Genomic DNA, 110,347 nt, shown 5'->3' with positions numbered 1-110,347 from the left:
TGGCGGCCTTCACGCGCTTCAACGTCTTTCTGCGCGACGAGTTCCGCTGCCAGTATTGCGGCGCGACGGGCGATCTGACCTTCGATCACGTGATCCCGCGCGCGCGCGGCGGGCGCACGACCTGGGAGAACGTGGTCGCCTCGTGTGCGCCGTGCAATCTGCGCAAGGGCGCGCGCTCGGTGCGCGAGGCGGGGATGCGTCTGCGCCGCAAGCCCTTCCGCCCCAGCCAGGCGCAGTTGAACGCGGCGGGGCGCAAGTTTCCGCCGAACTACCTGCACGAAAGCTGGATGGATTACCTGTATTGGGACGCGCCGCTCGAGCCGTAGGCCCGCAGCGCCGCCCAGCCCCACAGCAGCGCCAGCCCCGCCGAGGCGAGCCCGTTCCAGCTGGCCATGGACAGGCCGAGGAACTCCCACGCCACCTCGTTGCAGCGCACCACCGGCGCGGCCATGATCTGGCGCAGCAGCTCGTCGGTGTTCAGCGCGCCCTCCGGCCCGCCCGAGCAGGTCTGCGGCCCCTGCCACCAGCCGCGCTCGACGCCGGTGTGATAGAAGGCGATCGCCGCGCCGGCCGCCATGCTCAGCGCCCCCGCCGCGCACAGCCATGCGCGCGCGCCCAGCGCCAGCGCCGCCGCGCCCAGCGCGATCGCCGCCGCGTGGGGCCAGCGTTGCCAGATGCACAGCTCGCACGGGGCCAGCCCGCCAAGATGCTGAAATCCGAACGCGCCGGCCAGCAGCGCCGCCGAGCCGAGCGACGCGATCAGCGCCAGGCGCCGGGGGGATGGATGCAGGGTCATAGAACGCGCCTCGCCACGATGAAGCCTCCGATCAACAGCACGACCGAGACCGTGAAGACCAGCCCAAGCCGGCGCTCGATGAAGCCGCGGATGGGCGGGCCGAAGCGGCGCAGCAGCGCCGCCAGCACGAAGAAGCGCAGGCCGCGCGCGACGGCCGAAGCGATCATGAACAGCCCGAAATTCAGCCCCGTCGCCCCCGAGAAGATGGTGATGACCTTGTAGGGAAAGGGGGTGACGCCGGCGATCAGCACCGCCCAGAAGCCCTGCTCGTTATAGGCCTGGCTGATGCGCATGAAGTCGTCGGCCTTGCCGTAGAATTCCAGAACCGGGCGCCCGATCGTCTCGAACATCGCCGCGCCGATCAGCCATCCCATCGCCCCGCCCGCCACCGAGGCCGCCGTGCACACCCCCGCGATCAGCCAGGCGCGGTGCGGCGCGGCCAGGATCATCGGAATCAGCAAGACGTCGGGCGGGATCGGAAAGACCGAGCTCTCGACGAAGCTGACCAGCGCCAGCGACCAGAGGGCGTAGGGTTTTCCGGCCTGGCGCAGAACCCAGTCGTAGAGCGATCTCAACATGCGCTCCGCATAGCAACGCCCCTCGCCCTTGTCCATCGCCGGGCGCAGGATGCGGTTGACCGCCGCCGGCGCGCGCCTATAGTCGCCTCGGTCGCCCGGATGGCGGAACTGGTAGACGCAGCGGATTCAAAATCCGCCGAGCTGACACTCGTGTGGGTTCGAGTCCCACTCCGGGCACCAGCGGACACCCGAAATCGACGCGCATGCGAAACGGCGCCGGGCGGTCGGCCCGGCGCCGTTCGCGAGGCGGCGGCGATCAGGACGCGCGATCAGGACGCGCGGCGGCGGCGGCGGTTCTCGCGCCCGCCGCGGGCGCCGGCCGGGGCCTCGCCCTCGGGCGTGGCGGGCTTGTTGTGGCGGATCCACTCGGCGCCGTGGGGGTCGTTGTTCATCAGCAGGTTGGCCGCGCGCACGGCCTCCATCTCCTGCGGGCGGACCGGGTTCATGATGGCCGAGGTCATGCCCGAGGCGATGGCCATGGGCAGGAAGGCGGCGTTGATGCCGTGCCGGTTCGGCAGTCCGAACGAGATGTTCGACGCGCCGCAGGTGGTGTTCACCCCCAGCTCCTCGCGCAGGCGGCGCACCAGCGCGAACACCTGGAGCCCCGCCGTGGCCATGGCGCCGATGGGCATGACCAGCGGATCGACCACGATGTCATGCGCCGGGATGCCGTAATCGGCGGCGCGCTGGACGATCTTCTTGGCCACGTTGAAGCGCACGTCGGGATCTTCCGAGATGCCGGTGTCGTCGTTCGAGATCGCCACCACCGGCACGTTGTATTTCTTGACCAGCGGCAGGATCGCCTCGAGGCGCTCCTCCTCGCCGGTGACCGAGTTGAGCAGCGGGCGTCCATGCGCCGCCTCGAGCCCGGCCTCGAGCGCGGCGGGCACCGAGCTGTCGATGCACAGCGGCACGTCCACCAGCGACTGGACCAGCTCGATCAGCTTGCGCATGAGCGGCGGCTCGGTCTCGTTGGGGTTGGGGTTCGAGTTGTAGACCACCCCCGCATTCACATCGAGCATGGTCGCGCCGCAGGCGACCTGCTCGAGCGCGTCCTTCTCGACGGTCGAAAAGTCGCCCGCTTCGAGCTCGGCGGCCAGCTTCTTGCGGCCGGTCGGGTTGATCCGCTCGCCGATCACGCAAAAGGGCTGGTCGAAGCCGATGATGGCGGTTTTCGTCCGGGATTCGACGATGGTGCGGGTCATGTGGGCCTTTTTCCTCGAAGCTTGGGCGCGGGGCCGCGCCCCGCGCAGGTCTGGATGCGAGCGCCTCAGCCGGCCGCCGCGGCCGCGCGCGCGCCGCGCCGGTGGGCGTTGATGTATTCGGCGGTCTTGTCGATGCCGCCGAGCGGGAAGAAGTGCACCGCCTCGACCGCGAAGTCGGGATGCGCGGCCTTGTGCGCGGCCAGATCGCGCAGGATCTCGTCGGGCGCGAAGGGCAGCATCAGCTTGGTCACGTCCGCCGCCCGGCGCTGCAGCACGCGCAGCGAGGGGCCGACGCCGCAGGCGAGCGAGAACTTGATCAGCGTCTGCAGCTTGGCCGGTCCGGCGACGCCGATATGAATGGGCAGGCCGACGCCCTCGGCCTTGAGCCGCTCGGCCCAGGCGATGACCGGGGCGGCCTCGAAGCAGAACTGGGTGACGATGGCCATGGCCGCGTCGGTGCGCTCGGCGAAGGCCTGCTTCCAGCGCAGGGCTTCCATCACGTTCTTCTCCGAGCCGTCGGGGTCGATGTCGCGGTTGCCCTCGGGGTGGCCGGCGACATGCAGGCGCTCGAAGCCCTCGAACAGGCCGGTCTCGAGCAGCTGCATGGACGAGTGGAATTCGCCGCGCGGCTTGTCCAGCCCGCCGCCCAGCAGCAGCGCCTGCGTCACGCCGGCCTCGCCCTTGTAGCGGGCGATCCAGTCGGCCAGCGTCGCCTTGTCGGCGATGATGCGGGCCGGAAAGTGCGGCATGACGGGAAAGCCTTCGCGCGCAAGCCGCGCGGCGGTGGCGACCATGTCCTCGATCGGCGTGCCGTCGATATGGGCCACATACACCCGCGTGCCGGCCGGCAGGATGGCGGCGAAGCTTTCGACCTTGGCCGCGGTGCGGGGCATGACCTCGATCGAGCAGCCTTCGAGGAAGGCCGCCAGATCGGGGCCGGGGGCGGCCGCGGCGTCGCGCTTGCGGCCCAGGAAGTTCAGCACCTTGCTCATCAGCTCGTCTCCGAACCAGGCGGCCAGACCCGCCGCATGCCGTCCGGCGGGCGCCCCGCCGGCCTTACCGTGACGCATCGGCCGCCTGGGCGGCCCACCCGTCGTTCGCGATCAGGGCCTTGAGGCGGTCCTGATCGTATTCCGCCTCGATCCGGGCGGCCTCTGCGGCCGCGGCCTCGGCGTCGTCGCCGGGAACCTCGTAGGGCGCGGCGCGCCGCCACTCGGCCAGATAGGCGTCCGAGTCGCGCGCCCCGATCTTCATCGCGCAGCGGTCGATGGCCTGCTCGAAGCGCTCGCTCAGCTGCGCCTTGGCGCCCCGCCGACCCTTGCCGGCGATCACCTGCGCGGGAATGTCCCGCCAATAGACGATCGTGATCTGGGCCAAGCCGTGCTCCTTCCCTGGCGTCTCGCCGCCCATTACGGCGCAAAAGCGCGCGCGCGGGCGCTTTCGAGCGACTTCATGCGCTGCGGATGCGACATGCCGTCGTCTTTCGCGCGCCGCCGCGCGGGGGCGCCGCGCGCCTGCGTCGTATTTAGCAGTTGAACAGTCGCAAACCACCCCCTAATTTTGCAGTCGCGAAGATTTGCGCAGCGGCGGGGGCCGCGCGCCCGCACCAGCGGAGGACTGCACATGCCCGCCGATTCGGCGCCCGCCATCTCGTTCGAATTCTTCCCGCCGGCGACGCCCGAGGCGACGCTGCGGCTGTGGCGCTCGGTCGAGCGCCTGGCGCCGCTGGGGCCCGAGTTCGTCTCGGTCACCTACGGCGCCGGCGGCGCGACGCGCGACCGCACCATGGCGGCGATCCTGACCATCCGCGACCGCGCGCGGCTGAACGTGGCCGGGCACCTGACCTGCGTCGGCGCCTCGCGCGAGCAGACGCTGGCCGTGGCGCGCGCCTACGCCAAGCTGGGCGTGCGCCGCATCGTCGCGCTGCGCGGCGACCCGCCCAAGGGCGCGGCGCGCTTCGAGCCGCACCCCGACGGCTTCCGCAGCGCGGCCGAGCTGGTGGCGGCCCTGCGCGCGGCGGGCGACTGGAAGATCTCGGTCGCCGCCTATCCCGAGGTGCATCCCGAAAGCCCCAGCCTGGCGGCCGATCTGGACAACCTCAAGCGCAAGATCGACGCCGGCGCGGACGAGGCGATCACCCAGTTCTTCTTCGACAACGAGGACTATTTCCGCTTCGTCGACGCCGCGCGCAAGGCCGGCATCGAAGCGCCGATCGTGCCGGGGGTGCTGCCCATCGAGAACTTCAAGCGCATGAGCAACTTCGCCGCGCGCTGCAAGGCGCGGGTGCCCGACTGGATGGCCAAGGCGTATGAGAACGCCGACGAGCTTGGCGTGACCGAGCTTCTGTCCGCCGCCATCTGCGCCGAGCAGTGCGAAGAGCTGCTGGCCCAGGGCGCGCCGCGGCTGCATTTCTACACGCTCAACAATCCCGATCTGACCTTTTCGGTCTGCCGCGCCCTCGGAGTGCAGCCGACGCCCATGCAGATCGCCGCGCAGGGCTGCGGCTGAGCCTTTGCGCGAAAACGCAACCGGCGCGGACCGTTCGGGATCCGCGCCGGCCTTGTCGCCGAAGCCTCGAGCGCTTCGGCATCGTCGCCCCCCGCCTATTCGGCGGCCAGCGGCCGTTCGCCCTCGAGCAGACGATCCGCGTCGCGCCCTCGCGCATCGCCCGGATCCCCAAACGTCCAGTCAAAGGCAAGCAGCCGCGCATGAGGCGACAATCCTGACAGGCTCTCGCCGAAAGCCAGCTTGAGCCTTGCGACGAGCTCGAGCGCGATCTCGCGCCGGAACCCGACCAGCGGGCGACCGGCAAGCGAGCGGTCGAACTCGGCGATCTCGGTTTCCGCGCGGCGGCGGAACTCGTCCACCGCATGGCGGCGCGCGCAGGCCACCGCGTCTCGCGCGCGGCGAAGATGGGCCGCGACGGCCGGGTCCTCGCGGATCGCGAGGTCCAGCGCCGCCAATGGCGCGCGCGCCGGCGCCAGGCCCCGCGCCGCGGGAAAGACGATCATGCCCTGCATGAAATCCGCTTCGAATAGCGCGGGCTCGGCCGGGTCCGGTGCGTGCGCGACGATCGCGCGGAAGTCTCCGCTCAGACGGCACAGACCGGGGTCGCCGAAGGCATCCAGCGCGCTGCGCGCCTGGCGCATGGCCTCGAGCGCATCGGGGCCGGTCTCGACATCGCGCCGCACGCCGCCGCCATCCTCGACGACAAGCGCCGCCTTGCCGCGCTCGGCCCCGGCGCCCGCGGCGATGGCGATGAGCGCGTCAAGAAGGGTCGGCGGCGCGCTGTGCGCCGGGGGGGCCTTGGCCGCGTTCTCGATGCGCGAGACCACGGCGACCGCCGGCGTCAGCCGCCCCGAGGCCGCGCGCAGGTGTCGCGCAAGCGCCGCGTCGAACTCCGAGCGGATGAGCTCGTGAACCTCGTGCGTGAGCGCAAGGCGGCGGCTCCCGGCGGCGGCCTCATGGGCCACCCGAAACGCCAGCGCGCGCGCTGCGATCCCCGATGCGCCGATCTCGTCGTCGAAAGAGTCGGCGAAATCCTGCGCGTGCGCGTCCGTCATGACGAAGCCTTCCGATCCTTGCGGCGCATCCCGCGCGGCGGGCATGCGGCCTTGATTTTGATGGATGTCGTCGGCGACGCGAACGCGACTACGGAATTGAAAAGCGACTTCGGTGGCAATTCTCGGGCAAAACGCCCACTTTCACTCAAATTACGTTCATTATTGGCATGCGCGACGATTCGGTCAAGCGACGCGGGTTACCAAACGTTATCCGCACCCATGGCACGATGTCGGCGCAATCGGAAGGAGACGCGCAATGTCCTGCCCAGCCGCCGCACGGAATGCCCCGGATTTCTCGTCGATGCGCCAGCGACGGCGCGCCGCCGGCAAAACCGCCGGGCGACTGGGCCGCGCGGCCGAAGATGCCGCCTTGCGGCGCTATTGTCGCGCCGGCGCGCGGCCAAGGGCGCGCAACTGGCGCGCGCCGCGCGCCTTCGGCGGCGGCGAGCTGGACCTGGTGATCGATGAGGGTGGAGTGGTCGTCTTCGTCGAGGTCAAGGCGCGGCGCACGCATGACGATGCGCTGTCCTGTCTGACCGCGGCGCAAAGGCGACGCATCCTTGCGGCCGCCGAAGCCTATCTTTGGACCGAAGGGGCCGCGGGCCGCGAGGTGCGCTTCGACCTTGCCCTTTACGACGGGGCCGGAAGGCTTGAGGTGATGAAGAACGTCGCTCTCGACTGAGAGCGACGTTCCTTTGGAGGCTTCAGCCGACGAAGGCCCTTTCGACGACGAATTCGGCGGGCTTGTTGTTGGCGCCTTCGGTCAGGCCCGCCTCTTCGAGAATCGCCTTCGTATCGCGCAGCATCTCCATCGAGCCGCAGATCATGCCCCGGTCGGTTTCCGGCGAAAGGGGCGGCACGTCGAGCATCCTGAAAAGCTCGCCGCTGCGCATAAGGTCGGTGATCCGGCCCTGTCTCGGGTAGGGCTCGCGCGTGACCGACGTGAAATGCGTCAGCTGGTTGCGCGCGAATTCTCCGACCAGGGGGTCATCCTTCGTCGCGGCCACCAGCTCTTCGCCATAGCGCAGTTCTGCAACCTGGCGGCAGGTGTGGGTCAGGATGACCCGGTCGAATTTCTCGTAGGTTTCGGGATCGCGCACGAGCGAGGCGAAGGGCGCGATTCCCGTGCCGGTCGAGAACATCCACAAGCGCTTGCCCGGCAAAAGCGCGTCGAGCACCAGCGTTCCGGTCGCCTTCTTGCGCATCCAGACGGTGTCGCCGGGCTGTATCTTCTGAAGCTGCGAGGTCAGGGGGCCGTCGGGAACCTTGATCGAGAAGAACTCGAGCTGGTCGTCCCAGCTGGGCGAGGCGATGGAGTAGGCGCGCCAGACCGGCTTGGGTCCGGGCAGGCCGATCATGACGAACTCGCCCGATCGGAAGCGGAAGCTGGCGGGGCGCGTCATGCGGAAACGGAACAGCCGGTCGGTGTAGTGCTGCACCTCCGCCACGGTCTGGGCGTAAACCCCGGCGGGGGGCGCGACCTCGGCGGCATTGGCGGCGTCGTGAGCCATGATGTTCATCCGTTTGTCTCCCGCGGCTGGCGCTTCATAGCAGAGCTGCGCGCCGCGGGCCATGCGGCCGGGGCGCGCGCCGCATACACATGGCGCGTTGCGGCGCGAAAGGAAAGAGAAATCACATCAAAAAATGTATCAAGCGATTTAATAACCAAAAAACAATGTGGAAATATTGCGCGGCCGAGCGCTTCCCGCTCCGGCCTGGCATGGGTGGGGGTGGGGAAGCTCCAGGCTGGAAAATACGCTCCGGGAAGCACTCGACCTACGCCGCGCCATCGGCGAGCCGCGATCACGGTGCGGGCCGATGCTCCCCGGAGCGCCAGTCCGAAACAGGGAGTGCCCTACAGTGACACAACCCGAGCGCGCGCGGTATCATCCGATTCGGCGAGGCAAAACCGCCCAAGCGCCCCGAATCACCTGCATTGTCACGAGCATTGATTCGAGCCCGGCGCCACGGTGCAGCGGCAGATGTTCACGCCGTCATGCTGAATGAAATGCGCTTTGGCGTCCTGAACCGTGGCGTCGCTGCATTTGCCCTCATAGGTCCAGTGCTGCGCCTCTCCGCCGACGAAATACTGGTAGGTCACCGACATCTCGCGATTGCCGCCCGTGATCTGCGGCGTCAGGACCATGTAGCTTTCCCAGCCGGTCTCGTTCGGTCCGACCGAGGCGAGCCAGAGCTGCGGCGCGTCGCTGGCCAGCCCCAGATCGGCCTTGCGCACGCTCATGGCCGAGGCCGCGGGGCGGTCCAGGGACGCGGTGTTCTCGAAGCCCAGAAGGTGTTCGAGCTCGGGCGCTCCGTTCGGCGGGGCGTAGTAGCTGAGCGTGACGATGGTCTCGCGCGCCAGCTCCAGCTCGTCGGCCTTGGCGTAGACGAAGACGATTCGCGTCCGCCGGATCGCGCTTGAGGCCGACGGGTCCTGGAACAGCGCCTGCGCGACGCTGCGGTGCATCTTGCGCAGCCGCTTCGTGCGGGTCAGCCGCGGCGGCGGCGTGAAGGCGCGCAGGTTCGGGCTATCGGGCTGGTTGCAGCGCGCCGGCGTGCGCCCCTTTTCGCGCAGCCTGGTCCCCGCGGCAGGGCAGTTCGGCGGCGGCGCGCATTCGGGCGCGGCCGCGCCCAGCTTGCGAATCGGCTCGAGCCTGAAGCGCGTCTCCTGCGGGTCGGTGTAGGCGCCGGCGAAATTCTCGGCCTGCAGGCGGATCTCGACGCATTGCGTGCCGTTCTTGGCCAGCGTTTCGGCATAGAAGCGCACGTCGAACGGCTTGTAGCGATCGGAACCGAACAGCGCGTTGACCGCGGCCGCGGCCATCTCGACGTCGGCCTTGCTCTCGTCGGGCGTCGGCGACGCGGCGGGTTCGGCAAGCGCGGCGCCGGCCGCGGCGCCGGCCGCGGCGCCCATCAGAGCGGCGAGGGCGCCCGCGTGAATGAGTTGTCGCATCTGGTCTTCTCCCCAATGGCGCGGCGGCTGCGCCGCATTCTGCGCTGAAAATCAGAACGCGTTCACAATGGTTAACGCTCGGACCAGCTTAGAAGCGGAACGCGGCGCGCGCCACCACCGAGAAGTCCCGATCGAAGCGGCGCGGTTTCTCGTCCTCGGTGCGCACGAAGGCGTCCTGATAGACGAAGTCGGCGTCGAGCAGGTTGCGCAGCTCGAGGCTGAGCGTCCCGCGCTGATCGGGCAGGCGCCAGCCCACGGCCGCATCCACGATCACATCGGTCGAATCGCCGCGTCCCACGCCTTGGCGCGCGCGCTGGTGGAAGGGCGTGACGTCAAGCGCCGCGAACAGCCCCGAGGCGCCGTTCCAGCGCAGCCGCATCGGCGCGGCGTAGGTCGTCAGCGAGGACGGCCCGGTCGCAAGGCCGCGGAACCCGGTGCGCTCGACCTCGGCGCCAAGGCTGGCGGACCAGTCGTCGTCGATCAGCCAGGCGGCGTAGGCGCGCAGGCCGCGCACGTCGTAGCGCACGGTCTCGTAACGCCCCACGCCCCCGGTTTCGCGCGGGTCCGGGCGCGCGGCCCAGCGTCCGGTTCCCTCGACGCCCAGCCACAGGTCGTTGCGCGCGCGCCAGTCCAGCGCCAGGCCGGCCAGGTCCGAGACCGTTCCGTTGAGGTCGGCGAACACTTGGTTGAAGCCGGCGATCTGCGTCGGCTCGAGCGTTTCGTCGAACAGGAGCGGGCGCTTGACCATGCGCCCCGCCGCGGCGCGCAGCGTCACGCCGCCGCCCAGATCCGCTTCGGCGCCCAGCTTGGGCGCCAGGCGCAGCCAGTCGCGCTCGGCGCCGTTGTCGCGCGAATCCGAGGACAGGTAGAGCGCCATGCCGGCGGTCGTCTCGAGCCAGGGCATGGGCTTCCAGATGCCATAGGCCCAGACCTCGCCGTGATTGGATTCCGTGCGGCTGACGTCGGTCACGGTGATCGGCGGCAGCGGGAAGGGCAGCGGCAGCGTGAAGGTCAGCGCCGCGTCGCCCGTCTGCCGCGCCCAGCCGGCGCCCATGCTCAGCTGCAGCGGGCCGATGCGCCGATCATGGCGCAGCTGCGCGTCCAGGCCCTTGATGGAGGTGTCCGCCGGCCCGATCTGGAGCTGCTGCAGGCCGTCGATCTTGCGCCATGCGGCAAGGGCGACGTAGTCGGACTCGGCCGAGGGTTCGAAGCGCAGGCCGATCCGCGCGCGGTTGTCGGTGGTCGAGAAGCGGTTGCCGGTGCGCGGCGAGATCAGCGAGAAATAGCGCTCGCCCTCGTCCGTCTCGCGGTTGCGGAACTCGGCGAACAGGGTCAGGCCGGGCGCGGCCTGCACATGGGTCTGCGCCGCAAGGATGCGGTGGCGCGCGTCGTCATTGGCCTCGTCCCCCTCGGTGTCGAAGGCGAAGGCGCCGAAGCTGACCGAGATCGGCCCGGACAGGGCGGTGGCGGCGAACTGGGTCGAGGCCAGGTTGTGATCGCCGACCGTGCCCGACACGTCCAGGCGCAGCCCGTCGCGGTCGAACAGGGGCGCGAGCTCTTCGAAGCTGACGCGCGCCGCGCCCACCGCGTCGGTCAGCGACAGGTTCGATTCGCCCAGCGCCGGCTGGATCGGCGCCTTCGAGGGGCGGGCGAACAGCTGCGACTGCAACAGCTCTGAGGTGCGCGCGGGTCCGTAGTCGGGCCGGTTGCGGTAGGCCTCGGCCAGGAAGCGGTGCGCGGCGGCGCTTTCGGGCGCGCGGCGCGCCGCGCGCGCGCCAGCGATCGCGGACAGCTCTTCGAAGCCCAGCGCGTCATAGACGCGCCCCTGGGCCGCGCCGGCGCGCGCGTCGTCCTCGGCCAGGCCCCGGGCGCCGCGCACGGGCGCGCGCCGGGCGGCCAGCGCGGCGGCGCGCTCGAGCGCGCGCAGCGCGTCGGCGGGCCGGTTGGCGGCGTAGCGCTCGCGCGCGCTCAGCAGATGGGGCGCGGGGTCGTCGGGGTCGAACTCGGCCGCGCGGGCGAACTGGGCGCGGGCCTTGTCCGCGCGCCCCTCTTCGAAATAGGCGCGGCCCAGAAGGCTGCGCAGCCGCGCCGAGCGCGGGTCGAGCACGGCCAGCGTCTCGAGCTGCGCGCGCCCCTTGGCCAGATCGCCGCGCACGATGTCGATGAACGCCATGCCCAGCCGCGCATCGGCCGCGCCGGGGTTCAGCGCCAGCGCCTTCTCGAAGGCCGCCCGCGCCGCGTCGTCGCGATAGGCGGCCAGCTCGGCGAAGCCCTCCATGGCCAGCGCATAGGGGCTGGGGCCGAGCGCCTGGGCGCGCGCCGCCTCGGCGCGGGCCAGCGCCAGATCGCCGCGCAGCAGCGCCAGCTCGGCGACGCGCGCGCGCAGGTCGGGGTCGGCGGGGCGCGCGTCGGCGGCCCTGCGCGCATCGGCCAGCGCGCCGTCGAGCGCCCCGCGCGCCTGGCGCAGATAGCCGCGCGCCGTCAGCGCGGCGGGATCGTCCGGGGCCAGGTCCAGGGCGCGGCGGATGCGCGCCTCGGCCTCGTCCAGGCGGCCGCGGGCGATCAGCGCCATGGCCCCCAGCGCCAGGCGCGGCGCGTCGGCGGGCCTCTGCGCCCCTTCGGCGGGCGGCGCGAGCAGGGCCAGCGCCGCATCCAGGCGTCCGTCGGCCAGCGCGCGGGCGGCTTCGTCCAGCGTCGGATCGGCGGCGGCGAGCGCGGCGGGCGGCACGCGCACGGCCCAGTCGATCGAGCCCTCGGGCGTCAGGTAGCGGCGAAAGGCGGGCGGCACGTCGGCGGCGCGGGCCATGGCCGGCGCGCGGCCGGGCGCGGCGAACACCGCCTGGCCGGCCTCGGCGCGCAGCCGCGCGCCGTCGGCGGCGATCGTCACGTCGCCTTCCTCGACGACCGACAGCGCGCCCTCGCCGGGGCGCACCATCATGAACACCTCGGTGCCGTCGATATTGAGCGAATAGAGCGCCGTGCGCACGGTGAACACGCGCTTGACCGAGCTGAGGAAGCGCATCATCCCCTCGACCAGCGACACGTCGCCCTGCGCGCCGCCGCCTTCGACGATCAGCGTCGTGTCCACGTTCAGCTGCAGCGCCGTGTCGAGTGCGTCGAAGCGCACGGTGGCGCGCCCGTCGGGGCCCGTCTCGATCCGGTCGCCGGGGCACAGCCGCATGCCCGCCCGGGGCGCGGGGGCCGCGCCGTTCGCCAGAATGACGCGCACCGCCCCGCGGAACGTTTCGAGCGTGGCGATGGTCGCGCAGCGCGGCGCGGGCGCCGCCGCCTCGGGGCCGGCGGCCCGCGGCGTGGCGGCGACGGCCATGGGCTGCGCCGAAGCCGGCGCGGCGGCGGCGGCCAGGGCGAGCGCTCCGAGGGCGGGAATGGCGGCGCGGCGGCGATGCATTGGCGGCTCCTTCTGTGCGGCGCGCGGCGGCGCGGGCGAACGCCCCTCCGACGATAAAGGCACGTCCGCCTCGTGCAAATGTCTTTCGCCTTCGGCGTTCATCCGGGCGTCGGCATGCGCTCGAGGCGAAAGACCTCGATCGGCGCCGCGCGTCCGTCCAGCCGGTGGCGCCCGCAAGGCGTGAAGCGCAGGCCCAGAACCCGGTCGGCGCCCAGCTCCAGCGCCTGATCGCGGATGGCGCGGGTGCATAGGACGACCGTCTCGGCCCCCGGCGCGATGCTCTTGCCCAGCGCCTGCAGCTTTGCGGCGGTGTTCACCGGATCGCCGACCACGTCGAAGCTCAGCCGATCGCCGCCGCCGATTTGCCCCATGGCCACGGGGCCGGCGTCAAGCGCGATGCGCATGCGGCTGGCCTCGGCGCCCAGCGCGCGCTGGGCGCCGTTGTGCCGCTCGACACGCTCGGCGATCGCGGCGGCGGCGGCGCAGGCGCGCAGCGCGGGCGGGCGCTCGTCGGGCGCGCGCCGGCGCCCGGGCGCGTCGGCGCGTCGGCCCATGAACACCGCCAGCGCGCCGTCGCCGGTGAACTTGTCCACGAAGCCGCCCTGCAGCTCGACGCAGGCGTTCTCGATCTCGTGATAGGCGCGCAGGAAGCCTTCATAGGCGGCCGAGCCGATGCGCTCGGCCACAAGGGTCGAGCCTTCCAGATCCGTGACCAGGATCGCGGCCTCGGCGATCTCGCTGAAGGGGCGGCCGCGGCTTTCGCCCGCCAGCATGATGTCGGTCCATTCGGGCGGCGCCATGCGGTCGATCAGCCGGCGCGCAAGGCCGAAGCGCAGCGACAGCCACAGATAGAGGCTGAGCGGCAGCGCCGCCATCAGCGGCAGGGCGACGGGAATCCAGATGCGGGCATGGGCGAAGAGCGTGTGGGCGAACATCAGATAGGCCGCCGACAGACCGAAGAGCGCGATCAGCCCCGCGCGCCCCGGCAGCGTCAGCGCCGCCGTCAGCAGCGTCAGCGCCGCCGCGCCCACGATCAGCCCGCGCGAAAGCGGCCCGGGCCGGTGCAGCGGCTTGCCCTCGAGCAGGTTGAGAAACGCCGTCGCCGTCAGCTCGACCCCCGGCATGCGCGAGTCGCCCGCGAACAGGAAGGGGCTTTCGAAGTGATCGGTCGCCCCGGGGGCCTGCTGGTCGGCGTAGCCGATGAACACGCTCACCCCCTCGAGCGTGGGCGGCGGGGCGCGGCGCAGCCCCGTTTCGCGGTCGCCCAGCAGGTCGATCAGCGTATAGGTCGGGATCGTTCCCGGCGGGCCGTAGAGCCAGAAGCGCCGGATGCACGGCGCGGCGGGGCAATCCGGCGCGGCGATGCCGGCGGCGATGCGATAGGCCGCATCCGGCAGCGACGCCGCGTTCGGAAAGGCGGCCGCCCGCGCCACATAGCCCGAAATGACGCCGCCATGATCGGGCGTCTCGAAATGCCCGATGGCGCGCGCGGCCTCGGCCAGAAGGGCGGTGGGGCGCTCTTCGCGATGGCCGATGACGGCGCCGGTCTCGTCGCTCAGCACGTCCAGCCGCCGCAGCAACACCGTGCGCCCCGAGCGCGCGATGGCGTCGGCCAGGCGCTGGTCGCTGACCCCGCCATCGAGGCGGTTGGCGCGGTGGAACAGCACGTCCAGCGCGATCAGCCGCGCGCCGCGCGCGCTCAGCCAGTCGACGAGGCAGGCGTAGATCGCGCGCAGCCGCACGTCGCCCACGCGCGCGTTCAGCGCCGCTTCGGCCGCGCCGGGGCATTGGGCGAGGACGCTCGAGACGGCGGCCAGATCCTCGGCGTTGTTGGCCAGCCAGTCGGCCGAGGCGCGGTCGATGGTGACGATCGCCGCGTCGGGCGGCGCGGGCTGGGCGCCGCGCAGCGTGTAGAGGATCGGCAGGTCGATGCTGCGCGCCGCCCGATCGCCCAGCGCCGACAGCTCGAGCGCCACGCACGCCGCCAGCATCAGCAGCGCGAGCCCCGCCCGCGCCGCCCATCCGCTTGCGGCGCTCTTGCGCTTGTGGCGCATCAGGGGGGCGCTCCTCGGTCGGCGCGCCGCCCCCGGCGGGGCGGCGGCGCGGGTTGGCGCGCGCCCGCTGCGGGGCGCGCAGGTCGGCCCGATGCGCTCGGGCCGGGGGGCGTCATTGGTCGAAACGCTTCTTGACGTAGGATCCGGGCGCGTCCTCGATGACGCCGTTCACGGCGCCGGGCTGGCGCGCGGCGACCAGGCGGCCCGAGCGCTTGCGCAGCCACTCGGCCCAGTCGGGCCACCACGAGCCGGGGCGCTCTTCGGCCGCGGCCAGCCATTCCTCGAGCGTCTCGGGGCTCAGATCCTCGTTCACCCAGTGCTGGTATTTCTTCAGCTCGGGCGGGTTGACCACCCCGGCGATGTGCCCCGACCCGGCCAGGACGAAGCGCGGCTGGGCGTTGGTCATGGCCCGCGCGCCGCGATAGACGGATGCGGCGGGGGCGATGTGGTCCTCCTTGGTCGCCACGTGATAGACCGGGCCGCGGATGTCGGCGGGCGAGACGGTTTCGCCCAGCACCGTCAGCTCGCCCTCGGCGAAGGCGTTCCGGTTGTAGAACTGGTCCAGGTAGAAGTGATGCACCCGGGCCGGCATGGCCGTCGAGTCCGCGTTCCAGTAGAGCAGGTCGAAGGGGAAGGGCTCCTTGCCCAGGTAGTAGTTGTTGATGACGTAGCTCCAGATCAGGTCCGACGAGCGCAGCATGTTGAAGGCCATGGCCATGTCCTGCGCGGGCAGGTAGCCCTTGTCCATCTGCTCGTTCTCGACCTGGACGGTCTTTTCGTCGACGAAGACCTGCAGCTCGCCCGCGTCCTGGAAGTCGAGCTGGGCGGTGAAGAAGGTGGCAGACTTCACGCGCTTGTCGCCGCGCTTGCCCATCCACGCCATCAGCGTGCCGGTCAGCGTGCCGCCGATGCAGTAGGAGGCGAGGTTGAGCGACTTCTGCCCCGTCTCGCGCAGCGCCACGTCGATGGCCTCGAGCGCGCCCTTCTGCATGTAGCTGTCCCAGGTCTCGTCCTTCTGGCGCTCGTCCGGGTTCACCCACGAGATCATGAACACCGTGAAGCCCTGGTCGACCAGCCAGCGGACCATGGACTTCTTCTCGTTCAGGTCGAGGATGTAATACTTGTTGATCCAGGGCGGGATGAACAGCAGCGGCGTCGCGTGCACCTTCTCGGTGCGCGGCGCATACTGGATCAGCTGCATGATCTCGTTCTGGTGGATGACCTTGCCGGGCGTGGTCGCCATGTCGCGGCCGACCTCGAAGGCCTTCATGTCGGTCTGGCGCACCAGAAGGCGGCCCTTTCCGCGCTCCAGGTCCTCGGCCATCATCTGCAGCCCGCGCACCAGGTTCTCGCCGCGCTCGCGCAAGGTGGCCTCGATCACCTCGGGGTTCATGGCGGCGAAATTGGCGGGGCTGAGCGCCTCGACGAAGTTGCGGGTGTAGAAGGCGATCTTCTTGCGGTCGCGCTCGTCCAGCTCGCCCACCTCCTTCGCCGCGCCCAGGATGTGACGCGAGGCCAGCAGGTAGCTTTGCTTGATGTAGTCGAAGATCAGGTTGCGCGACCACTCTTCGTGCGAGAAGCGCTTGTCGCCCTTTTCGGGGGCGGCGACGGGCTCGGTCTCTTCGCCGGCCAGCCATCTGAGCGTCATGCGCCGCCACAGCTCGGCCTGCTGGGTCCACAGCTCGAGCGTGCGCTCGGCCACCTCCTGCGGGTTCTGCATCAACGCCTGCTGGAACTCGGCGAAGGCGGGCAGGGTGTTGAGCGGGTCGAAATGCATGGGGCGGTCGTCGGCAAGGCTGCTTTGCAGCAGCTTGAGCCAGATTTCCTGGCTGCGTTCGGCCACCTTGGCCATGTTGGCGGCGAATTCGGCGACCGCCTTCGCGTTCTCGGCCGCGGCTTCGGCGGTTTCGGGCAGGCCGGCTTGCGCTTCGGGGCCCTGGCTTTGCGTCATCGGGGGTCTCCTCGCGATCGCGGCCTCGGGGCGCGCTTGGCGCTGGCGCGGGCCGCTTGTCATGGCTAATGTCCTGCCCAGTATGGCAGAGGCGCGGATGGGATACAAAGCATGCGACGCGCCGCGGGCGCGCAAGATGGCCGCCGGCGCGCGCGTTCTGGCGTGGGCGGCGGCCCTGTCGGCCCTGACCGCGGCCGGCGGCTGCGGGCTGGGCGGCGCGGCGCTGGGCGGCTACGACCTGCCGCCCGAGGCGGCGCAGGACGCCGAGGGCGACTGGCCGCGGCTTGTCGACGCGCCCGCGCCGGGCGAGACGGGCGAGGGCGCCGACCCGGGCGCCGCCGCGCGCATGGCCCAGGAGCTGCGCGCCCAGGCCGCCGAAGCGGCCGCGCGGGCGCGGGCGCTGTCGGCGCCGGTGATTCCGCCCGAGGATCTTCGCCGCCTGACCGCGCGGCGCTGAGCGCGGCGGCGGCGCCCGCGGCCCGATCGCGCGGTCCAGTGGCGCCGGCCCGATTCCGCCTTGCCCCATGCCGCCGGCCCGATCCCGGCGCCTTGCGCGGCCCGCGCCGGACGGGCGCCTTTCGCGGCGCGCGCGCATGGCCCCTGCACTTGTCGGCGCGGCGGGTTATAAAGCCCCGCCCGGCGCGCCGCGCCGGGTCCGACTCGCAGCTCCCGCATGAAGGCCACGCGCGCATGTCCGAAGAATTCTACCGCATCAAGCGCCTGCCCCCCTATGTCTTCGCCGAGGTCAACCGCCTGAAGGCCGCGTGCCGCGCCGAGGGGATGGACATCATCGACTTCGGCATGGGCAACCCGGACATGGACACCCCGGCCCACATCGTCGACAAGCTGATCGAGACGGTGCGCAAGCCGCGCACGCACCGTTACTCGGCCTCGAAGGGCATTCCGGGGCTGCGCCGCGCCCAGGCCGCCTATTACGAGCGCCGATTCGGCGTCAAGCTGGACCCCGAGACGCAGGTCGTCGCCACGCTGGGCTCGAAGGAGGGGCTGGCGAACCTGGCCATGGCGATCACCGCGCCGGGCGACGTGATCCTGACGCCCAACCCGTCCTATCCCATCCACCCCTACGGCTTCATGATCGCCGGCGGCGCGCTGCGCCACATTCCGGCGCTGCACGAAGGGCGCTTCGACCCCGAGGCCTATCTGCGCGCGGCCGAGCATGCGGTGCGCCACTCGGTGCCCAAGCCCTCGGCGCTGGTGGTGAACTTTCCCTCGAACCCGACGGCGCAGCTGTGCGACCTGGACTTCTACGCCGAGCTGGTCGCCCTTGCGCGTCGTCATGGCGTGTGGGTTCTGTCGGACCTGGCCTATGCCGAGATCTATTTCGACGGCCCGCCGCCGCCCTCGATCCTGCAGGTTCCCGGCGCGATGGAGTGCGCGGTCGAGTTCACCTCGCTGTCCAAGACCTATTCGATGCCCGGCTGGCGCATGGGCTTCGCCGTGGGCAACGAGCGGCTGATCGCGGCCCTGACGCGGATCAAGAGCTATCTCGACTACGGCGCCTTCACGCCGGTGCAGGTGGCGGCGGCCGCCGCGCTCAACGGCCCGCAGGACTGCGTCGAGCAGATCCGCGGCGTCTATCGCGCGCGCCGCGACGCGCTGGTGCAGGCCATGGGCCGCGCGGGCTGGGACATTCCGCCGCCGCCGGCCACCATGTTCGCCTGGGCGCCAGTGCCCGAGCCCTTCCGCGCGCTGGGCTCGATGGAATTCTCCAAGATCCTGCTGCGCGAGGCGGGCGTGGCCGTGGCGCCGGGCGTGGGCTTCGGCGAGTATGGCGAGGGCTATGTGCGCCTCGGCCTCGTCGAGAACGAGCAGCGCATCCGCCAGGCGGCGCGCGGCGTGCGCCGTCTGCTGCAGAACGCGGACGCGGCGCTCGAACGCCATGCCGAGGCGCGCGCGCGCGAGGAGGCGGGCGCATGAGCGCCGAGGGCTGGGATTTCAAGGCGCAGCGCGCGGACACCGAATGGGTGTTCCGCCAGCTGCTGGCGCAGGGCGTGGCGGCGCGCGGGCGGCGCGTGGCGCTGGACGTGCTGCTTGTCCCGGCCGAAGAGCAAGAGGGCGCGCGGCCCGACCCCGAAGGCCTTGTCCGCGCCCTGCGCCGCGAGGGCTTCGAGGCCCATCTTGCGCGCGACGAAGGCCGCACCGTCGTCGAGGCCACCGCCCCCGACACGCCCTTCGACCTCGAGGAGATCTGGCTTCGCGAGAAGCGCGCGACCCGGATCGCCCTGCGCCATGGCTACGAGCCCGAAGGCTGGGGCTTTCCGGAAGAGGATTGAGGCGCGCGCCCCGCCGACAAGGCGCGGCGCGCAACCCGCGATGCCGACGCGCCGCGCGCCGCCCAGACCGGCCTTGCCCTGCGGCGCCCGTCGCGCCCGGCCTCGCCTCCCGCCCAGCCCTGCGCTCCGGCGCCCCGCGCCGCCCGTCGCGCGCCGTCTCGACCGGCCCCGCGCGGCGCCCTTCGCGCCTGCGGGCGCTTCTTGCGGCGCCCCCGCCCTGTCCGGCCCGCCGGCGCGCGCGGTTCGCGCCGCCCCTTGCCTGCCCGGCCCACTGGCGCGCGGCGGCGCGGCGCGTTAGAAGGGCGCGGCCCGCGGCAATCGCGCTGATGAAGGACAATCGCCCATGAGCAACACCCCCCTGCGTCTTGGTCTTGCCGGCCTCGGAACCGTCGGCGTCGGCGTGGTGAAGATCCTCCAGCGTCACGGCGCCATGCTCGAGGCGCGCTGCGGGCGCCCGGTGCGCATCTCCGCCGTCAGCGCCCGCAGCCGCGCGCGCGACCGCGGCGTGGACCTGTCGGCCTATGCGTGGGAGGACGACCCCGTCGCCCTGGCCCGGCGCGAGGATGTGGACGTTCTGGTCGAGATGATCGGCGGCGAGGACGGCCCCGCCAAGGCCGCCGCCGTCGCGGCGCTGAGCGCGGGCAAGCATGTGGTCACCGCCAACAAGGCCATGCTGGCCCGCCACGGGCAGGAGCTGGCCGAGCTGGCCGAGGCCGCGGGCGCGGCGCTGCGCTTCGAGGCCGCGGTGGCCGGCGGCATCCCGGTGGTCAAGGCCCTGACCGAGGGGCTTGCCGCCAACCGCGTCGAGCGCGTCATGGGCGTGATGAACGGCACCTGCAACTACATCCTCACGCAGATGGAGCGCACCGGCGCCGACTATGCCGAGGTGCTGGCCGAGGCGCAGCGCCTTGGCTACGCCGAGGCCGACCCCGCCTTCGACGTGGGCGGCGTGGACGCGGCGCACAAGCTGGCGCTGCTGGCCGCGGCCGCCTTCGGAACGCGCGTCGATTTCGAGGGCGTCGCCATCGAGGGCATCGAGCGCATCAGCCTGGCCGACATCCGCGCCGCGCGCGACATGGGCTACCGCATCAAGCTGCTGGGCGTGGCGCGCATGACCGAGGACGGCCTCGAGCAGCGCATGACCCCGTGCCTCGTGCCCGCCGCCTCGGCGCTGGGGCAGCTCGACGGCGTGACCAACGCCGTGGTGCTCGAGGGCGACTTCGTCGGCCAGACCGTGTTCGAGGGCCCCGGCGCGGGCGAGGGGCCGACCGCCTCGGCGATCATGGCCGACGTGATGGATATCGCCGCGGGGGTGCGCCGCCCGGTCTTCGGCGCGCCCGCCGCGCGCCTGACCGCCGCGCCGCGCGCCATGGACGCGACCCCCGCCGCCTTCTACCTGCGCCTGACGCTGGCCGACGCGCCGGGCGTGCTGGCCAAGATCGCCTTCGCGCTGGGCGAGGAGGGCGTCTCGATCCACCGCATGCGCCAGTATGACCACGAGGGCGCGGCCGCGCCGGTGCTGATCGTCACCCATCCCGCGCGGCGCGTGGACATCGACGCCGCCATGGGGCGCATCGGCGCCATGGACGAAAGCCTGGCCACGCCCGTCGCCTTGCGCATCGAGAAGGTCTGAGCCGCCTTGCCCGCGCGCGCCGCGCGCCGTAGAAGCCGAAAAGCGCCTTCCCTTGCGGCCGCCCCGCGCGGCGCGCCAACCGATTGATCGATGGAGACCCAGATGTCCGATCCGCGCGAGATGATCTTCAAGGATCGCATGCTTTCCCTCGGCCTCGCCCGCGTGTCCGAGGCGGCGGCGATCGCGGCCGCCAGGCTGATCGGCCGCGGCGACGAGAAGGCCGCCGACCAGGCCGCCGTGGACGCCATGCGCAAGCAGCTCGACCTGCTGGACATCAAGGGCACCGTCGTCATCGGCGAGGGCGAGCGCGACGAGGCCCCCATGCTCTACATCGGCGAAGAGGTCGGGACCGGCGACGGCCCCGAGGTGGACATCGCGCTCGACCCGCTCGAGGGCACGACCCTGACCGCCAAGGCCATGCCCAACGCGCTTGCGGTGATCGCCATGGGGCCGCGCGGGTCCATGCTGCACGCGCCGGACGTCTACATGGACAAGCTGGCCATCGGCCCCGGCTATCCCGAAGGGGTGGTAAGGCTGGACATGTCGCCCGCCGAGCGCGTCGAGGCGCTGGCCCGCGCCAAGGGCGTGCGCCCCTCGGACATCACCTGCTGCGTGCTCGAGCGGCCCCGCCACGAAGAGATGATCCGCGAGCTGCGCTCGACCGGCTGCGCCATCCGCCTGATCACCGACGGCGACGTGGCCGGCGTGATGCACTGCGCCGAGCCCGGGCAGACCGGCATCGACATGTATATGGGCCAGGGCGGCGCGCCCGAGGGCGTGCTGGCGGCCGCGGCGCTCAAATGCATGGGCGGGCAGATCATGGGCCGGCTGGTCTTCCGCAACGATGACGAGCGCGCCCGCGCCGCCAAGGCCGGGATCACCGATCTGGACCGCGTCTACACGCGCGACGACATGGTGCGCGCGGACGTCATCTTCGCCGCCACGGGCGTCACCGACGGCTCGATCCTGCGCGGCGCCCGCCGCGACGGCGACTATCTGGAAACCGAGACGCTGCTCATGCGCTCCAAGACCGGTTCGGTGCGCCGCCTGTTCTACCGCCAGCGCAACAACTGAGCCCTTTCAGCGCGCCGCGCCGGCCGCGGCGCGCGCGCGCAGCCAGGCGGGCAGGGCCTCGATGCCGGGCAGAACGGCGTCCGCATGCGGGGCCAGCTCGTCGCGGCCGGCGGGGCCGGTCAGAACCGCCAGCGCCGCGCCCGCGCCCGCCGCGCGCGCGGCGCCAAGGTCGTGCAGGCTGTCGCCCACCATCGCCGTCGCGCGCGGCGGCACGCCGGTCGCCTCGCAAAAGGCCAGCACCATGCCCGGCCCGGGCTTGAGCCCGTGCCCGCTGTCATAGCCGGCCACGAAGTCGAACAGATCGAGCGCGTCCACAGCCGCCAGCTGGCGGCGCGCGGCGTTCTCCGAATCATGCGTGGCGACGCCCAGCGCGCAGCCCATGGCGCGCAGCTCGCGCAGCAGGGCGGGCAGGTCGGCCGCCGCCGGCGCCAGCCCGCCGCGCCCGACCCGCGCGGCCAGGTCGTTGGCGGCGCGCTCGATGGAAGCGGCGTCCCAGCCCGGGATCATGGGCGCCCAGATGCGCGCCACCTCGTCGACCGATCCCGCCACGATGGGCGAGCCGGGCGCGAAGGCGCCGCTGGCCGCGTCATAGCCCGCCGCCGCGCCCAGCCGCGCCTGCAGCGCCGCGTCGCCCGGCGCCAGCAGCGCCAGCGCATCGCGCACGAAGCCGCGCCAGGTGGCGTTGAAGTCGAACAGCGTGCCGTCCTTGTCGAACAGGATCGCGCGGATCATCGCGGCCTCTTTGCTTGGCGCGGCCCAAGGCGGGCGGCGGCGCGCACCGTTATCGCAGGGGGCGCGGGCGCGCTCAACCCGGACGCGGCGTCGCGCCCGCGAAAAGGGCGCCCGGCCGAGGCGCGGGGGCGGCTGGGCGGGGCGCAGAGGCGCGGGGCGAAGAGATGGAGGATGACGCGACGCCGCGCGCGACGCTGCGCGATGGGGCGCTGCGGGACGGGGCGATGCCGGTGTGGCGGCCATCGCGGCGCGACGCATGGGCGACGGCGGGCCGACGGCGGGCCGACGGGGGTCGACGGGGGGCACGGCGGCGCGACGGCTGGGCGAAGGCGGGCCGACGGCGGCGCGACGGAGGGGCGAAGGCGGGGCGACGGAGGGGCGAAGGCGGGGCAGGCGACGGGGGCGACCGCGGGGCAGGGCGGTGCGATGGCGCGGCGGCGATGATCCGGGGCGCGCGGCGCTTCGGACCGGCGGTCGGGGCTCATGGACGCGCGGCGCGCCCTTGGCGCGGCCGGGGCCCGGCGCTAGGATGCGCGCCGGCGAAACGCCGTTCCGCCGCAGCCGGTTTCCGCCGCAGCCAGTTCAAGCGCAAGGAGCCCCCATGCCCGCACCGCGTCCGCGCCGCGACCAGTTCCCCCATCTGCGCCCGATGACCACCCGGTGGCGCGACAACGACGTTTACGGCCACATGAACAACGTCGTCTATTACGAGTATTTCGACACCGCGGTGAACCACTGGATGATCGAGCGCGGCGCGCTCGAGATCCCCCATGGCCCGTTCATCGCGCTGGTGGCCGAGACGCGCTGCGCCTTCATGGCCAGCCTGGGCTTTCCCGACATGGTGACGGCGGGGCTGCGGGCGGCGCGCATCGGGCGCAGCTCGGTGACCTACGACATCGCCCTTTTCCGCAATGACGAGGACGAGGCCTGCGCCGCGGGCGCCTTCGTGCATGTGGTGGTGGACGCCGCCTCGCGCCGACCTTCTCCTTTGCCCGACACGCTGCGCGCCGCGCTGGACGAGCTGGTCACGCCGCAGACGGTCCTTGCCGTCTGAGGCGTCTCAGAGCGGCCAGAGCGCGGGCTCGGCGAACTCGACAGAGTTGCCCGCCGGATCGCGCGCATAGATCGAGCGCGCCCCGCCCGGCCAGGAAATCCGCGCCTCGATCGCCGCGCCGGCGCGCGCAAGGCGGCGCTCCCAGGCCTCGATCCCGTCGGGCGCGGCGGAAAAGCACACATGCCCCGGCCCGTGCGCCCCATGGGGCGGCGGCGCGTCGGCCGAGGCGGCGGGGCGCGCGGTTTGCGCGGGGTCGAAGATCAGCAGCATGCCGCCGTCGGCGCGGAAGAAGACATGCCGCCCCTCGACGCGGGCGATGCGTTCAAGCCCCACCACGCCGCCGTAAAAGGCCTCGGCCGCGTCGAGGTCATCGCAGTAGAGGCACGTCTCCAGTATCCGCGGCGGGCGGCTCATCGGTCTTGCTCCGGCGCTCGAGCGCGGCGAAGTCGAACAGGGACGGATCCAGCAGGTGGCTCGGGCGCGCGTTCATCAGCGCGCGGAACATCACCTGCCGCCGGCCCGGCGCGTTGCGCTCCCATCCGTCGAGGATGGCCTTGACCTGCATGCGCTGCAACCCTTCCTGCGAGCCGCACAGATCGCACGGAATGATCGGATAGTTCATCGCCCGGGCGAAGCGGGCGCAATCCTCCTCGGCGACGAAGGCCAGCGGGCGCAGGACGTGCAGGTCGCCTTCCTCGTTCAGCAGCTTGGGCGGCATGGTCGCCAGCCGGCCGCCGTGGAACAGGTTCATGAAGAAGGTTTCGAGGATGTCGTCGCGGTGGTGGCCAAGAACCACGGCCGAGCAGCCCTCCTCGCGGGCGATGCGGTAAAGATGCCCCCGCCGCAGGCGCGAGCACAGCGCGCAATAGGTGCGCCCGGCGGGGATCTTGTCGGTGACGATCGAGTAGGTGTCCTGATACTCGATCCGGTGCGGCACGCCCATGCGGGCCAGGAATTCGGGCAGCACCGTCGCCGGAAAGCCCGGCTGGCCCTGGTCCAGGTTGCAGGCCAGGATGTCCACGGGCAGCAGGCCGCGCCATTGCAGCTCGGTCAGCACGGCCAGCAGGGTGTAGCTGTCCTTGCCGCCGGACAGGCAGACCAGCCAGCGCGCGCCGGGCTCGACCATGGCGTAGGTCTCGATCGCCTCGCGCGTCAGGCGGACGAGGCGCTTGCGCAGCTTGCGGAACTCGGTGCTGTCGGGCGCGCCGTGGAACAGCGGATGGATGTCGTCATGGTCGAGCATGGCGCCCGATATGCAGCGCGCGAGCCCTTGTGACAAGCGATTCCGCCCGCGCCCGTCAGCGCCGGGGCGGCGGCACCGGGTCGTGCCCCGAGCCGCCCAGCGGATGGCAGCGCAGCACCCGGCGCAGCGCCAGCCAGCCGCCGCGCAGCGCGCCTTGGGTTTCGAGCGCCTCGAGCGCATAGGCCGAGCAGCTGGGCGAGAAGCGGCAATTCGTCCCCAGCCAGGGCGAGATGACCAGGCGATAGAAGCGCACGGGCAGCGACAGGATGTAGGCGCCGGGGCTCATGCGTCCGCCTCGCGCGGCTGGGGCGCCGCGCCCTTGCGCGCATCATTCCCCGCGCCGTTCCGCGGGCCTTCGGGCGCGTCTTTCGCCCCACCTTTCGCCAGGCCTTTCGCCGGGGTTTCCCTCGCGCCGGCGCCCGAGACCCTTCCCCCGCCGGCCGCCGCGTCCTTCCCGGCGCCCGAAGCCGGGGCCGTCTTCGCGCCGCGGCGCGGGCCGCCGGGCGCGCCCTTGCCCGCGTGCAGCTTGTCGAGCGCGGTTTCAAGGTCGCGCGTCAGCTGCGCGAAAGGCCGCGCGGCGGTGGCCTCGGCGCGCCCGATCAGCACATAGTCCCACCCCGCCCGCGCCCGTCCGGGCAGGACCAGCGCGGCGGCCGCGCGCAGGCGGCGCTTGGCGCGGTTGCGCGCCACCGCGTTGCCGACCTTTTTCGAGCAAGTGTAGCCCACGCGCGCGACTCCCGCGGGGCCCTCGTCCCCGGCGCGCTCGCGCGCCTGCACGACCATGCCCGGCGCGTTCCAGCGGCGGGCGCGCGCGGCGGCCAGGAAATCGGCGCGGCGCTTCATGATGCGGATTTCGACCGGCGCGGCGGCGGGCGCCGGCTCGGGCGGCGAGGGAGCGTCGCACGCGAACGCGCCCGCGCGCCCCGGTTTGGGGGCGTCGGGCGCGTCGTCGGGCGTCGTCGCGGTCATCGCTCCGCCTCCGCGCGGGCGGGCCGCGCCGGTCGGGGCGGGCCCGGGCGGCGTCGGATCAGGCCGACAGCCGCTTGCGGCCGCGGGCGCGGCGCGCGTTCAGGATCTTGCGGCCATTCTTGGTCGCCATCCGGGCGCGGAAGCCGTGGCGGCGCTTGCGGACGAGCCGGCTGGGCTGGTAGGTGCGCTTCATCGCTCTTCTCCTGGTCGGGCGGTCGTGCCGCCCCGCTTCCCGCCGCCTTGGGCGCGGGCGCTCGGGCACTCGATTTCGGAAGCGGGCGTATAGCCCGCCGGGGCGGCCGAGTCAATCGGGCCGGCGGGGCTTGTCGCCGGACCGGGGCGCCGCATCACCCGCGATCAAGGCCGCGTGAGGCGCCTTCCGCGGCGCGGCGCTTCCTGCGCATATCGGGGCATGAGTTTTCCGCATCGATCCCTTCCGCGCCGCCCCCTTTCGCATCGCTTACGGAGCCGCCCCATGGCCAGCCCAGCCGATCCGCCCCCGACCCGCGCCGCCGATCCCTTGCGAGGGGCGGCGCATGGGGCGCTCGCCCCGAAAGCCGCGCCCGATCAGTCCGCGCCCGATCGCGAACCCGCCGCCGGGAGCCTTGTCGAAGGCGCGGCGTCGGGCGCGCGCGGGCGCTGGCGGCGGCTTGCGCCGCTGGCCGGGCTGCTGGCCGGCGGCGCGGCGGCGTGGTGGTTCGCGGGCGATCTGCTCAGCTTCGAGGCGCTGCGCGACAATCGCGAGGCGCTGGTCGCCTGGCGCGACGCCAACTACGCCCTGGCCGCCGGCGTCTACATGCTGATCTATGTTCTGGCGGTGGCCTTCTCGGCGCCCGGCGGTCTGGCGCTGACGCTGGCGGGCGGCTTTCTGTTCGGCATGGCGGCGGCGCCCATGATCGTCGTCGCCGCCACGGCCGGGGCGACGCTCATATTCCTGGCCGCGCGGCATGGGCTGGGCGGCGCGCTCGAGGCGCGGGCGCGCGGCTCGGGCGGCGCCATGGCGCGGCTGCGGGCGGGCATCGCGCGCAACGAGATCAGCTTTCTGCTGCTGATGCGGCTCGTGCCCGTGGTGCCGTTCTTCGTGGCCAACCTGGCGCCGGCCTTTCTGGGCGTGTCGCTGCGCAACTTCGTGCTCACGACGCTGTTCGGGATCATTCCAGGCACGGTGGTCTACACCTGGGTCGGCGCCGGTCTGGCCGAGGTCTTCGCCCGCGACGAGGCGCCCGATCTGGGCGTGATCTTCGAGCCGCATGTGCTGGGCCCGCTTCTGGCGCTGTGCGCGCTGGCGGCGGCGCCGATGCTCCTGCGCGGCCGCCTGGGAAAGGATGCACGATGAAGGACGCCGGTTCCGGCCCCGCGCCGCTGCGCCCCGATCTGTGCGTGATCGGCGCGGGCGCGGCGGGGCTGTCGGTCGCGGCGGGGGCGGCGCAGATGGGCGCCTCGGTCGTGCTGGTCGAGGGCGCCGAGATGGGGGGCGACTGCCTCAACCATGGCTGCGTGCCCTCGAAGGCGCTGCTGGCGGCGGCGCGCCGCGCCCACGCCCATGCCGGGGCCGCGCGCTTCGGCCTGCGCATGGACCCGCCCCGCGTCGATCACGCCGCGGTGCTGGCCCATGTGCGCGAGGTGATCGCGGCCATCGCGCCCCATGATTCGCAAGAGCGCTTCGAGGGGCTGGGCGTGACGGTCATCCGCGACTGGGCGCGCTTCGTCTCGCCGCGCGCGGTCGAGGCGGGCGGGCGGCGCATCGAGGCGCGGCGCTTCGTCATCGCCACGGGCTCGTCGCCCGCCGTTCCGCCGATTCCCGGGCTGGACGAGACGCCCTTCGAGACCAACGAGACCATCTTCGCGCTCGACCGCGCGCCCGAGCGGCTGATCGTGATCGGCGCGGGGCCGATCGGGCTCGAGATGGCGCAGGCGCATCGGCGGCTGGGGGCCGAGGTGACGGTGCTCGAGGCCGGCCGCGCGCTGGCGCGCGACGATCCCGAGGCGGCGGCGGTCGTGCTGGCGGCGCTGCGCGCCGAGGGCGTCGTCATCGAGGAAGGAGTCGCCGCCGCCCGCGTGCGGCGCGAGGGCGCGGGGGTGGCGGTCGAGACCTCTGACGGGCGCGCGATCGGCGGCACGCATCTTCTGGTCGCGGCCGGGCGCACGCCCAATGTGGGGCGGCTGAACCTGGCGGCGGCGGGCGTCGCGCATGACGCGCGGGGCGTCAAGGTCGATCGGGGCCTGCGCACCAGCAACCGACGCGTCTATGCGCTGGGCGACGTCAATGGCGGGCCCCAGTTCACGCACGAGGCCGGGCGCCAGGCCGGGCTGGCGCTGCGCTCGGCGCTGTTCCGCCTGCCGGTGCGGGCCGACCGGGCGGCGATCCCATGGGTGACCTACACCGAGCCCGAGCTGGCCCAGATCGGCCCGACCGAGGCCGAGGCCCGCGCCGCGCATGGCGCGCGGCTGTCGGTGCTGCGGGCCGATTTCGCCGCCAACGACCGCGCCCGAGCCGAGCGCGCGGCCGAGGGCTTCGTCAAGGTCATGGCCGTGCGCGGGCGCCCGATCGGCGTCACCATCGTCGGCCCTCATGCGGGCGAGCTGATCGGGCTTTGGACGCTGGCGATCTCGGCGCGGCTCAAGCTGTCGGCGGTGGCGGGGCTGACGCTGCCCTATCCCACGCTCAACGACGCCTCGCGCCAGGCGGCGGCCGCGCACTATGCGGCGCGGCTGTTCGGCAATCCGTGGATCGGACGCGCGGTGCGGCTGCTGGCGCGGCTGGGCTAGGCGCTCGGCGCCCCGGCCTGGCTCTGCGGGTCGGGCGGGGGGGTGCGCGCCGGCGCTCCGGGCGTTTTCGCCGCCGGCGCGCGCGCCTTGCGCGCGGGCGCGCTGGCGCGGGGCGCGCGGGCGGCTTAGGATCGGGGCGGCGGCGTGCGGCCGCGCGCGGTGGAACGGCGAGGGGCGATGCTGATCCGTAGCCTGTCCGGTCGGCTTTTGCTGCTGACCATCGTGTTCGTGATGGTGGTCGAGGTGCTGATCTTCGTGCCCTCGGTCGCCCGCTTCCGGCGCGACTATCTGAACGAGCGCATCGTGCGCGCGCACATCGCCGCCGAGGCGCTTCTGGCCGCGCCCGAGGGCGCCGCCGCCCCGCCCGAGCGGCGCGCGCGCGTGCTGGAGCTGGCGGGGGTCGAGGGCATCGTCTATCGCGGCCCCGACATGCGCGAGCTGATCCTGGCGGGCGACATGCCGCCGCCCATCGACGCCACCTACGACCTGCGCGACGCCGGCCCGGTCGAGCTGATCGCCGATGCGCTCGGCTGCGCGCTGGCGCGGCCGGGGCGGGTCATCCGCGTCATCGGCCGCCCCGAGGGCGACATGGCGCCCGGCGAGGGCGCGGCGGTCGAGGCGGTGCTCGAAGAGGGGCCGCTGCGCGCCGCCATGCTCGATTACGGCGCGCGGGTGATGGGGCTGTCGCTGATCATCTCTCTGGTGACGGCGGCGTTCATCGTGCTGTCGGTGCGCCGCTTCGTGGTGCGGCCGATGCTGCGCGTGATCGACAACATGCGCGCCTTCCGCCGCGATCCCGAGGATGCGCGCCGCGTCATCACCCCCGACAGCCGCATCGCCGAGATCGCCGCCGCCCAGACCGCCCTGGCCGAGATGGAGACCGAGCTGCGCGCCGCCCTGCGCCAGCGCGCGCGCCTTGCCGCGCAGGGCGAGGCGGTGGCCAAGATCGGCCATGACCTGCGCAACATCCTGACCACGGCGCGCCTCTTGGCCGACCGGCTCGAGGGCAGCGACGATCCGACCGTGCGCCGGGTGGCGCCCAAGCTGCTGCGCGCGCTGGACCGCGCCGCGTCGCTGTGCCGTTCGACGCTCGAATACGGCAAGGCCGAAGAGCCCGAGCCCGAGATCCGCGCCGTGCGTCTGCGCCAGCTGGTCGAAGAGGTGCGCGACGCCGTGTTTCCCGACGGCGAGGGCGGGCCGGGGCGTCCGCGCCTTGTCAACGCGGCGCCCGAGGGGCTGACCGTGGCCGCGGATCCCGAGCAGCTGCACCGCATCCTGACCAATCTGGCGCGCAACGCGCGCCAGGCGCTCGAAGGTGCCGGCCGCGACGGCCAGATCCGCATCGAGGCCGCGTCCGGCGGCGGCGTGGTGCGCATCGACGTGGTCGATGACGGCCCCGGCCTGCCCGCGCGCGCGATCGAGAACCTGTTCAAGCCCTTCAAGGGCGGCGCGCGCAGCGGCGGCTCGGGTCTGGGGCTGGCCATCGCGGCCGAGCTGGCGCGCGCCCATGGCGGCGCGCTCGAACTGGTGGCGACGGGCCCCGAGGGCGCGCGCTTTCGCCTGACCCTGCCCGAGCGCGCGGACCTGGCGCTGCTCGCCCGGCCGGCGCCCGAGAAGGACGCGGCCCCCGGCGCAGCGGTCGAAGCGGGGGGCGAGGGCGCGGCCCCCGGAGGTGCGGCCCGGGCGGGGGGCGAGAGCGTGGCCCCCGGCGGCGCGGATGGTGCCAGGACCGCAGGCGCGGCCGCCCCGGCCGCGCCCCCGCTTGGGTCCGGAAGCGCGCGGCCCGCGGCGTCCGCCCCCGCGCGCGGCGACGTTTCCGGCCCCGCGCGGGGCGCGAACGATGCGGGCGCGGAAAGGACGGGCGCGAAGGATTCGGGCGCGAAAGATCGGGGCGCAAATGATCCGCGTGGCGCGGCTTCGGCGCCCGGGCGCCCCCCGACCGAGGCAGAGGGAGAGAACACATGACCGCCATTCGACCGGACGGCGCCGCTTCGTGGCGCCCGCGCCCCGGCCCGCTCAACGGCCTGACCGACGTGCCCGGCCTGCTGGTGGGCAACGCCCATTGCGACGCGGCGCGCACGGGCGTGACGGTGATCCTGTGCGAAAGCCCCGCCGTTGCGGGGGCCGATGTGCGCGGCGGCGGCCCCGGCACGCGCGAGATCGAGGCGCTGGCGCCCGAGAACCTGGTCGGCGCCGCCGACGCGGTGGTCCTGTCGGGCGGCTCGGCGTTGGGGCTGGGCGCTGCCGACGCCGTGGCGGCGGCGCTGTCCGCCCGGGGCAGGGGGCTGGAGGTGGCGCCGGGGCATCCGCGCGTGCCCATCGTGCCGGCGGCGATCCTGTATGATCTGGGCCCCCACAGCGCCGCCGCCTTCGGGGCCGACGGGCCGCCCCATCCGGCCCTGGCGCGCGCCGCGCTCGAGGCCGCCGACCGCGGCGTGGCGCTGGGCTCGGTCGGCGCCGGGCGCGGGGCGGTGGCCGGCGCGCTCAAGGGCGGGCTGGGGGCGGCGTCGCTCGAGATCGCGCCCGGCGTGATGGTGGCGGCCCTTGTGGCGGCCAATCCGGTGGGCTCGGTCTGCATGCCGGGCGGCCCGTGGTTCTGGGCCTGGCCGTTCGAGATCGGCGACGAGTTCGGCGGCCTTGCGCCGCCCGATCTGCCTTGCCCGCCGGCGCCGATCCCCGAGGACGGCAAGCTGCGCGGGGGCTGGGCCTTCGACGCGCCCGACGGGCCGGTCGATCCGGGATCGGCGCCGGGCGCGAACACGGCGGTGGGGGTGGTGGCCACGAACGCGGCGCTGACCGCGGCCGAGTGCCGGCGCCTGGCGATGATGGCGCAGGACGGGCTGGCGCGCGCGATTCGCCCCGCCCACACGCCCTTCGACGGCGACACGCTGTTCGCGCTGTCCAGCGGCGCGGCGACCGGCGGCCCCGATCTGGGTTCGGGCCACGCGCGCGCCGCGCGACTGGCGGCGCTGGGCTCGGCGGCGGCCGATTGCGTGGCGCGCGCGGTGGCGCGCGGGGTGCACGCGGCCGCGGCCGATCCGGGCGGTCCGCCCGCCTGGCGGGAGGTTGCGAAAAATCATCTCGGCCGAGCGAAACAGGGGCTTGCATCCCCCCGCGACGCAAGCTAAAAGCCGCGCACATCGACGGCGGCGACGCCGACGCGGCCTGCACCGGTAGCTCAGTTGGATAGAGCACCAGACTACGAATCTGGGGGTCGGGGGTTCGAATCCTCCCCGGTGCGCCACTGACCTTCTCCCCCACCTGCCAAGACCAAGCCGCGCATCTGGCGTGATCGCATCGCACGCGGCCGCCGCGCGGGGTTTTCGCGTGGGCGCGCCCATGGCGAAGGCGCGACCGGGCGCGCCGACGCGCCATGCGCGGCGCCCTCCGCTTGCGCCGGGGGGCTCAGTCGAGACGCAGCGACAGCAGAAACTCGCGCGCTTCGGGCGTGCGTGTCCGCCGGGCCGCGGCGGCGCGCACGGCGTCGAGCGCGGCGCGCGCCGCCTCGGCCTCGGGGATGGGGCGCGTGCGCGCGATGGCCTCGGCGTCGTCGAAGAACGCCTCGCGGCCGGCCAGCGCGCCCAGCCAGGCGTTGATGGGGGCGAATTCGCGCGCCATCCGCGCGCGCGCCTCGGGGCCGAACATCTCGACCTCGCGCGAGGGCGGCACCCCGCGATGGTCGCGCACCGCCAGCAGCGCCGCGCGCAGATCGGCGGCCGCCTCGGGCGCAAGCGCATGGTTGCCGCGCCGCGCCACCTCGGCCAGCGCCGCCGGGATGCTGGGGTTGATGTCCTCTGGCCGGAACAGGCCGGGCGGGAAGTCGAGCCCCGACTGGGCGACGAAGTCGTCGATCGAACCGCCCGCCGCCATCACCTGCCGGTGGTCGCGCAGCGCGAATTCCGCCTCGGCGAAGATCCGCGTCCATCCCTCGAGCATCAGCCGGTAGTCGAAATGGATCGAGGTCAGATAGGGCTCGAGCCCGCCCGCCCCGAGCGGCGCAAGCTTGTGCCCGAACTTGAGCCGCTGCGCGTGCCACGAGACCAGGTAATCGTCCGGTCGGCGCAGCGTGCACAGGATGCGCGCGCGCGCGCCGGGAAAGGCGTCGCGCATGGTCTCGATCAGCCTGGGGTCGACGGCGGCGAAGTTGGCCATGACTTCCGAGCACAGCACCGTCGCGCGCGGCGCCAGGGCGGCGATCTGGTTGGCGATGGCCGCGAACATCTGGCGCGAATGCGGCAGCATGGGGTGCCATGACGGCGCGGGGCCCTTGCCGCATTCGGCAAGCATCTTGAAGGCGAGGGCGTTGTGGGCCTCGCGCACGTTGAAGGATTGCGGCTGTCCCGGCGCGTCGTCGGCCCCGCGCAGCGCCGCCGCCAGACGGGCGGCGTGGCCCTCGGTCTCGACCGAGGGGTAGAGGATTCCGGCCCGCGCCAGCGCCAGCCAGTTGCGCGACAGGAAGTTCTGCAGGCTGCTGGATCCGGCCTTGTGATGGCCGATGAACAGCACAAGGCGCATGGCGTTCAGCCCTCGCCCGCCTTCGGGGCGCCCTGGGCCGGCCGGCCGCCCGGCGCCGCCGCGGCGCCTTGCGCGGCGCCGGCGGGGCCCTTGGGCTTGCGCGGGGCGGCGGGGCCCTTGCGGGGCTTTCCGGCCGCCGCGCGGGCTTTGGCCTGCGCGGGCTTGCGCGGCCTGGGCGCGCCGCCGGGCGCCTGCGCCAGCGTTTCAAGCGCCCATTGGCGCATGCGGGCAAGTTCGTCCGGCGCGTAGTGGTCGCGCGCGCGCAGGCTCATGGGCTCCGACGCGGCCTTTTCATGCGCCCGGGCGAGCGCCTCGCTCAGCACGGGCGCGCCGAAGAATTCGCGGTCGGTTTCGGCGGCGTCCTGCGCATAATCGGCCTGTATGCGCCGGATCAGCGCGATCGGCAGGCGCAGCGGCGCGCCCTCGGGGTCGGGGCCCATGGCGCGGGACAGACGCCTGGCCTGATGCGGGCGGAGGACGAAGTTGCGGTGCATCAGGGTCATGAAGGCCAGCTGCCGCAGGCTGAGCGAGCGGTTGGCCTCGGGCTCTTCGCGCAGCGTCACGGGCGCCCCGTCCAGCGCGTAGCCGAGGAAATCGCGCACGACGCAGTTCTCGCGCAGGCGGGCGCGGATCATCGCCCGCGCCTCGAAGCGATCGCCGAAGACCGCCCGCCAGCGGCGCAGGCGCGGCGCGTAGCGAAAGGTGCCCGCGCGCAGCTGGCGCTCGTGGAAGCCGGCCGGGCCGGCCATGAAGGCGTCCAGCTTGCGGTTTTCCTGAAAGGCCGAGAGCACGCGCTCGGCATGGGGGCGGACATAGCTGATCAGCCGCGCCCCCGGCGCCAGGGCCGGCAGATGCGCCGCCAGCGCGTCGCGCAGCCTTTCGGGGGCGACGAACTCGAACCATTCGGCCGACAGGATGACGACGTCGGCGTCCGCGCCCTCGTCCGCGACCATGGCGGCGATCCGCGACAGCAGCCTTTGGGCGCGCGCCTCGTCGCCGTCGCGCAGGGCGACCGCGACGGCGTTGTGGTTCAGCGCCAGTTGCGCAAGGACCTGCGCGCCTTCGTCCTCGGCCTCGCGCAGGGCCGGGTAGAACACCCGCACGCCCCCCGCGTCGAAGGTCCGGTTGCGCAGAATCGTCTGGATCGAGGTGCTGCCGGTCTTGACGTCGCCAAGGTGGACGATGAGCTGTTGCGGCATGGGGCGCCCCCTGCGTCTGGTCGTTTCAACCCACGGACGATCGCGCAAGCCGCATCTGCGGCGTTTGCGCTTGCATCGGTAGCCGCTCGCACGCAAATTCGCCATACTCAAATTGATTGCTCCAACCGCGCCGGCGCGCGGCAGCGCGGCGCGCCGAACCGATCCGAACCGAATCATCGACCGGAGAGCCGATGCTGCACCGCCCCGTGCCAAGCGCCCCAGACCCGGAAGCCATGCCGCAGCTGGTCGCGCACCGGCTGATCGCCCCCGATCCGCTGGTCAACACCGAGCACGAGCTGTTCTGCCGCCATGACGGCGGCGGCGGCTACGACACCGAGCGCGGCGTGTTTTTCGTCGGCGCCGGCGGGCGGCTGAGCTTCGACGCCTATTTCAACGTCTTCGACGCGGCGGCGCATGATCTTGGCCCCGAGGACGCGGTCGAGACGCGGATCGAGGGGCGGGGCCGCTGCGTGGCGACCCTGGTCATGGCCCGCCCCGGCCGCAGCTGGGAGACCCTGGCGCGCACGCGGCTCGACCTTGCGCCGGACAGGCCGGCGACGGTGGCGCTGCCGCCGCTGCGCGATCCGGGGCTGGCGTTCTGGCGCTTCGAGGCGATCGACGATCTGAGCATCTCGCAGATCGCGTTCGCGGTCCGCAGCCCGCGGCTGCGCGACGTGCGCGTGCAGGCGGTCATCACCACCTTCAAGCGCGACGAGGCGGTGCAGGCGACCTGCCGGCGCCTTGGCGCCTACATGGCGCGCAACCCGGACGTGGCCGAGCGCTTTCGCCTCATGGTCGTCGACAATGGCGGCGACACCCACGCCCTGCCCATGGCCGGCGCGCGCCTTGTGCGCAACCGCAATCTGGGCGGGGCGGGGGGCTTCACGCGCGGTCTGCTCGAGGCGCGCGCCGAGGGGTGGGCGACCCATGTCCTGTTCATGGACGACGACGCCGAGTTCTTTCCCGAAAGCCTGCGCCGCACCATCGCCGTGCTGAGCCTTGCGCGCAGCCCCGACACGGCCGTGAGCGGCGCCATGATTCCGGCCAATCATCGCTGGAAGATGTGGGAGAACGGCGCGGTGTTCGACCGGCTGTGCCGGCCGCTCGATCATGGGCTGGACCTGCGGCGCTTCGACCAGGTGCTGACGGCCAGCCGGCCGCGTCCGGCGCTGGTCAACCGCTATGGCGCGTGGTGGTATTTCTGCTTCCCCATCGACCATGTGCGCACGATGCCCTTTCCCTTCTTCGTGCGCGGCGACGACATCCATTTCTCGCTGGCCAACCGCTTTCGCATCCGCTCGGTCTCGGGGATCGCCTCGCATCAGGAGGACTTCACCACCAAGCGCTCGCCGCTGACGCTTTATCTCGATACCCGCAACCACGTGGTGCAGCACCTGACGCACCCCACGCTGTCGGATTCGCTGATCGCGATTCTCGAGCCCGTCTGGCACTTCTTCCGCCGCGCCAACGACAGCTATCACTACGCCACGGCGCGGGCGGTGGTGATGGCGGTCGAGGATCTGCTGCGCGGTCCGGCCATGTGGGACGAGGACCCCGACATGGCCCGCACCCGCGCGCGCATCGGCGCGCTGGGCGAGGACGAGAAGGTGCGCCCCGATTTTCCCTACGACCCGGCGCGCATGACCCCCATCCGGCGCGGACGCTATGGCGGGCCTCTCTGGAGCGCGGCGCGCTTTCTGACGGGCAACGGGCACCTGCTGCCGCGGTTCCTGTTCCACCGGCTGTCGGCGGTGTTCCCGCTCGAGGATCGCGGCGGGCCGGCGGACGCCTTCGTGCGTCCCTCGATGGTCATGATCGACCCGGCCACGGGCGCGGGCTACGAGGTGCGCTTCGACCGCCGCAGATGGCTGGCCAACGAGCTGCGCTTCGCGCGCGCGCTGGCGCGGCTGGTCATGGCGGCGCCCCAGCTGCGGCGGGCCTATGCGCAAGACGGCGCGGGGCTGACCTCGGAGCAGGCATGGCGGCGCCGGCTGGGGCTGGAGGCGCCCGCCTCGGCCGATCGTCCCGCGCAGCCGGCCCAGAGCGACGCGGCGCCCGCTCAGTCCTCGGCCTGAGAGCGAAGCGGCGGGCATTTCAGCGCCGCCTGCGTCCGGTTCCTGACGCCGAGCTTGCGGAAGAGCCCGCGCAGGTGAACCTTCACCGTGGACTGGGAAATGCCCAGCTCCGCGGCGATCTCCTTGTTCGGCCGGCCCGCCGCCAGACGCCGCAGGATCTGCCCCTCGCGCGGGGAAAGGTTCGCGGGCAGGTCCGCCCCGGCCGGGCCGTCGGCGCGGGGGGCCACGGTGTCGCCGGCGCGCACGATCCATACCGCGCCGAGAATCGCCTTGAGCGGGCGGCGCGCATCCAGCACGGCCTCGGCCGCGCCGTCCAGGGCGCGGGCGAACGCCGCCGCTTCGCCGCAGGGAGCCAGCACGATCACCTTCGCCTGCGCCGCGTCCGCGCCGGCGCGCAGGCGCGCGACGACCCGCGCCGCCGCGGCCGGGCCGCCCGCCGCGCGGCTTCGGTCCACGATCGCCACGGCCCAGGGCGCGGCGTCGTCGAACGAGACCTGCATCCCCTCGGCGTCGAGCGCCCGGCGCAGCGTCTCGCGCAGCGTGGGCTGGTCGCTCTGGATCAGGACCGGAGTCATGGCTTCCTCGAAAGGATGGCGCCGATCTTGCGGCGGGTCATGCGGATGAAAAGGCAATTCAACTATCTGCTCTTGATGATCGCAGCATGTTCGTGAACCTTTTCTGATAATGGAATCGGGTTTTTATCCGGGATATATTCAGTAATTGTTCGCCGCATTTGGCCGGCTTTCATCGGCCGCAATTCATCCCGCCATCAGCCGGGCCGCGCTCGGCAGTCGGGCGCGAGGCGGCAAGAGGCTGAACAAGAACGGTTTTCATCCCCGTTTCGGCGCATGCCCGCCGCGCTGGCGAAATCGGTCAACCCGAACGGGCGAAGCGACGAGGACCGCCCCGCTTGCTACCATTTCACGGCCAGACGCCTGTAGGCGCGAGGTCAATTTCAAATTCCGTGCGTTTCAGGAAACGGCTTTTCTCAGGGGGGACCGGCATGAGTCTCGATACGGGGCGGGCGGCTTTCGCCGCCGGAATTCACCGCATGAACATCGAAACGGGATGGCTGGCCAAGGTGGCCACCGAGGCGGCGCTGCGCGCAGACCTGCCCGGCGGGCGCCCGGGCGGGGCGGGCGCGGCGAGGGCCGAGGTGACCGAGGTGCGCGCGCTTGCGCGGGGCGATGCGCGGCGCGCGGCGCTGGATGCGCATCTGGCGGCGCGGGGCGCGCGGAACATGCGGGTGTTCCTGTGCCGTTTCGCCGACGGCGCTTGGGATGTGGTCGCCTTGCGGCTGCGCGCGGGGGTGTCCGACGCCCATGCGGCCGAGGCCTTGCGGCGCTTCTGGCCCCGCCTGCGCGCGCGCAACGTCGCAGGCGACGCTCCGCGGCAGGACCCGCGCCGGGCGGCCGAGGCGGCGATTCGCGCCCATGTGCGCGACGACATGCGCTGCGCCCTGGCGGCCATGGACGGCGGGCGGCGGCTTTTGCAGGCCAATGCGGCGGCGCGCGATCTGCTGGCCCGCGGCGGCGGGCTGCGCCTTGCCGGCGGACGCCTTCAGGCCGCGCGGCCGGGCCTTGATCGCGACCTTGCCCGCGCCGTGCGCCGTCTGGCGGCGGGCGAGGAAGATGCGGCGTTCCTCGCGATCCCGGACGAGGCCGAGGGGCGCGGCGACGGCGGGGCGGCGCCGGCCATGCTGCCCGTGTCGCTGACCGTCGCGGGCCCCCGGGTCGGGGGGCGGCGGGTGGTTCTTGCCGCGGTCGCGCTGGCGCCGCGCGCCGAGCAGCTGCGGCGCGCGGCGCTGGCGCGCGGCCTGACGCCGACCGAGGCGCGGGTGGCGGCGCGCCTGGCCGCCGGCCTCAGCAACCGCGAGGCCGCCGCCGCGTTGGGTCTCAAGGAGCAGACGCTTCAGACCTATGCCAAGCGGATCTTCGCCAAGATGGGCGTAAGCTGCCGCGCCCGCCTGGCGCACGAGCTGACCTGGCAGGCGATGGGGGCGGGGCTATGAACATCTTCGCGGCCGATCCCGCTCTTGACCGGTCCCCTGCGCAAGGGGGCGAGGCGCGCCGGGCGACCCCCGCCCCGAACCCGCCGGGCCGCGCCAAGGCCCCACGCGCGCGCCCCGCGCCCGAGACCGCCGACGCGCTGGCCGCCCGGATCGCGCGCCTCTTGTCCGAGGGCCCCGCCGCCGTGGCGCGCAGGCGCGACCTGGTGGATCTGCACCGGCATCTGACGGCGCAGCTCGAGGGCCTGCGCCCGCCGCCCCCGTCGGACGATGGCGATGCGCTTGCGCAGGCGGCGGCGCGGATCGAGGCGGCGCTCGATCGCCTGGAAGGCCTTGTCGATGTCGCGCTGCCCGCGCTGGCCGAGCAGGCGGCGCGCGACGCGGCGCGCAGGCGGCGCGGGCGGAAGCCGGTTCTGGCCGCCGCAGCCGTTGCGGCCCTGGCCGCCGGGGCGGGCTGGGCCGCGGGCGCGCTGTTGTTCTGACGGGCGTCGGCGCTTTGACGAGCGAAAATTGATCCCGTTTTGGGGGCAGTCCTCGGCCTCGGAATCAAGCACTCTGGTTTTCGTGAATAGACGTTTTCGAGTGGGCGCACCGTATTCGCGCCGAAACCATATCTCCAAAGGAAAGGCGAATAGTCATGGCTACGCGATTCCAACCCTGGGAAGAATGCGATCCGGAATGCTATGTGGACCTCTCGCGCCCGTTCAACAATCAGGTGACCGGGACGGGCTCGCATGGCGACGAGGCCGTGGACATGAACCTCGAGGGCATGCCCGACAACTATGACCTGGGCGCCGGCGACGACAAGGCGCTTGGCAACGAGAACAACAACCGCATCGACGGCGAAGAGGGCTGCGACGAGCTGATCGGCAACGGCGGCGACGACAAGCTGCTGGGCGGCGAGGACAAGGACCTGCTGATCGGCGGCAATGGCGGCGCGACGCCCTATGGCGTGATCGGGCCGATCCTGTTCGACGACGACGACTACCTCAACGGCGAATCGGGCAATGACGAGCTCTGGGGCGAGTATGGCGACGACACCATGCTTGGCGGCTCGGAGGACGACTTCCTCGACGGCGGCGCCGGCAACGACCAGATGTTCGGCGACTCGGGCGGCGAAGGCGGCGCGGACGGCGACGACGAGATGTTCGGCCGCGACGGCGACGACTGCATGGCCGGCGAAGGCGGCGACGACTGCATGGATGGCGGCCGCGGCGACGACACCATGTATGGCAATGACGGCCAGGACGTCATGTATGGCCGCGACGGCGACGACCGCATGGCCGGCGGCGCGGGCGACGACTACATGGAAGGCGGCGCCGGCGAAGACGAGATGTATGGCGACCACCGCCAGGGCAAGCTGACCGATCTCGACATCGGCTCGGACACCTGGATCGGCCGGCCCAAGAGCTTCCCGGGCGGCGATGACTGCATGTTCGGCGGCGACGGCGGCGACCACATGGACGGCGGCGCCGGCTTCGACCACATGTTCGGCGAGGCGGGGCTGGATCTGATGTTCGGCGGCCGTCATGCCGACGTGATGGACGGCGGCTCGTCCGACGACTCGATGCAGGGCGACGGCGGCCGCGACCAGATGCGCGGCGGCTCGGGCGACGACTGGATGCTGGGCGGCGGCGGCGCCGACAGGATCTGGGGCGACTTCGCCGGCGACGGCGCCTACATCTCGGTCTCGGGGCCCTTCATCCGCGAGGGCGCGACGCCGATGGGCAAGTTCGGCTTCAAGCCGGTCATCACCGTCGATTTCGCGATCGATCGAGGTTTCGTCGATCCTCCCGCCTGGGTCTGCGATCCGGCCCGCTGCGGCGACGGCGACGGCATTCCCGATCCTGACTTCGGCGACGGAACGCCCACCGATTCCGAAGTGAGCGTGGCGCTGGTCGAGCAGGACTTCACCGCCGACGACATCATCCGCGGCAGCTCGGGCGAGGACATGATCTGGGGCGAGCACGGCAACGACCGGCTCTTCGGCGGCCGCGACGACGACTACATCAGCGGCGGCGACGGCGACGACCGGATCTGGGGCCAGCTCGGCGACGACACCATGCAGGGCGGCGCGGGCAACGACATGATCCGCGGCAATGACGGCAACGACTATGCCGAGGGCAATGACGGCGACGACCGCATCGAGGGCGACGCCGGCGCCGACCTGCTGCGCGGCAACGACGGCGACGACGTCATCTACGGCGGCGCCGACGACGACGTGATCCTCGGCGACGCGGGCGACGACGACCTGTTCGGCAACACCGGGAACGACGTCATGTATGGCGGCGAGGGCCGCGACGACATGTATGGCGGCTTCGGCGACGACTACATGGAGGGCGACGGCGGCGACGACAACATGTTCGGCGACGACGGCAACGACGTTCTGTGCGGCGAAGAGGGCGACGACAGCCTGGACGGCGGCGGCGGCGACGACAAGCTGGCCGGCGGCGTCGGGAACGATCGGCTCTTCGGCGCGGACGGCGACGACTGCCTGTGGGGCGAAGAGGGCGACGACGTTCTGGTCGGCGGCTTCGGGCACGATCAGCTCGAGGGCGGCGCGGGCGACGACAGCCTGGACGGCGGCCGCGGCGAGGACATCCTGATCGGCGGCGAGGGCGACGACGTCCTGACCGGCGGCGGCGGGAAGGACATCTTCGTGGTCAACCTGGTCTGGGATGGCGAAGAGTTCTCCTCGAACGACGGCTCGGACGTGATCACCGACTTCGACTTCGAGGAAGGCGACGTCCTGACCTACTGCATCGAGGATCTGAGCGAGGGCGTGGACGACACCGCCGCCTTCGAGCAGCTCAATGCCCTGACGGCGGTCTTCGACGACGGGACCAACACCACCGTCAGCATCGGCGGCTCGGTCGTGCTGCTGACGGCGGTGACCACCGGCGCGGGCGGCATCCCGTTCCTGTCCTTCGACCATCTGGGCCAGGACAACAGCGACTTCACCGGCATCGGCATCAACAGCTACTCGCAGGGCAACTTCCTCTACGAGGCCGTGGACATCGTGCTGGTCTGACCGCATGGGGCGGCCCCCCGGCGCCAGCCGGCGGGCCGTTCCGTCTCAAGGGGCGGGGCCGGCTCGCGTGAGTCCGGTTCCGTCCCCCAGTCCTGGTTCGGCCGTGATCGCTGGCCCCCCGCATGCAGGATCGACGGACCAGGACGCCTCGCGCCGAAGCGCGGGGCGTTCGCCGCGCCGCAAGGCGCGCATCGCAGGACAGGGGGGCGCGCCGGGGGGCGCGCGGCCGCGCAAGGCGGCCCGAACGGGGGGAGAGACATGCGCGAAGCGACGGTTTTCCAGGGCCAGCGCGGCCTGATCGCGGCGATCGCGGGGGTGAGCGTGGGGGTCAACCTGCTCATCCTGACGGCGCCGCTTTACATGATCCAGCTGTTCGAGCGGGTGATGACCTCGGGCAGCCAGGCGACGCTGGCGGCGCTGACCATCGGCGCGCTGCTGGCGCTGGGCTTCTTCTTCGTCTTCGATCTTTTGCGCCAGCGCATGGCGGCGCGGCTGGGCGCGCGGCTGGACGCGCGGCTTGGCCCGGCGCTGTTCGAGGGCCTCTTGCGCGGGTCGGACCAAGACCAGCCCGAGGGCGTCTCGCCCGCCCAGCCCCTTATCGACCTGACCGAGCTGCGCGGCTTCGTCACCGGGCCGGCCTTCATCGCGCTCCTGGACGCGCCATGGGCGGCGCTGTTCGTGGGCGTGATCTGGCTGTTCCATCCGGTGCTGGGCATGATCGCGCTGGGCGGAGTGCTGACGCTGCTGCTTCTGGGCGTGGCGGGCGAGCTGTTCAGCCGCGGCCATGCGCGCTTCGCCGCCGATGCCGCGCGCCGCGCGCAGGCGGCGGCCGAGGATTTCCTGCGCAACGTCGAGGTCACGCGCGCCATGGGCCGCGCCCCGGCGCTGGCCGGGCGCTGGGCGGATGCGGCGGCCATGGCGCAGGCCGGCGGGGCGCTGGCCACGGACCGCATCGCGCTCATGACGTCGCTGGCCAAATTCGTGCGCATGGCGCTGCAGATCGCCATGATGGGGGCGGGGGTGTCGCTGGTGCTGGCGGGCCAGATGGCGCCGGGTCTGATGATCGCCGCCGCGATCCTGCTGGGGCGCGCGGCCGCGCCGGTCGAGCAGTCGATCGCGGGCTGGCGGGCGCTGATGAGCGCGCGCCAGGCGCTGGACCGGCTGAACGGCGCGCTGGCGCGCCTGCGCGCGCCGCGCGACGGGCTCGAGCTGCCGCCGCCGCAGGGCCGGGTCGAGGTCGAGCACGCCACCGTCATTCGCCCCGAAAGGCAGGAGCCGCTTCTGTTCGACGTCTCGTTCGCGCTCGCTCCCGGCGATGCGCTGGGGCTGATCGGCCCCTCGGGCGCGGGCAAGACGACGCTGGCGCGGGCGCTGGCGGGGCTTCAGCCCCTGTCGCGGGGGCATGTGCGCATCGACGGCGCCGCGCTCGAGGACTGGCCCGAGGATCAGATCGGGCGCCATGTGGGCTTCATGCCCCAGCGCATCGAGCTGATGGAGGGCACGGTGGCCGAGAACATCGCCGGCATGGACCCCGAGGTCGCGCCCGCCCAGGTGGTCGAGGCCGCCCGCCGCGCCGGCGTGCACGAGATGATCCTGTCCCTGCCGGGCGGCTACAACGCCCGCGTCGGCCCGCGGGGCGAGCGCCTTTCCGCCGGTCAGCGTCAGCGCATCGGCCTTGCGCGCGCCTTGCTGGGCGAAAGGCGGTTGATCGTGCTGGACGAGCCGAACTCGAATCTCGATCCCGAGGGCGAGGCGGCGCTGGCGCGCGCCGTGCGCGGCGCGGGCCAGCGCGGCGCGACCGTGGTCGTCGTCACGCATCGGCTCAACATTCTGGCGCAGCTGAGCCATGCGGCGGTGCTTGAGGCGGGGCGGCTGATCCGCTTCGGCCCCGCACGCGAGGTGCTGCGCCAGATCGGCCGACCCGCCGTCGTTCCCGCGGCGGGCGCGCGGCCCAGGGCCTTGGCCGGGCGCGGAGCGCGGTCATGAGCGCCCCGCGACAGGCGCGGCCCGAGCGCGCCGCCGCCGTCGCCCCGCCCGCCGGCGGGGCGCAAGGCCCCGCGGCCGATGGCATGGGCCGCGACGCGGCGCTTCGGGGCCCTGCGGCGTCGGACCGCGCGGCCGGCGAGGGCGCGCCGCCCGATCGTCCGGCGTCGGGCCGGCCGGGCGCGCGCGCCCATGAGGAGCGCGCGCCGCTTGACGGCCTTGCGCCCGGCCCGGAAGCCCTCAAGGGCCATGCGGGCCATGCGGGCCATGCGGGCCATGCGGGCCATGCGGGCCATGCGGGCCATGCGGGCCATGCGGGCCATGCGGGCGATGCGGGCCATGCGGGCCATGCGGGCCATGCGGGCCATGCGGGCCATGCGGGCCATGCGGGCGATGCGGGCCATGCGGGCCATGCGGGCCGTGCGGGCCATGCGGGCCATGAGGGCCATGAGGGCCATGCGGGCGGTGCGGGCCATGCGGGCCCTGAGGGCCATGCGGGCGGTGCGGGCGACGCCGGCGCCGGTGGGCGCAAGGGCGCGTCGCCGGCGCCCGATCGCGCCCCGTCGGGGGCGGAGCGCGCGACCGGTGCGGACGGCGCCGCCCCGCCCGCCGCGCGGCGCAGCCTGCGCCTTGCCGCGGCGCCCGGCGGCGCCGGGGCGCCGCCGCCGGGGCGCGCGCTTCGTCTTGGGGGGCTGTCGGGCGCGGGCGGGCCGCGCGTGGCGGCGCCGACGCGCGTGCGCGGCCTGATCCTGTGGGCGGCGTTGGCGGCGATCGCCTTCTTCGGGGTGCTGGGCGGATGGGCCATGACCGCCACGCTCGACAGCGCCGCCGTCGCGCCCGGCGTGATCCAGGCCGACGGCGCGCGCCGTCCGGTCGAGCATCTCGAAGGCGGCATCGTGCGCGAGGTGCTGGTGCGCGAGGGCGCGCGCGTGCGCAAGGGCGATCTGCTGGTCCGCCTGGACGAGACGCGCCCCCTTGCCCAGCGCAACATCCTGCGCGCGCAGCTGGCGGGCGCGCTGGCGACGCTGGCGCGCCTCGACGCCGAGGATCGCGACGCGGCCGAAGTCGCGCCCGGGGCCGAGCTGGTGGCGCTGATGGCGGCCGATCCGGCCCTGCGCGCCCTGTTCGCCGCCGAGGCGCGCGCCTACGCCGCCAACCGGGCGGCCCGCGCGGGGCAGCTGGCGATCCTCGACCAGCGCATCGCCCAGCTGCGCGAGGAGATCGGCGGGCTGGAGCTGGGCCTGCGTTCGGCGCGCACCCAGCTTGCCCTGGTGCGCGAAGAGCTGTCCGACGCCCGCGCGCTGCTGGCCAAGGGGCTGATGTCGCGCCCGCGCGTTCTGGCGCTGCGCCGCGCCGAGGCCGAGACCGAGGGCCGCATCGGCCAGATCTCGGGCGCCATCGCCCGCGCGCGCCAGTCCATCGGCGAAACGCAGGAACGCAAGCTCCAGATAGGCCGCGACCGGCTCGAGACCGCCGCGCGCGAGCGTCAGGGCGCGCTCGATCGCGTCAACGATCTGCGTCAGCGCCTGATCGCGGTCGAGGATGCGCTCGGCCGCCTCGAGGTGCGCGCGCCCTGGTCCGGCACGGTGGTCGATCCGGGCGTGAACGCGCCCGGCGCGGTGATCGAACCGGGGCAGCGGCTGCTCGACATCCTGCCCGACGGGGCCGAACTGGTGGTCGAGGCGCGCCTGCGGCCCTCGGACATCGACGTCGCCGCGCCGGGGCAGCCGGTGCGCGTGCGGCTGACCGCCTACAGCTTCCGCCGCACGCCGCCCCTGCCCGGAACGGTGACGCGGATCTCGGCCGACTCCATTCTCGATCCGGCCGGGGGGCCGCCCTATTACGCGGTGCAGATCCGCCTCGACCCCAAGGCGCTGCCGGCCGGGGGCGAGGTGCGCGCGCTGCCGGGCATGCAGGTCGAGGCGCTGATCGGCACCGGCTCGCAGACCGTGGCGCAGTATCTGACGGCGCCCATTCTCGGGGCGATGAGCACGGCGCTTCTGGAGAAGTGACGCGCCGCTCTGGCGTCGGCGCGCGCGGGCGGGCATGTTCGGGGCATGAACGTCAATCTTCTGGTCCTCGGGGCGGCGCTGGCGGTCGCGGCGGCGCTTGTCCATCCGCGCGTCGCGCGCGCGGCTGTGGCGCGCGGCGCTGACGCCGCTCGCCTCGGTCATCGGCAGCGGCTTTCTGGTGCTGGGGCCGGTGCTCGACGCCTCTTACGGCGTCGCCGCGCCGCTGGTCATGGCAGGGCTGTGCGCGCTGGCCTGGGCGTTCGGCGCCGCGATCCGGCTGAACATCGCCGCCATCGAGGCCGCCGGCGCGCAGGGCGGACCGCCCGCCGCGCGCAGGCTCGAGACGCTGGCCTCGTGGGCGCTGGCCTTCGCCTATGTGGTGTCGGTGGCGTATTACCTGAACCTGTTCGGCGCATTCGCCGTGCGGCTGACCGAGGTTGACGACCGCCATCATGCGCGCCTGGTCGCCAGCGCCGCCTTTGCGGTCATCCTGGCGGTCGGCTGGCTGCGGGGGTTCGGTGCGCTCGAGCGCATGGAGCAGATCGCCGTCGGTCTGAAGCTGGCGGTGATCGCGGGGCTGTTGGCGGGGCTGTGCGCGTGGCTGTGGCTCCAGGCCGAGGCGGGCGCGCTGTCGGCCGACCCGCCGCGGATCGACCCGCTTCACGGCGCGGCGGTTGCGCTGGGGCTGATCGTGACGGTGCAGGGGTTCGAGACCTCGCGCTATCTTGGCCATGCCTACGACGCGCGCACGCGCATTCGCTCGATGCGCCTGGCGCAGGGGCTGGCGACGGCGATCTATGTCGCCTACGCGGCGCTCTACGCGCTGGGCTTCGCGCCGCCCGAGGGCCCCTTGCGCGAGACGGCGGTGATCGACGCGGTGCGCGCCGCCGCGCCGATCCTGCCGGCGCTGCTGGTGGCGGCGGCCCTGAGCGCGCAGTTCAGCGCCGCGATCGCCGACGCGGCGGGCTCGGGCGGGCTGATGCACGAGCTGACCCGCGGGCGCATCGCGCCGCGCCATGGCTATGCCCTGCTGACCGCGATCGGGCTGGCGCTGACCTGGCGCGCGAACGTGTTCGAGATCATCGCCTACGCCTCGCGGGCATTCGCCCTCTACTACGCCATCCAGGCGCTGGTCGCGGCCGAACATGCGCGCGCCGCGGGCGTGGGGCGGGCGCGCATCGCCGGCCTCTGGGCGCTGGCGGCGATCGGGGCCGCGGCGGCATTGTTCGGCGCGCCGGTCGAGGGCGGCTGACCCCCGAGCGGCGGCACGGGTCGCCGACGGATCCACAAGGACGCGCGGCCGGGTTTCGCCCGGCGGCGAGGGGCGGCGCGCGCCCCTGTTGATGTGGCCTTGCGCATATGCGCCGAGGCGCATAAACAGCATGGCATACGCTGCGACGCCGAAGGAGCGATTCGATGGACCTTGCCGAATTTCTGGCGGCGCTGGCCGATCCCGTGCGCCTCGGCGCGCTGCGGATCGTGTGGAGCGACGGCGAGCATTGCGTATGCGAGCTGATGGAGCGCCTCGGCGCCAGCCAGAGCCGCATGTCGCGCCACATGAAGGTGCTCAGGCAGGCCGGAGTGGTGCTGGACAGGCGCGATCGCCAATGGGTGCGCTACCGCCGCAATCCCGATCTGTCCCCCGAGCTGACCGCCATCGTCGAGGCCGTGCTGCGCGCCGGCCCCGCGGCGGAGGATGCCCGCGCCCTCGCGCAGGCGAAAGGCGCCCGCGCGGGCGCGCAAACCGGCGTCGAAGGAGGCGCGGCAAGATGACCCAGGCCAACACGTCCATTTCCGCGTCCCCCCGTGGCGCGCGTTCCGACTGGCTGTGGCATGCGGGCGTGGCGGGCTTCGTCGCGCTGTGGTTCGCCATTTACCGCCAGCTGCCCGCCTTTTCCGAGTGGCTGACCGCGCAGCTGCCCGTGGCGCGCGAAAGCCATGCGGGCGAGGCGCTGGCCTTCTTCTTCTACGACACGCCCAAGGTCATCATGCTGCTGACCCTCATCGTCTTCGCGATGGGCGTGGTGCGCACCTGGTTCAGCCCCGAGAAGACGCGCGCCCTGCTGTCGGGGCGGCGCGAGGGGGCGGGGAACGTCCTGGCCGCGACGCTGGGCATCTTCACGCCCTTCTGCTCATGCTCGGCGGCGCCGCTGTTCATCGGCTTCGTCTCGGCGGGCGTGCCGCTGGGGGTGACCTTCTCGTTCCTCATCGCCGCGCCCATGGTCAACGAGGTGGCGCTGGTGCTGCTCTGGGGGCTGGTCGGCTGGAAGGTGGCGGTCACCTATCTGGTCTTCGGGCTGGGCGTGGCGGTGGTTTCGGGCTGGATCATCGGCAAGCTGCGCCTCGAGGGATGGCTGCAGGACTGGGTGCGCGACATCCACGCCGGCGCCGCCGCGCCCGCGCCCGAGCGCCGGCTGACCATGGTCGACCGCTACCGCGAGGGCGTCGAGGCGGTGAAGGAGATCGTCGGCAAGGTCTGGATGTGGATCGTCGCCGGCATCACCATCGGCGCCCTCATCCACGGCTACGTGCCCGAGGCCGCCATGGCGCGCATCATGGGCGCGGACGCCTGGTGGTCGGTGCCCGCCGCGGTCGTCATGGGCATTCCCATGTACACCAACGCGTCCGGCGTCATCCCGATCGTCGAGGCGCTGCTGGACAAGGGCGCGGCGCTGGGCACGGTGCTGGCCTTCATGATGAGCGTCATCGCCCTGTCGCTGCCCGAGATGCTGATCCTGCGCAAGGTGCTGACGCTGCGGCTCATCGCGGTCTTCGTCGGCGTCGTCGGCGGCGGCATCCTGGCCGTGGGCTTTCTGTTCAACCTGATCTTCTGATCCCGGCGTCGCGCCGGTCATGCAGCGAAGGAAAACGCCATGAAGAACGTCATCGTCTACGGACCCGGCTGCAAGCGCTGCGAGGCGGCCAGGGAGATGGTCGAAGCCGCCGCGCGCAAGCTGGGCGTCGAGGTGCAGGTCTCCAAGGAGACCGACTACGCCAGGATCGCCATGGCGGGAGTCGCCTCGACCCCGGGCATCGCGATCGACGGCCGCCTGGTTCATGCGGGCGGCCTGCCCAAGGAGGCCGATGTCGAGGCCTGGCTGTCGGCCTGAAGCCCGGGCCGCCAGGCGCGCGCGGCCTTGCGCCGCGCGCCCGGCGCAAGGAGAGCATGCATGTCCATTTTCGAGCGATACCTGAGCCTTTGGGTGGCGTTGTGCATCGTGGCCGGAATCGCGCTGGGGCGCGCCTTTCCCGGCGTGTTCGAGCTGATCGGGGCGATGGAGGTCGCCAAGGTCAACCTGCCCGTCGCGGTGCTGATCTGGCTCATGATCATTCCCATGCTGCTCAAGATCGACTTCGCCGCGCTGCGCGGGGTGGGCCGGCATTGGCGCGGCATCGGGGTGACGCTGTTCGTGAACTGGGCGGTCAAGCCCTTTTCCATGGCGCTTCTGGGCTGGCTGTTCCTGGGCTGGCTGTTCCGCCCCTGGCTGCCGGCCGACCAGATCCCCGGCTACATCGCGGGCCTGATCCTGCTGGCCGCGGCGCCCTGCACGGCGATGGTGTTCGTCTGGAGCAACCTGACCCGGGGCGAGCCGCACTTCACCCTGACGCAGGTCGCGTTGAACGACGCGATCATGGTCGTGGCCTATGCGCCGATCGTGGGGCTGCTGCTGGGCATCTCGGCCATCACCGTACCGTGGGAGACGCTGCTGCTGTCGGTGGCGCTCTACATCGTCGTGCCGATCGTCATCGCGCAGGCGCTGCGCGCGCGCACGCTGGCGCGCGGGGGGACGGCGGCGCTCGAGGCGCTGCTGCGGCGGATCAATCCCGTTTCCCTTGGCGCGCTGCTGGCGACGCTGGTGCTGCTGTTCGGCTTTCAGGGACGGCAGATCCTGGAGCAGCCGCTGATCATCGCCATGCTGGCCGCTCCGATCCTGGTGCAGGTCTATTTCAACTCGGCGCTGGCCTATCTGCTCAACCGCCTGAGCGGCGAGGCGCATTGCGTGGCCGGGCCTTCGGCGCTGATCGGGGCCAGCAACTTCTTCGAGCTGGCGGTGGCGGCCGCGATCAGCCTGTTCGGCCTGTCCTCGGGGGCGGCGCTGGCGACGGTGGTCGGCGTGCTGATCGAGGTGCCCGTGATGCTGTCGGTGGTCAGGATCGTGAACGCCAGCCGAGGCTGGTATGAGCGCGGCGCGGCCGTGCGCCGCGTGCAGGGCGCCGCGGCGGCCGCCGAGGGGCGGGGCGGCGGCGCCTGAGCGGGGCGCCCGGCGGCGGGGCGGGGCGTTGCGGCGGTCGGCTTGGCGCGGCGTTGCGGCGGGCGGTTCGGCGCCGTTCCGGGGCGCCTGCCCTCCCGGCATGGCGCCGCGTCGCCGGGCGGCGCGCTCAGTCGCCCGTCGGCTTGTCGGGGCCGGGGGGCGCGCCTTTCCCGCCGCCCAGCCAGCCATGGCGGCGGAACAACCAGATCATCGCCGCCGCGGACGCGCCCATCAGCCCCAGCGCGAATGGATAGCCGTAGCGCCAGCCCAGCTCGGGCATGTTCCAGGGCGAGGCGCGGTCGAAGTTCATGCCGTAGACCCCGGCGATGAACGTCATGGGAATGAACAGCGTGGCGATGATGGTCAGCACCTTCATCACCTCGTTCATCCGGTTCGAGAGCGCCGACATGTGCAGATCGATCAGGCCCTGCGACACCTCGCGATAGAGCTCGACCATGTCCAGCGCCTGGAAGGCGTGGTCGGACAGGTCGCGCATGTAGGGTCGCATCCATGGCGGGATCCGGTCCGAATCCTCGCGCGTCAGCGGCGCGAGGGCGTCGCGCAGGGGCCACAGGGCGCGGCGCATGTTCAGAAGGTCGCGGCGCAGCTGGTGGATGTCGCCGATCATGCCGTGATCGGGCGACCGCAGGATGGCTTCCTCGATCCGCTCCATCGCGTCGCCATAGCGCTCGAGCAAGGGAAACCACGCATCCAGCGTCGCGTCGATCAGGGCGTAGAACAGATAGGCCGGGTCCGACCGGATGCGCCCCGTCCCCGCCTCGAGCCGCCGCAGCACCGGCGCGAACAGCTCATGGCCGCTTTCGCTGACGCTGAGCGCGAAACCCGGCCCGAGAACGAGGCAAAGCTGCTCGCCGGCCAGCGGCGGCCCCCCGAGGGGCGCGCGGATGAAGGTCTGGACGAGCGCGCCGTCGATCTCGGTCTGGGGGCGCTGGTCGGTCTGGAAGATCTCGGCCACGGCCAGGTCGCTCAGCCCCAGGGCGCGGGCCGCCGCGGCGATCGCGTCCGCGTCGGCAAGGCCCGCGATCTCGACCCAGCGGAAGGCGCCCTCGACGGGCGGCGCGCAGCCCTCGCGGATCTCGTGATGCGCGCCGTCATAGACATGGGTGCGGATGCGGGTGGGCCGCGCATCGGGCGGGGTCAGAATGGCGACAGGCGAGGCGCCGATGCGGCGCGGGTCGATCCGCCGGCGCCGGCGGGCTTGGGTGTTCGGGGAGTGCGCGCGCGCCATGGGTCCTCCGGCATGGATCGACGGAAGCGTGCGCCGGCGGGGCGTCGGGGTCAACCGCCCGCAGGCGTGCGGCCCGGGGCGCGGCGCGGCGCGGGGAGGTGCGCGCGGTGCGGGGCGGGGCGGGCGCGGGGAGGTGCGCGCGGCGCGGGGCGGGCGCGCGGGGCGGGGCGCCGGGCGTCAGGCGCGGACGCGCGGCGCGGGAGCGCGGGACGCCAGATGGGAGCGCGGAGCGCGGGGCAGGGGGCGCGGGACGCCAGATGGGAGCAGTGAGCGCGGGGCAGGGGGCGCGAGGCGTCAGGCGGGGGCGCGCGAGGTCGGGCGCCGAGCGCGGGACAGGGGGCGCCAAGCGCGACATGGGGGCGCGGCGCGGGTCAGGGTGCGCGCGGCGCGGGATGGGCGCGCCGGCGTGCGGCCCCGGCGCGGCGGTCAGCGCGCGCCCATGCCCAGCCGCATCGCCAGCCGCCGCAAGGGCGCGGCCGCATGCAGCGCCGTCAGCCCCGCCGCGCGCAGGTCGCGCAGCGGCTGGGCCTGGGCCATGGCGGCGCGGTTGAGCAGGTCGATGCCCGCCACGCGCGCCGACATCTCGGGCCAGCGCGCGCGGTGATAGCGCGCCAGCAGCGCGGGCGCGCCGATGTCCTCGCCGGCCGCCGCCGCCCTGGCCACGAGATCGGCCAGCGCCGCCGCGTCGGCCAGCGACATGTTCAGCCCCTGCGCGCCGATCGGCGGGACCACATGCGCCGCCTCGCCCATCAAGGCGCCGCGCGGGCCGTCAAGGCGCTCGGCCAGCTGGCTGACGATCGGCCACAGCGCGCGCCGCCCGATCGGGCGAAGGCGGCCCAGAACGCCGCAGCTGCGTTCGTTCACGGCCTCTTCGAACGCTTCGGGCGGCGCCTCGAACAGCGCCTGCGCGCGGGGCCCGCGCTCCATCCACACGACGGACGAGCAGGGCCGCCCCTCGTGATCGGGCAGGGGCACCAGGGTGAAGGGGCCGCCGGTGCGGTGGATCTCGGTCGAGACGCCCTCATGCGGGCGCTCATGCGCCACGGCGAAGACCAGCGCCTTCTGAGCATAGCCCCAGCGCCGCGCGCCAAGGCCCAGCATGCGGCGCGCGGCCGAGTCGCGCCCGTCGGCGGCCACCACCAGCCGCGCGCGCACCTGCGCGCCGTCGGACAGCTGCGCCACCGCGTCATTCAGCCGCGGGGTCAGGCGCGTCAGCGCGGCGGGCGCGCGCAGGCGCACGTTCGGCAGCTCTTCGATGCGCTCGAGCAGGGCGCGGCGGATCACCGTGTTGGGCAGGTTCCAGCCGAAGGGGTGATCCTGCACCTCGTCAGAGACGAAATCGGCCGTGCGGCGGGGCACGTTCCGCGCGCCGCCGGCGTCGATCAGCCGCATCACGCGCAAGGGCGCCGCATGGGGGGCGAGGCGCTCCCACGCGCCGGCGCGGCGCAGCGTCTCGACCGAGGGGGTCAGAAAGGCGGTCGTGCGCAGATCGGCGCCGGGATCGGCCGGGTCGAGGCGCGGCGTCTCGCGATCGACGCAGATGACCTCGAACCCGGCCGAGCCGAACAGCGCCGCGGCGGTCAGCCCGGCCGCGCCGCCGCCGGCGACCAGCACGTCGGCCTCGAGCCGCGCGGCCGCGCGGGGGGATCGGTGTTGCTCGCTCATGCGCCGGACTCTAGCCGCGGCGCGGCGCGAAGCAATGGCCCGAGCCGCGACACAAAGCCCGCAAGGTCGTCCGTGGCGAAATCCACATGCGGCAGGTCGGGGCGCGCCTCGGGGCCGACCAGCACGCAGGCGACGCCGAGGGCGTGGGGAACCTCGAGATTGCGCGGGTCGTCCTCGAACATGGCCGCGCGGCGCGGGTTCAGGCCGTCGGCGCCGAAGATGCGCTGATAGGCGGCGGGCAGGGGCTTGGGGGTGTAGAAGGCTTCGCGGATGCCGTAGACGGCCTCGAAGCAGCCGTCCAGCCCCAGCGCGGCGATGACGCGCCGCGCGTAATCGGACGTGCCGTTGGTGAAGACGATGCGCCGGCCCGGCAGCGCCAGCATGGCCGCGCGCAGCCTCGGATCGGGGCGCAGGACCGAGAAGTCGATGCGGTGCACCTCGTCGAGAAAGGCGTCGGGATCGGTGCGATGATTGCGCATCAGCCCCGCCAGCGTGGTGCCGTGGTCGCGCCAGTATTCGCGCCGCAGCTTTTGCGCGTCGCTCCGGCGCAGGCCGAAGACGCGCATCATGTAGGCGGCCATGCGCTCTTCGATCTGGGCGAAAAGCGCGTTCGAGGCGGGGTAGAGCGTGTTGTCGAGGTCGAAGATCCACTCGCGCACATGCCCGAGCCGCGCGACGAGCCGCGCGGGATCCGGGACGGGGGCGGACGGCGCGGGGCTGGACAAGGCGTCGCTCATGCGCTCGTGATAGCGCGGCGGGAACGGCGGGTCCATGATCGCCCGACCGGGCGCAGGAGGAAAGGCAGGGCGGCATGACCACGATCGAGGACTGGAAGGGGCGCGTGGGCGCCGAATGGGCCGACAAGGCCGACGCGCTCGACACCCTGCTTGGGCCGTCGGGCGAGGCGGCCATGCGCGCGCTGGGGCCGCTCGAGGGGCGGCGGGTTCTTGACCTGGGCTGCGGCGCGGGCGCGACCGCCTTCGCGCTGGCGCGGGCGGCCGGGCCGCGGGGCGAGGTCGTGGGGGTGGACGTCTCGCCGCCGCTGCTCGAGCGCGCGCGCAGGCGCCTGGCCGAGCGGCCGATGCCCGACGCCGCCCCGCTGCGCTTCGTCCTGGCCGACGCCGCGCGCTGGCGCCCCGACGACGGCGCCCCCTTCGACGCCCTTTACTCGCGCTGCGGCGCCATGTTCTTCGACGATCCGCCCGCCGCCTGGGCGCATCTGCGATCGCTGACGGCGCCGGGGGCGCCGCTGGCCATCGCCTGCTGGCGCGGGCCCGAGCTGAACCTTTGGGCCAGCCTGCCCTTGCGCGCCTGCGCAGATCTGCTCGCGCCCGCGCCGCCTCCGGCGCCCGGGGCGCCGGGGCCCTTCGCCTGGGCGGATCCGGCGCGGGTGGTTCCCGTTCTTGAAGGCGCGGGGTGGCGCGAGGTCGCCTTCACGCCCTTCGATCACGAGGTCGCGCCCGAGTTGGGCGACGACCCCGACCCGGCGGCGCGCGCGGCGGATTTCGCCATGCGCATCGGTCCGCTCGCCAGCCGCCTGGCCGGCGCGCCGGCCGATCTGCGCGCCGAGGCCGCCCGGCGCCTGCGCGCGGCGATGGCCGCCCATCTGCGCGAGGGCGCGGTGCGGCTGCCGGCCTCGGCCTGGATCGTGACGGCCCGCGCCTGAGCCGTCCTTGCCCGCGCCGGCTCGGGACGGGGCGGGCGATGGGCGCGCGACCTGAAGCGGGCGGCGGGCGCCGCCAGGGCAGGCGGGCAAGGGCGCGGCGCCGCGCCGACGGCGCGCGGGTCAAGCCGCTCTTGGCGCCGGCTCCCATCAAGACGCCGCCTGGCCTCGGGTGCGGCCGCGCATGATGGGGCGGCGGCGTCGGTCCACGCCTGATCGGGCGCGTGCGACCATCATGCTGGCAAGCGGTTGAGGCGGCCGCGGCAGGGCGCTGGCGCGCCGCGCGGGTCGGGGCCCATCGGGAAGGCCGCAGCGCGACCGCGCGCGGGGGCCGTCGCGGCGTCGATTCCATCGCGGCCGGGGGCGACACTTCGGGGCTGCTCCGGGTTGACGTCCGGGGCGCGCAAGCTGAGCGGGCCGCGCGAAGGGGGCGCTGCGCCGGAGCGGCGCGCGAGCGCGAAGAAAGGCTGGTCTAGGCCCTCGCGCGGGCGCGCCGCCCGGGAGCCGCAACGCGCGTTCCGACCGGCGCGCTCGGCTCCCCGCCCCGACATGCGCCGCACCCGCCAGACACGCGCGGGCGGGCGCCGCTCGGCCTGCGCCGGGGCGCGGCCTTGGGCCGGGGCCGAGCGATCCGGCGCGCCGCGCCTTGCGGCGGCCGGGCGCGGTTTCACTCCTGCGCCGGTTCGAACCGCAGCGCGGCGCCGTTCATGCAATAGCGCAGGCCCGTGGGCGGCGGGCCGTCCGGGAATACGTGGCCCAGATGCGCATCGCAGCGCGCGCAAACGATCTCGGTGCGGCGCATGAGCCACGAGCGATCGTCGCGCTCTTCGACCGCGGCGGGATCGACGGGGCGGGTGAAGCTGGGCCAGCCGGTGCCGCTGTCGAACTTGTCGGCGGCGTCGAACAGCGCCGCGCCGCAGCAGGCGCAGCGGAACAGGCCCGGCGCCTTGGGAAAGTCGTCATGGGTGAAGGGGCGCTCGGTGCCCTTGCGGCGCGTGATGCGGTAGACCAGCGGGTCCAGCTCGGCGCGCCACTGGGCGTCGGTCTTGACGATCTTCTCGGTCATGGCGGCTCCTTGCTCGTCGCGCCGCCGGGGGGCGGGGCGCGTTCAGCTGCGCACGTCCGGGCCCTGGCGGCCGGTGCGCGCGCGCAGCCCGGTCAGCGCCTCGACCGCCGCGGCCACGTCGGCCAGCGCGGCCTGCGGATCGAGGCCGTGGCGCGCGGGGTCGGGCTCGTGCCGCTCCATATAGATCCGCAGCGTCGCGCCGACAGTCCCCGTGCCCGACAGCCGCAGCGTCGCGCGCGCGCCGTCGGCGAAGAAGATGCGCACGCCCTGCGCGGCGGCGCGCTCGCCGGTGACGGGATCGACATAGGCGAAGTCGTCGGCCGCCTCGATCCGAAGCCCGCCCGCGCTTCGGCCGGGCAGGTCGGGCAGGGCGGCGCGCAGATCCTCGATCAGCGCCCGGGCCGGGGCGGGGTCGAGCGCCTCGTAATCGTGGCGGGTGAAATAGTCGCGCCCGAAGCGGCGCCAGTGCTCGGCCATCAGCTGCGCCACCGGAACGCGCCGCCGCGCCAGGATGTTGAGCCACATCAGCGCCGCCCACAGCCCGTCCTTCTCGCGCACATGGTCCGAGCCGGCGCCGGCGCTTTCCTCGCCGCACAGCGTCACCTTGCCCGCGTCGAGCAGCGAGCCGAAGAACTTCCACCCCGTCGGCGTCTCGTGCAGCGGCACGCCCAGCGCCTGCGCCACGCGGTCGGCGGCGCGGCTGGTGGGCATCGAGCGCGCCACGCCCCTGATCCCGTCCGCATAGCCCGGCGCCAGGTCGGCGTTGGCCGCGATGACGGCCAGGCTGTCCGAGGGCGTGACGTAGATCCCGCGCCCCAGGATCATGATGCGGTCGCCGTCGCCGTCCGAGGCGGCGGCGAAGTCGGGCGCGTCGGGCCCCGACATCAGCGCCGTCAGCGCCGCGGCATGGGTCGGGTTCGGGTCGGGGTGCCCGCCGCCGAAATCGGGCAGCGGCGCGCCGTTGAGCACGGTGTCCTCGGGCGCGCCCAGCCGGTTGACCAGGATCTCGCGCGCATAGGGGCCGGTGACGGCGTGCATGGCGTCGAAGCGCATGCGAAAGCCGCTTGCGAACAGGTCCCGGATGGCGTCGAAGTCGAACAGGCGCTCGAGCAGCGCGGCGTGTTCGGCGACCGGGTCGATCACCTCGACCGTCATGGCGCCCAGCATGATCTCGCCGCAGCGGCTCAGATCGGGCGCGGGCGCGTCGAGAATGCGGTAGGCCGCGATCCGCTCGGAAACGGCATGGATGCGCGCGGTCAGCGATTCGGGGGCCGGGCCGCCATTGGCGCCGTTGAACTTGACGCCGAAATCGCCGTCCGGCCCGCCGGGGTTGTGGCTGGCCGACAGGATGATCCCGCCATCGGCCCCGCGCGCGCGGATCACCGCCGAGGCGGCGGGCGTGGACAGGAGCCCGTCGCGCCCGACGATGACCCGCGCCGCGCCCCCCGCCGCGGCCATGCGCAGGATGATGCCGGCGGCCTGCGCGCAGAAATGGCGCCCGTCGCCGCCCAGAACCAGCGTGCGCCCCGCGACGCCGCCGATGGCGTCGAAGATCGACTGGACGAAATTCTCGAGATACCCGGCCTGCATGAAGACCCGCGTGCGGGCCCGCAGCCCCGAGGTCCCGGGCTTTTGCCCGGGGATGGGCAAGGTGGGAACGGTGCGGATGTTCATCATGCCTCCCTGATCCGGCGCGCGGCGACAGTTCACGCCGCTCCGGGCCGCCGGTCAAGGGCCGGCGCCCCGGCGCGGGCGACTGGCGGGGGCGCCGCTTCGGGCCTTGTGCGCTCGGGGCGCGGGCCGGGGGGGCGGCATCGGCGGGACGGCGCCGTCAGGCCGGGGCGTTCGGGCGCCTGCCGGGTCGGCGCGGGGGCTTGCGCCCCGGCGGGGCCGCTTTCGCGCCGTCGCGGAACGCAAGCGCCGGTCCGCGGGAAGAGTCCCCTCCGCGTCTTTGCGCCCGGTCGGCGTCGGCTATTCCCGGCCTTCGGCGGGTTTGGCCTTGGCGCCCGCGCGGCTTCGGCGGGTGGGCTTGGCATCGGATGCGGGGGCTTCATCGGCGGGGGCCGGTCCCTCGGCGGCGTTCGCGGCGGCGCGCTTGCGCGTGGCGCGGCGGCGGGGTTTGGGGGCCTCGGCGGGCGCATCCGCGGCGGAAGCTTCGGCGGCGTCGGTCTTGGGCTCAGGGGGTTCGGCTGCGTGCGTCCCGGGCGCGCTTGCCTCGGGCGCCTTCGCCGCGGCCGCGCTGGCGTCGGTCGCGCTTGCGTCGGCCCCGTCGGGCTCCGTCGCCTGGTCCTTGCGCGCGCGCCGCCTCGCGCGGGGCTTGGGCGCGGCCTCGGCCTCGGAGCCGTCGCCGCCGCCTGGCGCGTCGGCGGTTTCGGCCGCGGCGGTTCCGGTTTCGGCCGCTTCGGCCTTGGGGGCGTCGGCCTTGCGCGTGCGCCGCCTGGCGCGCGGCTTGGGCGCGGCCTCGGCGGCTTCGTCCGCCGGCGCGGGTTTGTCCTCGGCGGCGGCCTTGTCGGGCGAGCCGGGCGCCGCGTCGGACTGCGGCGCCGCATCCGCGGCGGCCTCGGGCGTGGGCGCCGGGGCGTCGGGCTCGGCGCTCTTGCGCGCGCGGCGGCGCTTTGGCGCCTTGGGCGGCTGCTGCGCCACGGCCGGGGCGTCCGGCTCGGCCATGGCGGCGGTCTCGTCCGGCTGCATCTCGCCGCCGTCGCCTTCGGCCCGGGGAGGCGTCCGGGCCTCGGAGGGCCGGCGGGCCTCTTCGCGCTCGGCGCGCGCGGCGGCGCGCCGCCCGCCGCGTCGTCGCCCGGTCGCGCGGCCGCCGGCGGGCTTTTCGCGGATTCGCACGGCGCGGCCCTCTTGCCGCTCGATCTCGAAGGCGCCGGTCTTCTCGATGACCTCGATCAGCTTCGAGCAGCCATAGCTGCGCGCGTCGAAATCGGGGGCGATGTTGCCCAGCCGCTGACCGACCACCCCCAGCGCCACCCAGCCGTCATCGTCGGTCATGTCCTCCATGGCCTTGCGCACCAGCGCGGCGGCGTCGGGCAGGGCCTGGGCGTCGCCCTCGGCGGCGAGCGGCTCGGCGCCGGCGGCCAGGTTCTCGGTGTAGAAGAAGCGCTTGCACGCCTGGCGGAAGGCGACCGGGGTCTTGCGCCCCCCGAAGCCGTAGACGTCGACCCCCTGTTCGCGGATGCGGCTGGCCAGGCGCGTGAAGTCGCTGTCGGACGAGACCAGGCAGAAGCCGTCGAAGCGGCCGGTGTGCAAGAGGTCCATGGCGTCGATCACCAGCGCGATGTCCGACGAGTTCTTGCCCGTCGTGTAGGCGAACTGCTGATGCGGGATGATGGCGTGCTGGGCCAGGATGCGCGACCAGCCCTTGAGCTGATCGGACGAGAAGTCGCCATAGATGCGCCGCACCGAGGCTTCGCCCAGCTTGGCGATCTCGAGAAACAGCGCGCCGGCCACCTTGGGCGAGGTGTTGTCCGCGTCGATCAGAACCGCAAGGCGCGGGGCGTCCGAGCTCATGTCGCGTCTCCTCCTGTCAGGGTGCGCATGGGGCTGACCACGCCCCGGCGCGCGCGTCAAGGTCCCGCGCCGGGGCGGCGGCTCAGAACACCACCACCGAGCGGATGGATTCCCCGCGCCGCATCAGCTCGAAGCCCTTGTTGATGTCCTCGAGCGGCATGGTGTGGGTGATCATCGGGTCGATCTCGATCTTGCCGTTCATGTACCAGTCGACGATGCGCGGCACGTCCGTGCGTCCGCGCGCGCCGCCGAAGGCGGTGCCGCGCCACACGCGCCCCGTGACCAGCTGGAACGGGCGGGTCGAGATCTCGGCCCCCGCCGGGGCGACGCCGATGATGATGCTTTCGCCCCAGCCCTTGTGCGCGCTTTCAAGCGCCGTGCGCATGACCTGCACGTTGCCGGTGGCGTCGAAGGTGTAGTCGGCGCCGCCGCCGGTCAGCTCGACCAGATGGGCGACCAGGTCGCCCTCGACCTCGGCGGGGTTGACGAAGTCGGTCATGCCGAAGCGCTCGGCCATGGCGCGCTTGGCCGGGTTCAGGTCCACGCCCACGATCTGGTCCGCGCCCGCCAGCCGCAGGCCCTGGATGACGTTGAGCCCGATGCCCCCAAGGCCGAAGACGATGGCGCGCGCGCCGATCTCGACCTTGGCGGTGTTGATGACCGCGCCGATGCCCGTGGTCACGCCGCAGCCGATGTAGCAGACCTTGTCGAAGGGCGCGTCGGGGCGGATCCGGGCGAGGGCGATCTCGGGCAGCACGGTGTGGTTGGCGAAGGTCGAGCAGCCCATGTAGTGGCGGATTTCGCGCCCCTTGTACGAGAAGCGCGACGTGCCGTCGGGCATCAGCCCCTGGCCCTGCGTGGCGCGGATGGCCTGGCACAGGTTGGTCTTGGGGTTGAGGCAGTATTCGCACTCGCGGCACTCGGGGGTGTAGAGCGGGATCACGTGGTCGCCCGGCTTGACCGAGGTCACGCCCGGCCCGACCTCGAGCACCACCCCCGCGCCCTCGTGGCCCAGAATGGCGGGAAAGACGCCTTCGGGATCGGCGCCCGACAGGGTGAACTCGTCGGTGTGGCAAAGTCCCGTGGCCTTGATCTCGACCAGCACCTCGCCGGCGCGGGGGCCCTCCAGATCGACTTCGACGATTTCAAGCGGCTTGCCGGCCTCGAAGGCGACGGCGGCGCGGGTTTTCATGGCGGCTCTCCCTCGGTTGCGTCTGGCGCGGCGCCGGGCGCCGGCGCGGCCCGGAACATGCGCGGCCGATGGTCGACCGCCCGCGCGCGCCTGTCCAGCCGGAAAGCGGCGCGCGCGGGCGCGGGGGCGACGCGCGCCGCCGGCCGGGCGCGCGGGCGGTGGGGCCGAGCGAGCGGGCGGCGCGCGGCGGGGCGCGGGCGTGGGCGCAGCGGCGGCGCTAGATGAGCACGGGCGGCCCCGGGCGCAGCGGCGGCGAGTGGGCGCAGCGGCGGCGTTGGGCGGTGTGGGGCGGCGCCGGGCGCGGCGCAGCCCGGTCCAGGCATCCGCGGCGCGCGGGTCGGCGCATGGGGCGCGCGATTGCGGGCGGGCGGCTGCGCGGGGCGGCTGCGCGGGGCGGTGGGCATGGGTGCGGGGCATGGGTGCTGGGCATGGGGGCGGGCGCGCGCGCTGCGCGCCTCGCGCGCGGCCGCAGCCCGCATGGCGCGCAGGTGCGGGACGGCTCCCGCCCGACCCCCCGCCCGACCCCCCGCCCGACCCCCCGTCCGATTCCCCGTCCGGCCCCCGCTTGGCCGCCGCCCGGCCGTCGCCGGGCGGGCCTTGCCGCGCGCCGCGCCCGCGCGTAGGTTCGCCCTTGAACGCAAGGTCCATGGCGGGCCCAGAGGGGCGGCGCAGAAAGGCGGGAGTGATGGCGGCGAACGAGATCCGCACGGTAGGGGTGATCGGCGCGGGGCAGATGGGCAACGGCATCGCCCATGTCTTCGCCCAGCACGGCTACGAGGTTCTGCTCAACGACGTGGACGAGGCGCGCATCGACGACGCGATCGCGCGCATCTCGAAGAACATGGACCGGCAGGTGGCCAAGGGCCTGATGACCCCCGAGGACAAGGCCGCCGCCCTGGCGCGCATCCGCAAGTGCACCGACCTGGCCGAGCTGGGCAAGTGCGACCTCATCATCGAATCCGCCACCGAGAACGAGCGCATCAAGGCCGAGATCTTCGCCAGCCTGGCGCCGCATCTGGCGCCGCACACCATCCTGACGACCAACACCTCGTCCATCTCGATCACGCGTCTGGCCGCGGCCACCGACCGGCCCGAGCGCTTCATGGGGCTGCACTTCATGAACCCCGTGCCGGTGATGAAGCTGGTCGAGCTGATCCGCGGCATCGCCACCGACGACGAAACCTACCAGACCATGCGCAAGGTGGTGGACAGCATCGGCAAGACCGTCGCCTCGGCCGAGGACTTTCCCGCCTTCATCGTCAACCGCATCCTGCTGCCGATGATCAACGAGGCCGTCTACACCCTGTATGAGGGCGTCGGCACGGTCGAGAGCATCGACAAGGCGATGAAGCTGGGCGCGAACCATCCCATGGGGCCGCTCGAGCTGGCCGACTTCATCGGCCTCGACACCTGCCTTGCTATCATGAACGTGCTGCATGACGGCCTGGCCGACACCAAGTATCGCCCCTGTCCGCTGCTGGTGAAGTATGTCGAAGCCGGCTGGCTGGGGCGCAAGACGGGCCGCGGCTTCTACGACTATCGCGGCGAGACGCCGGTGCCGACCCGCTGAGAGTTTCCAAATCGGAAACGATGAATGGATGATGGGCGCCATTGTTTCGCCTCCGGCGCAGGTTACCTTGCGACGCACAGCAACCCGCAGTTCCGGAGGATCCGCATGCGCTTCGCATTCATTCCCGTCGCCGCCGCCATGGCCGTCGGCGCCGCCGCGCCCGTCCTGGCCGAGCCCTATGTGCTGGACAAGTCGCACACCCAGGTGATCTTCAGCGTCGATCATCTGGGCTTCTCGGTGGTGCATGGCTGGTTCCGCAACATGGACGCCGAGATCGACTTCGACCCCGAGGCGCTCGAGCAGACCCGCGTGACCTTCACGATCGACGCCGCCAGCGTGGACACCAACTGGCCCGCGCGCGACGAGCACATCCGCTCGGCCGATTTCCTGGACGTCGAGAACCACCCCACCATCACCTTCGTGTCGAAATCGGTCGAGCTGACCAGCGCCGAGACCGCTCGCCTCACCGGCGAGGTGACGCTGCGCGGGGTCACGCATGAGGAAACCTTCGACGTGCGGCTCAACAAATACGGGCCCTCGCCGATCGTGCCCGGCAAGATGGTGGCCGGCTTCACCGCCACGGGCGAGCTCGACCGCACCAGATACGGCATGAACTACGCCGCGCCGGCGGTGGGCGGGACGATCCCGATCCGCATCGAGCTCGAGATGAGCCCGGCCGGGCAATGACGGCGCTGCGGGCGGCGGCCCTGGCGGCGCTTTGCGCCGTCGCCGCGGCCGCCGCGCCGCGGGCCGGGCCGCCCTCGGCGCTTTGGCGGATCGACCCCGAAGCCTCGAGCATCGCGTTCGAATATGTCGCCAACGGCCGCCCCGGGGTCGGGCGGCTGCGCCGCTTCGAGGGCTCGGGCGTCTTCGATCCCGCCCGCCCGCAGGACACGACGCTGCGCATGAGCTTCGACATGCGCTCGCTCGATCTGGGCGATCCGCTGCGCACCATGTTCGCCGCCGGGCCCGATTGGTTCGACGTGCGCGCGCACCCGCGCGCGACGTTCGAGCTCGACCGGCTCGACCCGATCGATCCGGCGGCGCAGGGGCCGATCGCTCCGGGCATGTCGCGCGACTACATGGCGCGCGGGCGGCTGACGGTGAAGGGGCGCACGCGGGCGCTCGCGGCGCCGGCGACGCTTGAGCTTGACTCGCGCGGCGCGCGCGCCCGCGGCCGCGCGACCTTCGATCCGCGGATCTTCGGGGTGGGCGAGGGGCCGTCGGCCGCCTTCGTCTCGATCGGCCCCGAGGTCGCGGTCATCTACGACGTGCGCGCCGCGCCGGCGCCAACGCAGGAGCAGCCGCAATGACGCGACTGATCACCGACGCCGAGGGTTGGGGATTGCCGACCCGCCTTCTGCACTGGAGCATGGCGGGCGTGATCCTGTTCATGCTCGGGCTTGGCTTTTACATGTCCAACGCCCCGATCGACATCTACGCGCAGTTCGCCTGGGTTCAGCTGCACAAGAGCTGGGGCTTCGTCGCCTTCGCGCTGGCGGTTCTGCGCATCGCCTGGCGGCTGTTCGAGGGGCGCTCGCCCGCGCCGCCGCCGGGCATGTCGCGGGCCGAGCGCGCCCTGGCCCGCGCCGGGCATCTGTCGCTCTACGCGCTGATGATCGCCATGCCGGTCACCGGGTGGCTCATGGCCTCGGCCTCGCCGCTGCAGGACGCCTACGGCATCCGCAACATGGTCTTCGGCCTGTTCGAGCTGCCCGACCCCTTCCGCCCCGGCGATCAGGCGCTGGCCGACGCGCTGCGCAGGGCGCATTTCCTGTGCGCGCTGGCGCTGAGCGCGGTCGTCGCCGGGCACGCGGCCGCGGCGTTGCGGCATCATTTCGTGCTGCGAGACAACGTGCTGCGCCGGATGCTGATCGGGCGCTGAGCGCGGCCGCCGGGCCGAGGCGCCGCCACGAAAAACGCCCCGCCGCGCCGGTGGCCGGCGAACGGCGGGGCGCCCCCCTTGTCAATCGCGTTGAGCCAAAACGAAGGTGGCTCGTCCCCCAATCGGTCCGCGCCTTTCGCCGAAGCCGTGACCCTCCGGCAGACGCCGCAACCGATGACTGAAGGGTAGGCGATTCGTTCCAAATCTGCATACCCAAGCTGTGGTATGGAAGTTGTCATCCGGTTCATAATTGCGGCTGGCGCGCATGGGCGCGCAGGTGGCGCAGCGTTTCGTGCGCCACGGGCATGGGGTGGGTCAGCGCCGCCAGCTGTCCGGCGCCCTCGATCGGGCGGACGCAGGCGTTCGGGGCCAGCGCGGCGGCGCGGCGCGCCAGCGCAAGGTCATAGGCCTGGGGCTGGTCGCCATGGATCAGCGCCACGGGAAGGGCGGTGCGCCGCCAAAGGGCGCTCCAGTCCTCGGCCGCCAGCTTGAAGTCCTGGGCGAAGCCGCGCAGATCCTGCGCCAGGACCATGTTGAAGGACACCTTCATCAGCGCCAGCGTCGCGCCCGATTCCACCGCCGCCCGGTCGGCGGGCGCCGACGAATAGGCATGCCGGTAGAAGTCGCGCGCGCCGATCTGGCGCAGCATCTGCGCTCCGGCGCGGCACAGCAGCTGCAGCAGGCGGGGCGTTCCGCGCGCCATGATCTGGACCAGCGCCTGCCAGGGCGGCGTGTCCACGTCGGCGGCGTTCGGCCGGTCGGGCAGAAAGCCCGAGATGAGCGCCAGCGATTCGACCCGCTCGGGCGCGGCCTGCGCCAGCGCCGCGCCCAGCGGCGCCGCCGCGCCATGGGCGATGACGGCGAAGCGCCCCAGCCCCGCATGGTCGGCATAGCGCAAGAGCGCCTGCGCCTCGTCGGCAAGGCCCGCATCGTCCGGCAGCGGGCTGGACGCGCCGAACCCCGGGCGCGCGGGGATCCACAGGCTGCGCCCGGCGGCGGTCAGCGTCTCGAAGAACGCGTCGGGCAGGGCGAAGCCGAACAGCGAGCCGTGCAGCATCAGCGTCGGCGCCCCGTTCGGCGGCCCGATGCGGCGGTGCTCGACCTGGCGGCCGTCGGGCAGCGTCGCCAGCTCGTGCCGGGCCGGAGGGCGATAGCTGCGCCGCATGCGCGCGGCGACGGTGGCCAGCTCGGCGCGGCGGGTCTCGTCCAGGGCGCACAGGCTGGCGGCCAGGCGCACCAGGTCGAGCTGGCTGCGCGCGCCGGTCTTCTCGCGGATCGAGCGGATCTGCGTGCGCACCGTGGCCACCGAAGTGCGCCGGGCGCGCGCGATGTCGGCCGCGTCGCGGCCGCCGAGCAGGTTCTGCATGACCTCGGTCTCGGCCTCGGTCAGGCGGAACCGGGCCGTCAGCACGGCGCGCGCCTCGGGCGACAGGGTCATCTCGAAGCTTCTGAGCAGCAGCGCGGGCGCCTGCCCGGCGCGCGCCGGCATCATGGCCAGATCCGCGGGGGCGGGTTCGCCCTCGGGAGTCATCAGGCGCACGGTCAGGCGCCGGCTTGGGTCGGCGGCGGGCGGGGCGCGCATGAAGGCGCGCGCCGCCTCCCAGTCGCCGGGCGCGAAATGCGCCTCGCCCAGCTGGTCGCCTTCGGACAGGCCCAGGCGCCGCTCGGCGGCCTCGTTGGCGGCGATCACCAGCCCCGAGGGGCTGACGGCGACCGCGGGGCGGAGCTGTTCGCTGACCGCGCGGCCGAGCACGTCGCCTTGAAGCTGCCGCTCGGCGTTGACCTCGAGCACCGGCAGGGCGCGTTCCAGATGCCGTTCCAGACGCGCGTTGAGCCGCGCCGCGCGCTCGGGGCCGAGCGCCAGCACATGGCCGCCCCAGACCTCGAGCAGCCGGGCGAATTCATGCGGATTGAGAAATGCCTGATAGGCGTGCTCGAGCACCTCGAGCGCCGCGGCCAGAATCGCGGAGTCCTCGTCGGCTGGCCGCGGCGACGCGTCCCGCCGCCCGGCCGATGAACCGGGCGGCCCGTCGCCGCCTTGCTCCGTGCGCATATTTCCCCCCCGGCGGCGCCGCGGGCCCTTCCCATCGGGCCCGACGGCGCACGCGCCGCTGTCGCGGCCGCCGCACGCCGCCGCGTCGACACGCAACCCATCCTTGCACAAAGGTTAGCCCGCGCGCGCCGAAAGGGCAATCGGCCTCCTGCGCGCCGCCGCGCCCCGCCCGCCGTCGTCCTGCTCGGGTCGCGGGTTGGGCGCGGGGTTCGGGCGCGATGGCGCGCGCCGCCCCGGGCCCGCGCCCCCGGTTTGAGCGCGCGCGCAGATGGCGCGCCGCCGGTCCGGCCGGGCTGGGGCAGGCGGGCTCGGGCAGGCGGGCCGGGGCAGGCGGCTCAGCCCGCGCCCGGGCGCGTCATCTGCGCCAGCTCGCGCAGCAGCGCGACGACCTCGGGCGCGTCCCATCGCGCCTCTCCCTGAAGGCGGGCGATCTCGCGCCCCTCGCGGTCCAGGATCACCGTCACGGGAATGCCCAGAATGCCCATCTCGGGGGGCAGCGCGCCCGTTTCGTCCGCATAGGGCGCCAGCGAGTCGATCCCGTTCTGCGCGAAGAACTCGGCGGCCTTCTTGCGCCCGCGCCGCTCGACATTGACGGCGACGACCTCGACCTCGTCGCTCGCGGCCTGGGCGCGCAGGCGGTCGAGCGAGGGCATCTCCTTGCGGCAGGGCGGGCACCAGGTGGCCCAGAAATTCACCAGCGTGATCTTTCCGGCGAAGTCCGCGAAGGAGGCGCGCGCGCCGTCGGGCGCGGCGAACTCGGCCGTCACGGGCGGGCGCGGGCTGGCATGAAAGGCCAGGCGCGACAGCTCGCCCCCCAGAGTCCTGGCCGCGTCTGCCATGCGGGTCTGATCGGGGCCTTGCGCCGTCGCGGGGCTGGCGAAGAGGGCCGCCGCGCCGTATAGCAGGGCCCAGGCGAATGCTTTTGCGCGCATCTGCGTGCTCCTGATTCATCGCGCGCCCCGACGGGGCGCAATTCGAGACGAGGACCAAGTCCCCATGACCGACGACGCCGCCCGGCCCGAGACCGCCGATCGCGCCTCGAACCAGATGTGGGGAGGGCGGTTCGCCGCCGGCCCCGACGCCGTGATGGAGGCGATCAACGCCTCGATCGGCTTCGACAAGCGCCTTGCGCGGCAAGACATAGAGGGCTCGCGCGCCCACGCAAGGATGCTCGCCGATCAGGGGATTATCACGCCCGAGGATTTCCGCGCCATCGACGAGGGGCTTCTCACGATCTTGTCAGAGATCGAGAGCGGGCGCTTCGTCTTCTCGACCGCGCTCGAGGACATCCACATGAACGTCGAGGCGCGCCTGCGCGAGCTGATCGGCGCGCCGGCCGGGCGGCTGCACACCGCGCGCTCGCGCAACGACCAGGTGGCCACGGATTTCAAGCTGTGGGTGCGCGAGCAGATCGACGCCGCCATCGGCGGGCTCGAGGCGCTGATGCGTGCGCTGCTCGACCAGGCCGAGGCGGGCGCCGACATGGTCATGCCCGGCTTCACCCATCTGCAGACCGCCCAGCCCGTGACCTGGGGGCATCACATGATGGCCTATGTCGAGATGTTCGCCCGCGACCGCGGCCGCTTTCGCGACGCGCGCGCGCGCATGAACGAATGCCCGCTGGGGGCGGCGGCGCTGGCGGGCACCTCGTTTCCCATCGACCGCCACGCGACGGCGCGCGCGCTGGGCTTCGACCGGCCGGCGGCCAACTCGCTCGACGCCGTGTCGGACCGCGACTTCGCGCTCGAGTTCCTGGCCGCCGCGGCGATCTGCGCCACGCATCTGAGCCGCTTCGCCGAAGAGCTGGTCATCTGGTCCTCGGCGCAGTTCCGCTTCGTGACGCTGTCGGACCGCTTCTCGACCGGCTCGTCGATCATGCCGCAGAAGAAGAACCCCGACGCCGCCGAGCTGGTGCGCGCCAAGGTCGGGCGCATCAACGGCGCGCTGGTGGGCCTGCTGACGGTGATGAAGGGGCTGCCGCTGGCCTATTCCAAGGACATGCAGGAGGACAAGGAGCAGGTCTTCGACGCCGCCGACAGCCTGATGCTGGCGCTGGCGGCGATGACCGGGATGCTCGGCGACATGAAGCCCAACCCCGAGGCGCTGCGCGCGGCGGCGGCGTCGGGCTTCTCGACCGCCACCGACCTGGCCGACTGGCTGGTGCGCGAGCTGGGCCTGCCCTTCCGCGAGGCGCATCACGTCACCGGCGCCCTGGTCAGGCTGGCCGAGGAAGAGGGCGTGGACCTGCCCGAGCTGTCGCTGGCCGACATGCACCGCATCCACACCGGCATTCACGAGGGCGTCTACGACGTGCTCAGCGTCGAGAAGTCGGTCGCCAGCCGCACCAGCTACGGCGGCGCCGCGCCCGAGCGCGTGCGCGAGCAGATCGCGCGCTGGCGCGCCGAGCTGGACGGGCGGGGCGCGGGCGCATGAGGGCGCCCGCCTGCATGGGGCGCGCGGCGCGCGGCGCGGCGCTGGCGATCGGGCTGGCGGCGCTGGCGGCGGGGACGGGCTGCGGACGCAAGGGCGACCCCGCCGCGCCCGCCGCGCCCGGCGCGGCGTCAGGGGCGGCGTCAGGGACGGCGTCGGGGGCGCAGGCCGCGCCCGGTGCGCCCGATGCGCCCGCCGCCGCGCCGCAGGGGCGCGCGCCGCTGGCCTCGGCCGGCGCCGTGTCGGCGGGCGATCTGCGCGCGCCGGCGCCGCTGACGCCGCGCGCCGCGGGCGCGGGCGACGGGATCGACCGCGCGCGTCTGCGCCAGGTTTTCGAAAGCGCCATATGAGCGCGCACGCGGCCCGTCCCCGCGCCCGCGCGGCCGTCGGCGCATGAGCGCGGCGACGCTCATGCGCTGGGTCTATCTGGCGCTGGCCGCGGCGGGCGGCTGGCCCGCGGCCCGCGCGCTGGCCGCGCGCGTCTGGGCCGATCCGGCCGCCGCGCTGCGCGCCGCAGGGCAGGTCGGCCTCGCAGACCTGGCGGCGGCGGTGGCGGGGGGCGGCGTCGCGCTGATCGCGCTTGCGCTGTTCGCCGCCGCCGAGGCCGCCGCCCGCCGCAGCGCCGCGCCGCTTCTGGCCATTCCGGCGGCGCTGCTTCTGGGGCTGGGCTGCGGGCTGCCGCTGTTGTTGCATCTGCGCCTGCGCGGCCGCTGAGGGCGGCGCGCGGCACGAGGGGGGACGCATGGACCATTTCAACTACCGCGAGGGCGTCCTGCACGCCGAGGACGTCTCGATCCCGACCATCGCCGAGCAGGTCGGCACGCCCTTCTACGTCTATTCCACGGCCACGCTGACCCGGCATTTCAATGTCTTCGACCAGGCCTTGGCCGACCTGCCGCACCTGATCTGCTACGCGGTCAAGGCCAACGGCAACCTGGCGGTGCTGCGCACGCTGGCGCGGCTGGGCGCGGGCATGGACGTGGTCTCGGAAGGCGAGTTCCGCCGCGCCCTGGCCGCCGGCGTTCCCGGCGACAAGGTGGTGTTCTCGGGCGTCGGCAAGACCGCGGCCGAGATGCGCTTCGCCCTGGCCAACGGGGTGCGCCAGTTCAACGTCGAAAGCGCCGAGGAGCTCGAGGCGCTGGACGCCGTCGCGCGCGAGATGGGCGTGCGCGCGCCGATCGCGCTGCGCGTCAACCCGGACGTGGACGCGCGCACCCATGCCAAGATCGCCACCGGCAAGGCCGAGAACAAGTTCGGCGTGCCCATCTCGGCCGCGCGCCAGGTCTATGCCCGCGCCGCCGCCATGGAGGGGATCGAGGTGGTGGGCGTGGACGTGCATATCGGCTCGCAGCTGACCGACCTCGCCCCCTTCGAGGCCGCCTTCCGCAAGGTGGCCGAGCTGACCGAGGCCCTGCGCGCCGACGGCCACGACATCCGCCGCCTGGACCTGGGCGGGGGGCTGGGCATTCCCTACCGCCAGGCCAACGAGGCCCCGCCGCTGCCCTTCGACTACGGCGCGCTTGTGCGCCGCACGGTCGGCCATCTGGGCTGCGAGATCGAGGTCGAGCCCGGCCGCCTGATCGCCGGCAACGCCGGGCTGCTGGTCGCCTCGGTCATCTACCGCAAGCAGGGCGAGGGGCGCGAGTTCCTGATCCTCGACGCGGCCATGAACGACCTGATCCGCCCGGCGATGTATGACGCCTGGCACGACATCGCCCCGGTCATCGAGCCGGCGCCGGGCGCCGAGCGCCGCCCCGTGGACGTGGTCGGCCCGGTCTGCGAGACCGGCGACACCTTCGCCCGCGACCGCGCGCTGCCCTTCATCGGCCCGGGCGAGCTGGTGGCCTTCCGCTCGGCCGGCGCCTATGGCGCGGCGATGGCGTCGGAATACAACTCGCGCCCGCTCGTGCCCGAGGTGCTGGTGGATGGCGATCAATTCGCCGTGGTGCGCCGGCGCCCGACGTTTGAAGAAATGCTGGCGCGCGATACTATTCCCTCCTGGTTGGCCTGACGCCCCCGCGTCGGGCCGGAAAGGAGCGCCCATGTCCGCCCCCGACCCGCGCGACGCGCAAGGCGGCCCCGACGGCCCGCAGGACGACGCCGCGCTGCGCGCCGCCCGCGCCGCGGCCCGGCGGCTGCGCCGCAGGGCGCGGCGGGCGCTGACGCTCGAGCGCGCGGCCCAGGCCTTCTGGCCGGTGTGGAGCGTGGCGGCCGCCTTTCTGGGCCTGGCGCTGAGCGGCGCGCTCGAGGCGGTTCCCATCTGGGCGCACGCCGCGGCGCTGGCGCTGTTCGCGGCGGGCTTCGTCGCGGCGCTGATCCTGTCGATCCGCCGCTTTCGCCCGCCCGACGAGGACGAGGTGCGCGCCGCGCTCGAGGCCGGCGCGCCGGGGCGCCCGCTGACCGCGCTCGAGGACGCGCAAGCGCTGGGCGCCGAGGATCCGGGCGCGCGCGCCCTGTGGGCCGAGCATCGCCGCCGCATGGCCGCCCGCGTCGCCGATCTGCGCCCGCCGCGCCCGGCGCCGCGCCTGGCTGCGCGCGACCCCTGGGCGTTGCGGCTGTCGGCGCTGATCCTGCTGGTTTTCGGCGCCTTCGCCGCGGCTCTGTCGGGCGGCGCGCGCATCGAGCAGGCGCTGGCCCCGCATCTTGCGCCGCAGGGCGACGGGCGCCCGGCGCCGGCGATCGAGGCCTGGGCCCTTCCGCCCGCCTATCTGGGCGGCGCGCCGATCTACCTGACCGACCTGACGGGGACCGAGGCGGCCTTGCCCGCGGGCTCGGCGCTGACGGTGCGGGTGTTCGACGCGCCCCGCACGCCTCAGGCGCGGCAGAGCGTCTCGCCGCTCGAGGCCGGCTTCGCCGCCGTCGCCGAGGGCGTGCACGAGATGCGGCTCGAAGTGGCGCGCTCGGGCCTGGTCGAGGTGCGGCTGGGCGGGCGGACGCTGGGCGCCTGGCGCTTCGTGGCCCAGCCCGACGCGCCGCCCCAGGTCGCCTTCGCCGCGCCGCCCGGGGTCGAGGACGGCCGCGCGCTGAAGCTGCCCTTTCGCGCAAGCGACGATCACGGCCTGGCCAAGGGCTGGGCGCGCATCGTCCTCGACCCCGCGCGCGCGCCCGCCGGCGCGCCGGCGCCGGGCGGGCTGATCGCGCCGATCGAGATCGAGCTGCCGCTGCCGTTGTCGGGCGATCTGCGCCAGGCGGCCGGCGCCGCGGTCGAGGATCTGACCGCCCATCCCTGGGCGGGGCTGCCCGCGCTGGCGACGCTGCATGTCGAGGACGGCGCCGGCCAGCAGGGCGCTTCGGCGCCCGCGGCCTTCACGCTGCCCGCGCGCCGCTTCTCCGATCCCATGGCCCGCGCCCTGATCGAAGAACGCCGCGCCCTGGCCTGGTCGCCCGCGGCGGCGCGCGACGTGGCGCGGCGGCTCAAGGCCGTCACGCTCTATCCCGAGGACTGGTTCGGCGGCGCGCTGCGCCCCTATCTGGCGGTGCGCACGGCCATCCGGCGGCTGGACCATGCGCTGGCGCTGGGGCGGGTCGAGGCGGCGGCGCCCTCGGTGCTCGAGCTGCTCTGGCGCGCGGCGCTGCTGATCGAGGACGGCGACATGGCCGACGCGGCCGAGCGCCTGCGCCGCGCGCGCGATCGGCTGTCCGAGGCGCTCGAGAACGGCGCGCCGCCCGACGAGATCGCCGCCCTGACCGAAGAGCTCCGCGCCGCGATGGAGGACTACCTGGCCGAAATGGCGCGTCAGGCGCTGCAGAACCTGGACCAGCTCGAAGAGGGCGGCGAGGGGCGCGAGATGGCGGCGCAGGATCTGCGCGACATGCTCGACCAGCTCGAAGAGATGGCGCGCGCCGGCCAGACCGACGCCGCGCAGCGGATGCTCGAGCAGCTGAGCCGCATGCTCGAGAACCTGCGCATGACCGCCCGCGAGGGCGCGCAGGGCCAGGGCGAGCCGGGCGCCGGCGCCATGGAGCGGCTGGGCGATCTTCTGGGCCGCCAGCAGGAGCTGGCCGACGAGACCTTTGGCCAGACCCGCAGCGGCGGCCAGGGCGGGCAAGGCGGCGCAGGGCAGGCGCCGGGCGGGGCCCGACAGGGCGACGCCGAGGGCGGCGCGGGGCGCGACGGCGCGGCCGGGCAGGGCCTGGGCCAGGGCGCCGAGCAGGGCCGGCGGGGGCAGGGCGGCGCGCAGGGGCTCGGGCCGCGCGGCGAGAGCGGGCGGGGCGACGGGGCCACGCTGGGCGACGGGAGCCGGCAGGGGGGCGGCGCGGCGGCGCTGGCCCGGCGGCAAGAGGCCCTGCGCCGCGCGCTCGAGGGGCTGCGGGGCGGTTTGCCGGGCGGCCTGTCGCCCGAGGCGGAAGAGGCCCTGCGCGAGGCCGAGCGCGCCATGGGCCGCGCGCGCGACTCGCTGGCCCAGGGCGCGCCCGATGCGGCGCTGGACGATCAGGCGCGCGCGCTCGAGGCGCTGCGCGAAGGCTCGCGCCGCCTGGGCGAGGCGCTGCGCCGCGCCGCGCGCGAGGGGCAGGGGCAGGCCGGCGCCGCATCGGGCGAGGGGCCGCAGGTGGACCCGCTGGGCCGCAGCGCCGCGCCCGACGGCGCGCTGGACGGGGGCGACACGCATGTGCCCGACGCGGCCGAGCTCAAGCGCGCGCGCGAACTGCTCGAAGAGATCCGCCGACGGGCCGGAGACCGGCTGCGCCCCGAGGACGAGCTGGAATATCTGCGCCGCCTGCTCGATCGCTTCTGACGCGGCGGGGCGGGTCCCCGACCCAAGGCGCGCGCAGAGCGCTCGCCGATGCCCCGCGCTCGCCCATGCCCCGCCCCGGGGCCGCCGGCCGGCTCCGGCGCGGCGGAGCCCGATGGCCGCGCGACGACGCGCGGGGCGGCGCGTGGCGCGAGTTCGTCGGTTCTTCGCGCCCCCCTGTCGGCCGACCGGTTTCCATGCGGCGGGGCGGCTTCGGCCGAAGACGCGGGGGCGCCCGGGAGGCGCGCCCATCCGTCTCATGACCGGCCCCCGGTTGGCCGGCCGGTTTCCATGTGGCGGAGCCGGGGCTTCGGCCAATGACGCGAGGTGGCGCGCGGATGCGGGCTCATCCTTCTCATGACCGGTCCCCTGTCGGCCGACCGGTTCGCACATGGCGGAGCCGGGGCTTCTGCCAATGGCGCGCAGGGGCGGCGCGGGATGCGGGCTCATCCGTTCGGTGACCCGCCCCCCATCCGCCGACTGGTTTCCATGTGGCGGGGGCGGCCCGCGATGCGGGCTCATGCAGTCGATGACCCGTCGCCTGTCCGTCGGCCGCGGCTGCCGACGCGAAGCCGCGTGGCGGGCCGAAGGGGCGCGGGTTTCGGGCGCGGCCATTCTCTGACCCGTCGCCGGTCCGTCGGCCGGCGGCCATGCGGCGGGCGAGGTGGCTGGTTGCCGTCGCGCAGCGCGTCGCGGGTTGTGGGCGCGGGCGTTCCCCAACCCTGCCCTCCGTCGGCCGGTCGGGGCCTTCGCCTGGGGGCGCCCGGCGCGGCGGATATGGGGCGCGGCGGGGACCCGGGGCGCAGACCTGCCGCCGCGTGCGCGGGCTTCGGGCCGGGCGCGCCGCCGGCGCGGGGCGTCGGGCCGCGGCCGCGCAATCGGGCGGCCAGCGGGTCATGCGCGCCGGCCCGGGCGGGGCGTCTGCCTTGCGGGGGCCGGGGCCGCCCGGCGCGCAGGGGTCAGTATTCGACGCCGATCTGCGCCTTCACCCCGGCGCGGAAGGGATGCTTGACCAGCTCCATCTCGGTGACCAGGTCGGCCGCCTCGATCAGCTCGGGCTTGGCGTTGCGCCCGGTCAGCACGACATGGGTCATGGGCGGCTTTTCCTCGCGCAGGAAGCGCAGCACCTCGTCGATGTCGAGATAGTCGTAGCGCAGGGCGATGTTGATCTCGTCCAGCAGAACCATGCGGATCTCGGGGTCGCGGATCAGCTCCTTGGCCTTTTCCCAGGCGGCGCGGGCCATGGCCATGTCGCGCGCCTTGTCCTGGGTCTCCCAGGTGAAGCCTTCGCCCATGGTGTGGAACTGGCAGACGTCCGAGAAGCGCGACAGGATCAGGTCGCGCTCGCCGGTGGACATGCCGCCCTTGATGAACTGCACCACCGCGCAGGGCATGCCATGGGCGATGCAGCGGAAGATCATGCCGAAGGCGGCGGTCGTCTTGCCCTTGCCCTTGCCGGTATGGACGATGATGAGCCCCTTCTCGCCGGTCTTGCCGGCCATGATCTTCTCGCGCGCGGCCTTTTTCTTGGCCATCTTCTGGGCGTGGCGCTCCAGATCCTCGGGCTTGGGGGCGTCGGTCATGGCTCTCTCCTGCGTTCGGTCGGGGCGGGTTCGCCGCCCTGCGCCTGCGGTTGGGCGGCGATGATGGCCTCGATGCGCGCGCGCGCCGAGTTCGAGCGGGGGCGCCAGAGGCCCCGGTCCTGGGCTTCGGCCAGGCGCTGGGCGATCTCGCGCAGCGCGGCGGGGTTGGCCTGGGCGATGAAGGCGCGGGTGTCGTCGTCGGCCAGGAAGGCCTGCTCGACCAGGTCGAAATGGTGCGAGCGCACCGCCCGCGTCGTGGCCGCGAAGGCGAACAGGTAATCGACTGTGGCGGCGATCTCGAAGGCGCCCTTGTAGCCGTGGCGCTTGACCCCCGCGATCCATTTGGGGTTGACCACGCGCGCGCGCACCACGCGGCCGATCTCTTCGTCCAGCGAGCGCACCACCGGCCGTTCGGGGCGCGAGTGGTCGTTGTGCCAGATGCGCGGCTCGCGCCCCGACAGATGCGCGACCGCGGCGGCGGCGCCGCCCTCGAACTGGTAGTAGTCGTCGCTGTCGAGCAGGTCATGCTCGCGGTTGTCCTGGTTCTGGACCACCGCGTCGGCGCGCGCCAGCCGCGCCTCGAACAGATCGCGCGCGCGCGCGCCCTCGGCCTGGCGGCCATAGGCGTAGCCGCCCCATTCAAGGTAGCTGTCGGCCAGATCCTCGCGCCGGTCCCACAGGCGCTCGTCGATCAGGGCCTGAAGGCCGGCCCCGTAGGCGCCGGGCTTGGAGCCGAACACGCGATAGCCCGCGCGCAGCTCGGCCTCGCCCTCGGAGGCGCCCTCGGCGCGCAGGCGCGCGCGCTCGGCCCGGAAGCGCGCGGCCAGGGGGTTGTCGTGCTCGGGTTCGTCCAGCGCCATGACGGCGCGCGCGGCGCTGTCGAACAGCTCGATCTGGGCGGGGAAGGCGTCGCGGAAGAACCCCGAGACGCGCAGCGTCACGTCCACGCGCGGGCGGCCCAGCGCCGAGAGGGGCAGGATCTCGAACCCCGTCACGCGGCGCGAGGCCGCGTCCCAGGTCGGGCGCGCGCCGATCAGCGCCATGGCCTGGGCCACGTCGTCGCCGCCGGTGCGCATGTTCGAGGTGCCCCAGGCCGTCAGCAGCAGGGCGCGCGGCCAGTCGCCCTCTTCCTGCGCGTGGCGCTCGACCAGCGCCTGCGCCGAGCGCCAGCCCAGCGTCCACGCCGCCGGGGTGGGCACGGCGCGGCTGTCGACCGAGTAGAAGTTGCGCCCCGTGGGCAGAACGTCTGGGCGCCCGCGCGTGGGCGCGCCCGAGGGGCCGGGCGGCACGAAGCGCCCCGCAAGCCCGTCGAGCAGCGCGCGCATCTCGGCCGGGCCGCTGGCGCGCAGCGCCGGACGCATGACGCCCTCGATCCAGTCGAGCACGGCGCGCGTGCGCTCCATGCCCTCGGGCAGGGGGGCGCCGTCGACCAGCGCGGCGGCCAGCGCCTCGATGCGCTCGACGGCGTCGCCATTGGTCCGCCAGGGGCCGGGCAGGATTCGCGCCAGCGGCTCGGGCCGCGGACCGCGCCAGGGGGCCGCCATGGCGCAGTCGAGCGGATCGAACTCGGCCGGGTCTAGGCCCAGATCCTGCGCGATGGCGCGGATCAGCGAGGCGTCGCCCGGCGCGGGGCGCGCGGCGGCGGCGCGCGGAACCCGCGCCAGCGCCACAAGAAGGTCGCGCTCCTGCACGCCCTCGGGCGCGGCGCCGAACACGTGCAGCCCGTCGCGGATCTGCGATTCCTTGATGTCGCACAGATACTCGTCCAGCCGCGCCAGCGCCTCGTCCTCGGGCATGTCCGGCGCGATGCCGGCGTCGGCGTCCAGTCCGGCGGCGGCGGTCAGGGTCATGATCTCGCGCCGCAGATGCGCCGCGCGGCGCGCATCGACCCCCGAGGCCTCGTAATACTCGTCCACCAGCGCCTCGAGATCCTTCAGCGGCCCGTAGGTTTCGGCACGGGTCATGGGCGGGGTCAGGTGGTCGATCACCACCGCCGCGGCGCGGCGCTTGGCCTGCGCGCCCTCGCCGGGGTCGTTGACGATGAAGGGGTAGAGATTGGGGATCGGGCCCAGCGCGGCCTCGGGAAAGCACTGCCGCGACAGGGCCACGGACTTGCCCGGCAGCCATTCCAGATTGCCGTGCTTGCCCATGTGGACGAAGGCGTGGGCGCCGAACTCGTCGCGCAGCCAGAAGTGGAAGGCCAGGTAGTTGTGCGGCGGAACCAGGTCGGGCGCGTGGTAGGTCTGCTTGGGGTCGATGTTGTAGCCGCGCGCGGGCTGCACGCCCACCGCGACCGACCCGAAGCGGTGGATGGACAGGGCGAAGCGCCCCTCGAGTCCGTTCCCCTCGGGCAGGAAGAAGGGGTCGCCCTCGGGCGGGCCCCAGCGCTCCTCGACCTGCTGGCGAAGCTCGTAGGGCAGGGCCTGGCAGGCGCGCAGATAGGCGCTCAGCGTCAGCGTCTGCCCGCCCTGGCGCGCGGCGCGGTCGGGCAGCCAGTTGGTCGGCCCGGCCATGATGCGGGCCATGAGCTCGGCCGAATCGGCGGGCGCGTCGGCCACGTCGTAGCCCGCCTCGGCCAGCGCGCGCAGCGCCGCGACGGTCGAGGCGGGGGCGTCCAGCCCGACGCCGTTCGCCAGCCGCCCGTCGCGGTTGGGATAGTTGGCCAGGATCAGCGCGACGCGCTTGCGCCCGTTGGGCAGGGCGCGCAGCCGCGCCCAGGCGGCGGCCAGCCGGGCCACGAAATCGACCCGGTCGCCCTGGGCGCGATAGGCGGCGATGGGGGCCTGGGCCTGTTCGTCGAAATAGGCCTCGCCCTTGAAGCTGACGGCGCGCGTGACGATGCGCCCGTCCACCTCGGGCAGGGCGACGTTCATGGCGATGTCGCGCGCCGACAGGCCGTTGGCGCCCGCCTCCCAGGCCTGCTCGGTTCCGCCGGCGAAGATCGCCTGCAGCACCGGCGCGCCGGGCCGGTCGAGCGGCGTGCCCTCATGCGCGCCCGCTTGTGGCGACGAGACGGCGAAGCTGGTGGCGTTGACGACCACGTCGGGCGGCGCCTCGGCGAACAGGGTCTCGAGCGTGGCGGCCGAAACCGGGTCCTTGAGCGAGGCGACGAAGATCGGCAGCGGGTTGAGCCCCTGCGCGGCCAGCGCCTTGGTCAGCCGGTTGACCGGGTGCAGCCCCGCCCCCTGCACCAGCGCGCGATAGAAGACCAGCGCCGCGACCGGCGCGCCCGGCCGCCATGCGGCGCGCGCCGCGTCCAGATCCGCCACCCCCGCGCCGGGCCAGTAGACGCCCGCGCGCAAGAGCGGCGCCGGGGCGGGGGGCGCCTCGGCCTCGCCCAGCATGTGCGCGCAATGGCGCAGCAGGTTGGCCATGTTGCGCGGGCCGCCCTCGACGAAATAGGCCCACAGGCGGTCCCAGTCCTCGGGGGCGACGGTGGACAGGCGGCGCAGCTCCTCGTCGGGCTTGTCGTCTCCGGGCAGCGCGGCGAACAGCGCGCCCGCCTCGCGCAGCCGAAGGGCGTATTGCTCAAGCCCGTAGGACCAGTAGCCCTTGCCCCCCAGCGCGCGCACCACCACCAGGCGCGAGCGCGCGGCCGTCCGGTCCAGATGCAGGTCCGCCGACATGGGGTGCTGCAGGTGCAGCAGCGAGGCCAGGCGCAGCCGCAGCCCCGGAATGGCCTGCGCGCGCGCCTCGGACAGGGCCGCCAGCTCGGTGTCGGCGGCCGAGATGATGACGATGTCGCCGGGGTCCTGTCCCAGATCCACGGCCTCGGAGCCGTCCGAGACCTCGCCCGGCTGGGCCAGAAGCAGGTGCATGGCGTCTCCCTTGCGCGCGGGGCGCTGCGCTGGCGCGCTCGCGGCGGACCCGACGCGGCCCGAGTGCGGGCCGAAGCGGGCGCCGGAGCGCAGGGCCGGGGCGCGGGCTTGCGCCCCGGCGGCTCAGGCCATGGCGGGGGCGGGCTCGGCCAGCGCGGCCTCGATGGCGGCGCGGTCCATGCCCGCCAGCCCGATCACCACCAGCCGCGTGACGCGCGGCTCGTCGCCGAAGGGGCGGTCGAAATAGGTCTCGAGCCGCGGCCCCACCGCCTGCACCACCTGGCGCATGGGCTTGCCCGCGACGGCCGCGAAACCCTTCAGGCGCAGGATGTCGTGATCGCGGATCGCGGCCTCGACGCGGGCGCGGAAGGCGGCGGGGTCGCGGATCTCGGGCAGGGTCAGCGCGAAGCTTTCGAACTCGTCATGCCCATGCGCGTCCTCGTGATGGCGGTCGTGATCATGGTCGTGATCATGGTCATGATCGTCGTCATGGTGGCGGTGATGGATCTCGGCGCGCGAGTCGAGGTCGTTCTCGGCCCCCACGCCCATGCCCAGCAGCACGCGCGGCGACAGGCCGCCGGCGTCCGAGCGCACGATGCGCACGCCCTGGCGGGCCTTGGCGCAGACGACCTCGAACAGGGCGTTGGCCTGCTCTTCGTCCAGGAGGTCGGATTTCGACACCACGACCAGGTCGGCGCAGGCCAGCTGGTCGTCGAACAGCTCGGCCAGCGGGGTTTCGTGGTCGAGATTGTCGTCGGCGGCGCGCTGGGCGGCGACGGCGCCTTCGTCATGGGCGAAGCGGCCGGCGGCCACGGCGGGGCCGTCGACCACCGTCACCACGCCGTCCACGGTCACGCGGTTGCGGATCTGCGGCCAGTTGAAGGCGCGCACCAGCGGTTGCGGCAGCGCCAGGCCCGAGGTCTCGATGACGATGTGATCGGGCGGCGTCGGGCGCGAGAGGAGCATTTCCAGCGTGGGGATGAAGTCGTCGGCCACGGTGCAGCAGATGCAGCCGTTGCTCAGCTCGACCACGTCCTCGTCGGCGCAGGCGGCGTCGCCGCAGCCGCGCAGAAGCTCGCCGTCCACGCCCATGTCGCCGAACTCGTTGACGATGAGCGCGATGCGGCGCCCGTCCGCGCGCGCCAGCAGGTTGCGGATGAGCGTCGTCTTGCCCGCGCCCAGAAAGCCGGTGACGACGGTGGCGGGGATCTTGCGAAGGCTGGCGGTGGTCATCGTTCGATGGTCCTTGCGATGAGGGGCGCCGCCGGGGGCCGGCGGCGCCGGTTGTCTGCGGCGGCGCGCGCCGCGCCGCTCAGGCGGCCCTGCGCTCGTCCGACCAGAGCCAGCCCGCCGCGGCGCCGAGAACGGTCCATCCCACGGCGCCGATGAGCAGCGAGCGCGCGACGAACAGGCCGGCCAGCTCGGGCGGCGCGCCGCCCCAGAGCTCTTCGGGGTGGGGCGCGCCGATCGCGTGCGGCAGCGCCAGCAGCGCCAGCCCGAGCCAGCGCGCCGGGTTCGGCGCCCAGGCCAGGACCGCCAGCCCGGCGGCCGACAGCAGCGCCGTCAGCGTCCACCAGATCTGCCGCTCGAGCAGCGGCGCCGCGGCCGATCCGGGCAGTTCGGGCGGCAGCCCCGCGCCGGTGAGCAGCTGCGTGCAGGCGAAGCCCGCCGCGCCCCACATCAGCCCCTCGCGCAGGCCGACGCGGCCGGCGCCCAGGCGCTCGGCCAGCGCGAAGCCGGCGGTCAGCAGCAGGCCGAAGCCCGCCATGGCGACCAGGGTCATCATGAAGGTGTTCGCGGCGCGCTCGGTCAGGCCGACCTCGTCGCCATGGTCGTGATCGTGCGCATGGCCGCTCGCGGCCGCGCCGACGGCGCCGTGGTCGTGCCCGCCCTCATGGGCATGGGCGCCGTCATGCGCATGCGCGGCGCCATGGACCATCTCGCCCGATTCGTAGAGCTCGGCCTGAAGGATGAGCGGCGTCGTCATCCAGTGCTGCAGGGCCGCCGAGACGAGCCCCGCCAGCAGGCCCGCGAACAGCGCGCTGGCCAGCAGTCTTTTTCCCATCGTTTCGCGCCGGGTCAGTGGCAGGGGAAGGCGATGGCGTGGCGCGAATCATGCGCGACGTCATGGGTGACGTTCGCAAAGCCCGCGAAGAAGACCAGCGTCAGGCCAAGCGCGGCGGCGCCGACGATGGAAACGAGGCCGGCGTCGACGCGGGCCGCGTGGCGAAGGGTCGTGTTCTGCATGTCTCTCACTCCTGCCCGTCACACCCGACGGGATTGGGTTGCACGATGCATGGCAGGTCTCCTGGCTTGCGGAGCGGGGATCGTCCCCTGCGCCGTCCGCCTTCCCGGCCCGGGGCCAGTGGCGTGTGGACGGCGCGCTCCGCCTACAGTCGCGGGGGCGGCTGCGGCTTCGGGCCCCCGGTTTGGGTCGGCCCTGTCCGCATTCCCTATTAATCCCGGCGCGCCTTGGGCGCGACATGCGGAACCATGCACATCGCCCGTTTTCGGCGCTGGGGCCGCCTCTGTCAAGCCGAAGGCGCCGCCCGCTCGCGCCAGCGCGCCAGCGCCCAGGCGGCGGCCTCGGCGGCGTCGCGCGCGTGGGGGGGCGGGGGCGGCGGCGGGCGGTCGATCATCGCGATCTCGACGCCCAGCGCCTGCGCGGCCGCCAGCTTGGCGTCGGTCGGTCCGCCGGAATTGCGGGTGAGCAGGATGTCGATCCCGGCCTCGCGCATCAGCGCGCGCTCGTCCGACTCGCTCAGCGGCGGGCGGCGGGCGATGAGCTCGACATTCGGCGGCGGGGGCGGCGCATCGGGGGCGGGCGCCTCGGCCACGCGGGCGAGGAAGCGCAGATCGGGCCGCGCGCCCAGCCGCGCCGTCGCGCCCGCGCCCAGCGCCGCCAGCACGCGCGCGCCCGCGGGCAGGGCCTCGAGCGCGGCCTCGAGCGTGGCGAAGCGCCGCCACGCGCCCGGCTCGGGCTCGCGCCAGGGCGGGCGCACCAGCGCGATGCGCGCAACGCCCAGCCGATCGCAGATTTCGGCCGTGCGCGCGCTGATGCGGCGGGCGAAGGGGTGGGTCGCATCGACGACGACGCGCACGCCCGCCTCGCGCAGGCGTCGGGCCATGGGCTCGGCGCCGCCGAAGCCGCCGCGCCAGGTCGGAACGCCCAGCGGCGCCGGGCGGCGGGTGACCCCGGCCAGCGAGGCGATGGTCGGCGCGCCCGCCTCGCGCAGCGCGGCGATGACGGCGCGCGCCTCGGCCGAGCCGGCCAGGACCAGGATCGTCATGGCGTGCGCGCGGCGCCGGGGCCCGCGAAGGGGGTGCGCGCCAGCACCGCGCCGTCGCGCCCGACCACGATCGCCTCGATCTCGACCGGCGCGCCGTTCAGGATCGCCAGCGCCGCCGCCGCCGCGTCGCGCGCCACCGCCTCGGCCAGGCGCGGCCCGGCGATGGTCAGCGCCTCGAGCGCGGTGTTCGCGGCGCGGATGCGCGCGCCGTCCGCGCCCAGCGCCTCGGCCAGCGCGGCCAGGCGCGCCATGTCCACCTGGCTGCGCGACGAATGCAGGTCGAGCGCCCCCTGCGCCAGCTTGGTCAGCTTGGCGAAGCCGCCGGCGATGGTCAGCCGCGGCAGCGGGTGGCGGCACAGGTATTTCAGCAGGCCGCCCGCGAAGTCGCCCATGTCGAGAAAGGCGGCGGGCGGCAGCGCGGGATAGAGCCGCGCGGCGGCGCGCTCGGATGTCGCGCCGGTGGCGGCGACGGCGTGCGTCAGGCCCGTCGCGCGCGCCACGTCCACGCCGCGATGGATCGAGGCGATCCAGGCCGCGCAGGAGAAGGGGCGCACGATGCCCGTGGTGCCAAGGATCGACAGCCCGCCGACGATGCCAAGGCGTGGGTTCCATGTGCGGGCGGCCAGGGCCTCGCCGCCGGGGATCGAGATCTCGACCTCGAAATCCGCCGGCGCGCCCAGCTCCTGCGCCAGCTCGCGCAGCGCGCCCTTGATCATGGCGCGCGGGGTGGGGTTGATGGCCGGCTCGCCCGGCGGCAGGGGCAGGCCGGGCAGGGTGACGACGCCCACGCCCTCGCCGGCCGCAAAGCGCACGCCCGTTCCGGGCGCGGCCTGGCTGACGCGCGCGCGCACCAGCGCGCCATGCGTCACGTCGGGATCGTCGCCCGCATCCTTGACGACGCCCGCGCGCGCCCAGCCCTCGGCCAGCGTCAGCTCGGCCAGATCGAAGCGCGCCGTTCCCCCGCGTGGAAGCCGGATCTGCACCGGCCCCTCGTCGGCGCGGCCCGTCAGCAGCGCGCGCGCCGCCCCCAGCGCGGCGGCGGCGGCGCAGGCGCCGGTGGTCCAGCCGAAGCGCAGCGCGCGCGCCTGCCCCGGGCGCGGAGGCGCGCCCGCATCGGCGCCGCCTGCGCCGGGAGCCTGGGGATCGGACGTCTGGGTCATGCCGCCGGATGTCGTCGGGCGCCGCGCGCCGGTCAAGGCGCAAGCCCGCCTCGGGGCCGAGTATAGACCCGCGCGCCCCGCGCGCAAGCGCGCCCGCCCCCGCCCCGCGCGCAAGCGCGCCCGCCCCCGCGGCGCGCGAGCCCTTGCCCTGACGCGACGGGATTTCCTGATCGTCCGCGTCGCCGCGACAGCGCGTCCGGGCCGCTTGGGGGCGCGCCGGCCGGCCCGCAGCGAGAATCCGCTTGCGCTCTGCGGCGGAGCGCCTTTGCGGGGCGCGCGCCCGCCTGCGCGGTCCGGGCATCGCGCGGCGCGTCCATCGTGACCCGCCCGCAGCGCGGCCGGGCGCGGCTCGGGCGGGCCGGACGGGGGCGCGGCGCCTCGTGTGGCGCAAGGCCTCCCGCGCCGGCCGGCGCGCGGCCCCGGTCGGGCCGGATGGGGGCGCCGCAGGCGGTTGGCCGCCCATGGGCCCGCCTCGCCGCGCGGCCCCGGCGGATCGGGCGAGGCCGGTCGCGGGGTGCGCATCGGCCCGCCGCCTGCGGCGCATCGCGCGGCGGGCGGCGCGCCTGGCGGGCCCCCGCCCGAGGCCGGCGCGGCGCGGAAACCCCTTGACCTCGCCGCCCGAGGCCTGTTCAACCCCCGTCAAATCCCGATAGTCCCCTCGGAGCCGTCATGGACGAACAGAAGAACATGCTCACGGCCGCGGTGCTCAGCTTCGCGGTCATCGCGCTCTGGTTCATCCTTTTCCCGCCCGAGCCGCCGCAGCCGGTCCCGGCCGAGCAGCCCGCCGTCTCGGCCGTCGGCGCCGGAAAGGCCGGCGCGCCCGCGGCCGGCGACGCCGCCACGGCGGCCGGCGCGCCGGCGCTGATGACGCGCGAAGAGGCCCTGGCCCGCTCGCCGCGCGTGCCGGTGCGCACGCCGCGCCTGTCGGGCTCGATCGCGCTGCGCGGGGCGCGGCTCGACGATCTGCATCTGCTCGACTACCGCGAGACCATCGAGCCCGACAGCGACACGGTCACGCTGCTGTCGCCGGTGGGGACCGAGCATCCGTTCTTCATCGTCCATGGCTGGCTGCCGGTCGCCGACGCGCCCGGCGCCGCGCCGATCCCGACGCCGGGTCCGAACACCGAGTGGCGGGTCGAGTCGGGCGACGAGCTGGGCGTGGACAAGCCCGTGACGCTGGTCTGGGACAACGGCCAGGGGCTGACCTTCCGGCGCAAGATCTCGGTGGACGAGAACTACATGTTCACCGTCGAGCAGACCGTGACCAACGCCGGCGAGCGCCCGGTCGCCCTGGCGCCCTATGGCTACGTCGCCCGCCGCGGCCAGCCCGAGACGGTCAACTTCTACATCCTGCACGAAGGCGGCCTTGGCGTGTTCGACGGCACGCTGGTCGAGCTCGACTACGACGAGCTCAAGGAGCTTGAGGGCGACGGCGGCCCCGGCGTCGTGCAGCGCAAGATCCCGGTCGAGCGCAATGGCTGGCTGGGCTTCACCGACAAATACTGGATGGCCACGCTGGCCCCGCCCCATGACGAGGGCTTCGAGGCCGTGTTCCGCTATCGCCGCGGCGCGCGCGGCGAGATCGACCAGGAATACCGCGCCGAGTCGATCCTGCCCGTCGTCACCGTCGCGCCCGGCGCGACCGCCTCGGCCAGCACCCGCGCCTTCGCCGGCGCCAAGGAATACGCCACCATCCGCGAATACGAGCGCCAGGGCATCGAGCGCTTCACCGACGCCATCGACTGGGGCTGGTTCTTTTTCCTGACCAAGCCGATCCTGCAGCTTCTGCTGTTCATCAAGGGCCTGGTCGGCAACATGGGCGTGGCGATCATCCTGCTGACGCTGATCGTCAAGGCGGCGCTGTTCCCGCTGGCCTACAAGTCCTACGTGGCCATGTCGAAGATGAAGATGCTTCAGCCCGAGATCGAGAAGATCAAGGAGCGCTGCGGCGACGACAAGGTCAAGCTCCAGCAGGAGATCATGGCCCTTTACCGCAAGGAGAAGGCCAACCCCGCCGCGGGCTGCCTGCCGATCCTGCTGCAGATCCCGATCTTCTTCTCGCTCTACAAGGTGCTGTTCGTCACCATCGAGATGCGCCACGCGCCCTTCTTCGGCTGGATCCGCGACCTGTCGGCGCCCGACCCCAGCTCGATCCTGAACCTGTTCGGGCTGCTGCCGTGGGATGCGCCGGGGCATGACAGCCTGCTGGGCATCTTCTCGATCGGGGTGCTGCCGATCCTGCTGGGCATCTCGATGTGGCTGCAGCAGAAGCTCAACCCCGAGCCCGCCGACCCGACGCAGAAGATGATCTTCGCCTGGATGCCGTGGATCTTCATGTTCATGCTCGGGCAGTTCGCGTCGGGCCTGGTGCTTTACTGGATCGCGAACAACATGATCACCTTCATCCAGCAATACGTGATCATGCGCAGCCAGGGCGTCGAGGTGGACGTTCTGGGCAACGTCAAGCGCAGCTTCAAGCGCCGCAAGCGCGGCTGAGGGCGGGGGCCGGCCGCGCGCCGGCCCCTTGCCCGCGCGCAAGGAGACGCCCCGATGCAGATGCGCTTCGCCGTCGATCCCGCGCCCGATCCCGCCCTTGCCGAGCGCGGGCGCAAGCTGTTCCTGGGGCCGGTCGCCTTCGTCAAGGGCGTGGTGGCGATGGACGGCCTGCCGCCCGCCGACCGGCCGGAATTCTGCTTCGCCGGGCGCTCGAACGTGGGCAAGTCCTCGCTCATCAACGCGCTGACGCAGCGCAAGTCGCTGGCGCGCACCTCGAACACGCCGGGCCGCACGCAGGAGCTGAACTTCTTCGACCTGGGCGGCGCCGCCTGGATGGTCGACGTGCCCGGCTATGGCTTCGCCGAGGCGCCGGTCAAGACGGTGGCGCGCTGGCAGCGGCTGCTGCGCGACTACCTGGCCGGGCGGCCGACGCTGCGGCGGGTCTTCGTGCTGATCGACTCGCGCCACGGGGTGAAGAAGGCGGATCACGAGATCCTCGACCTTCTCGACCGCGCGGCGGTCAGTTGCCAGATCGTCATGACCAAGGCCGACAAGGTCGGCGACGCGCATCTGCGCCGCACGCTCGACGCCGCCCAGGCCGAGCTGGCGCGGCATGTGACCGTGTTCCCCGAGATCCTCGTCACCTCCTCGGCCAAGGGGCGCGGGCTCGAGGGCGTGCGCGCGGCCGCGATGAGCCTGGTCGAGCAGGGCTGACCGCGGCGCCATCTGGCGTGCGCGCGCCGGCGGCGCTAAAGAGGGCGGGCGCATGTTTCGGGAGCCAGCCCCATGGAGAAGTCCGCCGCCATGAAACGCGATTGGATCGCCACCGCCCGCACCCTCAGCGAGGCGCTGCCCTACCTGCAACGCTATGACGGCGCGTGCGTGGTCGTGAAGTTCGGCGGCCATGCCATGGGCGACGACGAGGCCATGACCCGCTTCGCCCGCGACATCGTGCTGATGAAGCAGTGCAACGTGCATCCGGTGGTGGTGCATGGGGGCGGGCCGCAGATCCAGCAGATGCTCAAGCGCCTGGCCATCGAATCGACCTTCGTCGATGGTCTGCGCGTCACCGATCAGGCCACGGTCGAGGTGGTCGAGATGGTCCTGGCCGGGCGCATCAACAAGGCCATCGTCTCGGCCATCAACGCGCAGGGCGGCAAGGCGGTGGGCCTGTCGGGCAAGGACGCCAACCTGATGATCTGCGAGAAGGCGCTCAAGACCCGGCGCGACCCCGACAGCAACATCGAGCAGGCGCTGGACCTGGGCTTCGTCGGCCACCCGGTCAAGGTGAACCCCGACGTGCTGCGCACCTTCATCCAGAGCGACCTGATCCCCGTCATCGCCCCCGTCGGCGCCGGCCGCAACGGCGAGACCTTCAACGTCAACGGCGACACTGCCGCGGGCGCCATCGCCGGCGCGCTCAAGGCCGAGCGGCTGCTGCTGCTGACAGACGTCGCCGGCGTCAAGAACGCCGCCGGCGAGGTGCTGACCGACATGACCCCCGCCGATGTCGAGGAGCTGACCGAGGCGGGCGTCATCTCGGGCGGCATGATCCCCAAGACACGCACCGCCCTCGACGCCATCGCGCAGGGCGTGGGCGCGGTGGTGATCCTGGACGGGCGCGCGCCGCATGCCTGCCTGCTCGAGCTGTTCACGGCCCATGGCGCGGGCACGCTGATCCGCGCGGGATGAGCGCGGCCGCGCCGGCGCGCCTTGACCCGCGCCGCGCGCGGCGCATGTTGGGCGCATGAGCAACGAGCCCCTGATCCGCCTGGCCGTCTTCGCCGCCGTCTTCTGCCTGATGGCGGGCTGGGAGGCGCTGCGCCCCGCGCGCGCCCTGGCGCTGGGGCGCTGGCCGCGCTGGGGGGTGAACTGGGCCGTCGCGGCGCTGGACGCGGCGCTGGTGCGGCTGCTGTTTCCCGCCGCCGCGGCGGGCGCGGCCTGGGACGCGCAGGCCATGGGCTGGGGGCTGTTCAACGCGCTCGACTGGGCGCCGTGGCTCGAGGCGCTGATCTGCATCGCGGCGCTTGATTTCGCGATCTGGTTCCAGCACCTGCTCAGCCACAAGATCCCGATCCTTTGGCGCGTGCATCGCGTGCACCACGCCGACCGGGACGTCGACGTGACCACGGCCATCCGCTTTCACCCGATCGAGATCGCGCTGTCGATGCTGTTCAAGATCGGGCTTGTCTATGCGCTGGGCGCGCCGGCGCTGGCGGTGATCCTGTTCGAGATCCTGCTCAACGGCTGCGCCATGTTCAACCACGCCAACATCAGCCTGCCCGCGCGCATCGAGGCGGCGCTGCGCTGGTTGCTGGTGACGCCGGACATGCACCGCATCCATCACTCGGTCCGGCGCGAGGAAACCGACAGCAATTACGGCTTCAACCTGTCCTGGTGGGACCGGCTGTTCGGCACCTATCGCGCGCGGGCGCGCGGCGCGCTGCGGCTGGGCCTGCCCGACTGGCAGACGCGCGATCCGGCGCGGCTCGGCTGGACGTTGCTCTTTCCCTTCCTGCGGCGATGAACGCGGCCGGGCTGCTGGCGGCGCTGGGGCGCGCGGCGGGCGCGCATGGGCTGGCCGTCGCCGCCGCCGATCTGCCCGCCGCCGATCCGCCCGCCGCCGATCCGCCCGCCGACCAGCCTTGGCGCGGCGCGCGGGCGGTTGCCCTGCTGCGCGCGGACGGGCCGCGCATGTGGGAAGCCTTTCGCGCCGCGCCCGAATGGGCCGACGGCGCCCCCGATCCCCTCGACCGCTGGTCGGCGCGGATCGTCGCCGAACTGGCCGCGCGCTTTGGCGCGCGCGCGGCGGGGCCATCCGACGGGCCGCCCCATCCGCCCTTCCTGCGCTGGGCGCTGCTGGCCGAGCCGGCGTGGCCCTCGGCGCTGGGGATGCTGGTGCATGCGCAAGAGGGGCTCTGGGCCTCGTGGCGCGGCGCGCTGCTGTTCGATGCGCCGCTTGGCGCGCCGCCCGCCCGGCGCGGCGCGCGCCCCTGCGACGACTGCGCCCGACCCTGCCTGCGCGCCTGCCCGGTCGGCGCCTTCGGGGCGGGTGGCTACGACGCCGAGGCCTGTGCGCGCCACGTCGCCGGCCCCGAAGGCGGGGCCTGCCGCGCGGGGGGCTGTCTTGCGCGCCGCGCCTGTCCCGTGGGCCGCGCGCGCGCGCCGGGCGCCGAGCAGGCCGCCTTTCACATGGCCGCCTTCTTGCGCGCGCGCGCCCCCATGCGCTGAGCGCCGCGGCGCTTGGCTTGCCGGTCCGGCCGTGCTTGGCTGGTCGCCGGACCCATTCCTGATGCGGAGACGCGCATGAGACTGCTGATCCTGATGCGCCACGGAAAATCCGGCTGGGACGACCCGACGCTCGAGGACCACGCCCGCCCCCTGGCGCTGCGCGGCAGGCTGGCCTCGGCGCTGATGGGGGCGTGGCTGCGCGAGACGGGGCTGGCGCCCGAGGCGGCGCGCATCTCGGACGCCCGCCGCGTGCGCGAGACCTGGGAGGGGCTTGCGCGCGAGCTGCCCGCCCCGCCCGCGCCCGAGGTCATGCCCGAGCTTTATCACGCCGCCCCGCAGGCGCTGCTGAGCGCCGCGCAGGGGCTGCCCGACGCGGCGGGGCGCCCGCTGCTTCTTGCGCATGAGCCGGGGCTGGGCGCCTTCTTGCGGCTGATGCTGGCGCAGCGGCCTGCGGGCGGCGCGGCGCGCGCGCTCGACAGTTTTCCCACCGCCGCCGTCGCGGCGCTGGAGCTGGAGGCCCCGCGCTGGCGCGATCTGCGCCTTGGCGGCGCGCGGCTGGCGCATTTCGCGCGGCCCAAGGATCTGGTCTGACGGGGGTCAGTCCTCGGCGTCGGGGCGGGTCCGCAGGGCCTTGACCTGGCCGCGCCGGGTCTTCGAGTCCAGCCGTCGCCGCTTCGAGCCCAGCGTGGGCCGGGTCGGGCGGCGGCGCTTGGGGCGCTCGGCAGCGGCGGCGATCAGCGCGATCAGGCGGGCCAGCGCCTCTTCGCGGTTGCGCGCCTGCGAGCGGTGCGTCTGGGCGCGGATGACCAGCGCGCCCTCCTTCGTCCAGCGGCTGCCGGCCAGGCGGCGCAGGCGGGCCTTGACGTCGGGCGGCAGATGGGGCGAGCGCTGGGCCTCGAAGCGCAGCTCGACCGCCGTCTCGACCTTGTTGACGTTCTGCCCGCCGGGGCCCGAGCTGCGCGCGAAGCTTTCGGTCAGCTCCCACTCGGCGATCGAGATATGGTCGGTGACGCGGATCATGGCGCGGGCGCGCCGCCCTCGGCCGCCGGGGCGCGAGGGCGGCGGCGCGTGGTCAGGCGCGCGCGGCGCGCAGCAGCCCCAGCGCCAGGCGGAAGGGAACCAGCGCCACCAGCGCCAGCGCCAGCTTGACGCCGAAATCCGCCGCGGCCAGCGAGGCCCACAGCGGCGCCTCGGGGCCCGCTCCCAGAAGCGGCGTGGCCGCGTTGGCCCAGGACACGTCGTCGGCGGGGTCGAGGAACGCGAACGCGCTCGAGAAGGCGACCGAGAAGAAGATCAGCGTGTCCACCGCCGAGCCGAACAGCGACGAGACCAGCGGCGCGCGCCACCACGAGCCCGCCCGCAGCCGGTCGAATACCGACACGTCGAGCAGCTGCGCGCTCAGGAACGCCAGCCCCGAGCCGAGCGCGATGCGGAAGGTGGTCGCGTCGAAGCCGGCCGCGACGAACGAGCACGCCACCCCCGCGACGAACCCCGCCAGCACCACGCGCCGGGCGGTGGCCGCGCCAAGGGTCTTGTTCGTCAGGTCGGTGACGAGGAAGGCGAAGGGATAGGTGAAGGCGCCCCAGGTCAGCCAGTCGTTGAACAGGTGCTGGACCAGGATGTTCGAGGCGACCACGATCAGCGTCATGGCCGCCGCGCCAAGGATCATGCCGCGCTGCATCTGCGTTCTCCATCTGCGCCGCCTGCGGGGCGGCCGCCGTTCCGGGATCGCGCCCCATATCGCGAATCGGCCCCGCGGGCAAGCGCGCCGCCGATTCGCGTCGCCGGGCGCCCCGGGTCCGCCCCGCGTGATCGGCCCTGTGTGATCGGCCCTGCGTGATCGGGCTTGCGCGGTCGGGCTTGCGCGGCCCCTTGCGCCCGGCCGCGTTCACGGGGGTGGGGGCGGTCGGCGGCGCCCGTGGGCCGCGCGGCGGGGCCTTCAGGGAATGTTCGGGCCGCGCGCCGGGCGCCGGCGCTTGCGGCGCGCTTCACGCCGCGCCGATGCGCGCGTTCAGGCGCCGCCGGCTCGCGCCCCGATGCGCCGCCGCCGCCCTCAGCCCGGCAGCATGCCCAGCGCCGACAGGTAGAGGTCCAGCATCGCCTCTTCCTCCGAGCGCTCTTCGGGCCGCTTCTTGCGCAGCGACACCACCTTGCGCAGGGTCTTGGTGTCGAAGCCGTTGGCCTTGGCCTCGGCGTAGACCTCCTTGATCTGGGCGGCGACCTCCTTCTTCTCGTCCTCGAGGCGCTCGATGCGCTCGACGATCGCGCGCAGCTGGTCCGCGGCGACGGTGGTGCGCGAGAAGTTGTCGTCGTCGATGTTCTCGATCATGGCATGCTCCGATTGGGGCGTGGACGCGAAAATGGCGCGGACCATAGCGCCGCGCGGCGGGCGCGGCAACGGCGCGCGGGGGCGTCGCGGACCGGACGACCGGCCGGGGCGGGCGCCTCAGTGGTCGCGCGGGCGGTTGCGCTCGAAGGCGGCCAGCTTGTCGGCGCCGGCCTCGGTCTGATGGCGCGCGCGCCACTCTTCATAGGGCATGCCGTAGATGATCTCGCGCGCCTCGTCCTTGGTCATCGCCAGCCCGCGGGCCTCGGCGGCCTCCTGATACCAGCGGCTCAGGCAGTTGCGGCAAAAGCCCGCCAGGTTCATCAGGTCGATGTTCTGCACGTCCGAACGCTCGCGCAGGTGCTGCACGAGACGGCGGAAGGCGGCGGCTTCAAGCTCGGTGCGCGTCTGGTTGTCCATCGGCGGTCTCCTTGGTTCGGGCGGCGCGGGGCCGGCGCGGGGCCGGCTCGGGGGGCGGCGGGGCCGCGGCCGCAGGCTAGGCCGGAGCGGCGGCGCGGTCCAGCGCGCGGCGCAGGATGGGCGCAAGGCGCCGCGCCCAGGCGCGCTCGCCCTCGGGGTCGGCGATCAGGTCGTTGCGGATCTCGATCAGCGCGTGGGGCAGGCCGCGGCGCGTGCCATGGGTCCACATGCAGTCGCCCTGAAGCTGGCCCGAATAGGGCTCGTTGTCGCCCACGCACAGGTCGGGCTCGGCGCGCAGCAGCTCGAGCAGCGGCGCCGCCAGCCGCGAATCGCGGTCCCACAGCACGCCCACATGCCACGGGCGCGGCGCCCGTCCGCGCAGCTGCGGCGTGAAGGAGTGGATCGAGATCAGCGCCGGCCGCGCGCCCACCGCCTCGGCGCGGGCGATGCGCGCGCGGATCGCGTCGTGATAGGGGCGGTGCCAGTCGCTCAGGCGGCGGGCGGTCTCGGTTCCGTCCACATGCCGGTTCCCGGGAATGACCGAGCCGTCGTAAAGCTTCATGATCAGCGTCGGGTCGTCCTCGCCGCGATTGGGGTCGATGACCAGCCGCGAGAAGGTCGACAGCACCGCCGGCGCGTCCAGCAGCCGCGCCAGCTCCAGCGTCACGCCGCGCGCGCCCACGTCATAGGCGATGTGGCGGGCCATGTCCTCGGGCGGCAGGCCCAGATCGCCGCCGCACACTTCGGGCGGGACGCGGTTCGACGCGTGGTCGCACAGAAGCAGGACGTCCGGGCGTCCGTCGGGATTGGCGATTTCGAAGGCCGGGTCGGTGGGCATGGGGGCTCCGCTCGCGGCGCCGGCGGGGCGCGGGCCGTTCATAGCCGGGCGGGGGCGGGGTTTCAATGCGCCGCCCGCGGCGGGCCCGACGCAAGGGCAAGCATCTGAGCCGCCCGGCGTGCAGATCGCAACGAAATTGCTTTCGCAAGCCGAGACTTCCGCGGCGCCCTTGGTTAGATGTAGGTTCGCCGCCCACCCGCAGACATCAAGGAAAGAGCGTTCTCCATGCGCCGTCGCAGAAACGTCAAGATCGTCGCCACCCTCGGACCAGCCTCGTCGGACCGCGAGACCATACGCGAGCTGTTCCTGGCCGGCGCCGACGTGTTCCGGCTGAACATGAGCCACGGCGCCCACGAGGAAATCGCCCAGCGCCACCGCCTGATCCGCGAGATCGAGCACGAGCTGGACCGCCCCATCGCCATCCTGGCCGATCTTCAGGGGCCCAAGCTGCGCTGCGGAACCTTCGCCGACGGGCCCGTCACGCTCGAGGACGGCGCGCACTTCCGCTTCGACCTTGACGACCGGCCCGGCGACGCCGCGCGCGTGCGCCTGCCGCATCCCGAGATCTTCGCCGCGCTCAAGCCCGGCGCGACGCTTCTGGTCAATGACGGCGCCATCCGCCTGCGCGTCGAGCGCTGCGACGAAAGCTCGGCCGACATGATCGTCGAGCAGGGCGGCGTCATCTCGGACCGCAAGGGGGTCAACGTGCCCGACGTGGTGCTGCCGCTGGCGGCGCTGACGGACAAGGACCGCAAGGATCTGGAGTTCGCCTGCCGGCTGGGCGTCGACTGGGTGGCGATGAGCTTCGTCCAGCGCCCCGAGGACATCGTCGAGGGCAAGGCCCTGCTGGGCGGGCGCGCGGGCATCATCGCCAAGATCGAGAAGCCCGCCGCAGTCGAGGCCATCGACGGCATCATCGCCGAGGCCGACGGCATCATGGTCGCGCGCGGCGATCTGGGCGTCGAGCTGCCGCTGACCAAGGTGCCCGGCATCCAGAAGCGCCTGATCGAGACCGCGCGCCTGGCCGGCAAGCCGGTGATCGTCGCCACGCAGATGCTCGAAAGCATGATCCACTCGCCCGTGCCCACGCGCGCCGAGGTGACCGACGTCTCGAACGCCATCTACGAGGGCGCCGACGCGGTCATGCTTTCGGCCGAATCGGCGGCGGGCGAGTTCCCGGTCGAGGCCGTGGCGACCATGAACGCCATCGCCGAAGAGGTCGAGCGCGACCCCTATCACCGCAAGGCCATGGAGGCCGGCCGCCCCAAGGCGCGCACCCGCGTGGCCGACGCCATCACCGCCGCCGCGCGCGAGGTGGCCGAGACCGTCTCGGTCAAGGCCATCTGCTGCTTCACCCATTCGGGCACGACCGCGCTGCTGGCCGCGCGCGAGCGCCCGCGCGTGCCGATCATCGTGCTCACGCCCTTCTTCGCGACCGCGCGCCGGCTGAGCCTGGTGTGGGGGCTGCACTGCGTGCACACGCACGAGGTCGAGCGCTTCAAGCTGGCGGTGGTCTCGGCCGCGCGCGCGGCGCGGGCGGGCGGCTTCGCCTCGGACGACGACCGCATCGTGGTCATCGCCGGCATCCCGTTCAACACGCCCGGCTCGACCAACATCCTGCGCGTCGCCCCCGTGCGCGAGAAGCTGATCTACGAGGGCGAGCCCGAGTGACGGCGGCCGCCGTCCCCGCGGGAGGAAGGCGATGAGCGCATGGTCGATCCTGGCGGTCGTGGGGCTTCTTCTGGTCGCGCTGGGCGCGGGGCGGCACCTGGCGATGGCGCGCGAGGGCGGGTTCTCGGCGGGCGGCGCGGCGCTGGCCCTGGCGGGCGCTGCGCTGATGCTGTGGGCCGAGGCCCTCTCGCCCGCGGGCGTCGGGGCCGATCGGCTGGCCGCCGCGCTCGAGGCCGCCCTCCGCGCCCTGACGGCGCCGGCGGGCGGGGCGTGAGGCGCCCTTGCCTTCGCCGGCGATAGCGGATAAGCACTGCGCTTCCGAACGGGGCGGCCGGCCGGAATGGGCTGCCGTGTCGCCTTTGGAATCACTCTGACGACGGAGAGCGAAATGCCCAAGCTGAAGACCAAGGCGAGCGCGAAGAAGCGCTTCAAGGTCACCGCCACCGGCAAGGTGGTCGCCGCCCAGGCCGGCAAGCGCCACGGCATGATCAAGCGCACCAACAAGTTCATCCGCAACGCCCGCGGCACCGCCGTGCTGAGCGAGCCGGACGCGAAGATCGTCAAGGGCTACCTGCCCTACGCGCGCTGATCTGAGGAGGCGAGAACATGTCCCGAGTGAAACGCGGCGTCACCACCCACGCCCGCCACGCCAAGATCCGCAAGGCCGCCAAGGGTTACTCCGGCCGCCGCAAGAACGTCGTCCGCGTCGCCAAGCAGGCGGTGGACAAGGCGCTTCAGTATCAGACGCGCGACCGCAAGACGCGCAAGCGCAACTTCCGCTCCCTGTGGATCCAGCGCATCAACGCCGGCGTGCGCGCCGTCGATCCCGAGATGACCTACTCGCGCTTCATCGCCGGCCTGACCAAGTCGGGCATCGAGGTGGACCGCAAGGTGCTCTCCGATCTGGCAATTCACGAGCCCGAGGCCTTCGGCGCCGTCGTCGCCAAGGCCAAGGCCGCGCTGGCCTGAGCCGCGCGGCGGGGCGTCGCCCCGGCCCGATCCCGAACGGCCCCGCCGGCCCAGCCGGCGGGGCCTTTTCGCGCGCTTGGCCCGCATGCGGCCGCGCGCTAGGATCGCACGGGGCCGCGGCGCGCGGCGATGCAGGAGCAGCATGATCCGCCTCGCGACCTACAACATCCGCAAGGGCGTGGGCCTTGACTGGCGCCGGCGGCCCGAACGCATCGTCCAGGTGCTGGCCGAGCTGCGCCCCGACATCGTCGCCTTGCAGGAGGCCGACCGCCGCTTCGGCGAACGCGCGGCGGTGCTCGATCCCGACGCGCTGGCCGAACAGGCGGGGCTGGCGCCGGTGCGCGTCGACGAAGGCGGCGCGGGGCTGGGCTGGCACGGCAACGTCGTGCTGCTGAGCGCGCGCGCGCAGGCGCTGAACGTCGCGCCGACGGCGCTGCCCTCGCTCGAGCCGCGCGGCGCGCTGATCGTCGACGCCCTGATCGAGGGGCGACGGCTGCGCCTGGCCGCCGCGCATCTGGGCCTGCGCCCGGCCGACCGGCGCCGGCAGGCGGCGGCGCTTCTGGCGCAGCTCGAGTCCCGGGCCGACGGATCGGCCGAGGCGCTGATGGGCGACCTGAACGAATGGCGCGCCGCCGGTGGCTGCCTGACGGTGCTCGAGCGCCGCCTGCGCCCGGCGCCGCCGCTGCCCAGCTTTCACGCCTCGGCCCCCATCGCGCCGCTCGACCGCGTGCTGCTGGGGCGGGGGCTGCGGCTTGCCGCGCATGGGGTGCACCGCTCGGCCGCGGCGCTGCGCGCCTCGGACCATCTGCCGGTGTGGGCCGACGTCGCGTTCGAAGACGCCCCGGAGGACGACGACGAAAGCGCGCACGAGGCGGCCGCCGAAGGCGCGCGCCACGCCGCGTCGCCCATGGCCGGGGGCGGGACATGAGCGAGACCGCCCTTGCGCTGCTGGGTCTGGCGCTATTGTGGGGCGCGGCGGGGCTGTGCGCGATCTCGGCCGTGCGCACGGCCCGCACGCCGCAGGGGGCGGTGGGCTGGGTGCTGTTCCTGATCCTGGCGCCGGTGCCGGCGGTTCCGGCCTACATGGTGCTGGGCCGGCGGCGCATGAGCGGATATGCGCGCCTGCGCCGCGCCGCGCGCCGCCATGTGGACGAGGAAAGCGCCCGCCAGGCCGGCCCGCGCGCCGCGCTCTGGCGCGATCCGCGCCGCGCGGGCGATCACGCCGCCGCCTTCGAGCGCCTGGCCGGCATGCCCGTCACCTACGGCAACGCCTGGCGCATCCTGCGCGACGGCGAAGAGACCTTCGCCGCCATGTTCCGCGCCATCGAGGACGCGCGCGAGGTGGTTCTGGCGGCCTTCTACACCATCGAGGACGACGAGATCGGCCGCGCCTTCCGCGATCTTCTGGCGCGCAAGGCCCGCCAGGGCGTGCGCGTGCATCTGCTCTACGACGCCATCGGCAGCTCGGGGCTGGGCGCGGGCTATCTGGCCGAGCTGCGCGCGGCGGGGGTGCGCTTCGCCGATTTCAACGCGCTGCATCCGCTGCCCACGCGCTGGCAGATCAACTTCCGCAACCACCGCAAGATCGTCGTGACCGACGGGCGCGTCGGCTTTCTGGGCGGGCTGAACGTGAGCGACGCCTATCTGGGCCGCCGCCCGCCGCTCAGCCCCTGGCGCGACACGCATCTTGAACTGCGCGGGCCGGCGGCGGCGCAGCTGCAGCTGGTCTTCGCCGAGGACTGGGCATGGGCGACGGGCGAGACGCTCGAGCTCGACTGGCGCGCCGCCCCCGACCCCGACGGCGCCGATGCGCTGATCCTGCCCGCGGGGCCGGCCGACCCGCTCGACACCGGCAGCCTCTATTTCTGCAACGCCATCGAGGCGGCGCGCGAGCGCGTGTGGCTGGCCACGCCCTATTTCGTGCCGGACGAGGCGGTGCTGAGCGCGCTTCAGCTGGCGGCGCTGCGCGGGGTGGATGTGCGCATCATCGCGCCGGCCAATCCCGATCACTGGCTGCCCTGGCTGGCGGCCTTCGCCTTCTTCGACGAGGCCCGCGCCGCGGGCGTGCGCATCCTGCGCTGGCGCGAGGGCTTCATGCATCAGAAGGTGGCGGTGGTGGACGAATCCTTCGCCTCGATCGGCTCGATCAATCTCGACAACCGCTCGTGCCGGTTGAATTTCGAGGTCACGGCGATCCTGTTCGACGCCGATGCGGCGCGCGCGGCGGCCCGCATGCTGGAACAGGACATGGCGCGCTGCATGCCCTTCGATCAGGGGCTGGCGTCGATGCCCGCCTGGGTGCGGGCCGGCGCGCCCCTGGCGCGGCTGCTGGCGCCCATGCTCTGACGGGTTTGCAGCGCAGCGCGCGCGTGCTAAGCGGCGCGCTGCCGCCCCGCCCGGCGTCGCCCCCCGGCAAGGATGGAGCCGCCCATGACCGCACCGCGCTTCGCCATGTTCTTCTACGGCTCGCTTCGCGACGCCGAGCTCTTGTCGGTCGTGCTCGGCCGAACCGTCGCCGAGGAAGAGCTGATCCCCGCCGCGCTCGCCGATCACGAGCTGCGCGCCGTCAAGGGCGAGGATTTCCCCATCGCCCTGCCGCGCGCGGGCGCGCGCGTGCCGGGCGTGTTCCTGGATGGGCTCGACGCGGACGAGATCGCGCGCATCCGCTTCTTCGAGGATGACGACGAGTTCGTGCTGCGCGAGGTCGAGGTCGAGCTGACCGCCGCGCCGGGCGGCGCGCGCGCCGCGCTGACCTGCTTCCCGCGCGAGGCGCTGACCCCCGCCGGGACCTGGTCCTTCGAGGCCTGGCGCGACGGTCCGCGGCCCGCGCTGCTGGAATGCGCGCGCGAGATCATGCAGCTGCACGAGCGCGGCGCCGACTGGTCGGATCCCGCCCTTTGGCCCGGCATCCGCAACCGCGCGCTGGCGCGCGTGCGCGCGGCGCGCGAGAAGGGCGCCCCAAGGCCCGCCGGATTGGGCCGCGATCGCGTGCGGGTCCTGTCGCGGCGCATCCCCTACGCTTCCTACATCGCGGTCGAGGAGCTCGAGATCGCGCATCCCACCCATGGCGGCGGCATGTCGGCGCCGCTGCGCCGCGCGGCGGTCAGCTCGGGCGATGCGGTGACGGTCCTGCCCTATGACGCGCGGCGCGACCTGGTGCTGCTGGTAAGCCAGTGGCGCCCCGGCCCGCATCTGCGCGGCGACCGCGATCCCTGGCCGCTCGAGGTCGTGGCCGGCCGCGTGGATCGCGACGAGCGCGACGAGGACGTGGCGCGCCGCGAGGCGCGCGAGGAGGCGGGGCTGGAGCTGGGCGCGCTCGAGCGGGTCGGCGCCTATTATCCCTCGCCCGGCGTCTTGGCCGAGAAGGTGACCTCGTTCGTCGGTCAGGCGGATCTGGGCGGGGCCGGCGGCGTGCACGGTCTGGCCGAAGAGGGCGAGGACATCCGCGCCATGACGATGCCCTTCGACGAGGCCATGGCGCTGGTGCGCGCCGGCGGCGTCGACAGCGGTCCGGCGCTGGTGTCGCTGCTCTGGCTGGCCATGCGGCGCGAGGCGCTGCGCACGGCCTGGGGCGCCTGACCGGGGGGCGCGGGGCGTCGGGCAGGGCCATGCGCAATCGCGCGGCGCGGGACGAGGCGCGCCGATGGCCGCCGCTCCGCCCGGCCGGGGCGCGCGGGGCAGGGCCATGCGCGATCGCCCCGCGCGGGACAAGACGCGCCTCGCCCGGCCACCAGGCGCGCCGATGGCTGCCGCCTTTGTGCGCGCCGAGGCGCCGCTCCTTCGCATTGTCGGCGGGTCGGGGCAGTTTGCGGCCCATGCGTGCGAAGCTCGGGGCGGACCAGCCTGCGGGGCGCGCCGGGCGTCCGGGCGCATCGGCGTTGATTCCGGGGCGCGTTTCTCCCGCGCGAGGTGTGCGCAACCGAGTCGCTCCGCGCTTCGCCGGCGCCGTTTCTTGGCTGTCGCCGGAGGGGGGCGGGCGTCAGGGCTGCTTGCGGCGCGCCGGCCCTCGGGCGGCGCATCCCGCGCGCCATCCGAAGGCGCCGCCCACGCGGCGAAGCGCGCTTTGGCGCAGGCGCCGCGGCCCAGCCCTCTTGCCCGCGCGGCGCCGATCGCGGCACACTGCGCGCGCCGGGGCGCCGCCTCGGCCGATCCGCTCGCCGCAAGGAGGTCCGATGTCCAGTCCGCGCCGCTCTCTCGTCCCGTTTTCCGCCGCGCTGGGCGGCCTTGCCGTTTCGGCGGCGCTTGCGCTTGCCGCGCCCGCCGCGGCCGAGCCCGCGATGCGCTCGGTCAGCGCCGAGGGCGTGGGCGTCGTGTCGCTTGCGCCTGACCGCGCCTCGATCATGATCGGCGTGGAGGAAATGCGCGACACCGCCGCCGAGGCGATGGAGGCCGTTTCGGCCGCCGCGGCCGGCGTGATCGCGGCGCTGCGGCATGTCGGCGTGCCCGCGGCCGACATCGCGACCATGGACATCTCGCTGGGACCGCTGATGCGGCGCGCGCCGGCCGCGGACGAGCCCGCGCGCGTGGTCGGCTATCGCGCGCGCAACATGCTGCGGGTCAACGTGACGGATCTGAGCCGCCTGGGCCAAGCGGTCGGGGCGGCGGCCGCGGCGGGCGGCAACGCGATCTCAAGCGTCGCCTTTGACAGTTCCGAGGCCGAAGAAGCGCGGCGCCGAGCCTTGGCCCTGGCCGTCGAGGACGCCCGTCGCCGCGCCGAGATCATGGCCGCAAGCGCCGGCGCACGGCTTGGCCCGGTGCAGGAGCTTTCCGAAAGCGGCGAGCCGCGTCCGATGATGCGCATGCAGGCGGCCATGGCCGACGGCGCCGCGCCCGTCATGCCCGGCGAGCGCACGCTGAGCGTGCGCGTGCACGGCCGCTGGGCGCTGGTCGATTGACGCGCAAGCCGGCAGGGCCTAAATCCTGCCGGCTCAGGAAGGGTGGCAGAGCGGTCGAATGCGGCGGTCTTGAAAACCGTTGATGCGCAAGCATCCGTGGGTTCGAATCCCACCCCTTCCGCCATGCCGATGTTTCACGGCTTCCGCTGACATCCGAAAATGTTTGTTTTTCATGGGGATTTGCGTATCGTGCCTTCCTAGGGCGTCCGGCTAAAACCAATCCAAGCCGGTGCAAATTGAGGGAACGATTGAGGGAACCGCATGTCGCGGCGAGGTAAGCGGCTCACAACGCGCTTCTGTTCGACGGCCGGACCCGGCCGCTACCATGACGGCGGCGGCGACGGGCTTTGCCTGTTGGTCAAGCCTTCCGGTTCGCGGTTCTGGATTCAGCGCGTCACCATCGACGGCAAGCGGCGCGACATTGGGCTTGGGCCATTCCCGGCCGCGAGCCTCACCGAGGCCCGCGCCAGGGCGGCGGCGAACAAGGCGCTAGTCCGCGAAGGCAAGGGCGCGGAGCTTCTGCACCGCACCGACAAGAGCTGCATCACCTTCGACGAGGCGGCCGAGCGGTACCTGTCGAAACGCATCGAGGGCCTTTCGAACGAAAAGCATCGCGCGCAATGGCGCTCGACGTTGGCCACCTACGCTTTCCCGGCGCTGGGCCACATGCCGGTTGACCGGATCGGGCTTCGCGACGTGCTGCGGGCGCTCGAACCGATATGGGAGGCCAAGCCCGAAACCGCCGCGCGCCTTCGCGGCCGCATCGAGGCGGTTCTTTCCTGGGCGACGGTGGCGGGGTATCGCGAGGGCGACAACCCGGCCCGGTGGAAGGGCAACCTTGCCGAGGTTCTGCCCGCGCCCAGCGCATTGAAACGTCGCAAGGGCGCCGACCATCACCCGGCGGTGGCGCTTGTCGACCTGCCGCGATGGTGGGCGCGGCTGGGCGAGGTGGGCGGTATGGGCGCGGCGGCGCTGCGCTTCGCGGCGCTGACGGCGGCGCGCTCGGGCGAGGTGCGCGGCGCGACGTGGGGCGAGATTGAGGGGCTTCATGTCGGAAGACAAAACCGACAGAACCGACAGAACTCAATCAGGCCCGGCGAATTGGCTATATGGCGCATCCCAGCCGCGCGCATGAAGATGAAGCGCGATCACGTCGCGCCCCTGAGCCGGGCGGCGCTCGAGGTGCTGGAGGCCGTGACGAGGATCGAGGGCGAGGCCCTTATCTTTCCGGGCGCTCGGGCCGGGCGGCCCATGTCCGACATGACGCTGGCCAAGGCCATGAAGGCGGCACATGCGCGCGATCTGGCGGCGGGCGGGCCCGGCTTCTGCGATCCGCGAAGCGGTCGCCCCGCGGTGCCGCATGGCCTGCGCTCAAGCTTCCGCGACTGGGCGGCCGAACGCGGCTATGAGCGCGACCTGGCCGAGCTTGCCCTTGCCCATGACGTGGGGAGCGCGGTCGAACGGGCCTACCGGCGTTCGGACATGGTGGAGCGGCGGCGGGCAATGATGGACGCCTGGGCGGACTTCCTCGAGGGGCGGGAGACGAGCGGGAATGTCTTGGATCTGCGCCCTTCCGCTTCTCGTTCTGCATGGTGAAACCACGCGGCAAAAGGGCGGTTTGGTGAGGCGATACGAGCCCTGCGATTGCGAAGACCGGTGCGAGCTTTGGGGGTTCTCTTGCGCGGTCCATCTCGTCATTTGGCGCTTCGGGATTGATCCGAACTGCGAATGCCGAGCCGTTGAAGGCCCGTTGTGCATGAACTGTGAGGCGAGAGCAGTTTCTCGGTTCAGCCCTTTGCAAGCGTTTGAGGCAGCGCAACCGCCATATCGTGACTTGGCACGGTTCCTGGTAGATCGTGCCGGACGGCGTATTCATCGGCACGAAAGCGGAATATTCGTCATCGAAACAGACCTCGACGAAGCAGCAAGGCAACTTGTCGAAGCATCCAGAATCGACGCATTGGCCTATGACGCGGCGCTTTGGATGGCGGCCGAGTGCATTCGTTACGGCAAAAAGGTTCCTGAACCGCTGCGGGAATGGGCATTCTTTGCCATAACCGGGCGCACCGAGCGGCCCAAGATGAAGGGCAGGTATCCGTACGCGCTCGCATGGCGAGATGCCGAGATTGTCGAGCTTGTCCGAGAGGTTTCACGCATCTTCAATCTGCCGGTGACAGCATCTGGCGATGGCGGCGGCGAAAGCGCATGTGCGGCCGTGGCCGAGGCGTTGCGCCTCATGCGGCTTCAGCCGGACAGCTATCAGCAGATTCGGCGCATCTGGAAGAATAGAAACAACCCGCGCAGCATGCCCAAATGGGCGCGTTGAACATTGCCGTCAGTCGAGGGTCAAAACCAGCGGGAGATTTGACCCACGAAATGCCTGCCCGCGATCAGGCATCTTCCCTTCACGGCCTGGAATGTCCAGCCGCTTATGGAGGATGCCGAAGATGGTTCAAAGACTGCTGCGCCTCAATGAGGTTCTGGCCTTTACCGGCCTTTCTCGTTCTGTTCTTTACGAACTGCAAGCCCGAGGCGAGTTTCCGCGCGCGGTGAGGATCGCCGAACGGGCAGTTGCCTGGCGGGAAGACGACATCGCCGAGTGGATCAATACCAGGCCGCTTGCGAGTGACGACAAGAGCGCGGCGTGATCCATGAGGCCCGAAATGAGCGCCCCGCCAAGGGAAAGGCCCCGCCGAATGTGGGCGGGGCCTCTTGGATCTGGCGCTGTCAACTACACACTCGATTTTGCGGTCCTTCATCGTAGCATCGGCGGCCCACCGCCTCAAGCCTCATTCGCGGCCCCGCAGTCTGACGCCCGGCCCGCCGCCGTTCGGTTCGATGAACTCCACCCCGGCGGCCTCGAGGGCCGCGCGGATGCGCTCAAGCGCACGTTCGGAGGCGGGTATCGTCGCGGTCCCTTCGGCGCGCTTCACTGTCGTATCACTCACACCCGCCGCCTTCGCAAGGTCGCCCTGTGTCCAACCGACAAGGGCGCGAGCTGCGGCCACCTGCTTTCCAATCATTGCACCCACATTGACCTAACTAGGTCATCATGTATATTGACCTATGTAGACCATAACCAACCGGAAGGAAATCGCAATGGAAAAGGAACGCCCCTGGGCGAACGGCCTCGCTCATTCCCGGCTCAACCGCCGATCAATGCTGTTCGGGATCGGCGCCATTCCGATGGCGGAGCTGGCCGAGGCCGCGAAGTCATCGGACCCCGCGGAGCTGGCCGCGCTGATGAACGCCCGCGCCCGCGAACTGGCCGGGCTTCTGTGGACCATCGCGCCACCGGAAACGAACAGGATCGGCATTACGCTGGGCGATGCACGGCCCCCGGACCCGGAGCCGGGCCTATGGTGGACGGCCATGTGCGCACGTCAGGCCCAGGTCTGGACCCGGCCGGACGGGTCACCGATCATGGGCACGAAGGCGATGTGGCATCTGTCGCCGGACGGCCTTGGCTGGATTTGACGGCCACCATGGGCGAGGTGCGAAGGATCGTCCAGGCGCTGGGCGGGCGCTGGCATGGCTCATACGGGCTTTGCCCCTGCCCCGCCCACGAAGACCGCGAGCCGTCGCTATCCGTTGCCGAGGGTAGCGACGGCCGTCTGTTGCTGCACTGCTTTGGCGGCTGCACCTTCGAGGCCGTATTGACCGCGATCAAGGCCCGTGGCGTTGCCATGCGGCCAGCGGCAGGGAGCCAGGAGGAAGACGAGCGCCGCATCGAGGAACTGCGGCAGGCTCGCGCCCGCCGCGAGGCGTGGGCGGAACGCATCTGGAACGAGGCCGGGCCCGCGCGCGGGACGCTGGCCGAAACCTACCTTCGCGGTCGCCACCTGTGGCTTCCAAGAACCGCGCCGATCCGCTTCCACCCGAACGCCCCGCACCCTTCGCGGTTACGCCTTCCGGCGATGGTGGCGCGGATCGACGGCGGGGAGGGTTTCGCGGTCCATTGCACCTATCTGGACGCGGAAGGGCGCAAGTCAGGGGCCACGCCCGCCAAGGCGATATGGGGCCTTGCTCGTGGCGGGGCCGTCCGGCTCGCTGACCCGCGCGCTGACGGCCCTTTGCTGATTGGCGAGGGGATGGAGACCGCGCTGGCCGCTGCGCGCCTGTGGGGCGGCCCCTGCGCCGCCTGGGCGGCACTATCGGCAACGGGAATGGAGACTGTGACGCTTCCGTGCGTCCAGGTCGAGATCGTGGCGCTTGGCGATGGTGACCCAGCGGGCTTGCGAGCGATGCGCAAGCTTGCGGAGAGGGCCGCCAAGGCCGGGCACCGCGTCAAGCTTCTGGCCGCGCCGAGCGGTCAGGATTGGGCGGACGTGCTGGCTTTCAGGATGGCGGCCGGGGAACAGGCCGGGGGGCAGAGATGAGCGGCAAGGTGCGGCTGGCGGACATGGCCCAGCCATTCGAGATCGAGCACGAGGCGAGCGGGGGGGATCTGGACGTTGCGTCCGAGATCGCGGCCTTGGCGGCCCTGACGGAAGCGGAATATGAGCGACGTCGGCGCGCAACCGCGAAAGCTCTTGGGATGCGGGCATCTATCCTGGATAAGCTTGTTCAGGCCAAGAGGCTGGAGCTGACGGGAGACGATCCGAAGGAGACGATCACGGAACGGCTGGACGCCTGGCCGGACGATATCGACGGTTGCGCGGTCGCCGATGCGATGCGGGCCCGCCTTATGGCTCACGTCATCTTCGCGCATCCAAGTGATGCCGACCTTGCAACACTGTGGGTGCTGGGCGGCTACCTGATGGATGTCTGGAACCTGTTCCCGCGCCTTCTGATACGTTCGCCAACGAAGGCCTGCGGTAAATCGACGTTGCTCGAGGTTCTGGAATCCATCTGCAACAGGCCGCTTATGGCCGCGAATGCCAGCCCGGCCGCGCTATATCGCGTGATCGAAGCCGAACGTCCGACGCTGTTGCTTGACGAGGCGGATATGTGGCTTCGGCAATCGGAAGACCTGGCTTCGATCTTGAATTCAGGGCATACGCGCCGATCCGCAGTCGTTCTGCGCGCGGAAGAGCGCGGCGGGGACTATGTTACAAGAAGATTCTCGACCTGGGCGGCAATGGCCATTGCCGGGATCGGCTCGCAGCGCGACACGCTGGAAAGTAGATCGGTAGTCATCGAACTCAGGCGGCGGATGCCGGATGAAGAACTTGTGCCCCGGCCCGTCGATCTGTTCGAGCGATCAACAGAACTGCGCCGCAAGGCCCTGAGATGGGCGGAAGACGTTGCCGAACGCCTCGACGCGGCTCAAGTCACCGCCCCCGAGTGCGGCGATGACAGGATGAGAGACAATTTCGCGCCGCTGTTCACCGTCGCGGAATGCCTAGGTGGCCCTTGGCCCGAGCGGGTACTGACAGGATACCTTGCAAAATCAGGGCGGCGGGAAACGGAAGAACCGGCCGGTGTCATGCTGCTGCACGACATGGTGGAGTTTTGCCGCAGTCGCCGAATGGACAAGGTGACGTCCGCCGAAATCCTGCCCCACCTTCACGACCTCGAGGACAGGCCCTGGCCCGAATGGTCGAACGGACGCCCGATAACTGCGCGCGGTATTGCGCGGCTACTGAAAGGTTTCGGGATCGGTCCGAAGCAGATGAAAGCGAACGGGCAAGTGTTGCGCGGATACGAGCTGGCCGACCTCGAAAAGGTATATGCCCCCTACACCCGGTAATCTGATCCGCTACCCCGCTACCGCGTTGAAAATAAAGAGAAAATTGGAAATCATATGCGCTACCCAAACGGCATGGGTAGCGGATGCAAAACCGATATTTCCCTGCAAAATCAATCAGGTAGCGGAGTAGCGGATAAAATCGCCTGTGCGGGGCACGATAGGGAAATTGAGCGTGAACCATGGGACGTGGATCTGTGAACGTTGCCCACCTGGTCGCGGAAGCCGAGGCGCGCGGCGCGATGTTCAGCACTCGCGGAAATCGCGTCCACGTGAGCGCAAGCAAGCCCCTGCCGGTGAAGCTCTTCGAAGCCCTCAAGCGCCGCAGGGATGACGTCATGGAGATCGTGGCCGCCACGCCGCCCCTCGATGCCGAGGGCCGACCGACGCGGCGTTGCTACCGTTGATCGTGGCGATGCGATCCGGGCTCGCCAAGCTGCCGCCAGCGCGCCGCCCGCTTCTGTTCCGGGCGGAGAAGGTCGGCCGGAAAGGCATCGAAACCTATCTGAAGCGTTTCCCGGAAGGAAATGCGATCTCTCCTGGCGGGTTCATGGCAACGACGCCGCACCATGACAGGATCTTGAAGGGTTCGGTGTCCATCGTGGTCGATGGGAACGCAGGGAGGTGGATCGGTCCGCTGTCGGCCTATCCGGAACAGGATGAAGTTCTGTTCGATTCCGCCGCCGCGTTCATGGTAGATCAAGTGATGAAGACCGAACATGGCGCAGTCGTATGGCTGAGACAGTTGTGAAGATCACGCGCTGGACCACGGGCCACACGGTCATCGAGGACCGCCGCAGCCCGCGCGCCCCGCTCAGTGAGCGAGAACGGGCGCGCTTCGAGGCCGCAACGGCCATGATCGAGCGCGCCCGCGAAGAGGCGATCGCCAACGGCGAGATCGATCCGGAGAAGCTCGAGGACGACAGCGACCTGCCGGAAGGGGATCGCGCCCTTCTGGCCCGCATGAGCGACGTCGGCGAATGGGTCGGAGAGGTGATCGAGCTCGACGAAAACGGCGACGTCATCCGCCGCTATGCCATCGACGAAAACGGGAATCCCGTGGCCGACCCGTGAATTCGCGGCGGTCCGCCTCGGCGCCATGGCTGAAGGCGGTTCGGGGCGGCGGATCCCGATTGCCAGAACGTCCCGATTGGGCGAGGTGAGTGAGGGCAAAAACCTCGGATAGATTTTGCCCACGAAATGCCTGCCCGCGATCAGGCATCTTCCCTTCACCGCCGGACTTGTCCCGGCGCTATCGAAGGGAAACGACAATGCTTCAGAAACTTCTCCGCTTGAAAGACGTCCTGGACGTGACCGGCCTGTCGCGTTCGAGGCTGTACGAGCTTCAGGCCCGTGGCGACTTCCCGCGCGCCGTGCGCATCGCTGACCGGGCGGTCGCGTGGAGGGAGGCCGACATTGCAGCGTGGATCGACAGTCGTCCGCATGTCGGCGACGAACAGGACGCGGCGTGAACCATGGGACGCGGATCTGTGAACGTTGCCCACCTGGTCGCGGAAGCCGAGGCGCGCGGCGCGATGTTCAGCATTCGCGGAGATCGCGTCCACGTGAGCGCAAGCAAGCCCCTGCCGGTGAAGCTCTTCGAAGCCCTCAAGCGCCGCAGGGATGACGTCATGGAGATCGTCGCCGCCATGCCGCTCCTCGATGCCGAGGGCCTGCCATGCGCGGCATGTATCGCCTGCGGCGGCCGCCTGTTCTGGAAGGCGGGTTCCCTTCCCCCAGAGGGGCCGGGGTGGCATTGCTTCCGGTGCCACCCGCCAAAGCCGGGATCGTGGCATCACGCATGTTCCGTGCCGGTCACGGACGAGGATGAGCTGCGGCGCGACCTGTTCGAGGAACGCGCGGCCATTCTCGAGCATGACGGCGGATTGAGCCGCGCACGGGCCGAGGCGCTGGCGCTTGAGGATACCGCGCGCATCCTGGGCCTGTCCCTCGATGCGGGGCGCCGTCTAATCGACGGGGTTTAGGTGGCGGCCCTGGGCGGCGGATACCGGTTGCCTCGTCAAGCGCCGGCCAGGCGCACCCAAGACACTGAAATATAGAGCAAATTCTGTCGGACGGCGGTCCGCTCGAACAGATTTTCGGATTGCGGCAAAGTCACCGCAGGTAACACATAGGAGGCCATTATGGCGAAGAAGAAACCCGATGAAGTCACAGAACTGCGCGAACTGAACATCCGCCTTCAGGAACTGGAAGACCGCCTTCCCGAGGCGCGCGCGCAATGGATCGCGGCCACAGACCGGGCACAGGAAGCCCGTTCCATGCTGGGGATGTCTTCCGGTTCACGGCAGATGTTCAATCCAGATGAACAGGACGGCGACCCCCTCAAGCCTTACCGCGATGCCGCGCAGGTCGCCCAGGAGGAAATGGGCCGTATCTCGAACGAGATTGACCGGGTCAAGGCGCGCATCGCCCAGATCAAGCGGCCCGCCCTTGCCCGCGAGCGGCGCGACCATCTGCAAGAAACCGTCCAGCGCCTCGAGCGGCAGCGCGACGATGCCGCCGACCGGCTGAACCGGCTGAACGAGCGCAAGGGCGCCCTCGAGGCCGCGCTTGACGAGGCCGAACGGCGGGTGTCGACGGCCACCCTTGAAGCCCGCAAGGCCGTGCTCGAGGGACGCGAGATCGACGCCCAGGACATGAACGCGGCCAAGGCGGCGCTCGAGAACATCCGCACCGAACTGGATCTCGTCGAACAGGCGATTGCCGAGACCGAAAAGGAACGCTTGCGGCTTTCCTCGAGTATCTCGAGCCAGGCCCATGACCTGCGCATTGCCGATGCGGATCTGGCCGGGATCGAGCTGGAAGAGCTGCTGCGCGATCACCGGGACATCGTGCGCCGCTTTACGGGATCCGCGATGCTGCTGGAAGATCGTATCGAGCGCATATTCAAGGCCGTCCTGGCCGAGGGGGAATGAGCCATGCCGCGCCTTTCCCAAGCCACATGGCAGCAGGTCAGAACCGAGCGGGAGATGGGCGCGAGCTTCGGCGAGCTGGCCGCGCGATACAGCGTGAGCAAATCCGCTATCGTCAAACGGGCGAAGGCGGAATGCTGGGGCGACGGGACGGACGTTCAGGCCGAAGTCAGGCGGCGGGCCGTTGCGAAGGTGACCGCGACATTTACCGTTGACCCGAAAAAAAAGCACGAAGCCATAGAGGCGGCGGCGGAGAATGCCGCCGACCTCATCGCCCGGCAACGCAAGGACTGGGAGGAACACCGCCTGAAGTACGGCCAGCTTCCGACTGACTTCGAGATAGCCAAGCAAGCGAAGATCAGCGCCGAGATGCTGATGATACGTCAGAAGGGCGAGCGTCTGGCATGGGGGCTGGATGACACGCAACAGTCCGCCGAGGTTGTCATCAAGCGGGAATGGTGATGCGGGACCGTATCACCGACAGCTTCGAGGTACTGGCGGACTATCTGGGGCACGAAGCAGCGCTTCGCCTGACCGAGGTATTCGGCGGCAGCGACATCATGGTTCCCAAGCGGGAGGCCGGGCGCACGTGGAATAGCCTTGTGGCGGCCCTTGGCGAGACGGATGCAGGCGCTTCCGCCACTTCTTCGAGGGGGAACGGCTCTACATCCCGGTCAACTCGACGGGCGAGATAGCCAGGGCCAAGCGCCTTGTGCGGACCCTGCATGCGAAAGGCATGTCGGCCGAACAGATCGCCAAGAAGGTGATGGTGCCCCGCCGGGTGACCGCGCGATGGGTGCGCAGGGTTCTGGCCGAAGAGTGAATCGTCGTCGTCGTCGGGCGGTCCTGGGGGCCTCGGGGCCGCGAAATCTGACGCATTGAGGGAACGATTGAGGGAACCGCCGCGCCTAAGCGCCGATTAAGCGTCTGATTAAATGCGTGTTTCACGCACGTTATGGCGGACACCCCTTCCGCCACAACTTCCAAAAATACCTCTTGAAATCAATAAATTAAACGGAATTCCCGAGAGCCCTTCCCGCAACCGTTCCCACAATTTGCAGCGCCTCGGCGCAGCGCCAGCGAGGAGTCTCAGCCCATGTCGGCTTGGGGCGCTGCCATGGGTGGAAGGTCCGAGGCGCTTTGCGGGCGGGGGCAAGGAGCGGGCTTTGGGGCCCGTTGCGCGTGGGAACCGAACAGGCGCGGCGCGTCCGCCCGGGGCTGGGCGGGTCGCAGGACGCGCAGCGCCAGCCGGGCCCCTGGGCCGGGCGCACGGCGGGCTTCCACCAATCGCCGCCGTCGCAGGCCGAGCAGGCCGCGAAGGGCAGGCCCTCGGGGTCAAGCGCGGGCGTCTCGGGCATCGCCGCCGCGCGCAGCCGATCCATGGGCGGGCCCGGGGCGCGGGCGGCATCCTCCGCTGCCAGCGCCTCGGCGTCTTCGCGGCTCACGCCGGCGTCGAACTGGCGCACCGCCGCTCGTTCGTCGAAAGGATCGCGCACGATGTCAGGCGCGGCCCGGTCGGCCGGTTCCCGATTTCGCCCCTGCCACCCTGCTACATCTGCTACACCTGCTACAAAACGGGCCGGTGTAGCAGAAGTAGCAAGTGTAGCAGGGGGCGACCTGCGATTTCGGCAAGCGCGGCGGTCACGTCAAACCACATCGCCGCCGGCCCTCACGATGCGCCACGCTTCCTTGCGGGCGGCGCCGCGCACCACGGTTCCCGGCTTTGGCGGGACGAGCCAGCCGTGGCCCTCCAGAAGCTTCAAGGCTTTCCGAGCCTTGGGGCTTTCGCGAAGCTTGCCCGGCCCGAACTGCACCACGTCGCGCACCATCACTTCAGGCTCGGCCCAGCTTTCGAGAAGCCAGCGCCGCAGGGCCTCGGCCGCTTCGATTTCCGCCGAGACCGTCGCCGCCTCCGAAAGCCGCTTTGCCTCGCCGAGGTGGAATTTCGCCAGCGCGATGCCGTCGGCGATGTCGGCCGGCGCCACCGCCTCGGCATCGAGGTCGCGCCACAGGGTCAGCACGCCGGCAATCCGCGCCGCCTGTTCCGCCGCCTTGGAAGCGTAGCCCGTGACGTTCGCCAGATCGCCGCCGGGCGCCTGCGCCGCTTCTATGGCGTCCGAGAAGCGGATCAGCAGCGCCCGCGCCTCGGGCGTGAGCGCCAGGGTGCGCGGCTCAAGTTCCCGTGTTTCCGGGTCCATCGGCAAGGGCCGTTCAAGGATTTCCGCCAGCCGCAGGTTGAAGGCGTCGATCGCCACCCGGTCATGGCCCGCGTTCGCGTGCATGCGCGCGCCGATGGTGGAAGGCGGCTCGCTGATCAGGAAGCGCGGCAGGAAGCCCGATTCGGAAGTCAGCGGATCGGCCATGAAGCTGCGCGCCACGCGCGGCTGAACCATCAGGTGGATGGCCAGCCGCCTGCCATAAAGCGTTGCGTGATCATCGCTGGCCCGCGTGCGCCGGATCGGCTCGCCCTGCCAGAGCGCGTTGAGCGCGGCCAGGGTCTTCTGCCGATGGTCGGCGCTCATGGCATGGCCGCCCAGGAATTGCCCGCCCTCGTCCGAGAACAGCCCGAGGCTCGGCATTCCGGTCATGAACAGGCGGGTCAGGCCCTCGAAGGTCGGTTCGGTCACCGTCCGATCAGGCATGGGCGGCGCCT

The 110,347-nt window shown here is 72.8% G+C and carries 103 protein-coding genes, 3 tRNA genes, 1 pseudogene and 1 riboswitch (1 of these 108 cut by a window edge); of the genes and pseudogenes, 64 read left to right on the top strand and 43 right to left on the bottom strand.

Going from position 1 to position 110,347, the window contains the following annotated elements; genetic code table 11:
• A protein-coding gene (locus BMW67_RS00535) for an HNH endonuclease (RefSeq protein WP_072746702.1) crosses the window boundary here: on the top strand, positions 1-326 show its 3' portion. 262 nt of this gene lie to the left of the window's left edge; 326 of the gene's 588 nt are visible here — the last part of the coding sequence; the start codon falls outside the window, past its left edge; the stop codon is at positions 324-326.
• On the opposite strand, the gene BMW67_RS00530 is transcribed toward BMW67_RS00535, so the two are convergent.
• On the bottom strand, positions 293-796 hold the full coding sequence (locus BMW67_RS00530; protein ID WP_072746701.1) for a disulfide bond formation protein B: 504 nt from the start codon (positions 794-796) through the stop codon (positions 293-295). The genes BMW67_RS00535 and BMW67_RS00530 overlap by 34 nt on opposite strands.
• Positions 793-1,374: a YqaA family protein gene (locus BMW67_RS00525; RefSeq protein WP_072746940.1), complete on the bottom strand. Its 582-nt coding sequence runs from the start codon at positions 1,372-1,374 to the stop codon at positions 793-795. The genes BMW67_RS00530 and BMW67_RS00525 overlap by 4 nt, the downstream gene beginning before the upstream one ends.
• Before the next feature lie 93 nt (positions 1,375-1,467).
• Between BMW67_RS00525 and BMW67_RS00520 the strand changes: the two genes are divergently transcribed.
• Positions 1,468-1,554: transfer RNA gene (locus BMW67_RS00520), tRNA-Leu, on the top strand.
• 89 nt (positions 1,555-1,643) lie between these two features.
• Here the strand turns inward: BMW67_RS00520 and BMW67_RS00515 are convergent.
• The 3 genes from BMW67_RS00515 to BMW67_RS00505 form a co-directional block, all read right to left on the bottom strand.
• Positions 1,644-2,579, bottom strand: coding sequence for a methyltetrahydrofolate cobalamin methyltransferase (locus BMW67_RS00515; RefSeq protein WP_072746700.1), 936 nt, complete (start codon positions 2,577-2,579; stop codon positions 1,644-1,646).
• A 65-nt stretch (positions 2,580-2,644) separates the two neighbouring features.
• A complete protein-coding gene (locus BMW67_RS00510; RefSeq protein ID WP_072746699.1) occupies positions 2,645-3,571 on the bottom strand; it encodes a methylenetetrahydrofolate reductase in 927 nt (308 codons plus the stop codon).
• 64 nt (positions 3,572-3,635) lie between these two features.
• On the bottom strand, positions 3,636-3,956 hold the full coding sequence (locus BMW67_RS00505) for a virulence factor (protein WP_091764109.1): 321 nt from the start codon (positions 3,954-3,956) through the stop codon (positions 3,636-3,638).
• Between the two features lie 246 nt (positions 3,957-4,202).
• Between BMW67_RS00505 and metF the strand changes: the two genes are divergently transcribed.
• Positions 4,203-5,087, top strand: coding sequence for a methylenetetrahydrofolate reductase [NAD(P)H] (metF, locus tag BMW67_RS00500; protein WP_072746697.1), 885 nt, complete (start codon positions 4,203-4,205; stop codon positions 5,085-5,087).
• A gap of 95 nt (positions 5,088-5,182) precedes the next feature.
• Here the strand turns inward: metF and BMW67_RS00495 are convergent, their stop codons facing one another.
• A complete protein-coding gene (locus BMW67_RS00495; RefSeq protein ID WP_072746696.1) occupies positions 5,183-6,142 on the bottom strand; it encodes a hypothetical protein in 960 nt (319 codons plus the stop codon).
• Between the two features lie 256 nt (positions 6,143-6,398).
• Between BMW67_RS00495 and BMW67_RS15600 the strand changes: the two genes are divergently transcribed.
• Complete coding sequence (locus BMW67_RS15600) at positions 6,399-6,824, top strand: YraN family protein (RefSeq protein WP_091764107.1); 426 nt, start codon at positions 6,399-6,401, stop codon at positions 6,822-6,824.
• Between the two features lie 22 nt (positions 6,825-6,846).
• Here the strand turns inward: BMW67_RS15600 and BMW67_RS00485 are convergent, their stop codons facing one another.
• The 5 genes from BMW67_RS00485 to BMW67_RS00465 all read right to left on the bottom strand — a co-directional run bounded on the left by BMW67_RS00485 (position 6,847) and on the right by BMW67_RS00465 (position 16,509).
• The gene (locus tag BMW67_RS00485) at positions 6,847-7,662 is read right to left on the bottom strand and encodes a ferredoxin--NADP reductase (protein WP_072746694.1); all 816 of its coding nucleotides are present in this window, start codon (positions 7,660-7,662) and stop codon (positions 6,847-6,849) included.
• A 419-nt stretch (positions 7,663-8,081) separates the two neighbouring features.
• Complete coding sequence (locus BMW67_RS00480; protein WP_072746693.1) at positions 8,082-9,095, bottom strand: hypothetical protein; 1,014 nt, start codon at positions 9,093-9,095, stop codon at positions 8,082-8,084.
• An 88-nt stretch (positions 9,096-9,183) separates the two neighbouring features.
• Positions 9,184-12,504 (bottom strand): tetratricopeptide repeat protein, encoded by a 3,321-nt coding sequence (locus tag BMW67_RS00475; RefSeq protein ID WP_072746692.1) that lies wholly within the window; start codon positions 12,502-12,504, stop codon positions 9,184-9,186.
• Between the two features lie 98 nt (positions 12,505-12,602).
• A complete protein-coding gene (locus BMW67_RS00470) occupies positions 12,603-14,558 on the bottom strand; it encodes a CHASE2 domain-containing protein (protein ID WP_072746691.1) in 1,956 nt (651 codons plus the stop codon).
• A 112-nt stretch (positions 14,559-14,670) separates the two neighbouring features.
• The gene (locus BMW67_RS00465) at positions 14,671-16,509 is read right to left on the bottom strand and encodes a PHA/PHB synthase family protein (protein WP_083581196.1); all 1,839 of its coding nucleotides are present in this window, start codon (positions 16,507-16,509) and stop codon (positions 14,671-14,673) included.
• 97 nt (positions 16,510-16,606) lie between these two features.
• Here BMW67_RS00465 and BMW67_RS00460 point away from each other — a divergent pair, with 97 nt between their 5' ends.
• The 5 genes from BMW67_RS00460 to glpX all read left to right on the top strand — a co-directional run bounded on the left by BMW67_RS00460 (position 16,607) and on the right by glpX (position 21,510).
• Entirely contained in the window at positions 16,607-16,966 is a 360-nt protein-coding gene (locus BMW67_RS00460; protein WP_072746690.1) for a hypothetical protein, read from the top strand.
• A 233-nt stretch (positions 16,967-17,199) separates the two neighbouring features.
• Positions 17,200-18,447, top strand: a complete 1,248-nt coding sequence (locus BMW67_RS00455) for an LL-diaminopimelate aminotransferase (RefSeq protein ID WP_072746689.1) — start codon at positions 17,200-17,202, stop codon at positions 18,445-18,447.
• A complete protein-coding gene (locus tag BMW67_RS00450) occupies positions 18,444-18,803 on the top strand; it encodes a hypothetical protein (RefSeq protein ID WP_072746688.1) in 360 nt (119 codons plus the stop codon). Before BMW67_RS00455 ends, BMW67_RS00450 begins: the two co-directional genes overlap by 4 nt.
• Before the next feature lie 343 nt (positions 18,804-19,146).
• Positions 19,147-20,436: a homoserine dehydrogenase gene (locus BMW67_RS00445; RefSeq protein ID WP_072746687.1), complete on the top strand. Its 1,290-nt coding sequence runs from the start codon at positions 19,147-19,149 to the stop codon at positions 20,434-20,436.
• Between the two features lie 102 nt (positions 20,437-20,538).
• Positions 20,539-21,510, top strand: a complete 972-nt coding sequence (gene glpX / locus BMW67_RS00440; RefSeq protein ID WP_072746686.1) for a class II fructose-bisphosphatase — start codon at positions 20,539-20,541, stop codon at positions 21,508-21,510.
• A 6-nt stretch (positions 21,511-21,516) separates the two neighbouring features.
• Here the strand turns inward: glpX and BMW67_RS00435 are convergent, their stop codons facing one another.
• Positions 21,517-22,242: an HAD family hydrolase gene (locus BMW67_RS00435; protein WP_072746685.1), complete on the bottom strand. Its 726-nt coding sequence runs from the start codon at positions 22,240-22,242 to the stop codon at positions 21,517-21,519.
• Between the two features lie 601 nt (positions 22,243-22,843).
• On the opposite strand from BMW67_RS00435, the gene BMW67_RS00430 reads away from it, so the two are divergent.
• The gene (locus tag BMW67_RS00430) at positions 22,844-23,296 is read left to right on the top strand and encodes an acyl-CoA thioesterase (protein ID WP_072746684.1); all 453 of its coding nucleotides are present in this window, start codon (positions 22,844-22,846) and stop codon (positions 23,294-23,296) included.
• A gap of 6 nt (positions 23,297-23,302) precedes the next feature.
• Here the strand turns inward: BMW67_RS00430 and BMW67_RS00425 are convergent, their stop codons facing one another.
• The 5 genes and pseudogenes from BMW67_RS00425 to rpmH form a co-directional block, all read right to left on the bottom strand.
• Positions 23,303-23,710 carry a VOC family protein gene (locus tag BMW67_RS00425; protein WP_072746683.1) on the bottom strand — a complete coding sequence of 136 codons (408 nt, stop codon included), beginning with the start codon at positions 23,708-23,710 and terminating at the stop codon, positions 23,303-23,305.
• Entirely contained in the window at positions 23,664-24,539 is an 876-nt protein-coding gene (ttcA, locus tag BMW67_RS00420) for a tRNA 2-thiocytidine(32) synthetase TtcA (protein WP_072746682.1), read from the bottom strand. The genes BMW67_RS00425 and ttcA overlap by 47 nt, the downstream gene beginning before the upstream one ends.
• Before the next feature lie 55 nt (positions 24,540-24,594).
• Positions 24,595-24,825, bottom strand: a complete 231-nt coding sequence (gene yidD / locus BMW67_RS00415; protein WP_072746681.1) for a membrane protein insertion efficiency factor YidD — start codon at positions 24,823-24,825, stop codon at positions 24,595-24,597.
• A 221-nt stretch (positions 24,826-25,046) separates the two neighbouring features.
• A pseudogene (locus BMW67_RS15900) lies at positions 25,047-25,508 on the bottom strand (ribonuclease P protein component); the annotation flags it as partial.
• 58 nt (positions 25,509-25,566) lie between these two features.
• Positions 25,567-25,701 (bottom strand): 50S ribosomal protein L34, encoded by a 135-nt coding sequence (gene rpmH / locus BMW67_RS00405; RefSeq protein ID WP_072746679.1) that lies wholly within the window; start codon positions 25,699-25,701, stop codon positions 25,567-25,569.
• Between the two features lie 282 nt (positions 25,702-25,983).
• Here rpmH and BMW67_RS00400 point away from each other — a divergent pair, with 282 nt between their 5' ends.
• The 5 genes from BMW67_RS00400 to BMW67_RS00380 all read left to right on the top strand — a co-directional run bounded on the left by BMW67_RS00400 (position 25,984) and on the right by BMW67_RS00380 (position 31,521).
• Positions 25,984-26,844, top strand: a complete 861-nt coding sequence (locus tag BMW67_RS00400; protein ID WP_083581195.1) for a TVP38/TMEM64 family protein — start codon at positions 25,984-25,986, stop codon at positions 26,842-26,844.
• Positions 26,841-28,277 (top strand): dihydrolipoyl dehydrogenase family protein, encoded by a 1,437-nt coding sequence (locus BMW67_RS00395; protein ID WP_072746678.1) that lies wholly within the window; start codon positions 26,841-26,843, stop codon positions 28,275-28,277. Before BMW67_RS00400 ends, BMW67_RS00395 begins: the two co-directional genes overlap by 4 nt.
• A 177-nt stretch (positions 28,278-28,454) precedes the next feature.
• Positions 28,455-30,242, top strand: coding sequence for a sensor histidine kinase (locus BMW67_RS00390; protein ID WP_072746677.1), 1,788 nt, complete (start codon positions 28,455-28,457; stop codon positions 30,240-30,242).
• Positions 30,239-31,405, top strand: coding sequence for a P1 family peptidase (locus tag BMW67_RS00385; protein WP_072746676.1), 1,167 nt, complete (start codon positions 30,239-30,241; stop codon positions 31,403-31,405). The genes BMW67_RS00390 and BMW67_RS00385 overlap by 4 nt, the downstream gene beginning before the upstream one ends.
• 39 nt (positions 31,406-31,444) lie before the next feature.
• Positions 31,445-31,521, top strand: a tRNA-Arg gene (locus BMW67_RS00380).
• 161 nt (positions 31,522-31,682) lie between these two features.
• Here BMW67_RS00380 and BMW67_RS00375 read toward each other — a convergent pair.
• Positions 31,683-32,792 carry a hypothetical protein gene (locus BMW67_RS00375; protein WP_072746675.1) on the bottom strand — a complete coding sequence of 370 codons (1,110 nt, stop codon included), beginning with the start codon at positions 32,790-32,792 and terminating at the stop codon, positions 31,683-31,685.
• A gap of 5 nt (positions 32,793-32,797) precedes the next feature.
• Positions 32,798-33,991 carry a hypothetical protein gene (locus BMW67_RS00370; protein ID WP_072746674.1) on the bottom strand — a complete coding sequence of 398 codons (1,194 nt, stop codon included), beginning with the start codon at positions 33,989-33,991 and terminating at the stop codon, positions 32,798-32,800.
• 191 nt (positions 33,992-34,182) lie between these two features.
• Here BMW67_RS00370 and BMW67_RS00365 point away from each other — a divergent pair, with 191 nt between their 5' ends.
• Positions 34,183-36,066, top strand: coding sequence for a glycosyltransferase (locus tag BMW67_RS00365; RefSeq protein WP_083581194.1), 1,884 nt, complete (start codon positions 34,183-34,185; stop codon positions 36,064-36,066).
• Here BMW67_RS00365 and BMW67_RS00360 read toward each other — a convergent pair.
• Positions 36,051-36,641: a helix-turn-helix transcriptional regulator gene (locus tag BMW67_RS00360; RefSeq protein ID WP_072746672.1), complete on the bottom strand. Its 591-nt coding sequence runs from the start codon at positions 36,639-36,641 to the stop codon at positions 36,051-36,053. The two genes, BMW67_RS00365 and BMW67_RS00360, sit on opposite strands and share 16 nt — an antisense overlap.
• Before the next feature lie 476 nt (positions 36,642-37,117).
• On the opposite strand from BMW67_RS00360, the gene BMW67_RS00355 reads away from it, so the two are divergent.
• The 10 genes from BMW67_RS00355 (at position 37,118) to arsB (ending at position 49,353) form a co-directional block, all read left to right on the top strand.
• A complete protein-coding gene (locus tag BMW67_RS00355; RefSeq protein ID WP_072746671.1) occupies positions 37,118-38,077 on the top strand; it encodes a helix-turn-helix transcriptional regulator in 960 nt (319 codons plus the stop codon).
• Positions 38,074-38,556 (top strand): hypothetical protein, encoded by a 483-nt coding sequence (locus tag BMW67_RS00350; RefSeq protein WP_072746670.1) that lies wholly within the window; start codon positions 38,074-38,076, stop codon positions 38,554-38,556. Before BMW67_RS00355 ends, BMW67_RS00350 begins: the two co-directional genes overlap by 4 nt.
• A 155-nt stretch (positions 38,557-38,711) precedes the next feature.
• Complete coding sequence (locus BMW67_RS00345) at positions 38,712-41,105, top strand: calcium-binding protein (protein ID WP_091764104.1); 2,394 nt, start codon at positions 38,712-38,714, stop codon at positions 41,103-41,105.
• A 258-nt stretch (positions 41,106-41,363) separates the two neighbouring features.
• Positions 41,364-43,091, top strand: a complete 1,728-nt coding sequence (locus BMW67_RS00340; RefSeq protein ID WP_072746668.1) for a type I secretion system permease/ATPase — start codon at positions 41,364-41,366, stop codon at positions 43,089-43,091.
• Entirely contained in the window at positions 43,088-45,100 is a 2,013-nt protein-coding gene (locus BMW67_RS16115; protein ID WP_091764103.1) for an HlyD family type I secretion periplasmic adaptor subunit, read from the top strand. Before BMW67_RS00340 ends, BMW67_RS16115 begins: the two co-directional genes overlap by 4 nt.
• A gap of 97 nt (positions 45,101-45,197) precedes the next feature.
• On the top strand, positions 45,198-46,352 hold the full coding sequence (locus BMW67_RS00330; RefSeq protein WP_218139743.1) for a hypothetical protein: 1,155 nt from the start codon (positions 45,198-45,200) through the stop codon (positions 46,350-46,352).
• Positions 46,353-46,516: 164 nt separating this feature from the next.
• On the top strand, positions 46,517-46,873 hold the full coding sequence (locus tag BMW67_RS00325) for an ArsR/SmtB family transcription factor (RefSeq protein WP_072746667.1): 357 nt from the start codon (positions 46,517-46,519) through the stop codon (positions 46,871-46,873).
• On the top strand, positions 46,870-47,934 hold the full coding sequence (locus BMW67_RS00320) for a permease (RefSeq protein WP_072746666.1): 1,065 nt from the start codon (positions 46,870-46,872) through the stop codon (positions 47,932-47,934). Before BMW67_RS00325 ends, BMW67_RS00320 begins: the two co-directional genes overlap by 4 nt.
• 39 nt (positions 47,935-47,973) lie before the next feature.
• Positions 47,974-48,210 carry a thioredoxin family protein gene (locus BMW67_RS00315; protein ID WP_072746665.1) on the top strand — a complete coding sequence of 79 codons (237 nt, stop codon included), beginning with the start codon at positions 47,974-47,976 and terminating at the stop codon, positions 48,208-48,210.
• Between the two features lie 60 nt (positions 48,211-48,270).
• Positions 48,271-49,353: an ACR3 family arsenite efflux transporter gene (arsB, locus tag BMW67_RS00310; protein WP_072746664.1), complete on the top strand. Its 1,083-nt coding sequence runs from the start codon at positions 48,271-48,273 to the stop codon at positions 49,351-49,353.
• Between the two features lie 127 nt (positions 49,354-49,480).
• On the opposite strand, the gene corA is transcribed toward arsB, so the two are convergent.
• The 3 genes from corA to BMW67_RS00295 all read right to left on the bottom strand — a co-directional run bounded on the left by corA (position 49,481) and on the right by BMW67_RS00295 (position 53,040).
• Entirely contained in the window at positions 49,481-50,602 is a 1,122-nt protein-coding gene (gene corA / locus BMW67_RS00305) for a magnesium/cobalt transporter CorA (RefSeq protein ID WP_072746663.1), read from the bottom strand.
• 426 nt (positions 50,603-51,028) lie between these two features.
• Positions 51,029-52,267 carry an FAD-dependent monooxygenase gene (locus BMW67_RS00300; protein WP_072746662.1) on the bottom strand — a complete coding sequence of 413 codons (1,239 nt, stop codon included), beginning with the start codon at positions 52,265-52,267 and terminating at the stop codon, positions 51,029-51,031.
• Positions 52,264-53,040: a pyrimidine 5'-nucleotidase gene (locus BMW67_RS00295; protein ID WP_245728414.1), complete on the bottom strand. Its 777-nt coding sequence runs from the start codon at positions 53,038-53,040 to the stop codon at positions 52,264-52,266. The genes BMW67_RS00300 and BMW67_RS00295 overlap by 4 nt, the downstream gene beginning before the upstream one ends.
• Positions 53,041-53,078: 38 nt before the next feature.
• On the opposite strand from BMW67_RS00295, the gene BMW67_RS00290 reads away from it, so the two are divergent.
• Positions 53,079-53,933, top strand: coding sequence for a class I SAM-dependent methyltransferase (locus tag BMW67_RS00290; RefSeq protein ID WP_072746661.1), 855 nt, complete (start codon positions 53,079-53,081; stop codon positions 53,931-53,933).
• A gap of 664 nt (positions 53,934-54,597) precedes the next feature.
• Here the strand turns inward: BMW67_RS00290 and msrB are convergent.
• The 4 genes from msrB to BMW67_RS00270 form a co-directional block, all read right to left on the bottom strand.
• A complete protein-coding gene (msrB, locus tag BMW67_RS00285) occupies positions 54,598-54,996 on the bottom strand; it encodes a peptide-methionine (R)-S-oxide reductase MsrB (RefSeq protein ID WP_072746660.1) in 399 nt (132 codons plus the stop codon).
• Between the two features lie 42 nt (positions 54,997-55,038).
• Positions 55,039-56,670, bottom strand: coding sequence for an alpha-D-glucose phosphate-specific phosphoglucomutase (locus BMW67_RS00280; RefSeq protein ID WP_072746935.1), 1,632 nt, complete (start codon positions 56,668-56,670; stop codon positions 55,039-55,041).
• Positions 56,671-56,967: 297 nt separating this feature from the next.
• A complete protein-coding gene (locus BMW67_RS16205) occupies positions 56,968-58,512 on the bottom strand; it encodes an NYN domain-containing protein (protein WP_072746659.1) in 1,545 nt (514 codons plus the stop codon).
• An 82-nt stretch (positions 58,513-58,594) separates the two neighbouring features.
• Positions 58,595-59,704 (bottom strand): S-(hydroxymethyl)glutathione dehydrogenase/class III alcohol dehydrogenase, encoded by a 1,110-nt coding sequence (locus BMW67_RS00270; RefSeq protein ID WP_072746658.1) that lies wholly within the window; start codon positions 59,702-59,704, stop codon positions 58,595-58,597.
• 685 nt (positions 59,705-60,389) lie between these two features.
• Here BMW67_RS00270 and BMW67_RS00265 point away from each other — a divergent pair.
• From BMW67_RS00265 to BMW67_RS00250, 4 genes are all read left to right on the top strand, one after another.
• Positions 60,390-61,274, top strand: a complete 885-nt coding sequence (locus BMW67_RS00265; protein ID WP_072746657.1) for a 3-hydroxybutyryl-CoA dehydrogenase — start codon at positions 60,390-60,392, stop codon at positions 61,272-61,274.
• 105 nt (positions 61,275-61,379) lie between these two features.
• Positions 61,380-61,961, top strand: a complete 582-nt coding sequence (locus BMW67_RS00260; RefSeq protein WP_072746656.1) for a YceI family protein — start codon at positions 61,380-61,382, stop codon at positions 61,959-61,961.
• Positions 61,958-62,587 (top strand): YceI family protein, encoded by a 630-nt coding sequence (locus BMW67_RS00255; protein WP_072746655.1) that lies wholly within the window; start codon positions 61,958-61,960, stop codon positions 62,585-62,587. The genes BMW67_RS00260 and BMW67_RS00255 overlap by 4 nt, the downstream gene beginning before the upstream one ends.
• Positions 62,584-63,159, top strand: coding sequence for a cytochrome b (locus BMW67_RS00250; protein ID WP_072746654.1), 576 nt, complete (start codon positions 62,584-62,586; stop codon positions 63,157-63,159). Before BMW67_RS00255 ends, BMW67_RS00250 begins: the two co-directional genes overlap by 4 nt.
• Before the next feature lie 244 nt (positions 63,160-63,403).
• On the opposite strand, the gene BMW67_RS00245 is transcribed toward BMW67_RS00250, so the two are convergent.
• Both BMW67_RS00245 and BMW67_RS00240 read right to left on the bottom strand, forming a co-directional pair.
• Positions 63,404-65,212, bottom strand: coding sequence for a bifunctional helix-turn-helix transcriptional regulator/alpha/beta hydrolase (locus tag BMW67_RS00245; protein ID WP_072746653.1), 1,809 nt, complete (start codon positions 65,210-65,212; stop codon positions 63,404-63,406).
• A 335-nt stretch (positions 65,213-65,547) separates the two neighbouring features.
• Entirely contained in the window at positions 65,548-66,144 is a 597-nt protein-coding gene (locus BMW67_RS00240; RefSeq protein ID WP_072746652.1) for a TlpA family protein disulfide reductase, read from the bottom strand.
• A 64-nt stretch (positions 66,145-66,208) separates the two neighbouring features.
• Between BMW67_RS00240 and argH the strand changes: the two genes are divergently transcribed.
• Genes argH through BMW67_RS00215 form a run of 5 tightly spaced genes read left to right on the top strand, consistent with a single transcriptional unit; the run spans position 66,209 to position 72,378 of the window.
• Positions 66,209-67,645, top strand: coding sequence for an argininosuccinate lyase (gene argH / locus BMW67_RS00235; RefSeq protein WP_072746651.1), 1,437 nt, complete (start codon positions 66,209-66,211; stop codon positions 67,643-67,645).
• The gene (locus tag BMW67_RS00230) at positions 67,642-67,992 is read left to right on the top strand and encodes a hypothetical protein (RefSeq protein WP_125458995.1); all 351 of its coding nucleotides are present in this window, start codon (positions 67,642-67,644) and stop codon (positions 67,990-67,992) included. The genes argH and BMW67_RS00230 overlap by 4 nt, the downstream gene beginning before the upstream one ends.
• Positions 67,993-68,035: 43 nt before the next feature.
• Entirely contained in the window at positions 68,036-68,356 is a 321-nt protein-coding gene (locus BMW67_RS00225; protein WP_125458994.1) for a DUF2834 domain-containing protein, read from the top strand.
• A 28-nt stretch (positions 68,357-68,384) separates the two neighbouring features.
• Entirely contained in the window at positions 68,385-69,653 is a 1,269-nt protein-coding gene (gene lysA, locus BMW67_RS00220) for a diaminopimelate decarboxylase (RefSeq protein ID WP_072746648.1), read from the top strand.
• A gap of 31 nt (positions 69,654-69,684) precedes the next feature.
• The gene (locus BMW67_RS00215) at positions 69,685-72,378 is read left to right on the top strand and encodes a TIGR02302 family protein (RefSeq protein WP_072746647.1); all 2,694 of its coding nucleotides are present in this window, start codon (positions 69,685-69,687) and stop codon (positions 72,376-72,378) included.
• 956 nt (positions 72,379-73,334) lie between these two features.
• Here BMW67_RS00215 and cobO read toward each other — a convergent pair.
• The 7 genes from cobO to BMW67_RS00180 all read right to left on the bottom strand — a co-directional run bounded on the left by cobO (position 73,335) and on the right by BMW67_RS00180 (position 82,226).
• On the bottom strand, positions 73,335-73,958 hold the full coding sequence (gene cobO, locus BMW67_RS00210; RefSeq protein ID WP_072746646.1) for a cob(I)yrinic acid a,c-diamide adenosyltransferase: 624 nt from the start codon (positions 73,956-73,958) through the stop codon (positions 73,335-73,337).
• Positions 73,955-77,776 carry a cobaltochelatase subunit CobN gene (gene cobN, locus BMW67_RS00205; protein WP_072746645.1) on the bottom strand — a complete coding sequence of 1,274 codons (3,822 nt, stop codon included), beginning with the start codon at positions 77,774-77,776 and terminating at the stop codon, positions 73,955-73,957. Before cobN ends, cobO begins: the two co-directional genes overlap by 4 nt.
• Positions 77,777-77,899: 123 nt before the next feature.
• A complete protein-coding gene (gene cobW, locus BMW67_RS00200; RefSeq protein WP_072746644.1) occupies positions 77,900-79,009 on the bottom strand; it encodes a cobalamin biosynthesis protein CobW in 1,110 nt (369 codons plus the stop codon).
• A gap of 79 nt (positions 79,010-79,088) precedes the next feature.
• A complete protein-coding gene (locus BMW67_RS00195; RefSeq protein WP_072746643.1) occupies positions 79,089-79,841 on the bottom strand; it encodes a CbtA family protein in 753 nt (250 codons plus the stop codon).
• 14 nt (positions 79,842-79,855) lie between these two features.
• Positions 79,856-80,023, bottom strand: coding sequence for a CbtB domain-containing protein (locus tag BMW67_RS00190; protein ID WP_072746642.1), 168 nt, complete (start codon positions 80,021-80,023; stop codon positions 79,856-79,858).
• 34 nt (positions 80,024-80,057) lie between these two features.
• Positions 80,058-80,287, bottom strand: a riboswitch (cobalamin riboswitch).
• A 20-nt stretch (positions 80,288-80,307) separates the two neighbouring features.
• Complete coding sequence (locus tag BMW67_RS00185; protein ID WP_072746641.1) at positions 80,308-81,066, bottom strand: precorrin-6A/cobalt-precorrin-6A reductase; 759 nt, start codon at positions 81,064-81,066, stop codon at positions 80,308-80,310.
• Positions 81,063-82,226, bottom strand: a complete 1,164-nt coding sequence (locus BMW67_RS00180) for a cobalt-precorrin-5B (C(1))-methyltransferase (RefSeq protein ID WP_083581190.1) — start codon at positions 82,224-82,226, stop codon at positions 81,063-81,065. The genes BMW67_RS00185 and BMW67_RS00180 overlap by 4 nt, the downstream gene beginning before the upstream one ends.
• A gap of 669 nt (positions 82,227-82,895) precedes the next feature.
• Here BMW67_RS00180 and yidC point away from each other — a divergent pair.
• The 6 genes from yidC to BMW67_RS00150 all read left to right on the top strand — a co-directional run bounded on the left by yidC (position 82,896) and on the right by BMW67_RS00150 (position 88,544).
• Positions 82,896-84,722, top strand: a complete 1,827-nt coding sequence (gene yidC, locus BMW67_RS00175) for a membrane protein insertase YidC (RefSeq protein ID WP_072746640.1) — start codon at positions 82,896-82,898, stop codon at positions 84,720-84,722.
• A 54-nt stretch (positions 84,723-84,776) separates the two neighbouring features.
• Complete coding sequence (gene yihA, locus BMW67_RS00170; protein WP_072746639.1) at positions 84,777-85,436, top strand: ribosome biogenesis GTP-binding protein YihA/YsxC; 660 nt, start codon at positions 84,777-84,779, stop codon at positions 85,434-85,436.
• A gap of 90 nt (positions 85,437-85,526) precedes the next feature.
• On the top strand, positions 85,527-86,414 hold the full coding sequence (argB, locus tag BMW67_RS00165) for an acetylglutamate kinase (RefSeq protein ID WP_083581229.1): 888 nt from the start codon (positions 85,527-85,529) through the stop codon (positions 86,412-86,414).
• Positions 86,415-86,469: 55 nt separating this feature from the next.
• A complete protein-coding gene (locus BMW67_RS00160; protein ID WP_072746637.1) occupies positions 86,470-87,249 on the top strand; it encodes a sterol desaturase family protein in 780 nt (259 codons plus the stop codon).
• A complete protein-coding gene (locus BMW67_RS00155) occupies positions 87,246-87,953 on the top strand; it encodes a hypothetical protein (protein ID WP_083581189.1) in 708 nt (235 codons plus the stop codon). Before BMW67_RS00160 ends, BMW67_RS00155 begins: the two co-directional genes overlap by 4 nt.
• A gap of 75 nt (positions 87,954-88,028) precedes the next feature.
• On the top strand, positions 88,029-88,544 hold the full coding sequence (locus BMW67_RS00150) for a SixA phosphatase family protein (protein ID WP_072746636.1): 516 nt from the start codon (positions 88,029-88,031) through the stop codon (positions 88,542-88,544).
• A 6-nt stretch (positions 88,545-88,550) separates the two neighbouring features.
• Here BMW67_RS00150 and arfB read toward each other — a convergent pair whose 3' ends face one another.
• From arfB to BMW67_RS00125, 5 genes are all read right to left on the bottom strand, one after another.
• Positions 88,551-88,973 carry an alternative ribosome rescue aminoacyl-tRNA hydrolase ArfB gene (gene arfB / locus BMW67_RS00145; RefSeq protein WP_072746635.1) on the bottom strand — a complete coding sequence of 141 codons (423 nt, stop codon included), beginning with the start codon at positions 88,971-88,973 and terminating at the stop codon, positions 88,551-88,553.
• Between the two features lie 52 nt (positions 88,974-89,025).
• A complete protein-coding gene (locus tag BMW67_RS00140; RefSeq protein WP_072746634.1) occupies positions 89,026-89,634 on the bottom strand; it encodes a VUT family protein in 609 nt (202 codons plus the stop codon).
• A 372-nt stretch (positions 89,635-90,006) separates the two neighbouring features.
• Positions 90,007-90,282, bottom strand: coding sequence for a DUF2312 domain-containing protein (locus tag BMW67_RS00135; RefSeq protein ID WP_072746633.1), 276 nt, complete (start codon positions 90,280-90,282; stop codon positions 90,007-90,009).
• 117 nt (positions 90,283-90,399) lie between these two features.
• Entirely contained in the window at positions 90,400-90,699 is a 300-nt protein-coding gene (locus BMW67_RS00130; protein ID WP_072746632.1) for a DUF1244 domain-containing protein, read from the bottom strand.
• Between the two features lie 76 nt (positions 90,700-90,775).
• Positions 90,776-91,537, bottom strand: a complete 762-nt coding sequence (locus BMW67_RS00125; protein WP_072746631.1) for an N-formylglutamate amidohydrolase — start codon at positions 91,535-91,537, stop codon at positions 90,776-90,778.
• Between the two features lie 225 nt (positions 91,538-91,762).
• Between BMW67_RS00125 and pyk the strand changes: the two genes are divergently transcribed.
• From pyk to BMW67_RS00070, 12 genes are all read left to right on the top strand, one after another.
• Complete coding sequence (pyk, locus tag BMW67_RS00120) at positions 91,763-93,208, top strand: pyruvate kinase (RefSeq protein WP_072746630.1); 1,446 nt, start codon at positions 91,763-91,765, stop codon at positions 93,206-93,208.
• Between the two features lie 31 nt (positions 93,209-93,239).
• On the top strand, positions 93,240-93,482 hold the full coding sequence (locus tag BMW67_RS00115; protein WP_072746629.1) for a hypothetical protein: 243 nt from the start codon (positions 93,240-93,242) through the stop codon (positions 93,480-93,482).
• Between the two features lie 114 nt (positions 93,483-93,596).
• Positions 93,597-93,797 (top strand): 50S ribosomal protein L35, encoded by a 201-nt coding sequence (rpmI, locus tag BMW67_RS00110; RefSeq protein ID WP_072746628.1) that lies wholly within the window; start codon positions 93,597-93,599, stop codon positions 93,795-93,797.
• A gap of 17 nt (positions 93,798-93,814) precedes the next feature.
• Positions 93,815-94,177, top strand: a complete 363-nt coding sequence (rplT, locus tag BMW67_RS00105; protein WP_072746627.1) for a 50S ribosomal protein L20 — start codon at positions 93,815-93,817, stop codon at positions 94,175-94,177.
• Positions 94,178-94,319: 142 nt separating this feature from the next.
• Entirely contained in the window at positions 94,320-95,105 is a 786-nt protein-coding gene (locus BMW67_RS00100) for an endonuclease/exonuclease/phosphatase family protein (RefSeq protein ID WP_072746626.1), read from the top strand.
• Entirely contained in the window at positions 95,102-96,523 is a 1,422-nt protein-coding gene (cls, locus tag BMW67_RS00095; RefSeq protein WP_072746625.1) for a cardiolipin synthase, read from the top strand. The genes BMW67_RS00100 and cls overlap by 4 nt, the downstream gene beginning before the upstream one ends.
• 84 nt (positions 96,524-96,607) lie before the next feature.
• Positions 96,608-97,756 carry an NUDIX domain-containing protein gene (locus BMW67_RS00090; RefSeq protein WP_177174467.1) on the top strand — a complete coding sequence of 383 codons (1,149 nt, stop codon included), beginning with the start codon at positions 96,608-96,610 and terminating at the stop codon, positions 97,754-97,756.
• A 593-nt stretch (positions 97,757-98,349) separates the two neighbouring features.
• Positions 98,350-99,072, top strand: coding sequence for an SIMPL domain-containing protein (locus tag BMW67_RS15595; protein WP_072746624.1), 723 nt, complete (start codon positions 98,350-98,352; stop codon positions 99,070-99,072).
• 36 nt (positions 99,073-99,108) lie between these two features.
• Positions 99,109-99,196: transfer RNA gene (locus BMW67_RS00080), tRNA-Ser, on the top strand.
• A 137-nt stretch (positions 99,197-99,333) separates the two neighbouring features.
• Entirely contained in the window at positions 99,334-100,668 is a 1,335-nt protein-coding gene (locus BMW67_RS00075; RefSeq protein ID WP_072746623.1) for a tyrosine-type recombinase/integrase, read from the top strand.
• A gap of 160 nt (positions 100,669-100,828) precedes the next feature.
• On the top strand, positions 100,829-101,398 hold the full coding sequence (locus tag BMW67_RS15300) for a hypothetical protein (protein WP_125458993.1): 570 nt from the start codon (positions 100,829-100,831) through the stop codon (positions 101,396-101,398).
• 121 nt (positions 101,399-101,519) lie between these two features.
• Positions 101,520-101,720, top strand: a complete 201-nt coding sequence (locus BMW67_RS00070; protein ID WP_218139742.1) for a helix-turn-helix transcriptional regulator — start codon at positions 101,520-101,522, stop codon at positions 101,718-101,720.
• A gap of 141 nt (positions 101,721-101,861) precedes the next feature.
• Here the strand turns inward: BMW67_RS00070 and BMW67_RS00065 are convergent, their stop codons facing one another.
• Entirely contained in the window at positions 101,862-102,095 is a 234-nt protein-coding gene (locus tag BMW67_RS00065) for a helix-turn-helix domain-containing protein (RefSeq protein ID WP_072746621.1), read from the bottom strand.
• Positions 102,096-102,171: 76 nt separating this feature from the next.
• On the opposite strand from BMW67_RS00065, the gene BMW67_RS15295 reads away from it, so the two are divergent.
• The 10 genes from BMW67_RS15295 to BMW67_RS00015 all read left to right on the top strand — a co-directional run bounded on the left by BMW67_RS15295 (position 102,172) and on the right by BMW67_RS00015 (position 108,156).
• Entirely contained in the window at positions 102,172-102,549 is a 378-nt protein-coding gene (locus tag BMW67_RS15295; RefSeq protein ID WP_072746620.1) for a hypothetical protein, read from the top strand.
• 8 nt (positions 102,550-102,557) lie between these two features.
• Positions 102,558-103,451, top strand: coding sequence for a DUF7146 domain-containing protein (locus tag BMW67_RS00055; protein WP_072746619.1), 894 nt, complete (start codon positions 102,558-102,560; stop codon positions 103,449-103,451).
• On the top strand, positions 103,448-104,764 hold the full coding sequence (locus tag BMW67_RS00050) for a DUF3631 domain-containing protein (protein WP_072746618.1): 1,317 nt from the start codon (positions 103,448-103,450) through the stop codon (positions 104,762-104,764). Before BMW67_RS00055 ends, BMW67_RS00050 begins: the two co-directional genes overlap by 4 nt.
• A 194-nt stretch (positions 104,765-104,958) precedes the next feature.
• A complete protein-coding gene (locus BMW67_RS00045; protein ID WP_072746617.1) occupies positions 104,959-105,168 on the top strand; it encodes a hypothetical protein in 210 nt (69 codons plus the stop codon).
• Positions 105,165-105,512, top strand: coding sequence for a hypothetical protein (locus BMW67_RS15290; RefSeq protein WP_125458992.1), 348 nt, complete (start codon positions 105,165-105,167; stop codon positions 105,510-105,512). Before BMW67_RS00045 ends, BMW67_RS15290 begins: the two co-directional genes overlap by 4 nt.
• Positions 105,494-105,835: a hypothetical protein gene (locus tag BMW67_RS00035; protein WP_125458991.1), complete on the top strand. Its 342-nt coding sequence runs from the start codon at positions 105,494-105,496 to the stop codon at positions 105,833-105,835. Before BMW67_RS15290 ends, BMW67_RS00035 begins: the two co-directional genes overlap by 19 nt.
• Before the next feature lie 197 nt (positions 105,836-106,032).
• Entirely contained in the window at positions 106,033-106,233 is a 201-nt protein-coding gene (locus BMW67_RS00030) for a helix-turn-helix transcriptional regulator (RefSeq protein ID WP_072746614.1), read from the top strand.
• An 18-nt stretch (positions 106,234-106,251) separates the two neighbouring features.
• Complete coding sequence (locus BMW67_RS00025; protein ID WP_125458990.1) at positions 106,252-106,746, top strand: hypothetical protein; 495 nt, start codon at positions 106,252-106,254, stop codon at positions 106,744-106,746.
• Positions 106,747-106,905: 159 nt separating this feature from the next.
• Entirely contained in the window at positions 106,906-107,697 is a 792-nt protein-coding gene (locus BMW67_RS00020) for a coiled-coil domain-containing protein (RefSeq protein WP_072746612.1), read from the top strand.
• 3 nt (positions 107,698-107,700) lie between these two features.
• Complete coding sequence (locus BMW67_RS00015) at positions 107,701-108,156, top strand: hypothetical protein (RefSeq protein WP_072746611.1); 456 nt, start codon at positions 107,701-107,703, stop codon at positions 108,154-108,156.
• A gap of 1,184 nt (positions 108,157-109,340) precedes the next feature.
• On the opposite strand, the gene BMW67_RS00005 is transcribed toward BMW67_RS00015, so the two are convergent.
• Positions 109,341-110,347: DUF3987 domain-containing protein (locus tag BMW67_RS00005; protein ID WP_091764098.1), on the bottom strand; the 1,007-nt coding region annotated here is incomplete at its 5' end.

This window comes from Oceanicella actignis (assembly GCF_900111545.1).
Taxonomy (GTDB): Bacteria; Pseudomonadota; Alphaproteobacteria; order Rhodobacterales; family Rhodobacteraceae; genus Oceanicella; species Oceanicella actignis.
This window is presented reverse-complemented; position numbering and strand designations above follow the sequence as displayed.

Coding starts and splice junctions, on each gene's coding strand:
- BMW67_RS00355 (WP_072746671.1), top strand. CDS start 37,118: ATGAACATCGAAACGGGATGGCTGGCCAAGGTGGCCACCGAGGCGGCG.
- BMW67_RS00445 (WP_072746687.1), top strand. CDS start 19,147: ATGAGCAACACCCCCCTGCGTCTTGGTCTTGCCGGCCTCGGAACCGTC.
- BMW67_RS15300 (WP_125458993.1), top strand. CDS start 100,829: ATGAACTGTGAGGCGAGAGCAGTTTCTCGGTTCAGCCCTTTGCAAGCG.
- BMW67_RS00035 (WP_125458991.1), top strand. CDS start 105,494: ATGGCTGAGACAGTTGTGAAGATCACGCGCTGGACCACGGGCCACACG.
- BMW67_RS00030 (WP_072746614.1), top strand. CDS start 106,033: ATGCTTCAGAAACTTCTCCGCTTGAAAGACGTCCTGGACGTGACCGGC.
- yidC (WP_072746640.1), top strand. CDS start 82,896: ATGGACGAACAGAAGAACATGCTCACGGCCGCGGTGCTCAGCTTCGCG.
- BMW67_RS00270 (WP_072746658.1), bottom strand. CDS start 59,704: ATGAAAACCCGCGCCGCCGTCGCCTTCGAGGCCGGCAAGCCGCTTGAA.
- BMW67_RS00050 (WP_072746618.1), top strand. CDS start 103,448: ATGAGCGGCAAGGTGCGGCTGGCGGACATGGCCCAGCCATTCGAGATC.
- BMW67_RS00260 (WP_072746656.1), top strand. CDS start 61,380: ATGCGCTTCGCATTCATTCCCGTCGCCGCCGCCATGGCCGTCGGCGCC.
- argH (WP_072746651.1), top strand. CDS start 66,209: ATGACCGACGACGCCGCCCGGCCCGAGACCGCCGATCGCGCCTCGAAC.
- BMW67_RS00280 (WP_072746935.1), bottom strand. CDS start 56,670: ATGAACATCCGCACCGTTCCCACCTTGCCCATCCCCGGGCAAAAGCCC.
- BMW67_RS00315 (WP_072746665.1), top strand. CDS start 47,974: ATGAAGAACGTCATCGTCTACGGACCCGGCTGCAAGCGCTGCGAGGCG.
- BMW67_RS00020 (WP_072746612.1), top strand. CDS start 106,906: ATGGCGAAGAAGAAACCCGATGAAGTCACAGAACTGCGCGAACTGAAC.
- BMW67_RS00150 (WP_072746636.1), top strand. CDS start 88,029: ATGAGACTGCTGATCCTGATGCGCCACGGAAAATCCGGCTGGGACGAC.
- BMW67_RS00460 (WP_072746690.1), top strand. CDS start 16,607: ATGGGATACAAAGCATGCGACGCGCCGCGGGCGCGCAAGATGGCCGCC.
- BMW67_RS00140 (WP_072746634.1), bottom strand. CDS start 89,634: ATGCAGCGCGGCATGATCCTTGGCGCGGCGGCCATGACGCTGATCGTG.
- BMW67_RS00485 (WP_072746694.1), bottom strand. CDS start 7,662: ATGAACATCATGGCTCACGACGCCGCCAATGCCGCCGAGGTCGCGCCC.
- BMW67_RS15595 (WP_072746624.1), top strand. CDS start 98,350: ATGTCCAGTCCGCGCCGCTCTCTCGTCCCGTTTTCCGCCGCGCTGGGC.
- BMW67_RS00230 (WP_125458995.1), top strand. CDS start 67,642: ATGAGGGCGCCCGCCTGCATGGGGCGCGCGGCGCGCGGCGCGGCGCTG.
- cobN (WP_072746645.1), bottom strand. CDS start 77,776: ATGCACCTGCTTCTGGCCCAGCCGGGCGAGGTCTCGGACGGCTCCGAG.
- BMW67_RS00075 (WP_072746623.1), top strand. CDS start 99,334: ATGTCGCGGCGAGGTAAGCGGCTCACAACGCGCTTCTGTTCGACGGCC.
- BMW67_RS00295 (WP_245728414.1), bottom strand. CDS start 53,040: ATGGACCCGCCGTTCCCGCCGCGCTATCACGAGCGCATGAGCGACGCC.
- rpmI (WP_072746628.1), top strand. CDS start 93,597: ATGCCCAAGCTGAAGACCAAGGCGAGCGCGAAGAAGCGCTTCAAGGTC.
- BMW67_RS16115 (WP_091764103.1), top strand. CDS start 43,088: ATGAGCGCCCCGCGACAGGCGCGGCCCGAGCGCGCCGCCGCCGTCGCC.
- BMW67_RS15600 (WP_091764107.1), top strand. CDS start 6,399: ATGTCCTGCCCAGCCGCCGCACGGAATGCCCCGGATTTCTCGTCGATG.
- BMW67_RS00055 (WP_072746619.1), top strand. CDS start 102,558: ATGGGCGAGGTGCGAAGGATCGTCCAGGCGCTGGGCGGGCGCTGGCAT.
- BMW67_RS00185 (WP_072746641.1), bottom strand. CDS start 81,066: ATGACGATCCTGGTCCTGGCCGGCTCGGCCGAGGCGCGCGCCGTCATC.
- msrB (WP_072746660.1), bottom strand. CDS start 54,996: ATGACCGAGAAGATCGTCAAGACCGACGCCCAGTGGCGCGCCGAGCTG.
- BMW67_RS00390 (WP_072746677.1), top strand. CDS start 28,455: ATGCTGATCCGTAGCCTGTCCGGTCGGCTTTTGCTGCTGACCATCGTG.
- BMW67_RS00125 (WP_072746631.1), bottom strand. CDS start 91,537: ATGCCCACCGACCCGGCCTTCGAAATCGCCAATCCCGACGGACGCCCG.
- BMW67_RS00240 (WP_072746652.1), bottom strand. CDS start 66,144: ATGCGCGCAAAAGCATTCGCCTGGGCCCTGCTATACGGCGCGGCGGCC.
- glpX (WP_072746686.1), top strand. CDS start 20,539: ATGTCCGATCCGCGCGAGATGATCTTCAAGGATCGCATGCTTTCCCTC.
- BMW67_RS00090 (WP_177174467.1), top strand. CDS start 96,608: ATGACCGCACCGCGCTTCGCCATGTTCTTCTACGGCTCGCTTCGCGAC.
- BMW67_RS00450 (WP_072746688.1), top strand. CDS start 18,444: ATGAGCGCCGAGGGCTGGGATTTCAAGGCGCAGCGCGCGGACACCGAA.
- yidD (WP_072746681.1), bottom strand. CDS start 24,825: ATGAGCCCCGGCGCCTACATCCTGTCGCTGCCCGTGCGCTTCTATCGC.
- BMW67_RS00470 (WP_072746691.1), bottom strand. CDS start 14,558: ATGCGCCACAAGCGCAAGAGCGCCGCAAGCGGATGGGCGGCGCGGGCG.
- BMW67_RS00290 (WP_072746661.1), top strand. CDS start 53,079: ATGACCACGATCGAGGACTGGAAGGGGCGCGTGGGCGCCGAATGGGCC.
- BMW67_RS00425 (WP_072746683.1), bottom strand. CDS start 23,710: ATGAGCCGCCCGCCGCGGATACTGGAGACGTGCCTCTACTGCGATGAC.
- pyk (WP_072746630.1), top strand. CDS start 91,763: ATGCGCCGTCGCAGAAACGTCAAGATCGTCGCCACCCTCGGACCAGCC.
- BMW67_RS00475 (WP_072746692.1), bottom strand. CDS start 12,504: ATGCATCGCCGCCGCGCCGCCATTCCCGCCCTCGGAGCGCTCGCCCTG.
- BMW67_RS00495 (WP_072746696.1), bottom strand. CDS start 6,142: ATGACGGACGCGCACGCGCAGGATTTCGCCGACTCTTTCGACGACGAG.
- BMW67_RS00190 (WP_072746642.1), bottom strand. CDS start 80,023: ATGCAGAACACGACCCTTCGCCACGCGGCCCGCGTCGACGCCGGCCTC.
- BMW67_RS00300 (WP_072746662.1), bottom strand. CDS start 52,267: ATGAGCGAGCAACACCGATCCCCCCGCGCGGCCGCGCGGCTCGAGGCC.
- BMW67_RS00180 (WP_083581190.1), bottom strand. CDS start 82,226: ATGACCCAGACGTCCGATCCCCAGGCTCCCGGCGCAGGCGGCGCCGAT.
- lysA (WP_072746648.1), top strand. CDS start 68,385: ATGGACCATTTCAACTACCGCGAGGGCGTCCTGCACGCCGAGGACGTC.
- arfB (WP_072746635.1), bottom strand. CDS start 88,973: ATGATCCGCGTCACCGACCATATCTCGATCGCCGAGTGGGAGCTGACC.
- BMW67_RS00195 (WP_072746643.1), bottom strand. CDS start 79,841: ATGGGAAAAAGACTGCTGGCCAGCGCGCTGTTCGCGGGCCTGCTGGCG.
- BMW67_RS00365 (WP_083581194.1), top strand. CDS start 34,183: ATGCTGCACCGCCCCGTGCCAAGCGCCCCAGACCCGGAAGCCATGCCG.
- BMW67_RS00100 (WP_072746626.1), top strand. CDS start 94,320: ATGATCCGCCTCGCGACCTACAACATCCGCAAGGGCGTGGGCCTTGAC.
- BMW67_RS00430 (WP_072746684.1), top strand. CDS start 22,844: ATGCCCGCACCGCGTCCGCGCCGCGACCAGTTCCCCCATCTGCGCCCG.
- argB (WP_083581229.1), top strand. CDS start 85,527: ATGAAACGCGATTGGATCGCCACCGCCCGCACCCTCAGCGAGGCGCTG.
- BMW67_RS00155 (WP_083581189.1), top strand. CDS start 87,246: ATGAACGCGGCCGGGCTGCTGGCGGCGCTGGGGCGCGCGGCGGGCGCG.
- BMW67_RS00015 (WP_072746611.1), top strand. CDS start 107,701: ATGCCGCGCCTTTCCCAAGCCACATGGCAGCAGGTCAGAACCGAGCGG.
- cobW (WP_072746644.1), bottom strand. CDS start 79,009: ATGACCACCGCCAGCCTTCGCAAGATCCCCGCCACCGTCGTCACCGGC.
- ttcA (WP_072746682.1), bottom strand. CDS start 24,539: ATGCTCGACCATGACGACATCCATCCGCTGTTCCACGGCGCGCCCGAC.
- BMW67_RS00370 (WP_072746674.1), bottom strand. CDS start 33,991: ATGCCGCAACAGCTCATCGTCCACCTTGGCGACGTCAAGACCGGCAGC.
- BMW67_RS00250 (WP_072746654.1), top strand. CDS start 62,584: ATGACGCGACTGATCACCGACGCCGAGGGTTGGGGATTGCCGACCCGC.
- BMW67_RS00525 (WP_072746940.1), bottom strand. CDS start 1,374: ATGTTGAGATCGCTCTACGACTGGGTTCTGCGCCAGGCCGGAAAACCC.
- BMW67_RS00530 (WP_072746701.1), bottom strand. CDS start 796: ATGACCCTGCATCCATCCCCCCGGCGCCTGGCGCTGATCGCGTCGCTC.
- rplT (WP_072746627.1), top strand. CDS start 93,815: ATGTCCCGAGTGAAACGCGGCGTCACCACCCACGCCCGCCACGCCAAG.
- cls (WP_072746625.1), top strand. CDS start 95,102: ATGAGCGAGACCGCCCTTGCGCTGCTGGGTCTGGCGCTATTGTGGGGC.
- BMW67_RS00215 (WP_072746647.1), top strand. CDS start 69,685: ATGTCCGCCCCCGACCCGCGCGACGCGCAAGGCGGCCCCGACGGCCCG.
- rpmH (WP_072746679.1), bottom strand. CDS start 25,701: ATGAAGCGCACCTACCAGCCCAGCCGGCTCGTCCGCAAGCGCCGCCAC.
- BMW67_RS00320 (WP_072746666.1), top strand. CDS start 46,870: ATGACCCAGGCCAACACGTCCATTTCCGCGTCCCCCCGTGGCGCGCGT.
- BMW67_RS00435 (WP_072746685.1), bottom strand. CDS start 22,242: ATGATCCGCGCGATCCTGTTCGACAAGGACGGCACGCTGTTCGACTTC.
- BMW67_RS00395 (WP_072746678.1), top strand. CDS start 26,841: ATGAAGGACGCCGGTTCCGGCCCCGCGCCGCTGCGCCCCGATCTGTGC.
- BMW67_RS00515 (WP_072746700.1), bottom strand. CDS start 2,579: ATGACCCGCACCATCGTCGAATCCCGGACGAAAACCGCCATCATCGGC.
- corA (WP_072746663.1), bottom strand. CDS start 50,602: ATGGCGCGCGCGCACTCCCCGAACACCCAAGCCCGCCGGCGCCGGCGG.
- arsB (WP_072746664.1), top strand. CDS start 48,271: ATGTCCATTTTCGAGCGATACCTGAGCCTTTGGGTGGCGTTGTGCATC.
- BMW67_RS00360 (WP_072746672.1), bottom strand. CDS start 36,641: ATGACTCCGGTCCTGATCCAGAGCGACCAGCCCACGCTGCGCGAGACG.
- BMW67_RS00350 (WP_072746670.1), top strand. CDS start 38,074: ATGAACATCTTCGCGGCCGATCCCGCTCTTGACCGGTCCCCTGCGCAA.
- BMW67_RS00160 (WP_072746637.1), top strand. CDS start 86,470: ATGAGCAACGAGCCCCTGATCCGCCTGGCCGTCTTCGCCGCCGTCTTC.
- BMW67_RS00480 (WP_072746693.1), bottom strand. CDS start 9,095: ATGCGACAACTCATTCACGCGGGCGCCCTCGCCGCTCTGATGGGCGCC.
- BMW67_RS00255 (WP_072746655.1), top strand. CDS start 61,958: ATGACGGCGCTGCGGGCGGCGGCCCTGGCGGCGCTTTGCGCCGTCGCC.
- BMW67_RS00115 (WP_072746629.1), top strand. CDS start 93,240: ATGAGCGCATGGTCGATCCTGGCGGTCGTGGGGCTTCTTCTGGTCGCG.
- BMW67_RS00465 (WP_083581196.1), bottom strand. CDS start 16,509: ATGACGCAAAGCCAGGGCCCCGAAGCGCAAGCCGGCCTGCCCGAAACC.
- cobO (WP_072746646.1), bottom strand. CDS start 73,958: ATGACCGACGCCCCCAAGCCCGAGGATCTGGAGCGCCACGCCCAGAAG.
- metF (WP_072746697.1), top strand. CDS start 4,203: ATGCCCGCCGATTCGGCGCCCGCCATCTCGTTCGAATTCTTCCCGCCG.
- yihA (WP_072746639.1), top strand. CDS start 84,777: ATGCAGATGCGCTTCGCCGTCGATCCCGCGCCCGATCCCGCCCTTGCC.
- BMW67_RS00265 (WP_072746657.1), top strand. CDS start 60,390: ATGGCGGCGAACGAGATCCGCACGGTAGGGGTGATCGGCGCGGGGCAG.
- BMW67_RS00130 (WP_072746632.1), bottom strand. CDS start 90,699: ATGGACAACCAGACGCGCACCGAGCTTGAAGCCGCCGCCTTCCGCCGT.
- BMW67_RS00070 (WP_218139742.1), top strand. CDS start 101,520: ATGGTTCAAAGACTGCTGCGCCTCAATGAGGTTCTGGCCTTTACCGGC.
- BMW67_RS00345 (WP_091764104.1), top strand. CDS start 38,712: ATGGCTACGCGATTCCAACCCTGGGAAGAATGCGATCCGGAATGCTAT.
- BMW67_RS00325 (WP_072746667.1), top strand. CDS start 46,517: ATGGACCTTGCCGAATTTCTGGCGGCGCTGGCCGATCCCGTGCGCCTC.
- BMW67_RS00510 (WP_072746699.1), bottom strand. CDS start 3,571: ATGAGCAAGGTGCTGAACTTCCTGGGCCGCAAGCGCGACGCCGCGGCC.
- BMW67_RS00340 (WP_072746668.1), top strand. CDS start 41,364: ATGCGCGAAGCGACGGTTTTCCAGGGCCAGCGCGGCCTGATCGCGGCG.
- BMW67_RS00135 (WP_072746633.1), bottom strand. CDS start 90,282: ATGATCGAGAACATCGACGACGACAACTTCTCGCGCACCACCGTCGCC.
- BMW67_RS15295 (WP_072746620.1), top strand. CDS start 102,172: ATGGAAAAGGAACGCCCCTGGGCGAACGGCCTCGCTCATTCCCGGCTC.
- BMW67_RS00400 (WP_083581195.1), top strand. CDS start 25,984: ATGGCCAGCCCAGCCGATCCGCCCCCGACCCGCGCCGCCGATCCCTTG.
- BMW67_RS00455 (WP_072746689.1), top strand. CDS start 17,200: ATGTCCGAAGAATTCTACCGCATCAAGCGCCTGCCCCCCTATGTCTTC.
- BMW67_RS00065 (WP_072746621.1), bottom strand. CDS start 102,095: ATGATTGGAAAGCAGGTGGCCGCAGCTCGCGCCCTTGTCGGTTGGACA.
- BMW67_RS00225 (WP_125458994.1), top strand. CDS start 68,036: ATGAGCGCGGCGACGCTCATGCGCTGGGTCTATCTGGCGCTGGCCGCG.
- BMW67_RS00245 (WP_072746653.1), bottom strand. CDS start 65,212: ATGCGCACGGAGCAAGGCGGCGACGGGCCGCCCGGTTCATCGGCCGGG.
- BMW67_RS16205 (WP_072746659.1), bottom strand. CDS start 58,512: ATGAGCTCGGACGCCCCGCGCCTTGCGGTTCTGATCGACGCGGACAAC.
- BMW67_RS00385 (WP_072746676.1), top strand. CDS start 30,239: ATGACCGCCATTCGACCGGACGGCGCCGCTTCGTGGCGCCCGCGCCCC.
- BMW67_RS00375 (WP_072746675.1), bottom strand. CDS start 32,792: ATGCGCCTTGTGCTGTTCATCGGCCATCACAAGGCCGGATCCAGCAGC.